A 115,343-nucleotide genomic window follows, 5' to 3' on the forward strand; every position below is an offset into this window, starting at 1 on the left:
GCGGTACTACTCGTTCGACTGGGGCCACGTGCACTTCGTGGCGCTCGACTCCAACTGCGCCATCGGCCTGGCGTCGGCGGACCGCTGCGCGCTGGCCGCGCAGAAGACGTGGCTGGAGAAGGACCTGGCCGCCACCACGCAGCCGTGGAAGGTCGTCTTCTTCCACCACCCGCCCTGGTCCAGCGGCGAGCACGGCTCGCAGCTCGCCATGCGCCGCAACTTCGCGCCCATCTTCGAGAAGTACGGCGTGGACCTCGTCCTCACCGGGCATGACCACAACTACGAGCGCAGCAAGCCGATGCAGGGCGACGTCGTGGCGGCCGCGGGCAAGGGCATCCCCTACCTCGTGGTGGGCGGCGGCGGCGCGTCCCTGCGTCCCTTCGCCACGTCCCGGCCGGACTGGAGCCTCATCCGCGACGACCAGGCCCACGGCTTCCTCGACGTGAATGTCGTCGACGGCACCCTCACCGCGAACCTCATCAAGACGGACGGCAAGGTGCTGGACAGCTTCACGCTGAAGAAGGACCTGCCCCCGCTGGAGCAGCCGCCCGCCGGCACGCTGACCGTCACGGTGGAGGGCGAGCGCGGCGTGGCCCCGCACCAGGCGCTCTTCCGCGCCACCCCACCTGTGGCGGGCGCGAAGGTGACGTGGGACTTCGGCGACGGCGGCACGGCCGAGGGCGAGTCGGTGACGCACACCTACGAGAAGGCCGGCCAGTACACGGTGACGGCCACGGCCACACAGGGCACGCAGCCGCTGACGGCCACCGCCGTGGTGCAGGTGACGGCCGCCCCGGGGGACCCGGGTGAGACGCCCGCGGACCCGGAGCCGACGGACCCCGGCACGGACACGCCGGAGGAGGGCCGCCCGGGCCTGCCTGCGAACCCGCCGGACACCACGGACGCGACGAATGCCGGCACGGGTTCCGGGGGTGGCGGTTGCGCCGCGAGCCCCACGGCGACCCTGCTTCCCGCCCTGGGCCTGTTGGTGGCCGGGCTGGCCCGCCGTCGTCGCCGCAAGTAGCAACGTGAACCCCAGTCCCTCGCCCGGAGCACCGGGCGGGGGCTCCACTCCCCTCTGAAACGAGGGGTTCCGCGCCCCTCCGGGGAGACGGCGGCCCGTCCGGGTGGACCGGTGGACTCGAGTCCATCGGACACCCGGTTTTGCTTTCCGGGCTTGTCAACCCGGCCTGGGGAATGCAAAGGCCCATTCCGCCATGGCAATCAAACGCAAGTCCCGCCCGGTCTCCCGGCCGGCCCCGAAGAAGTTCTCCGCCGAAGGGTCCGGGAAGAAGCCCGTGTCCACCGAGCGCCCCAGGCGCTCCGAAGACGCGCGCCGCACCGAGCGCCCGGAGCGTTCCGAGCGCCCCCCACGCAGCGAGCGGTCCGAGCGTCCGCGCAACGCCGAGCGCCCGCGCAACGCCGAGCGATCCGAGCGATCCGAGCGCCCGGAGCGCTCCGAGCGACCGCGCCGCACCGAGGGTTCCGAGCGACCGCGCCGCACCGAGGGTTCCGAGCGTCCGCGTGACACCGAGCGCCCGCGCCGCGCCGAGCAGTCGCGTGGCACCGAGCCGCACGAGCGCTCCGAGCGCCCGGGCCGCTCCGACCGTGGCGAGGGCCCGGGCCGCTCCGAGCGCGCCTGGCGTTCGGACGGCACCGGCCGCTTCGGCCACTCCAAGCGCGCCGACCGTGGCGAGCGCCCGGAGCGCGTCTCCCCCGCCGAGCGCGCCCGGAACCCCGAGCGCTACGAGCGCCCCGTGCGCGAGGACCTCGTCCTCCAGGCGTGCCTCGAGGCCTACGGCGCCGTCCGTCACGAGGGCCGCCTGTCCGACCGCGCCCTCGACTTCGTCCTGCGCCACAAGAAGAACCTCTACTCCAACGAGCGCCGCGCCGTGGCCGAACGCGTCTACGGACTGCTGCGTCGCCAGCGCACGGTGGACTTCCTCCTGTCCCGCGCGCACACGCGCTTCGACGCGCTCGACAAGACGCGCCAGGACGTACTGCGTCTGGCGACTTCGCGCGTGCTCTACGGCGAGCCGCTCGACACCGTGGTGCGCACCAGCTCCCTGGGCCCCGTGGACGCCGCGGCGCTCGGCTCGCTGCCAGAAGCCGCCGCCGTGCTGGAGGCCCTGCCGGAGCGCGAGCGCTTCCCCATCGCCGCCTCGCTGCCGGACTTCCTCGCGGACCTCTTCCGCAAGCAGTTCGGCCGTGACGCCGCCCGCGCCGCCGAGGCGATGAACGAGCGCGCCCCCCTCACCGGCCGCGCCAACCTCCTCAAGGACGACCGCGACGCGCTCGCCAGGCGCCTCAAGGCCGAGGGCGTGGACACCAGCCCCACCCCGCTGTCGCCCATGGGCCTGCACCTGGAGTCGCGCCTCAACGTCTTCGCCCTGGAGAGCTTCCGCGAGGGCTTCCTGGAGCTGCAGGACGAGGGCAGCCAGCTGCTCGGCATGCTGGTGGACGCACCGCCCACGCGCGTGGTGGACGCGTGCGCGGGCGCCGGCGGCAAGACGCTTCAGCTCGCCGCGCAGATGAAGAACCGCGGAGATTTGCACGCGCTGGACGTGGACGAGCGCCGCATGGAGGACCTCAAGAAGCGCGCGCGCCGCGCCGGGGTGCACAACGTGCGCGCCCAGCTCATCCCCCACGAGGGCCCGGAGGCGGACGCCGCCCTGGAGCCACTCAAGGGCAAGGCGGACCGCGTGCTCGTGGACGCGCCGTGCAGCGGCACCGGCACCTTCCGCCGCAAGCCGGACGCGCGCTACCGCCTCACGCCCGAGGACCTGGAGATGCACGTGGGCCGGCAGAAGGCGCTGCTCGCGCGCTTCGCCCTGCTGGTGAAGCCGGGCGGCCGCCTCATCTACGGCACGTGCAGCGTGCTCCACGCGGAGAACGAGGGCGTCATCGAGGACTTCCTGTCCAAGCACCCCGACTTCACCGTGCGCCCGGTGGCGGAGCTGCTGGGCCCGGAGCTGGGACCGAAGGTGGGCCCCGGTCCCTACCTGCGGCTGGCGCCACACACGCACGGCACGGACGGCTTCTTCGGCGCCGTGCTCGTCCGCGCGAAGTAGTCTCGGAGAAGGAGAGAGACACCGGCCATGCCCCCCCACGCCGTCCGCTACCGCGTTTCCATGTCCCGGCCGCACTCGCACCTCCTGGAGGTGGAAGCCACCTTCCCGGAAGGCCCCGACGTGCTCGACGCGATGCTGCCGGTGTGGACGCCCGGCAGCTACCTGGTGCGCGAGTTCGCCCGGCACGTGCAGGACATGTCCGCGTCGGGTCCGGACGGCGCGCCGCTGCCGGTGCGGCGGGTGGACAAGCGCACCTGGCGCGTGCAGGCGGGCGGCCGCGCCATCACCCTGCGCTACCGCGTCTACGCCAACGAGCTCACGGTGCGCACCAGCCACGTGGACGGCACGCACGCCTTCTTCAACGGCGCCTGTGTCTTCCTCTACACGGAGGCCACGCGCGGCCTGGAGCACCACGTCACCGTGGCCGCGCCTCCGGGCTGGCGGACGTTCTGCGCGCTGGGGCAGCGCGAGGACGCCTTCATCGCCACGGACTACGACACGCTGGTGGACAGCCCCTTCGAGGTGGGGCCGCACACGCCGCTCACCTTCACCGCCGCGGGCGTGCCGCACGAAGTCGTCGTGTGGGGCGACACCGTGACGGACGCCGAGCGGCTGTGCTCGGACCTGCAGCGCATCTGCGAGGCCCAGGCGCGCCTGTACGGCGGGCTGCCCGTCCCCCGCTACCTCTTCCTGGTGTACCTGACGGACAAGGGCCGCGGAGGGCTGGAGCACCAGGCCAGCACCGCCCTGCTCTTCCCGCGCGCGGGGCTGTCCAGCTCGCGCGGCTGGGAAGATTTGCTCACGCTGGCCGCGCACGAGTACTTCCACCTGTGGAACATCAAGCGGGTGAAGCCCCGGGCGCTGGTGCCCTTCGACTACTCGCAGGAGAACTACACCTCGCTCTTGTGGGCCTTCGAGGGCTCCACCGCGTACTACGACAACCTCTTCGTGCGCCGCGCGGGGCTGATGTCCGCGCAGCGCTACGTCACCCGCCTGGGCGAGACGCTCACCGCGCTCCACTCCACCCCGGGACGCCGCGTGCAGACGCTGGCCGAGGCGTCGCTGGTGAGCTGGGTGAAGCACTACCGCCCGGACGAGCACTCGCCCAACAGCGCCATCTCCTACTACCTGAAGGGCGAGGTCGTGTCGGCGCTGCTGGACCTCGAAATCCGCCGCGCCACCGGCGACGCGAAGAGCCTGGACGACGTGATGCGCCTGTTGTGGCAGCGCCACGGCGACGGCTCCGGCGTGCCCGAGGACGGAGTGGAGGCGGCGGCGAGCGAGGTGGCCGGCACGGACCTGGCGTCCTTCTTCGACCGGGCGCTGCGCACCACCGAGGAGCTGGACTACTCCGTCTTCTCGCACGTGGGACTGGAGCCCTCCTTCCGGCAGCGCGAGTCCCCCAATGACAAGGGCGGCACCCCGCCCCCCAAGGGCAAGGCCGGCGAGGGCCGGCCGAAGGGCTGGCTGGGCCTCACCACGAAGGGGAACTCCACGGTGGCCCTGGTGCTGGAGGGCTCGCCCGCGCAGGAGGCCGGCCTCTACGTGGAGGACGACGTGGTGGCGCTGGACGGGTGGAAGGTGGACGGCGCGGGCCTGCTCGGCCGGTGCGAGGACCGGCGGCCCGGGGAGACGGTGCGCGTGACGGTGTTCCGCCGGGACAGGCTGCTGGAGGTGCCGGTGGTGCTGGGCCAGAAGCCCACCGAGGCCGTGTGGCTGTCCCGGGTGGAGCGCCCCACGGACGCGCAGAAGGCGGCTTTCCAGGCGTGGCTCGGCGCCCCCTGGGACGAGGCCCCCGGCCCGACATAGGCTGCGGGGCGATGAACGCCCTGCCCCCGGATGCCGTGGACGCGGACTCGCCGCGGCCCTTCTGCCAGCAACACCCGCGCGCCCCCGCCGGCTGGCGCTGTCAGACGTGCCAGGCGGCGCTGTGTCCCGACTGCGCGGTGGGACGGCGCGCGCAGACGGTGGAGCTGGTGGCGTGCGGCCTCTGCGGAGGCGGAGCCCAGCCCATCCTCACCCACCGCCGCCGCGAGCCACTGGCCCGACGGCTGACGCGCGCCTGGCGCTACGTCTTCACCGCGTCCGGGCTCCAGGTGGTGACGGCGGTGAGCCTCGTGCTGGCCGCCCTCGGGTTCTTGCTGGATACGACCGCCCCCTTCCTGAAGGTGCTGCCCCTGGCGCTGTACGGCAGCATGTTCTGGGCCACCTTCTTCATGCTGGTGCGGCGCTCCTCCCTGGGTGACACGGAGCTGGAGACGCCGGAGTTCACCGACTTCTTCAACGACGCAATCATCCCCGGCATCCGCGGGCTGACGGCCTTCGCCGCGGTGTGGATGCCGGCCATCGTCTACACCGCCTTCCTGCGCCCGGGGCACACCGGCTGGTACGGCCTCGGCTTCATCCTGACGGGGGACAACGTCCCCCCTGAGCTGCTGAGAGACCCGGTGCTCTGGGGCCTGCTGCTGCTGGGCGTCGTGTGGCAGCCCCAGGCGCTGCTCGTCACGGCGGCGGGCATGCCGCCCACGGCCATCTACAACGTGCCGGCCGTGCTGCGGATGGTGCGCGCCCTGGGCCGCGACTACCTGCTCACCGCGGGCGCGCTCGTGCTCCTGGGCGTGCTGCATCTGGCGGCGCACGGCATCGCACACGGGCTGCGGATGCTGGACCTGGTCTTCATCTCGCGCGTGCTGGCGGAGGCCGTCACGCTCGTCGTCCCCTTCACCGCGGCGCACGTGCTGGGGCTGCTGCTGTTCGTCCGCGGGGACTCGCTGGGGTACGGCGTGGCGCGGGACTACTGGGTCCCCATCCTCGGAGACACCGGGCCGCGCCTGGTGGCGCCGCCCATGCGCGAGGACGCGCCGCTCCCGGCCCTGCCAGCGGGCGTGGAAGCGTTCACCGAGGTGAAGGACGCGGCCCGGCAGGCCATGAGCGACGGGCTCTCCGCGCTGGCGTCCGCCGTGGAGGCGCGCGACGTGCCCCAGGCAATGGCTCTGTACACGACACTGCGGGGGCAGCCGGCGGTGCGAGTCCCTCCGGCGCACCACCTGTTCGTCGGACAGGCCGCGGCCGTGGAAGGAAACTTCCCACTGGCGGTAGCGGCGTTGGAGTCCGCGGCAGATGCGGCGCCAGATGAGGCCACCGCGCCCCGTGCGTTGGTACTTCTGGCGCGTGTGTTGGGCGAGCGGATGCGCGAAACGGAGCGCGCGGAAGAGGTCTACCGCTACGTGCAGCACCGCTATCCGGACTCGAGCGCGGCGCGCTTCGCGAGAGAGCGCGCTCCTCCGTCTTCCGACTGACAACGGCGTTGCCGCGCGCCCCGTCCGGCACCACCTTGAAGCGCATCATGGTTCGGGTGCGTGGGTGGTGGTGGCTCATCGGTCTGTCTCTCCTCGCCGGATGCGACGAGGCTCCGCGTGTCGAGCGCGACGAGGATGATTGCCAGGCGGAATTGGTGGCGTTGAGGGTGGAAGTGGTGACGGCGGAGGGGGCTCGCGTCCGGGGCGCCACCGTGACGGCCACCAATGTGACGTCGAACGCGAGCATCACCGGGGTGACGGATGAGCAGGGCGTCACCACCGCCATCAACGAGTCGCTCGCGCCCAGCCCGGTGCGCGTGGTGGCCAACGCCGGCGCCAGGGTGTCTTCCGCCCACCGCGTCGAGTGGACGTGTAACTCCTGTAACTGCGTACCGGAGCCGGCCACCCTGCAGCTCGAGCTGAATCCGTAGGGCCGGGAACCCATCCCTCCTTGCGCGCGGGACTTCCGGGCTTCGCACCGGAGAGGTTGTGCTGCCCCCTTCGCCTGGGGTACGGCTAACGCCATGCGCAACGCCCGCCTGCCTTCCCTGCGTCCCACCGTTTCCGCCTCCAGGGCGACCCGCCAGCCGGGCGTCGCCCCGTGCGCGGGAGGGGGAACGTGTCCGGGCGCAGGACGGGTTTCCCCTCCACGAGGTCATGCCGGCGCGCTACCTCTCGGGTAGGCATCACCGGGTCATCATCATGTCCGCAGACAGCGTGGAACAGCTTCTCCTGTGTGCGCTCTCCGAGCTGACGGAGCGCTACGTCACCCACTCCCAACCCGTGCCCGCGGGCCTGCTGGAGGCCCTGGACGGGGACTCGCGGCGGGGCGCGCGGGAGCTTGCCCGCCGCATCCGGGCGCGGCAGGAGCGCAACCGCTCCGAGGGCCAGCGCCTGCGCCACCTGCTGAAGTTCGAGGTGGAGTTGTGGGAGCAGGGCCTGACGCACGTGGCGGGCGTGGACGAGGCGGGCATGGCGCCGCTGGCTGGCCCGGTGGTGGCCGCCGCGGCGGTGCTGCCGAAGGGCTACCGGCTCAAGGGGCTGGACGACTCGAAGAAGATTCTCGACGCGGAGAAGCGCGAGGAGCTCGCGGTGGCCATCAAACGCGACGCGGTGGCGTGGGCCGTGGGGCGGGCGGAGGTGGAGGAAATCGACCGCATCAACATCTATCACGCGGGCCTGCTGGCCATGCGCCGCGCGGTGGAGGGGCTGGGGTTGAGGCCGGACTTCGTGCTGGTGGACGCGCGGAAGATTCCGGAGTGCCCCTCGCCCCAGCGCGGCATCATCAAGGGGGACACGCTCTCCATGAGCATCGCCGCGGCCTCCATCATCGCGAAGACGACGCGCGACAGGCTGATGGCGGAGCTGGACATGCAGTACCCGGGTTATGGGCTGGCCGCCCACAAGGGCTACCCGACGCCGCAGCACGTGCAGGCGCTGAAGGAGAAGGGCGTGCTGCCCATCCACCGCCGGAGCTTCGCGCCGGTGCGCGAGGCGCTCGGGCTGGGGCCCGCCTCCACGCCCTCCGCGGTGCAGACGGAGTTGTTCCCCGCTATCTCTTCCCGGACGACGACCGAATCGTGAGCTCGGACCAGGACATCGACGTATGGATGGCGGCGCGGGGCATCACCCTGCCTGACGCCAGGGCCCGGGCCCGCGCCGTGCTGACGGAGGCGGGGCTCACGCGCGACGGCAAGCAGCGCATGAGCGAGCCGAAGCTGCTCAAGGCCGCCGAGGTGCTGGACGGCCGCTTCTTCTCCGTGTGCGCGGACGCGGCGTGCCTCAAGGTGGCGCAGGCGAGCGGCAAGGAGCCGCTGCGCGTGGAGCCGCGGAGCCACTGCGCGCGGTGCGGGGGCTCGGCGAACCGGCGCGCGGAGGTGGCCTTCGTGGAGAGCTGCCGGCGCCACGGCGTGCGCAAGGTGGTCATCGTGGGCGGCTCGCCCGCGGTGCGCGAGGAGCTGGAGGAGAAGCTCGGGGACCAGATTGACCTGCGCATGGTGGACGGCACCGAGCGGCGCACGTCGGACCGGGCGCGGAGTGACTTGGACTGGGCGGACCTGGTGCTGGTGTGGGGCGCCACGGAGCTGCACCACAAGGTGAGCGGGCACTACACGCACGGGGGCCCGGCCTACAGCCACAAGGTGGTGCACGTGGTGCGCCGGGGCGTGGCCGCCCTGCTGGAAGAGGCCATGACACATCTGGAGCGGGCCCGTTGAAGACCGAGCTCATTCTCATCCGACACGGCGAGACGGAGTGGAACTCAGTGAACCGGCTGCAGGGGCACCGGGACAGCGCACTGAGCCGCGAGGGGCTGCGGCAGGCGGATGCGCTCGCCGCGCGGCTCGCGTCGGTGCGCTTCCACGCGCTCTACAGCAGTGACCTCGGCCGGGCGCTGGAGACGGCCCGGCGCATCGCCACGCGCACGGGGCACGCCGTCGTCCCGGACACGCGCCTGCGCGAGCGGGGCCTGGGCATCCTCGAGGGGCTGACGCGGGAAGAGGCGGGAGCGCGCCACCCGGAGGTGTTCGAGCGCTACTCGAATGGCGGGCCGGACTACGTCGTCCCCGAGGGAGAGAGCACGGGGCAGCGGCTGGCGCACGCGGTGGAGTGCCTGCGGGAGCTGGGCAGGCGCCACCGGGGAGAGCGGGTGGTGGCGGTGACTCACGGCGGCGTGCTGAGCCTGCTGTTCCGCCACAGCCTGGGGATTCCGCACAGCACGCCCCGCGCCTTCTCCGTGCTCAACGCGGGGTGGAACCAGTTCGACGACCACGACGGCACGCTGCGGCTGGTGACGTGGGGCGACGTCACCCACCTGAACGACGTCAGCCGCGACGACACCTGAGCCGCGCCCCGCTCCGTGAATCGAGCGGGGCTGCCGCGGGCACCCCCTACAGCTCGACCTGCGAGCGCTCCTCGCGCAGCGCCGCGCGGGAGTGCCGGGACTGCGACTTCACCAGCCGGCGGGCCTCGTCAATCGCACCGGACACCACCTCGGCGGCGTGGCGCGCCTGCTCCGGCGTGTGCGTCGCCATCACCTGCATGCGGAAGCGCGTCTCGCGCAGGCGCACCGCGGGGTACTCCACCAGGTTGGAGAAGATGCCGCGCTCGAAGACGAGCTTGGCGGCCAGACGGGCCACCTTCGGGTCCCCCACCGGCACCGGCACCACGTTGGAGGGCTCGCCGAGGCACTCGATGCCGCGCTCGGAGAAGGCGGTGCGCAGGGCCACGCTGTTCTCCCGGGCCTTCACGCGCAGCGCCTCGCCCTCCTCCGAGCGGACGATGCGCAGGGCCTCCAGCACCACCGCCGCCTGGATGGGCAGCAGCGCGTTGGAGAAGATGTGCGGCCCGCCCATGACGCGGACGTACTGGCGCACCGCCGGGTTGCGCGTCGCCATGAAGCCGCCGTTGGAGGCGAACGTCTTGGAGAAGGCGCCCACCACCAGGTCCACCTTCCCGAGCAGCCCCTGCACGCCCAGGCTGCCCGTGCCGCGAGGCCCCAGCGCGCCCAGGTCGTGGGCCACGTCCACCAGCAGCGTGGCGCTGAACTCGCGGCAGATGGCCTGCAGCTCCTCCAGCCGCGGCACGTCCGAGTCCATGGAGAACAGGCCCTCGGTGACGACGAGCACGCCGTTGCGCGTGTCGCGGGCGCGAATCTCCTGAAGCTTGCGGCGCATGGCGCGGTTGCTCAGGTGCGGCACGCGGCTCACGTTCTGCGTGGCGGCGGCGGCGCCCTGCTGCAGGCACTGGTGCGACAGCGCGTCCATCACCACGTGGTCATCCGGGCGCACCAGCCCGACAATGGTGCCGAAGCCCGCGCCCCAGCCCGTGGAGAACAGCGCCACGTGCGGCATCTGCAGGTGCTCCGCCAGCGCCTTCTCCAGCATCAGCGACGGCGCGGTGTTGCCCCCAAGCATCGCCGAGCCCGCGCTGTGCAGTCCGTATTGCTCGATGGCCCTGTGCGCCGTGGCCACCACCTCCGGATGCGTGGAAAGCCCCAGGTAGTCCTGCGAGCCGAAGTTCAATCCCAGCTGCGAAGCACCCGTCTCCGCCCGCACTCCGCACTCCGCCGTGGGAGCCCCCTCCAGGCTCCGCGAGTACGGCCAGAGCCCCGTCTGGCGCCTCGCCTCCTGCCACTGGAAGAACTCCTCCGTCCGCCCCAGCAGGTCAGGTCCCGTCGGCTGCGCGTAGTTGGAGATGAAGTGGGTGAAGAGGGGGGATTCCAGCTGGTCACGCAGATCCATGAAGCACTTCCAGGGGAGGAGGGGGGCATCGCGGGGACGGGAGCCAACGCGCTTGGGGGGCGAGCCGGGTCGCATTTAATGCCCTTGCATCTTTTCACTGTCAACCGGCCTACTCAGACGACCGGGCTGTATTCATTTGTCCCGACTCAACGGAATGTACGGCACAGAGCGAAAGTCTGCCCTTGCATGCGACCCAGGCAAGTCCAGCAAACGCTTGCTGTGGACTCACCGCTCGCCGTCTGTCTCGACGTGCTTGTAAGGGTAACCCGCTAGGTGGGAGTGGCCGCCGCGCAGCGGGGGCCGCACACGCGAAGGCCCCGGTGCCGCCCGTTCGTTCCAGGCGACTCCGGGGCCTCCTGGCCCCACCCCACGGTGCGAACCCGCGTGCGCTACTCGTCGTTCTGCCGCAGGGCCGCGAGGACGTTGAGGTCCTCCAGCGTGGTGGTGTCCTGCGTGGACTGCTTGCCCGAGGCCACGTCGCGCAGCAGCCGGCGCATGATCTTCCCGGAGCGCGTCTTCGGCAGCGCCTCCGCGAAGCGGATTTCATCCGGCCGGGCAATGGCGCCAATCTCCTTGCTCACGTGCGTGGCGAGCTCCTTCTTCAGCTCGGCCGACGGCGCATTGCCCTGCTTCAGCGTGACGAAGGCCACCAGCGCGGTGCCCTTCAAGTCATCCGGGCGGCCCACCACGGCGGCCTCGGCGATGCGCGGGTGCGCCACCAGCGCGCTCTCCACCTCCGCGGTGCCCAGGCGGTGGCCGGCGACGTTCACCACGTCGTCCACGCGGCCCATCAGCCAGAAGTACCCGTCCGTATCCGTGCGCGCGCCGTCGCCGGTGAAGTACTTCCCCGGCAGCTCGCTGAAGTACGTGCGCACGTAGCGCTCCGGGTCGCCGTACACGGTGCGCAGCATGGAGGGCCACGGCCGGGTGATGAACAGCAGGCCGCCCTGCCCCTTCGGCACCGGGTTGCCCTGCCGGTCCAGGATCTCCGCGTGGATGCCGGGCAGCGGCAGCGTCCGAGCCGGGCTTCGTCGGCGTGGCGCCCGGCAGCGGCGAAATCATGATGCCGCCCGTCTCCGTCTGCCACCACGTGTCCACCACGGGGCACCGGCCGCCGCCGATGACGTCGCGGTACCACATCCACGCCTCGGGGTTGATGGGCTCGCCCACGCTGCCCAGCAGGCGCAGCGAGGACAAATCGTGCTTGCGCGGGTGGTCCTCGCCCAGGCGCATGAAGGCGCGGATGGCGGTGGGCGCGGTGTAGAGGATGGTGGCCTTGTAGCGCGCGATGATTTCCCAGAAGCGGTCCGGCCCCGGATGCGTCGGCGCGCCCTCGTAGAGGACGGTGGAGGCGCCGTTCATCAGCGGGCCGTAGACGACGTAGCTGTGCCCCGTCACCCAGCCCACGTCCGCGGTACACCAGTAGACGTCGTCCTCGCGCAAATCGAACACCCAGCGCGTGGTGAGCGACGTGTTCACCGCATAGCCGCCGGTGGTGTGCAGCACGCCCTTGGGCTTCCCGGTGGAGCCGGACGTGTAGAGGATGAACAGCGGGTGCTCGCTCTCCACCCACTCCGGCTCGCACACGTCGGACTGGGCCTTCACCAGCGCGTCCCACGCCACCAGCTTCGGGCCGGACAGCGCCACCGAGTCACCCGTGCGCCGCAGCACCACCACCTTCTCCACGGTGGGCATGTTGGGGACCGCGGCCTCCACGTTCTTCAGCAGCGGCACCACCGCGCCCTTGCGCCAGCCGCCGTCGGCGGTGAGCAACAACCGCGCGCCCATGTCGTTCATGCGCTCCTGGAGCGCCTCGGCGGAGAAGCCGCCGAACACCACCGAGTGCACCGCGCCGATGCGGGCACAGGCCAGCATGGCCACCGCCGCCTCGGGAATCATGGGCAGGTAGATGCCCACGCGGTCTCCCTTGCGGATGCCCAGGGACTTGAGCCCGTTGGCCAGGCGGTTCACCTCCGCGGCCAGCTCACCGTACGTGATTCGCCGCCGGTCACCCGGCTCGCCCTCGAAGAGGATGGCGGGCTTGTCGCGGCGCTTGTCCAGGTGCCGGTCCAGGCAGTTGTAGGCCAGGTTGGTGCGGCCCTCGACGAACCAGCGCGCGTGCGGCGGCTTCCAGTCGAGCACCGTGCGGAAGGGTTCCTTCCAGAACAACTCCTCGCGGGCCCGGTCTCCCCAGTACTTGTCCGGGTCCTTCGCGGCCTCGTCCCAGAGCCGCTGGTAGTCCGCCATGCTGCGCAGGTGGGCCTGCCGCGCGAAGGCCTCGGGCGGGGGGAAGACGCGCGTCTCCGTCAGGACCGACTGGATCTCGTGCTGCGTTTCAGCCATGGGCTCCTCCGCGGAAAGGGCTACCGCCCCTCTGTTCTAGGAACCCACGGAGAAAGGCTCAAGCGAACTAGTCGCAGCGCTTCGAATCCTTGACGGCTTCGTAGCGCATCCACAGCTCGCACACGCACGTGTCCGGGCGCTGGGCCTCGTAGCGCACGCGCAGCACGCCGTCGAACTGCGTCTCACATTGCGTCGTGCCCTCCAGGTGGAAGTTGACCTGGTCGAGCAGACACTCCTCGCCATTCACCTCGGCGACGGCGTTCACCACGCTGCCGTCGATGGCGAAGTCGTCCCCCGTCTCGAGGAAGTAGCCGGTGAGACGGCTGTCCAGCAGGTCCAGGTCCAGGGTGACGACACGGCCGGTCACCTGGAGGGTTCCCGTGAACTTGTCCCGGTTGGACTCGACGAGCCCGCACTCGTCGCGGAAGACCTCGACAGGAGTGAAGACATAGTCGCCCTGCTCCTGGGCGTAGGGCAGGCAGCTGGCCATGCCAACCACGAGGAGGGCGGGAACGAGGAGTCGGAAGCGTCTCGGGGTGGACACGGCGCGCACCATACCCCACGGGGCGCATTGGGTGCAGTGCGCCGTGACGGGGGCGGTTAGACTCGGGCGCATGGCTGAATACCGCAACCCCAAGCCCACCGTGGACTGCATCATCGAGCTTCCCGGTGAACGCATCGTCCTCATCCGCCGGAAGAATCCGCCGGTGGGCTGGGCGCTGCCGGGCGGCTTCGTGGACGAGGGCGAGGCGCTCGACACGGCCGCCGCGCGCGAGGCGCTCGAGGAGACGGGGTTGAAGGTGAAGCTGGTGGAGCAGTTCTTCACGTACTCGGACCCGAAGAGAGACCCGCGCCAGCACACGATGTCCACTGTCTACCTCGCCACGGCCGAGGGCGAGCCGAAGGGCTTGGACGACGCGGCGGAGGCGAAGACGTACTCACTGGACGCGCTGCCGAAGGACCTCTGCTTCGACCACGCCACCATCCTCTCCGACTACCGGACCTACAAGCGGACCGGGCAGCGTCGGAAGCTGTAGGGACACGGCGCTCGGCGGATGCACTACGCGCTCGTCCTCCTGGCCCTCGGGGCCCTGCTGGCCCTGCATGAGTTGGGGCACCTCGTCGCCGCGCGGCTGCTCGGCGTGAAGGTGCCGCGCTTCGTGTTCGGCTTCGGCCCGCCCCTGGTGTCGTTCCGGTTGTGGGGGACGCAGTACGTGCTCGCCACGGTACCGCTGGGCGCCACCGCGCACGTGCAGGGGATGAACCCGCACCGCGCGGACGCGGCGGAGCCGGCCAGCTTCCGCGCGGTGGGCCCGCTGCGGCGGGCGTTCATCATCCTGGCGGGACCGCTGGCCAACGCGGCGCTGGCCCTGGGCATCCTCTTCGCGCTGTACACGTCGGGCACGCACGTGGTGGTGCCGCTGACGGTGGGCACGGTGCAGCCCGGCTCGGAGGCGGCGCGGGCGCAGTTGCTGCCGGGAGACCGCATCGTCAGCGTGGGCGGGCAGCCGCTGCGCAGCTGGACGGACTTCGTGGAGAAGGTGGCCGAGGCGCCGGGCCGCACGCTGGAATTGGGCGTGGACCGACATGGCGAGCAGCGCATGGTGCAGGTGCGCCCGCGTCCGGACGAGCGGGGAACGGGCCGCATCGGCGTGAGCCAGCAGTACGTGTACCGGACGCACGGCGCCGGTGAGGCGCTGGGGCACTCGTTCGCGCACATCGGCAACGTGGCCACCGAGGGGCTGGCGATGCTCGTGCGGCTGGTGAAGGGGCCGCGGCACGACGACGCGGTGGGGCCCGGGGCGCTGATGCGCCAGGAGTCGTCGGACGCGGCGGCCTCCGGGGCGGACGCGATGCTGCGGGCACTGGTGGCGGCCTCGGTGGCGCTGGCGCTCCTGACGATGCTTCCCGTGCCGGGGCTGGATGGCGGCCGGGTGGTGCTGCTCCTGGTGGAGGCGGCGAGCGGACGCAAGCTGCCCGCGCGCGTGGAGACGGTGGCGCAGACGGTGGGCTTCCTCGGCATCGCCGTGGCGATTGTCGCGATGGCGGGCGCGGAGATTCGCCGGGCGCTTCCGGAGCCGGCACAGCCTCCCGCACCGGTGGTCGCGGGCGCGGCGACTCCTCCGAGCGTGCCCGTGCCGACGGCGTCGGCACCGGCGACGGCTGCGCCAGTCAGTGGAGCTCCGGTGGCACGGCCGGCGGCGGTCGTTCCCTCGGATGCGGGCACTGTCGCCACGGGTGGTGCGGCCGCGTTGGATGCGTCGACACCCGCGCAGGGCGCGACGGTGGCCATCGGGAGTGCTCCGGCTCCGACGGCAGCGGCCGACGCGGGCACGGCGGCCACGGTGGCCACGACCGAGAGCACGTCCTCCGCGATGGCATCGGATGCGGGGCCGCTCCCCGCCCCTGCCGCGCCGACGGTCGCGGCCAGCCCCGGAGCAGGTGGAGCGACACCTCCGCCCGCGGGCGCTGCGTCGGGGACGCCCGTCATTGCGGTCCCGGTTTCGCCAGGCACTGCCGGAACCAAGGAGGCAGCACCAGCCCCGGTGCCGGCCGCGACGCCCCCCGCATCCCCGACTGGAACCGCTCGCGTGGAGGCCGGACAGCCCCCGGCGTCGCCCCAGGGCAGTCAGCCCACGCCGCCCGCGACCGCCAGCGACACGCCTCCGTGAGAGGCGACGGACGCGCCTCGCCCCAGCGCGCTCGGCCCAGGCCTCGGCGGGCAGCGTCCATGACGGCCCACCACGCACCGAGCAGCCTCCGCCCCGGCAAGCCCGCTCCGTGGAAACTCCACCCCCTCCCGGCTGTCCAGGGACCTGCCAGGCGGCGGACGTCGCCTGCGGGACGTCTCGGGACACTTCGAAGGGCCGAGGAGTGGTGAAGGACCTATGCTTCAGCGCGCGATGAGCACCAAGCCGAGCGGAGGGCTGTACTGCGAGCTTTACTGGGGCACCAACCTGTCCGAGGCGTGGAGTTATGGCCCCGAGCAGTCCCAGGTCCACGCCGCTCCGGACGAGAAGGCCGCCCTGCCCCTCTACGGCTTCACGCTCCCGGAAGAGCCCTTCCTCCTCGCCGAGCGCACCGAGCGCGGCTGGCGCATCCACCTGCCGCCCGCCGTGCACACCCAGCGCAGGGTGCGCGGAGACGCCTTCGGCACCGTCCCGGAGACCGACCTGCGTCGCCAGGAAGGCCGCACGTCCGTGGAGCTGTCCGAGGGCACGACGCTCCGCCTCACCGAGGGACAGCTCCACCTGGTGGTGCAGAGCTCCGTGGTGAAGGAGCGCGTCGGCCGTCTCCAACTGAAGGACTTCGGCTGGCTGATGGTGGTCAGCGCCCTCTTCCTCAGCCTGCCGGTGGGCTTCCTCATCGCGGGCCCCACTCCCGAGCGCGCGGCCGAGTCCAACGCGCGCGCCCTGAAGGCCGCCGCCGAACAGGAAGCCGCGCGCCGCAAGGCCATGGGCCTGAACACGCCGCTGCGCCCGCTCACCGACACCGAGCGCGCCCAGCAGACCGACGGCGGCACCGGTGTGAATGTCCCCGGCTTCTTCCGCGTCCGCTGAGCGTCAGGGCCCCAGGCCCACCCAGACGTCGCCGTCCTCGAAGAATTCCTTCTTCCAGATGGGCACGTCCTGCTTGAGCCGCTCAATCGCGTGCTCACAGCCGCGGAAGGCCTCCTTGCGGTGGGGCGCCGCCGCGGCGATGACCACCGCCAGCTCTCCCGGCACCAGCGTGCCCACGCGGTGGACGATGGCCAGCCGCGTCCCGGGCCACTGCGCCGCGGCTTCCGCGCCAATCTCCGCCAGCTTCTTCTCCGCCATGGGCGCGTAGGCCTCGTACTCCAGCCGCAGCACGCGCCGGCCCTTCGTCTGGTTGCGCACGGAGCCGCTGAACGTCACCAGCCCGCCGAACGCCTCGCCGCCCACCGCCTCCACCACCTCTTCCAATCGCAGCGGCCGGTCCACCACCGAGAACAACCCCGGCGAGCCGCCCGCCACCGGCGGAATCAGCGCCACCTCCGCGCCCCCGCGCACCGGTGCCTCCAGGCCCACGAATTCCTGGTCCACCGCCACGCGCAGGTGCGGCAGCAGCGGCGCCAGCGCCGGGTGCCGCTCGCTGATGAGCCGCAGCACGTCGCGCACGAGCGCGCCCTCCGGCACCTCCAGCGCCTCGCGCGCCCCGCCCGCGCGCTCCCGGGCCGCGGCGAAGTAGAGGACCGTGACTCGCCCGCTCAACGCGAGACCTCCCGCGTACCGCGCAGGGAGACGCGCCCCTTGAGCCGGGCCCCGCCCTCCGCGAGCGAGAAGTCCAGGAAGGCCGAGTCCAGCGGCGTGAGCTGTTCCAACAGCGCCCCGGTGAAGGCCTGCGCCGCGTCGAGCTGCCCCTCCGGCACGCCCGGCACCACCTCCGGCGCCTGCAGGTCCGCGCGCAGCCGCCCCAAATCGAGCATCACCGACACGTGCCCCGCGCCGAACGCCGCGCCACCGAAGCGCTCGCGCAGCGCGGCGCCCACGTCCCCGCGCGCTCGCCCTTCCAGCAGCTCGCCCGCCAGCAGCGTGGCGCGCTGCGGGGTGATGCGCAGCTCCACGGGCTGCTCGCGCACCTGCGTGCGGTACAGCACGCCGTCCGGCAGCGGCTGCGTGGTGTAGCGCAGCGACGTGTCCTCGAGCTGCTGGTCGATGAGCTTGCGCACGGCTTGCGCGGAGTTCAGGCCCGCCTCCACCACCACGGTGCCCTTCGGCTCCGGCCGCTTGTTGCGGATGAAGTTGCGGAAGAAGGCGGGCGCGTCGAAGTACACCAGCATCGCCACGTCGCCGCGCAGCGCCTTCAACAGCGCCTCCGCGTCCAGCCCCTGCTGGCGCCACCGCTCCAGCGTGTGCTCGCGGCGGGGAGAGCCGGGCGCGCCGAAAGCCAGCTTCGCCAGCTCCTCGGGCGGCACCGACAACTGCGCCGCCGCCATGGGCCCCAGCGCCGCCTGCTCCAGCAGCGCCGACGCCGGCGCGCCCACACCCTGGAACAGCGGCCGCGACGAGGCGAGGAAGCCATCCAGCTCCATCGCCTCCGCGCCCGCGCTCACGCCCAGCGACGCGAAGAAGCCGCGCACCGGGCCCGGCTCCTCCCGCGGCTCCGGCCGCGCGCCCGAGTACAGGTACACGCTGCCCTCGGCCACCTTCCCGCGCAGCTCGCCCAGCAGCGGCTCCTCCGACAGGCCGGCCCCGGTGAGGCCCTTCACCCGGCGACGCACCACCTCCGGGTCCGGAGACACGACGAGCTGTGCCTGCACGGGCTCGCCCTCCTCCGGCGCGTCGGGGCTCTCCGGCACGACGAGGTAGACGTAGCCCCGGTCCTCGAACAGCAGCATCGACGGGCCGTCGTCCTCGGGCACCACCCGCGCCGAGCCGTCCTCCTGCCGCATCACCGTATGGCCCGCCTCCTCCAATTCGCGCCCCACGGCGTCCAGGGCCTCGGCGGGCTCGTACACGCCCAGCAGCGCCACCACGCCGTCGAAGTCGGGCGTGAGGAAGAAGCCGAAGCCCTCGTCCGGGTCCACCACACCGCCGGGGCCGCCGTACAGGCCGCGCAACAGCAGCGACACCAGCGGGGCCTCCTCCAGCGAGCGCCGCGCATTCTCGGGGCCGATGAGCCGCTCGTAGAAGTCCACCAGCGGCTCCACGCTGCCGCGCAGCCGGGGCACCCACAGCACCGTCTGCGCGCCCGCGGGCACCGCGCGCAGTACCGGCCGGGGCACCACGGTGAGCTGCACGCGGCCCACCTCCTGGCCCTCGTGCAGCGCGCGCACGGTGTACGCACCCGGCCGCGCGAAGGCATGGGACAGGCGCGCGGCCTGCCGGGTGGCGGTGCCGTCACCCAATTCCCAGGTGACGGCGGGAGCGCCCTCCTCGCGCGAGCCGAGCTCCACCGGCACGCCCGCCTCCACCGTGCGGTCCTGCCCCAGGTCCGGCCGCACCGCGCGGCGGCAGCCGGCCACCGTGGAGCCCACGGCGGCCGTCAGCAGCAGGAGTGCGACAAGCGAAGCAGCGCGGCGCGGGGAAAGCGGCATGAGCCGCTTAGTAGTCCAGCGCCAGTCCGAACATCCAGCGCCGGCTGGACAGGTTGAGCCCGCCCCCGCCGAAATCGTTCACATCCGAGTAGATGTACTCGGCGAACAGGTAGGAGTGGTTCACCCCCAGGTCCGAGTCGAAGTCGCGCGCGAAACGCGGCTCCAGCACGTCGAGCATGAAGGCCACGCCGCCGGTGGCGCTCCAGCCCCACTTGCCGCCGGAGCCCGACTTGCCGTTCACGACCTCCCGGCCGCTGCCCTTGGTAATCCACCACGGGATGTAGTTGAGGCCCAGCTTGCCGTACGGCACCAGGGGCACGCCCCACTCGAAGGCCGCGTAGTCGAACTTGTAGAAGACGTTGGCGCTCAGCGGAATCACCCGCAGCGCCGTCTGCTCGCCGGCCTTGCCGCCGTCGGCCAGCCTCGCCGCCGCGTACTTCTCCCCGTAGCCGGCGGACAGGCTCAAGCCCGCCGTGCCGATGCCCTGGTAGAAGAAGCGCTGCAGCTCCGCCTCGAACAGCAGCAGCGAGGCGTCACCGAAGGTGTCCTTGTACGGCGTGGCGCCGTTGAGCGCCTCCTCCTCGTCGATGAGGGGCCTGTACCCGCCCAGGCGCAGGACGATGGCGCCCGTGCGCGGCGAGGTCAGCGACACCTTCGCCTCAGTCACCGTTGTCGAATCCTGTCCCCATGCCGGAAGCGCGGCCAGCAGCGCCGCGAATCCGAGGGCCGTTGCCCGCCTCATGACTGCTTCCTCCTCGACAGCCAGAATCCCAGGGCGGCCAGCACCGCGCCACCCGCCAGACCACCGCCGGCCGCGCCGCAGCCGCCCGTCTCCTGGCCACCCGCACCCACGTAGGCCTGGAAGAAACCGTTGCTCTTGACGGGCGTACCCGTGGACGGGTCCGAGTCCGTGGAGTTGCCCGCGACGTCCGTCGCCCTGGCGGTCACCTGGTAGGTCACCCCGTTCTCCAGGCCCTCCAGGTTCGCGAGGCCCTCGACGGCCGTCGTCTCGTCCGTGGACACCACCGTCCCCGTGCCTCCATCCGCGTTCGGAAGGGTGGCGGTGACGACCACGGTGGAGTCCTCCTCGGCCGACACCGTGACACCCAACGCGGAGTCGCGGGGCGTCACCGCGTCGATGGTGGGCTTGGGAGGAGGCTTGGTGTCGAAGCGCACCAGCACGGGCGACGTCACCTTGATGAGGGTGTCACACTGGGAAAAGCTGTTGATCACCGTGACGGAAGCGCACACGCGCATCGTCTGCTCCACCTGGGCCGTGGAGCACGTGTCCGTGCCTCCGTCCGTCGCCGTGAAGAGGGGCAGGCCGTTCACCGGAACCTCGCGGAACAGGTTGCCCGGGCTGTTGACGCTGCTGACGGCCACCGCCTGCAGCTCCTGGTCCCCTGTCGCCGGCTCGTCCTTGCAGGAGCCGCTCGTGGTGACCCACAGCTGCATGTCCTCACAGGCAACGCCCCCGGAGAGGGTCCAGCGGACCTGCAGCTTGTCGCCGCAATCCTCGCTGTTGAGCCCGATGACCTTGGCGGTATCGGTGATGTTGTCGACCGTCAGGGAGAGGGTCTGCCCCAGGGCGGTCGATGCGAAGAGCAGGAGACCAACGAATAGGAAACGCATGGGTACGCGCACGCTAGCAAGCGGGAGGCCACCCACAACCCCCATTGTACCGGCGCATTTCCCCCGGGGCGGACGGCCGCCCCGCGCCAAACAGGCAGGGGGCGGCCGGGGGCGGTCTGCCAATTTGTCAGGCGGGGCGTTCAGCCAGCTTGAAGCCGGCCTCCACCAGGTTGAGGGCGGCGCCCCGGCTGGCGTTGTCCACGGCGGCGAAGAGCGTCACCCACTCCGGGGCCTGGGGGAAGGCGCGCACCCGGCCCACGTGCACGGCGGGGTCCGACATGACGAGCATGGGCATGGGGTAGATGCGCTCGCCGGGGGTGTCCAGCACCTTGAGCACCGGCGACGTCTTGAGGGCGGCGCGCACCTGCTCCACGGGGCCCGCCTTCTTGAGCTGCACGTTGAGGGTGATTCCGTGGCCGTAGAAGGTGGGCACCTGCACCGCGGTACCGGCGATGACGGGCACGTCGCCGCGCGCGGAGAACAGCCGGGCGCCTTCCAGCGTCCAGCCGCCCTCTTCTTCCGTCCACGGCGAGTTCACCATGAAGCCGCCCACCTGCGGCACCAGGTTGAAGCCCACCCGGTGGGGGAAGACCTGGGGCTCCGGCTCGCGGCCGGACAGCAGGTCCGCCGTCTGCTTCTCCAGTTCCGACACCCCGCGCACGCCCGCGCTGGACACGCCCATCATCGCCGTCACCTGCGCGCGCGCCACGCCGAAGGCCCGGCGCAGCGGCTCCACCACGTGCACCACGGCGGTGGTGACGGCGCCCGGCAGGCACACCACGCGGCCCTTGAAGGTGAAGCCGGCGCCCAGCGCCTCGGTGTTGAAGCCGGGCAGCACCAGGGGCACGTTGCCGTCGCTCCGGAAGGCGGAGCTCGCGTCCACCACCCACGCGCCCGCCGCCTGAGCGGCCGGGGCCAGCGTGCGGGACGCCTCGGCCGGCGTGGCCAGCAGCACCACGCCGATTCCCCGGAAGGCCTCCGCCGTGGCGCGCTCCACCTCGAGCGAGTCCTCGCCGTACTCCACCTCCAGCCCCTTCGAGCGCTCCGAGCCGAAGGCGCGCACGCGCTCGGCGGGCACGTCCTGGGCGTACAGCGCGGCCAGCACCTCACGGCCCACCGCGCCGGTGGCACCCACCACGGCGATACTGAAGTCGTTTTTCATGGCGCGTCCTTTACGTCACCGCGCACGACGCGGCGAGCACCGCGCGTGCGCTTCAGTCTTCCTTCAACCGCGCCGTGGGCACCGGCCCCGGCAGCGGGGGGAACTTCGGATTGCGCTCCGGCTCGGAGGCGCGCACGTAGTGCGGCTCCAGCGCGAAGAGCGCCTGCAGCGAGCGCTCCTCCGGGAAGCGCACCAGCCGCGCCAATTCCACCGCCGAGGGGAAGGCCGGCCCGGCCAGCAGCCGCTCCGGCGACACCCCATGCGACTGCAGCGCGGCACGGTAGTCCGTCAGCGCGGGGCCCAGCGCCACCGCGCGGGGCTCCGCCGCCAGCCGGGCCGCCACTTCCTGGGGCGACATGGCCGTCTCCGGCTCCAGCGCCTCCACGGTGGTGCCCGTGCGCTGGTACGCGCCCAGGTACAGGTCGTCCTTGCGCGCCACCGCGAGGCAGTAGAGCGGCACGCCCTCCGGCCCCTCCAGCGCCACCGCCGCCAGCGACGACGCCCCGGCCACCTTGAGGCCCGTCGCGTACGCCAGCGACTTCACCGTGGCCAGGCCGATGCGCAGCCCCGTGAAGGAGCCCGGCCCCAGCCCCACCGCCAGCCCCTCCAGGTCCGCCAGCTTCACGCCCTGCCGCGAGAGCAATTCGCCCACCACGCCGGGCAGCAGCTCGCTCTGCTTCTGCGGCGGGGGCACCACCACGTGCTCCAGGGCGCGCAGGGCCCCGGAGGGCTCGCGCTCCACCAGGGCGAGCGACAGCGTCAACGTGGAGGTGTCCAGCGAGAGGAACATGGAGCCGCTCCCTACACCGGCGCGGCCCACGACGCCCGGGGAATCTCCGAGACGGGCGTCTCGCAGCGGTACAGCCGCACTCGCGCCACGCCCTTGTCCAGCATGTCCAGCTTCTGCGCCGCCGCCTTGGACAGGTCGATGATGCGGCCCTCCACGAAGGGCCCGCGGTCATTCACCCGCACGTCCACCTGCTTGCCGTTCTCCATGTTCACCACGCGCACGCAGGAGCCGAAGCGCTCCTTGCGGTGAGCGGCGGTGAGGGCGTTCTGGTTGAAGCGCTCGCCGCTGGCGGTGGGCCGGCCGTGCAGGCCCGGGCCGTAGAAGGACGCCAGCCCCTCGCCCAGGTACGTGCGCGGCATCTGCTCGCGCTTCGTCACGCGCGACGAGCCGGAGGACTTCGGATCCTGCCGCGTGGCCGTCTCGGGTGGCTGGGGCTTCGCGGCGCGCGGGGCGCACGCCGCGAGGAGGCTCAACCCGAGAACGAAGGCAACGGCGGGAGCTCGCATGGCACCTCTAGCGCATGATGTCGTTCTTGACGGCCAGCAGCATCAGCATGATGAGCAGCGCCAGGCCGACCACGTTGGCAACCTCGCGCACGCGCACCGGAATGGGACGGCGGCGCACGCCCTCCCACGCGGCGGACAGCAGGTGGAAGCCGTCCAGCACGGGGATGGGCAGCAGGTTCATCACCCCCAGGTTGATGGAGATGAGGGCCATCAGGTTGAGGAAGCTGTCCAGGCCCTGCTCGGCCGTCTTGGACGCCATCTGGTACATCATGATGGGCCCACCCACCGTGTTCAGGGGCACCGTGCCCACGAACAGGCCGCCGATGACCTTCACCATCTGCCCGACGATTTTCGGGACGATGAGCGCCGCCTCGCGGAGCGCCTCGCCCGGGCCGATGTAGACAGTCACCTCATCCGCCGGGGGCACGTCCGAGGCGGTCAGCAGCCAGCCGCGCACGCCGAGCGCCAGCGGCGCGGAGCCCATCCCGTCCTCGGTGGGCAGCGGCGCCTGTGCCAGCTTCTCCGTGCGCTCGCCATCCGCGCCGCGCCACACGAGCGTGAAGGGCTGGTCCTTCAACTTGTTGAGCCTCAGCGCGAGCTTCTGGAAGGATTCGATCTTCTCGCCGTCGAGCGAGACGACGCGGTCTCCCGGGCGGATGCCGGCCTTGTCCGCCGCGCTGCCCGGGGCGACGATGGCCAGGTACAGGTCCGCCGTCTCGGCGCCGCCCAGCGCCGCCATCCCCGCGCCCGCCTGCTTCGGCACGGTGATGTCCACCACGCGGGGAATGCGCCCCGTCACCGCCCCCGCCTCCACCGCGTCCAGCCGGCGCACGGCGAGCTGCATCGGCGTCCCCTCCGGGAACTTCTCCAGGGTCTGCCCGAGCTGCCCCTCGTCCTCCACCTTGACGCCGTTGACGGACAGGACGCGGTCGAAGGTCCTCAGGCCGGCCTGCTCGGCGACGGTGCCCCGGGGCACGCCCAGCAGGGCCGGCCGGGACGCGGCGCCGATGCCAATCGAGCCCTTCTCCACCGTCTCGATGGGGTTCGACTCCACGAGCTTCTGCGGCGTCACCTCCACCGTGACGCGCTGCCCGCCGCGGTCGACCACCACCGGCATGGGGCGCTCGAAGCGGCCGATGAAGGCCTCCGAGATGTCGTTGAAGGTGCGCACCGGCACACCATCCACGGACACCAGCCTGTCGCCCGGGCGGATGCCGGCGGCGGCGGCGGGCAGGCCCGGGCTGACGGTGCGCACCAGGGTGGACGTGGCCTGGTGCGGGCCGACGTAGACGAAGAAGTAGATGAGGATGGGGAAGATGAGGTTGAACGCCGGCCCCGCCAGGACGATGAGGCCGCGCTTCCAGGGCGGCTGCGCCAGGAAGCCCCGGCTGGCCTCTTCCGGGGTGAGCTCCTCGTGGGGCAGGTCGCCCGCCATCTTCACGTAGCCGCCCAGGGGCAGCAGGGCAATCTGGTACTCCGTCTCACCCTTGGTGAAGCCAATCAGCTTCGGTCCGAAGCCGATGGAGAACTTCAGGACCTTCACCCCACAGGCCTTGGCCACGAGGAAGTGGCCGAGCTCGTGCACCGTCACGAGCACGCCCAACAACAGGATGAACAACCCGGCGTTCTGGAGCATGGGCGCAACAGTAATCTTGGGCGCCCGGGCGGACAACGCACATCGGGGCCCGCCAGGCAGGCGGGCAGGCGAAATCGCGCGCGGCTACGGGAGGAGGCCGCGGACGAATTGCACGTAGACGAACACCAGCGGGGCGTTGAACAACAGCGCGTCGATGCGGTCCAGGACGCCGCCGTGCCCGGGGATGAGGAAGCCCGAGTCCTTCACGCCGTAGGCCCGCTTGAGCATGGACTCGCACAGGTCGCCGATGGGCCCGAGGATTCCGCCCACCACGCCCAGGAGCACGCAATCCCACACGGTGAAGACGGGGAAGAAGAAGCCCCGGGCGATGAACATGCCGCCCACCGAGCCCACCATTCCGCCGAAGAAGCCCTCCCACGTCTTGTTCGGGCTCACCTCGGGGTAGAGCTTGTGCTTCCCCAGGAAGCGGCCGAAGAAGTAGGCGGCGGTGTCGTTGGCCCAGGTGATGACCAGCGCACAGATGACCCACGCCAGGCCGTCCCCGGGCAAAAGCCGCAGGGCGGACAGGGCGGTGAGGCCCACCGCGCCGTACAGGAAGCCGTTGACGAGGTGCGCGGTGCGCGTGGGGGCCTCGGCGAGGGGGCCCTTGAAGAGGTGGTAGATCCACGCGAAGAACGCGAAGACGATGGTCAGCCAGAAGGCCGTCTCACCGGTGCGGGCGGCGTCCTTCAGCGGCAGGAAGGGCAGCACGCCGGCGAAGAGCATCCCCACCCAGGCGGCCACCGTCAGCCGCTTCTGGACGATGAGGTAGTACTCGCCCACGCAGGCGGCGGCGGCCAGGCCGAGCAGCCCGGCGCTCCAGATGCCTCCGAGGAACAGGAGCAGCAGCACCAGCGGCAGGAGCGTCACTGCCGAGACGGCGCGGATGACGAGGTTTCGGTTCTTGTCGTTCACGCCTTGGCCCGCTGGGGAGGATCCTCCCGCTTCACCTGGGCGGAAGTGAGTCCGAAGCGCCGCTCGCGCTGCTGGTACTGAGACACGCAGCGGAGGAACTCATCGGTGCGGAAGTCCGGCCACAGGGCGTCCGTGAAGCACAGCTCCGCGTACGCCACCTGCCAGAGCAGGAAGTTGGACACGCGCAGCTCGCCGCTGGTGCGCACCACCAGGTCCAGCGGGGGCAGCCCGTTCGTCCAGAGGAACTGCTCGAAGTCCTTCTCCTCGACGCGGCCGGCCGCCAGCTCACCCCTGGCGATGGCCTCCGCCATGCGCGTGGCCGCGTGGAGGATTTCCTCCCGCCCGCCATAGGACAGCGCCAGGGACAGCACCATGCCGGTGTTGTGCGCGGAGTCGGCGATCAGCCGGTCCAGCGGATCACGCACGTAGCGGGGCAGCCGGTCCATGTCGCCAATGGCGTTGAGGCGGATGCCGTTGTCGAGGATTTCGGGGCGCTCGCGCTCGAGGTAGTCGCGCAGCAGCTCCATGAGGCCGGCGACCTCCTCGGCGGGCCGGGCCCAGTTCTGCGAGGAGAAGGCGTACAGCGTGAGGGCCTGGATGCCCAGGCGGCGCGCGGTGCGGGTGACTTCGCGCACACTGGAGCTGCCCTCGCGATGGCCCTCCAGCCGGGGCAGGCCCCGGGACTCCGCCCAGCGGCCGTTGCCATCCATGATGATGCCCACGTGGCGAGGCACGGGACGGGCCTTCACCTGAAGCTCGAGGGCGGAAACCAAGGGGCGTTCCATTGAGCCGCGCACCCTATCGACGCCGCCGCGCTGCGTCCACGGGCGCGTAGCCCAACCGTCACCCGGGGGCCCCGACCGGTCGCTCGGCCGGGTTGGACGGCCGAGACGGATTTTGGATGTGGGGCGGAGTAGGCACGTCCTATGATGCTCGCCTGCCTGCTCGCGCGCTCAGTAGACGGGCCAGTTGGGTCTGACGGTCTCGATGGAGCCGTCGAGCCAGGACGCGTAGGCGGCCTCGTCCGCGATTTTGTACGGGGTGCGGTAGGTGCGCTCGAAGTGCTCGGCCCAGTGCGGCTGGGTGCCGTCGACATCGGTGAAGCCGTACTCGCGCGCGAGGTCCCAGGAGGCGAAGACGCGACCGGCCTTGGAGCGCACCCTGGGGTCGGCGGCGAGCGCGGCGACAGCGCGGCCCACGAAGAAGGGAGACTCCGAGCAGATGAAGTCCGGCTCCACCTTCGCGCCGTCGCGCCAGTTGGCCTCGGTGACGCCGAAGGTCTCGAGCATCTCCTCCGAGCGCAGGAAGCCCGGCGTCAGGGCGAGCGCCGTGACTTTCGTGCGGCGGAGGTCTCGCGACATGCCGAAGGCCAGGCGGATGACGGACATCTTCACCAGGTCGTACCAGAGGCTGCCGCGGTAGCTGAAGCTGTTGCCGTCCGTGACTTCGACGATGAGGCCGCGGTCCTGCTCCACCATGAGCGGGACGGCGTAGCGGCTCGTGAGGAGGTGCGTGAAGACGGCGCGCTCGAACATGAGCTGCCCCTTCGCGGGGGACTGCTTCCAGAACGGCGGGCCGAACTCGACGAGCTGCTCCCCGCCCCAGATGTCGTTGACGAGGACGTCGAGCCGGCCGTGCTCGCGGCGGATGCGCTCGCAGAGGGCGATGACTTCTTCTTCCACGGAGTGGTCCACGCGGACGGCGATGCCCCTGCCTCCGCGTGCGTCGACCAGCTCGGCGGTTTCCTCGATGGTCTCCGGGCGCTTGGGGCCGGAGGCAGGCTGGCCCCGGACGCTGCGGCCGGTGCAGTACACGGTGGCCCCGGCCTCTCCGAGCATGGCGGCGATGCCGCGCCCTGCCCCACGCGTGGCACCTGCGACGAGGGCGATGCGTCCTTCGAGTGGCTTCATGGCTGGGCTCTCCTTGAGGACCGGGATGGTGGAGGCATTCGCGGGGTTCGCCGGTCGTTCTGACGGGCACCCTAATGAGGGAATCCTGACAGCTGCTGTCATGATTCCCCGCGTACAGTCCGTGGAGAATGAGAGCCGACCGACTCGTCAGGTTGACGTTGTTGCTGCAGACGCGCCCGAAGATGACGGCGGGCGAGCTGGCGCGTGAGCTCGAGGTGTCCGAGCGGACGATTCACCGCGATGTGGAGGCTCTCTCCAGCGCGGGCGTGCCGGTGTATGCGCTGCGCGGGGCGGAGGGTGGGGTTGCACTGCTCGAAGGATGGCGCACGCAGCTCACCGGGCTGACTCGGGCGGAATTGCATGCACTGGCGACGGTGGGGGCTCCGGGAGCGCTGGAGGATTTGGGGTTGTCGGCGCCGTTGCGCACGGGGCTGGTGAAGCTCGCGGCGGCGCTGCCGGCAATTCAACAGCCCGCGCTGGAGTACGCACGGCAGCGGCTCCATGTGGACGCGTCCTCGTGGTTCGCCGAGCGCGAGCCTGTTCCGTATCTGGCCGTGCTGCGGGATGCGGTGTGGCAGGACTGCCGTGTGTCGCTGGTGTACCGGGACTTCGATGGGAAGCAGAGCCAGCGGGAGGTGGACCCGTACGCGCTCGTCATCAAGGCGGACCGCTGGTACCTCGTTGCGGGGAAGGAGGGTGAGCCGCGCGTGTACCGGGGCTCACGGGTGGAGGGGGCGAGGATGCTGGCGGAGACCTTCGTCCGGCCCGCGCGCTTTGACTTGCCCTCGTTCTGGAGGGAGTGGTGCAAGCGCTTCGGCGAGAAGCGGGCGAGTTTTGAAGTCACGCTGCGGCTCACGGTGGAGGCGGCGGAGAGGCTGCGGCAGATACGGCCTCGGACGGAGCATGCGCGCTTCGATGCGGCGCCGAGGTCTCGGGATGGGATGAAGAACGTCACCGTGGACTTCGAGCGGGAGAGCATCGCTGTCGGCCAACTCTGTGAGGTGGGCGGCGGCTTCGAGGTGCTTGCGCCAGAGGAGCTGCGGAGCCGGCTGCTTGGACTGGCAAACGGGATTCTGGCGGCCCATGGCCGTGCGGCTCCGCGACGAGGTACCTCGCGGAAGATGAAGCGTTGACTGTCATTCAGTCGGAAACCGGAGGCCTTGGGACGGGCGTGGTACGGTTGGCTTCCATGGAAAGCCTTTCATTCTGGGGGACGTCTGTCCGTGGTCTGTTCTTGAGCTTGGTCCTGGTGGTGCCAGGGCTGGCGCTCGCACAGCAACCGGCACCTGTCGCGACGAAGCAGGCGGATGGGCTCCAAGCGCGATTGCTATTGAAGGAGGCGGCGCGCCTCTACGAGGAACTGGAGTACGAACAGGCTCTCGACGCGCTGACTCAAGCCAAGGCCCTGGCGAAGACCGACGACGAGCGGACCCGGGTGGCGCTGTATGAGGGCATCGTGCTGGCGGACCTCGGCCAGCGGCCCCGGTCGCTCGCAGCGTTCCGTGAAGCGCTGTCCCTGAAGCTGGAGGCCCAGCTTCCGGTGAAGGTGTCTCCCAAGGTGGCGCGGGATTTCGAGGCCGTGCGTGCAGAAGTACGGACCGAACGCGCGGTGCTGGCGCGTGCGAAGCCAATCACTTCGCAGCCGCCTCCGGCGACGACGGACCGTCCGACGCGGCCTGCCGATGATGTCTCCGGCCTCATGGCGACGCCGAGGCCCGAAGCTCCCGAGCCTGGGCCGGCCGGAGACCTGGGCGCGACGTCGCTAGAGGAGAAAACCTCTCGCCGCATCCGCCCACTCCCGGTGGCACTGCTCGGTGCGGGCGTACTGGCTGGCGGAGTGGGGAGCTACTTCGGCCTTCAGTCCAAGGGCAACATCCAGGACGCGCGCGACGCCAGCGCCGCTGACGGCCAGGTCGCGGCCGCGCATCTGGATGAAGCCAGAGGGCAGGCACTTGCGGCCAACATCCTCTTCGGCGTCGCCGTCACCGCTGCGGCGGGCGCCGTCATCACCTGGTTCACCGGCAATGAGACGGCGCACACCGATGAGGTGTCTCCGTGATTCGTGCGGCACTCGTCGTGCTGTTGCTCTGTGCTTCCTGCACGGTTCCGAGCCTCGAAGAACTGACTTGCGACGGCGCGGGAGGAACTGCTGACGGAGTCGTCGGCTCCAATGCAGCATGCACTGGCGTGCGGGCCACGGTGTCCTACGACGGCTTCAAACCTGGCTGCGTGCGGGTGACGGCGCGCGACGTGGAAGGTGGCAGCAAGCTTCTCTCGACGGAATTCGAAGGCGCGGACGTCAAGGGCGACGCCACAGGAGGCAGCCTCATCGTGACTGTGCTCCCTCCCGACAGCTGGGGCAGCAAGGTGGAGGTGGAGGCCCAGGCCTTCGAGCGCGCCTGCACTGGCGAGCCGGTGGTGACGCACTCACAGCAGGTCACAATGACGCGGGGCAAGACGACGGCCACGACGATGCAACTGCTCGCGACGGACGATGACCAGGACGGCTACGTGTCCAGGCTCACGGGCGGCACGGACTGCAATGACCACAGGCCCGATATCAACCCGGGCGTGACGGAAGAACTGTGCAACGGCGTGGATGACAACTGCAATGACCAGGCGGACACGACGGAGCTTCAGCTGGGACAGGCGTGCACCGAGGGCGCCAGCTGCCAGGGCACGCGCGCATGTGGCGATAACGGAAAGGTCATCTGCAACGTGCCGAACGCCACCATGGCGTACCCGGACGCCGACGGGGATGGACATGGGGACAGGAACGCCACCGCCACGACCTTCTGTAATGGCGTTCCGTCGGGCTTCGTCACCAGCCCGAATGACGACTGCGACGACAGAGTCGGCACTGGCGCCAACGTGTTCCCCGGCGCCCAGGAGCGCTGCGACGGCAAGGACAATGATTGCGACGCTCAGACTGACGAGGACTTCCCGCGCCTCAACCAGGCGTGCACCGACCCGGGCACGCAGTGCGGTGGTACCCAGCAGTGCAGTGCGCAAGGCACGGCTGAGGTTTGTGTGATTCCCCAGCCCGTGCCCACGTGGTACCCGGATGACGACGGCGACGGGTATGGCCGGAACGCCGGGAGCCAGCAGACCTGCGTGCAGCCCGCGGGCGCGTACGTCAGCCAGGGCAACGACTGCGACGATGGCAATACCTTCACTCATCCCCTGGCGACCGAGATTTGCGACGGCCTCGACAACGACTGTGACACCCTGCCCGAAGCCACCGCAGTGTGCCCGAACGGTGGACCGACATGGAACACGCGCACCGAAGGTTCAGCGACGCAGCTCTGGACTTCGGTCTCCTCTTGGACTCCTGGTGGAGTGTGGGTAGTAGGGGATAACAACCGCCGCGCAGTAATGAAGCCAGGGGACACCACCTTCAGTGTGACCGCATCAACGGCTGGTGGCTGCGGATCTGGCACTGTCGGGTGGAACGCGGTGTGGGCGGACCCGAACAACAACGGCCGTGCCTATTTCCTCTCCAGCGGGGGCCGGTTCGCCGGTCAGGACGCTTCGAGCGCGGACTGCACCCAGCTCGCCAACAGCGGATTGGTGAATTACGGCATCACGGGATTCCAGACCAACTCCGTCCTCGATCTCTACGGGGTGAGCTCCAGCAGCAGCGCAGGCGAAGGTGCCGCCTTCCAATGGGATGGTGTCAGCAGCACGGCGGCCTTCAATCCCCCAGGCAACGTCATTGCCAACGTGTATGACGTCCACGGCATCTCGCGGGACACGCTCTTCGCGGTCGGCGGCTATGACTCTGGCGCAGGCACCGGGCCTCGCCTCTATCGATTCACAACCACGGATTCGACGTGGCAGACGCAGAACGTACAGGCAATCGCTGGGCTCGCACGCCTCAACGGCGTCTGGGTGGTGAACGACAAGGTGGCCTTCGCCGTCGGCCAGTCGGGCTCCGCCCTTCGCTGGAACGGCATGGCCTGGAGCAAGCTGACCTTCCCCAACAGCGACAACCTGACCTCCGTCGTGGCCTTCGGCGCCAACTCCGCCTACGCCACCACCACCAACGGCCGCATCTACCGGTACAACGGCACGGACTGGACGATGATCCACGAGCTCGCGGGCACGACGTTCAGGGACATCTCCGGCACCAGCCCCGCGGACCTCTGGGTCGTGGGCACCAACGGGAAGATCCTCCACTGGCCGCAATGACGCCGGACACGGAGACCTCCCAGCCCGCGCTTCAGAAGCGGGCTGGGGCTCCATACCGCCCTACTCCGCTTCCAAATTGAGCTTGAACACGTTGGGCTGGTCCGCCTTCACCTCGACGGACTTCGTCACGTCCTTGCCCAGTTCCTTGTTCACGAGCCGCAGCGTGTGCTTGCCCACGGGCACCTCGACGGCCGCGAGCGGTGTCTGACCGAGCACCTTCCCGTCGAGTGACACGACCGCATACGGACGGATGCGGAACTCCAGCGTGCCCTTGGCAACCACGACAAACGAGCGCGCAGCCGGTCGCGGGCGGGGAGGAGCCTGAGTCGCCGCATTCTTCTCCACGACGGGCTCAGCCACCGGCGTCGAAGGCGCGGCCATCGAAGGCGGAGTCACCACGGGCTTGCTCTCCGAAGCACCCGATGGAGCACCCGTCTGCGGAGGAGCCTCCACCACCGGCTGCCGCGCAGCGCGCTCCGCCACACTGTTCCCCGAGGGCGAAGCAACAGGAGCCGCCACAGCCTCCGGAGCCGGCGCCGCGGGAACCCGAGCCGCCTCCGCCTCAACAGGAGCCACCTGCTCCGGCAGCGGCTTGATGGTCACCGGCACCGCGCGCTCCGAGCCCGAGCCGAACATCACGACGGCTCCGCCCACCGCGAGCAACACCCCGCCCACCGCCACCGCGACAAGGTTCCGGGAGCCCTTCGGCGCCTGCTGCGGCGCGGCGAACTCCGCGCTCCGCGTATGCACCGCATCGTCCGCGTCCACCTTCGCGGCAACCTCCGCATGCACCGGCGCCGACGGAGCTACAGCCCCCGCCGCATCCATCACCACGGCTTCCGGCGGCTTCCACGATTCGCCGACGCGACCTCTAGCCACCCCAATTCCGAGCGCGGGACGCGCTTCCGTCCGGGGCCGCGAAGACGACGGCGCCCGGCCGGACGCGGGAATCGCCCGCTCCTGGACCGTGGCGCGGGGCGCGGGGCCGAGCGCCGGGAGGTCGTCGACAGTCGACCGCACGTGGGCACCCGCCTCGGAGTGCAACGCCGGAAGCTCCTCAATCGTAATCGTCTGCCGGGGCGCCTTGCCCACCCCGGAGCGCAGCGAAATCGGCATCGGCGTCGTGGGCGATGTCGAATCCACGGGCGGCTCCGGCGGGGCCACCATGGACCTCGGCGCCGTCGCCGGCTTCGGCCCCGTCTGCACTCGCGGCGCCACCGACTGCGGCGTCACGCCCACGGGCCCGCCCGCCCCATCCGCCATCACCTGCGCCATGAACTGCGCAATCTGGTACGCGCCCACCGACTCACCGGTGGACATCACGAACCGCTCCAAATCGGCCTGCAGCACCCGGCAGTCCGGGTACCGCTTGTCACGGTCCTTCGCGAGCGCCCGCTCCAGCACCTGCACCAGCGCCGCCGGCAAATCCCCCCGCCGCTGCACTGCGGGAATGAACGGCTCGAACAAAATCGCCTGCATCACGCTCACGTCCGTCGTCGCGTCGAACGGTCGCTTCCCCGTGAGCAGCTCGTACAGCACCACCCCGAGCGCATAGACGTCCACCCGCTTGTCCAGCGGCTTCGTCTGGAGCTGCTCGGGTGGCATGTACGCCACCTTCCCCTTCACCACGCCCGTCTGCGTGCGGTGCCCCTGCCCCGCCACCTTGGCGATGCCGAAGTCCACCACCTTCACCGCGCCCTGCCGCGACACCAGGATGTTGTCCGGGCTCACGTCACGGTGAATCAGACCCAGCGGCTCGCCTGTCGCCGGGTCTCGGAACTCGTGCGCGTACGCCAGCCCCTCCGCCGCGAACGCCACCAACTTCGCGCACAGTGCCGGCGGCAGTGGCACCTCCTGTGCGCGCTTCACCAGCTTGCGCAGGTTGGGCCCGTCGATGAGCTCCATTGCCAGGAAGAAGCTGCCGTCGGCTTCACCGAAGTCGAAGATCTGCACCACGTTCGGGTGCTCGAGCTGGGCCGCCAGCTTGGCCTCGCCGAGGAACATCTCGACAAAGGCCGGGTCCTCCGACAGGTGCGGAAGGATGCGCTTGAGGACGAGCGTCTTCTCGAAGCCCATGGGCCCGGCGGCCTTGGCGAGATAGACCTCCGCCATGCCCCCCGTGGCGAGCTTACGAACGAGCTGGTACTTCCCTAATTGCATTTGGAACCGGGTTCTCCCAGGTTTGGCGGAAAAGTAAAACCCCGCCCCGGCTCGCTCTGCCCAACTCCAGGCAAACGGGCACGAATCGCGTTTGACCCTGACCCGACGCGGTCCGTAGGATCCCCGCACCCCCATGCCACCGAAGGTCATCGGTCCCTACCGCGTCCTGGAGACGCTCGGCAGTGGCGGGGCCGGGACCGTCTACCGGGCCCTGGACCGCCGAACCAACGACGAGGTCGCGCTGAAGCTGCTCTCAGCCGGCCCCGCGCTGGACGCTCGTGCCGCGCGCAGACTCGCCCGCGAGTTCGACACGCTCGCGGACCTGTCCCACCCCAACGTCGTGAAGGTCTTCGAGTCCGGCGTCCACCAGGGCTGGCCGTACCTCGCCATGGAGCTCATCGAGGGGCTCACCCTCCGCCACTACCTCGACATGAGCGGCGAGGACCTCCTCTCCAACGCCACCGGCGTGACGCCGCGCAGCCCCCTCTCCGTGCGGCGCACCGCGGACGACGACTTCGGCACCGGCAGCGACAGCCTCTCCGAGTCCCAGGAGAGCGGCGAGGCGGTCTTCGGCCTGGCCGCCTTCGCCGACGAGGCTCCCAGCGAGGACCTCGCCAGCTTCGCGGGCGGCGGCCTGGCCGGCGGCGGCATGTCCGCCGCGTACGACTCGGACGACTCGATGGAGGGCCTCGCCCCCCCGCCCCCCGCGCCCCGCAAGCCCGAGGTGGAAGACCGCGTCCGGGTGGTTCGCGTGGAGGAGCTCAACCGCCCGGAGCGCATGGGGCGCCTCAAGGACGCAATGCTCCAGGTCTGCGAGGCGCTGGCCTACATCCACGGCCACGGGCTCGTGCACAGAGACCTCAAGCCGTCCAACATCATGGTGGACGAGGACCGGCAGGTGCGGCTGATGGACTTCGGCCTCGCCAAGTTCCTCGCGGACGACGTCGCCATCACCGAGGCCGGCAAGCTGGTGGGCACCTACCGCTACATGGCGCCGGAGCAGATTCTGGGCGAACCGCTGGACGGACGCTCCGACCTGTACAGCCTCGGGGTCATCCTCTATGAGCTCTTGAGCGGGCGGCCCCCCTTCGACGCGAAGACGCCGCACGAGCTCTGGCGTCAGGTGCTGGAGACGGAGCCGCCACCGGTGCTGGCGCTGAACCTTCACGGGGACCCGCAGCTCGCGCGCGTGGCCCACCGCCTCATCCGCAAGGAGCCGGACGACCGGTTCCAGACGGCCGAGGAAGTCTACGAGGCCCTTTCCGAGTGACTCCCCCCAAGCTGCACACCCTCACCGTGGACGCCGACAAGGCGGGCCAGCGGGTGGACCTCTTCATCGGCGAAGCGCTCGGCCTGTCTCGCGCGCGCCTCAAGCGCCTCTTCGAGTCCGGCGCGGTGAAGGTGAATGGCCGCACCGCGAAGAAGGGCCTCACACTGGAGGCCGGGCAGCGCATCGCCGTGGAGGTGGAGGAGGAGTCGCGCGAGGCCGTCCCCGACACCGACTTCCCGCTGGTGGTGCTGCACGAGGACGCGGCGCTGGTGTTCGTGGACAAGCCCGCGGGCCGGCCCTCACACCCCTTGCAGCCCGGTGAGACGGGCACCGTGGCCAACGCGCTGGTGGCGCGCTACCCCGAGTGCGCACAGGCCTCCGTGGACCCGCGCGAGGGCGGGCTGTGCCACCGGCTGGACGTGGAGACGTCCGGTGTGCTCGTGGCGGCACGCACGCGCGAGGCGTGGACCACGGTGCGCGAGGCCTTCGGCGGGCGCACGGTGGACAAGCGCTACGTGGCACTGGTGACGGGGCCGCTGACGGACGAGGGCGACATCGACGTGCCCCTGCGCCACCACCCGCGCCACCCGGACCGCGTGGAGCCCGCGCCCTTCGGGGCCGAGGATGCGCGCGAGGCGCAGTCCCGCTTCAAGGTGCTGGCCCGCACGGGGGACTACAGCCTCGTGGAGGTGCAGATTCTCACCGGCGTGCTGCACCAGGTGCGCGCGCACATGGCGGGCGTGGGTGCCCCCATCGTCGGGGACACGCTGTACGGCGGGCGCGAGGCTCCGGGCCTGGGCCGCTTCTTCCTGCACGCGCGCTCGTTGTCCCTGCCCCATCCCCAGACGCAGCAGCAGCTCCGCGTGAGCAGTCCCCTGCCCCCGGAATTGCGCGCGGAATTGGAGCGCCTGGGCCTGCCGCTGCCGGGCGAGCGCCAGGACTGATTCGCGGTAGCCGCCTCGTGCGGAGCTGGAGCGCCCGGCCCGCCCAGGCCCCCATCTCAGCCGCCGTGTGCCGGGGCGTCCGCCTCGCGGCGCGGAAGGCGGCCCCGCATCCTTGCCCCACCTGGGACGTCCGCTCCGTCCCACCCTCCACGTCCTCCTCGCGGAGACGCCCTCTCAGGGTGTAGCCCTACGCGCCCATCACCTTCACGATGACGCGCTTTCGGCGCTGTCCGTCGAACTCGGCGTAGAACACCTGCTGCCATGGCCCCAGGTCCAGCTTCCCCGCCGTAATCGGGATGATGACCTGGTGGTGCACGAGCATGGACTTGAGGTGGGCGTCGCCGTTGTCCTCGCCGGTGCGGTGGTGGCGGTAGTCGGGACCGAAGGGCGCCAACGTCTGGAGCCACTCCCAGATGTCTTCATGGAGGCCGGACTCGTCGTCGTTGACGAAGACCCCGGCGGTGATGTGCATGGCGGAGACGAGGACCATCCCTTCCTGGATGCCGCTCTTGCGGACCAGCCCCGCCACCGTGTCGGTGAGCCGGACGAGCTCGCGCCGCTCCTTGGTTTCGAACCACAGGTACTCGGTCAGGGTCTTCATGTCGGCGGCCATGGAGCGTCAGAGGGGCCCACTACAGTGACTCACGCCATGCGAGCCATCATCCACGTGGACATGGACGCCTTCTATGCGTCCGTGGAGCAGCGCGACAACCCCGCCCTGCGAGGCAAGCCGATCATTGTCGGCGGGCACGCACAGCGAGGGGTGGTCGTCGCCGCGTCCTATGAGGTCCGTCCCTTCGGGGTGCGCAGCGCCATGCCCATGGCTCGCGCCATGAAGGCCGCGCCCCACGCCATTGTCGTGAAGCCGCGCTTCTCCGCGTACGCCGAGGCCAGCGAGCACGTCTTCGCCATCTTCGAGCGCTACACGCCCCTCATCGAGCCTCTGTCCCTCGACGAGGCCTTCCTCGACGTGACGGCCTCGGTGGGCCTGTTCGGCTCGCCCGCGGACATCGCGCGGCGCATCCGCAAGGAGATTGCCGACGAGCTGTCGCTGCCGGCCTCGGCGGGCATCGCCACGGTGAAGTTCGTGGCGAAGATTGCCTCGGACCTCGCGAAGCCCAACGGCCAGCGCGAGGTACGGCCGGAGGAGACGGTGGGCTTCCTCGCGGCGCTGCCGGTGTCACGGCTGTGGGGCGTGGGGCCCAAGACGGAAGAGGCGCTCAAGCTCGCCGGCCTGCGGACCATCGGCGACGTGGCGGCGAGGGAGCCGGAGTGGCTGGAGGAGCGGCTTGGCTCCAGCGGCCGGCACCTGTGGGAATTGTCCCAGGGCATCGACGTGCGCGAGGTGGTGCCGGACCGCGCCGCCAAGAGCGTGGGCGCGGAGGACACCTTCGAGGAGGACCTCACCGGAGTGGACGCGCTGAAGACGCACGTGCACTCGCAGGCGCTGCGGGTGGGGCGGCGGCTGCGGCGCGCGGGCGTGAAGGGCCGCGTGGTGCAGCTCAAGCTGAAGTTCGCGGACTTCACACTCATCACCCGCCGCACCACGCTGCGCGAGGCCACGGATGACGGGCAGGCCATCTACCGCACGGTGTTGGAGTTGATGGAGCGCTCGCACGAGGGGAAGCCGATTCGCCTCACCGGTGTCAGCGTGCAGCTCGACGAGGTGCCTCCGCAGCTCGGCCTCTTCCCCGCGGCGCCTCCGCGTACCGCGAAGCTGAACGCGGCGCTGGACAAGATTGCGGAGCGCTTCGGCAGCAAGGCGATAACGACGGCGGACATCGCCGGGAGCGAGGCCCCCGCCGACGACGGGCCCCGCTCCGAACGCCCGGTGGACAAACCGAAGCGCTGAATCACCGCCGCTTCGGAGCCCGCGGCCCGCCGGGTGCCGCCAGACGGAGGCCCGGTCGCGTCACGCGGCTCGAGGGCGGTAGATTGAGGCCCTGGTGTGTCCAGGAGCGTGTGAGCGATGAGTGGGGCCGTCGGGGACGAAGCAGCGGGTGCTGCCACCCTGGAGGGCCCACCCGCGCCTCGCCCTCCTTCGCTGGAGGCCCCCGTCTTTCCCGTGCCCGGCTGGGAGCGTTACCAGGGCGTGCGCTTCCTCGGCCAGGGCGGCATGGGTCAGGTCTTCCTCGCCTATGACCCGCGGCTGCGCCGCCATGCCGCCCTCAAGTTCGTGCGGGAAGCAGACAGCGGGCTCACCCGGCGCGTCCTCTCCGAGGCCCGCGCCCAGGCCCGTGTCGAGCACGAGCGGGTCTGCCAGGTGTACGAAGTGGGAGAGGTCCAGGGGCGCGCCTTCATCGCCATGCAGTACGTAGACGGCGTCCCGCTGAACCAGCTCGCGGGCCAGCTCACCTTGGAGCAGGCGGCCCTCCTGCTCCGGGACGCCGCCGAGGGCGTCCACGCCGCCCACCGGGCCGGCCTCATCCACCGGGACCTCAAGCCCGGCAACATCCTCGTCGAGCGCACCGAGGATGGCCGCCTCAAGCCCTATGTCATGGACTTCGGACTGGCGCGCGACTGGAAGGCGCCGGGCCTCACCGCCACCGGCGAGGTGCTCGGCACCCCTCACTACATGGCGCCCGAGCAGGCGCGCGGCGAGGTGTCCCGGTTGGATCGGCGCGCGGATGTCTACAGCCTTGGCGCCACGCTCTACACCCTCCTGACGGGCCAACCTCCCATCCCGGGCGACAACGGACTGGAGGTGCTCAGCAACATCGCGACGGTCGAGCCCCGCCCGCCACGCGCGCTCAACCCCGCCCTGCCGGTGGACCTGGAGGCCATCGTCCTCAAGTGCCTGGAGAAGGAGCGCGCGGCCCGCTACGACTCGGCGCGCGCCCTGGCGGAGGACCTGGACCGCTTCATCAGCGGCGAGCCCGTGCGGGCGCGCCCTTCCGGCCCGGGTCAACGGCTGCGCAAGGCGCTGCGCAAGCACCGCATCGTGGTGGGCGTGGCGGCCGCGGCCCTGCTCGCCGTGGCGCTCGCCGCCGTCCAGGTCGTCCTCACGCGGCAGGAGGCCAGCCGCCGCGAGCGCCTCTCGCGCCAGTTCACCGAGCGCGTCGAGCGCATCGAAGCCCTGGCTCGCTACTCGGGCCTGTCCCAGCTCCACGACACCCGCGCCGACCGCGAGGCCCTGCGCGGCCACATGCGCGCGCTGGAGGCCGAGATTCACGAGGCCGGCGCGCTGGCCGTGGGCCCCGGCCACTACGCGCTGGGACGTGGCGCGCTGGCGCTCGGCGACGAGGCCCTGGCGCGCGAGCACCTGGAGGCCGCGTGGAGCCAGGGCTTCCGCGAGCCCCGCGTCGCCTGGTCCCTGGCCCTGGTAATGGGTCACCTGTACCAGGAGCAACTCCTGGAGGCGGAGCGGCTGCGCGCCCCGGCGCAGCGCGAGGCGCGCAAGCAGGACGTCCAGCGCCTGTACCGCGCGCCCGCGCTGGAGTGGCTGCGCCAGAGCCAGGGCGCCGACGTGCCCTCCCCCGAGTACGTGGCGGCGCTGCTGGCCTTCTACGAGGACCGGCTGGACGAGGCCCTCGCCCGGCTCGACGCGATGAGGGACCGCCTCCCCTGGTTCCACGAGGCGCCCCTGCTCCGGGGCGACATCCTCCAGGCCCGCGCCACCCGGCGCTGGAACCAGGGCGACCGCGTGGGTGCGCTGGCCGACTTCGAGGCCGGCCGCCGCGCCTGCACCGCCGCCGCCGCCACCGGCGAAAGCGTGCCCGAGGTCCACCGCTCGCTGGCGAGGCTCGAGTACACCGCGATGGTGATGGAGCTCTACAGCCAGGGCGACGTCCTGCCCCCCTTCACCCGCGGACTGGAGGCCGTCGCCCGCGCGCTCCAGGCGGACCCGGACTTCGGGCTCGCGCGAGTGCTGGAGGCGCGCTTCCACAACCGGCTGGCGGAGTACCGCATGGGCCGGGGCGGTGACGTGGAGGAGCCCCTCGAGAAGGCCCTCTCGGCCGCGCGCGCCGCCATGCGCCTCGTGCCCGAACCGCCCCGGGCCCGCATGGAGCAGGTCCAGAGTCTCTGGCGCCGCGCCCGCGCCCTCCAGGCCCGGGCCCTGGACCCCAGCGCTCCGCTCCGCCAGGCCGTGGTGCTGCTGGAGTCCATCCCCCCGAAGGACCAGGACTACGAGTTCCACGCCACCCGGGGCCTCGTCTTCAAGATCCAGGCGGACTACGAGGACGAGCAGGGCGAGGACTCGCGCGCCCATCGCGGCGAGGCCATCGCGGCCTACCGCGAGGCCATCCGGCTCGACGCACGGCTGCCGGACGCGTGGATAAACCTGGGCATCGCGTACCTCACCCGGGCCACCCGGCCGCGCGCCGGGGCGCCCCTGGAGGACCTGGAGCAGGCGAGGGCCGCGCTCGACACCTCGCGCGAGCTCAACCCGCGCAACTACGTGCCCTGCTTCCTGGGAGGCACGTTGCACCTGGAGCTCGCCCAGCGGCGCCGAGACCAGGGCGGGGACGCCGGGCCGGACCTGGCCACCGCCCTGCGGTTCTTCGACGACGGCCTGCGCATCAACGACCGGATTGCCCAGCTCCACAACGGCCGGAGCGCGGTGCTCCTCGAGCAGGCGCGGGAGGCGTGGGATTCCGGCCACGCGCCCTACCCTTCACTCGAGCAGGCCGTGCTGGCCGCGCGTCAGGCCATCGAAGTGGCGCCCCAGCAGGGCTTCGGCCACCACAACCTCGGTGAAGCCCTCGCCGAGCGCGCCACCTTCCTCGCGCGCTCCGGAGGAGACCCACGCCCCGACCTCCAGGCGGCCGAGACGGCCTACCAGCAGGCCAGCGCGCTGCTCCCGGGCGGCGCGCACTACCCGGCCAGCCTGGCCCGCGTCCATGTCCGGCGCGCTGCCTTCGAGCTGGAGCACGCGCGGGAGCCGCGCAAGAGCCTCGACCGGGCCGATGCGGCCCTGCGCCAGGCCTTCGAGCGTGGCCCCCGGGAGCCCCTGGCCTGGCTCGCCCAGGGCGAGGCGCGGGGGCTGCGGGCCCGCTGGCTCGCGCGCCAGCATCCGGCGCATGCCGGGGACTTCGAGCAAGCCGCCCACGCCTTCGAGAAGGCGCTCGAGCTGGAGCCCCAGCGCCTGGACTACCGCGTCGCCTTCGGCCACTTCTGCCGCGAGTGGGCCGTGTGGCTGAAACAGGCCGCGCTGGAGCCGCGCCCCGCCCTGGAGCGCGGCCTCGCGCTGGCGGACGAGGTGCTGGCCGCGCGCCCCCGCTGGGCGGACGCGCTGCTGCTGCGCGCGAGCCTGCGTGAAGAAGCCGGGCTCACACGCGAGGCCCGCGAGGACCGCGAGCGGGCCCTCGCGCTGAACCCCCGACTCACGGCGACGCACCCGCTTCAGGGCCAGGGCCCGTTGCCACCTCCAGCGTCCCCGTCCTCGAGTCGTGGGGCATCTCGGGACACCCCTCCGCAGCCTTGATGGTGAAGACGCCCTCCGTCTTGAAGACCCGGTCGGTCTTCCCTTCGCGAGGCAACAACAGGCCGAAGTACGGCTCGGGTCCATGGACGGTGACGAGGGTCTCCTCTTCGCACAGGTTGATGAACCGGACCGTGCCCCCCACCTCGAGGCACCGGGACGGAATGAAGACGATGCCCTTTCCGCTGAAGTCGATGACCACCTCGTGGTGATAGCTCTTGCACCGGGTGGGCGCCGGGTCGGGCGGTAGCGGCTCCTCCGCGGCCTCTGACGTCGCGCCCACCACGAACCCGGCGAACGACAGCCCCAGCAGCAGTCCCGTCACCAGCAAGCGCGCCAGGGCCTGCCTCACACCGCGTTGCGACACCTCGGACGCATGACTCCGCAGCTCGGCTCTCTGATTCATCGCGTTGGCTCCCACGTCGGACTCGGGCATGAACACCGGATATCCCAGAAGTCCAACGCTCCGCGCCAGCAGAGGCCTCCCGGCCCCGGTTGCCCCTAGACGAGGCCGAGCTCCTTCACGCGACGCCCCAGCGCGCGCTTCGACACCTGGAGGCGCCGGGTCATCGCATCCAGGTCCCCCTGGGACTCGTGGAAGCAGCGGGTGATTTCCTCGGCGCTCAGCTCCCCGGCGGTCCGCAGGTTCGGGCTCCTGTCTATCAAGGTGTAGATGGAGGACCGGTGGATGCGGAGCTGGTCGGCGGCGGCCTGGAAGTCCCAGTCGTTCTCATGAAGTGCGGCCAGCAGCTCCGCCTCGGAAATCCCGGAGGGCTTGCGGCGGGGCGCGGCGGGGGCCTCGGCCGGCGGGGCGGCGGCGACGGGGCGGCCCGGGGGCGCCGGCTTCGCCAGGGACAGCTCCTGCTCGAGCTGGGTGTCGAGCCGCAGGCACGGCTGGCCACGGTTGCCGATGACGAGCTGCCGCACGACGTTGCGCAGCTCGCGGATGTTGCCTGACCACGGGTGGCCCACCAGGCGCGCGGCCAGCGCCGGCGGGAGCCAGGGCTCGGCATAGGGCTCCGCGGGCTTCAGCCGTCCGGCCTCTCCCAGCGCCTCCAGCTCCGCGCGAGCGAAGTGGTGGAACAGCAGCCCGATGTCCTCCCGCCGCTCCCGCAGCGGCGGCACGCGGATGGAGTAGCCGGCCAGCCGGTGCAGCAGCGGCGCCTTGAAGCGCCCCGCTTGGATCTGCTCCTCCAGGTGCGCATCCGTCGCGGCGACGAGCCGCACGTCGACGGCGACGGGAGTGCGCTCGCCCACGGGGTAGAGCTGCCCCGTCTCCAGCACCCGCAGCAGCATCACCTGCACCTCGGGGGGCGCCTCGCCCACCTCGTCCAGGAACAGCGTTCCCCCATGGGCGGCCTGGAAGAAGCCGGGCTCGTCCCGCACCGCGCCGGTGAAGGCCCCCTTGCGCGCGCCAAACAGCTCCGCGGCGGCCAGCTCACGGGGGATGGCGCCCAGGTTCACACTGACGAACGGCCTGTCCTTGCGCGGGCCGTGCCGGTGGATGGCCTGGGCGATGAGCTCCTTGCCCGAGCCCGTCTCTCCTCGGATGAGCACCGGCACGTCCAGGTCCGCCACCCGGCGGATGTGCTGGCGCACGCGCTGGAGCCCCACGCTGCTGCCCACCATGCCCAGTGCGTCCTCGGCCTGCTTCGCCGCGGCGTCCGCCAGGTGCAGCACCAGCAGCACGCGCCCGGCCAGCTCCAGTGGCACGCCCTCGGCCACCTCCTGGGCCGTCAGCTCCCACGGCTCGCGCAACACCTCGCCGCCGACGGCCACGCGGCCTCCTTCGCTCGGCTCCAGCCGGACGCCGCCCTCCGCCGCGCCCGGCGCGAAGACGAGCGGCTTGCGGCTCAGGAAGGGGTCGGCCAGGTGCAGGCCCAATGCCCCCCCGGGCCGCAGGAAGTCCGGTTCGTTGCGGGACAGGTGCACCGGGCGGCCCGCGGTCAGCGACTCCAGCAACAGCCGCTCACCGACGCGATGGGCCTGCGGGTGCGCGGCGATGGTCAGTGCCGGGACGAGCCGGGAGCCCTCCGTGGTGAGCGGGCTTCGCGAGGCATCGGCCGTGGAGTGGTCCCACGCCGGGGGACGGGGCTGGGAGGACACGGCCCGAAGCAAAGCAGACTTCCAGCGTCACTTCCACGCGTCGGAACTCCGTTTTCACGCGTGAAAACAGCCCGCCGCCCCGGCCCGGGAGGACGGCCTCCTGTGAACGGGCCGTGGCACGCCGGCTGCTCTGGGCCCCGTCACGCGGTCGCGGCTCGCCGGCATCTCGCCGGCCACCAGCGCTCGTGCGTCCCCCCACGACATGGCCCTTTCACGAACGTTCATACGCCCCTGGCTCTCATGCCTCGCGGGCGCCGCGCTCCTCGGCGCGTGCTCGACGGAAGCCCCCACCGACACCCCGCCACCCGACGACACCCCCGTCGCCAGCGTGCGGGAAGCAGTGAGCACCCTCCCCAACCTCGCGCTCGGCAAACCGACGACGCAGTCGAGCATCTACCCGGGCGGCGGCGGCGAGGCGGCGCTCGCGGTGGACGGCATCACCAACGGTGACTGGAGCGCAGGCTCCGTCACCCACTCCGACTACGAGGCCCATCCCTGGTGGCAGGTCGACCTCCAGGGCACGTACGCCCTCTCCACCGTGGTCCTCTACAACCGCACCGACTGCTGCTCGGACCGGCTCCAGTACGTCTGGGTGCGCGTCTCCGAGGACGGGACGAACTGGCAGGACATCCCCCCCGCGCCGGGCACCGCGCCGACGCAGACCACCGTCACCATCAACCGCCCGGCGAGGTACGTCCGCGTACAGCTCCACAGCACCACTGCCACGGCCCTGAGCCTCGCCGAGGTCCAGGTCTTCCAGTCCTTCAACCTCGCGCTCGGCAAGCCGACGACGCAGTCGAGCGTCTACCCGGGCGTCGGCGGCGCGGCAGCGCTCGCGGTGGACGGCTCCACCAACGGTGACTGGAGCGCAGGCTCCGTCACCCACACCAACCACCAGGCCCAGCCCTGGTGGCAGGTCGACCTCCAGGGCGCGCAACCCATCTCCACCGTGGTCCTCCACAACCGCACCGACTGCTGCTCGGACCGGCTCCAGAACTTCCGGGTGCGTGTCTCCGAGGACGGGACGAGCTGGCAGGACTTCCCCTACACGGGCACCGCGCCAACGCAGACCCCCTTCACCATCAACCGCCCGGCGAGGTACGTCCGCGTACAGCTCGACGGCACCAACGCCCTGAGCCTCGCCGAGGTCCAGGTCTTCGCTCCCCAATCGCCCGGGACGGCGGCCCGCGTGGGCAACGTCGTGTATGGCCACTGGAGCAGCTCCGGCGGACGGTCCCCGTCCAGCCCGGCCAACCGGAAGCTCCTCGTGGACGTCTCCGGACCGAGCGAAGAGGTGACGTTCCAGCTCACCTCGTCCGCCAATGCCTATCTCTACCTGCTGGACGCGAACGACAACGTGCTCGCGGAGGATGACAACGGTGGAGGAGGCACCCACGCGCGGCTCACCCGTATGCTTCCGGAGGGAACCTACAAGCTGGTCGCGGCGACCCGCGACCCCGGCCAGAGCGCCGAGTTCACGGTCAGCGCGGACAGGGCCCTGCTGCGCTTCCCACAGCGCCTCCTCGTCCAGGCGACGAACCAGTTCGAGTGGATCTACAGCGACATCAATTCGGGAGCCAAAGACGCCGTGACCGTCTACCGCGCGAAGCTCGACCCGCATCCGGGCTACTACTCGCTCGGAGACGTGGCCATGCCCGGCCATGGCAACGCGCCCTGGATGACCTTCGTGGTGTCCGGCGAGGGGAATCTGCTCGCGCCTCCGACCGACTACCAGTGGATCTGGAACAACGAGGGCTCACCGGGAACCTACAGGGTTTCCTTCTGGGACCCCGTGCCTCCGGCGGGCTACACCTGCCTGGGCACCGTCACGACGCCGGGCTACGAAAAGCCCTCCACCCAGCTCATCCGGTGCGTGAAGAGCGAGTACGTGCTCCCGGGCACCTCCACCTATGTCTGGGACGACGCGGGCTCTCACGCGAAATACAACGTGAACCTGTCGCAGGTGGACCCCAAGGAGCACCGGGGCCTGAGCCTGTCCACCTTCAAGGGCCAGCAACACTACGGCCCTTCCGACCTCAGCCGCTTCTGGGTCCTCAACAAGAGCGCCACCGCCAACCCGGAGCTGCGGGGGCTGCCCGTGGACGGGCAGACGGCAATCCAGTTCGCGCCCCGCATCTGGCTGGACGGGGCGGAGTCCTACTTCCCCTCCTCGGTCGAGTACTTCCTGGCCAACGTGCGCGACAGGGACGGCTACCTGGTCACCAAGGAGCACCTGGATTGTGACTCCTGCACGAACCCGCCGTTCCTCAAGGGCCAGAATCCGGAACAGAAGCACGTGCCGCTCTATGTGGAGGTCGTCCACCGCACGCAAGGAGACAAGCCCACGAACATCACCGACCTCATCTACTGGACCGTCTACCCGTACAACAATGGCAAGCGGGTGTGTCTCGGCTTGTACGATTACTGGATTGGATGCATGGGCGAGTACTCCACCTTCGGCAACCACGTGGGAGACCTGGAGCACATGACGCTGCGGCTCATCGATGGCCGGCCGCACCAGGTGTTCCTGAGCCAGCACTCGGGAGGGCAGACGCTGCTCTACGGCTCCAAGTGGCTGACCCTCCTGGGCTGGAACCCGGAGCTCTACGCGGCGCTGGGCTCGCATGGCCTCTACCCGGAGCCGGGCCGGCACACCTACAGGGAGCTCGTCAACGGGGACTCCCTCTTCGACGATACCAGCCGCGGAATCCGCTGGGACGGGTGGGTGCAGCCGGTCGTCTTCCCCTGGCAGGAGCCGGGCACGTACACCGGCAGCCTGGCCTGGCTCAACATCACGAGCCGATGGGGCAACCCCAAGTCGGGCTGTGTAATCTCCGAGCGCTGGACCGGCGAGTGCGTGCTCAACTCCGGGCCGGAAGCGCCCATGATGAGGGACTTCGCGCATCCACCGGCCCTGATGCTGGAGTGAAGGAGCTGACGCCCGCACTCCCAGGGAACGAGGCGTGCGGGCGGCGGGGCCTGGACGTCAGTCCGCCGCCGGCACCATGTCCGGCGGCGGGGGCTTCTGAAGGGCCTCTTCGCGGGCCATCAGCACCACGCCAACCAGGGCCATGCCTCCACCGAGGAGCTGCACCTGGTCGGGTGTCTCGCTCAGCAGCAGCACGGCCCACAGCGTGGCCAGCACCGGCTCGCCGAGGGCCGCCACCGAGACGAAGGGCGCGGACAGGTGGCGCACGGAGGCGTTGAGCATCGAGTGGCCGATGAGCTGCGGCACCACGGCCAGCCCCACGAGCACCCACCAGGTGCGCGGCGTGAAGCCCGTGAGCGGCGAGTCCACGAAGGCGTGCGTCACCATCAGCGCCACCGCGGCCACCGAGTACACGACGCCCACGTACGTCCCCAGGGACATCGCCTCGCGCACGCGCCGGCCGATGACGAAGTACGCCGCGGCCAGAATCGCGCCCAGCACCGCGAGCATGTCGCCCCAGAGTGACTGTCCTCCCAGCGCGAAGTCCCGCGCGCCGATGAGCACGCTGCCCGCGAGGCACAGGCCGATGGCGCCGAGCCCACGCGGGCCCACGCGCTCGGACAGGGACATCCAGGCGAACAACATCACCCAGACGGGCGTCGTGGTGACGAGCGCCACCGAGCTGGCCACGGTGGTGTACTGCAGGGACGCAATCCACGTCGCGAAGTGCAGCGCCAGGGCCAGCCCGGACAGCACCAGCCAGCCCCACGTGCGTGCGTTGAGCGCGGCCAGCTCGGCGCGGCCTCGCAGCAGCGCCAGGAGCAGCAGCGGAACGGAAGCGAAGGTGAGACGCCACGCGGAGATGGCCAGGGACGGCGCCTCCGCGAAGCGGATGAGCGGAGCGGCCCAGGACACGGCCACCACGCCCAGCACCAGCCCTCCGTAGACCCGGGCCCGTGAAGGGCTCGGAGTCCTCGGAGTCGGAAGGCTCAAGCGTCGCCCGCGTCGGAGCCCGACGCGGACGAACCGGAGGAAGCCCCCTCACCGGAGGCCCCGCCCCCGGAGGGACGACGGCGGCGACGGCGGCGACGGCGCTTGCGCTGGCCTCCGGCGTCGGAGCCCTCGCTGTCGGCGGCATCCGCGCGGGGCGGCGGCACCTCGCCGGACTTCCACGCGTCCAGCTGCTCACGCCCCTCGCTGGTGGCCTCCACCGTCATCTCGAACACGGTGAGCGACTCCTGGAAGAGCGGGTGACGCTTGAAGGCGGCGCTGCGGCGGCGGCGCTCTCCGGACAGCGTGCGCTGGGCCAGCAGCAGCATGCGGCAGCGCTCGGCGATGCGGCGGGGCAGGCGCGCGGACTGCACGAAGCCCGCGAGCAGGTCCTCCACCACGTGCGACACCGACGGGCGGCCACCCTCCTGCGACGAAGCCTGGGCCTGCGACTCGTCCTGGCCCGGCGAGCGGCTGATGGGCATCAGCAGCGTGGCCAGGAGGATGGCGTCGTCCAGCGGCTCGCCCGCGGCGACGCGCCGGTCCAGCGCCTCGGCGAAGGCGTAGAAGGTCTTCTCGCCCTCCTTGCCGTGCTGCTTGAGGTACGCATTCACCGGCGGCAGCAGGATTTTGAGCGCATCCAGCGCGTCCAGCAGCTTGAGGGCCGGAGCGGACACGCCACCGCGGATGAGCCGGAAGGTCTCCTCCAGCAGGCGCGCGGGCGCGCAGCGCGGCAGGTCCTCCACCGCGCCTTCCATGGCCGCGTAGGTGCGCGACTCGATGTCCAGGCCCAGCTTCGCGGCGAAGCGCACGGCGCGGAGGATGCGCACCGGGTCCTCGCGCATGCGAATCTCCGGGTCGCCAATCGTCCGGATGAAGCGCTCGTCCAAATCCCGGCGGCCGCGGACGTAGTCGATGACCCGTCCCTCGGCCACGTCGTAGAAGAGGCCGTTGATGGTGAAGTCGCGGCGGCGCGCGTCCTGCTGCGCGGTGCCGAAGACGTTGTCGTGGGTGATGAGCAGGTCCTCACCGGACGGCTCGCCCTCGTCCTCGCCAGTGTTGACGGGCTCCAGCTCCGTCGGGTTGGCGCGGAAGGTGGAGACCTCGATGATCTTCCCGCCCTTGAAGTAGACGTGCGCCAGCCGGAAGCGCCGGCCGATGAGGCGGCAGTTGCGGAAGATGCCGCGCACCTCGTTGGGCGTCGCGCTGGTGGCGATGTCGAAGTCCTTCGGCTTGCGGCCGAGGAGCAAATCGCGCACGCAGCCGCCGACCATGTACGCCTGATGGCCGTGCTGGTGCAGGCGCAGCACCACCTTGAGGGCGTCCGGGTCCAGCTCGTCGGGGTCGATTTCCGCCGGCTCACCGGTGGGGCGGACGTGGGGCGCGTGCAGCTCGCGCTCGTAGGGGGTGGGCTCGGGCTCGGGCTCGAGGACGGCGGGGACCTGCTCCACCTCCTCGTCGCCACGCTCCGCGGCGTCCGCGGCCTCGGCGGCGGCGAGCACGGCCTCGGCGGACAGGCCGGCCTCGTCGAAGACGCCCTCGGCCTCGTCGTCATCGGCCTCGTCGTCGTCGGCCTCTTCATCCGCGCGGGCGGCCTGGGCAGGCGGCTCGGAGGACTCGGGGGTGGGGGTGGAGGGAATTTCGGTTTCGGAAGGGGCCGCATCGGCGGCCACGGGCTCGGAAGCGCTGGCCCGCTCGGGGGGCGCCGACAGCTCCGGGTTTGAACTCATGGGAACCTCTTGTGCGCCGCGCTCGGAAGTCGCTACCGCCTCGAAGGAGGCAACCTCGCGCGCGTCAATTTCGGGCGCAGGTGGCAGCGTCATGCCGGCAGGCGGCGTTTCAGTCGAATCTCGCGTCATCGCCAATAGACGCCCCCCAGGGGGCGCTTCAAGGGCAGCCGTCTATACCGCATCCACCCGGCCTGGGAGTAGCGAGTGACGACAATGTTGACCGGTGTCACCGGGCCGGAGGGGGCCACCCGGCCCTCGCCGTTCCGTCCTCCCCGGGGGGTAGGCTCTTCCCCGCACCCCCACGGGCGGACGGGCGAAGAATCCCTTCGCGGTGGAACATTCGGGGAGACGTGGAAGGTCATCCTGCTCCGGGCTCGCTCCGGGTACGTCGAAGGGTGGCACACACGTGGCTGACTGGCCTGAAACGCGTGGAAACACCCGTTCTTCCGGGGCACTTTGTCCCGTATCAACACGCCACGCACGTGAAACGTTCTGGAGGCCGCCCGGGCAGCGGGCCGAGGGCCGCTCGGGCAGGGGCCGGGCGGAACCTGCCGCATGGCCGGAGGGCGGGCAGGCAGGCGTGGAGGGCCGTGGCGGCCCCCGGGCGCGGACACGAGGCCCGAGGCCCCGCGCGCTGGTGCTGGCCCTGGCTTGTCCTGGCCTCGCGCTCGGAAAAGGGCCTACCTTCGCGCCATGAAGGTGATCGACTCCCGGTACCTCGCGGATGGAAAGCTCTTCAACCATGGGCAGGAGGCCCGGCTCATCCATGCCGAGGCGCCGGAGGACTTCGAGGCGCTGCTGAGCAACATCCTCGACACCGGCTATTACGACCAGTCGTACTACCGCACCCACAGCGGGCTGCGGGACGCGACCAAGGTCAACCACTTCTGGTTCCTCTCGGAGCTGGTGCGCGAGCTCGCACCGCGCTCCGTGCTCGACCTCGGCTGCGGGCGCGGGGACGTCATCTCGCTGCTGCACCACAAGGGCGTGGACGTGGCCGGCGTGGACTTCAGCGAGGACATCCGCGCCTCCGTCTGGCCCAACATCCGCGACGCCTTCTTCTCCGGAGACATGCGCGAGCGCTGCCGCACCCTGGCCGCCGAGGGCCGCCGCTTCGACACGCTCTGCGGCTTCGACATCTGGGAGCACCTGGCCCCGAGCGCCCTCCACGAATACATCGCCGCCGTCCTGGAGGTCGCCTCGCCAGAGGCCCTCTGCGTCTTCGTCATCCCCGCCTTCGGAGAGGACCGCGTCTTCGGAGAGCAGTTCCCCCTCGAGTTCGAGGAGAACCGCCCCCGCTTCGACGCCCGCGAGCCCTTCGAGTATCTGCTCGCCGAGCACACCTCGCCGGCCATCCCCGCCTCGGGCCACCTCATCTGGGCCCACACGGACTGGTGGGAGCGGCAGTTCGCGCAGCACGGCCTGCACCGGCTGACCGACGTGGAGCGCCGGCTCCACGAGGTGTTCGACCCGTTCTTCCCGCACTCGGTCAAGGCCTTCTACGTACTGGCCCGGGACGCGCGAGCCGGACAGGCGCGGGCGCGGGAAGTCCTGGCCCGGCCGTCCCGGGTGACTCGCGCGCGACTGCTGCCGCGACTCCTCCAGGACGTGAGGGACGGGCAGATGTCGCTCCAGGGCAACGTGTTGCCGATGGTCCGTCAAGGCGCGGTGGAGAACCTGCCTCCGCCCGTCAGGCAGACGTACCGGCAATTGCGCCAGTGGGTCCGGCGACTGGCCACCCTGGCCCGGCCGGGCGGCGCCTGAGGCGGCACGTCGCGCCCTACTCCTCCGTCGGCTTGCCCCGGCCCTTGTGGGTGCGCGGCAGCGCGTGGTGGATGAGCTTCACGTAGTCCACCGCCTGCACCGGCGGCGGAGGCGGCGGCGTGCCCAGCGCGGCCAGGCGCTTGCTGAATGCGGCCAGGATGTCCGGCATCGGCCGCATCGCCGCCAGCAGCTTGTTGGGCCCCTCCAGCGCCTGCGACAGCGCAATCGCCGCCTGCTGCAAGGGCAGCCCGCGCCGCAGCAAATCCTGGAAGGAGTTCGACAGGGTGATGATGTTGTGCCCCGCCGTCTGCACCATCTCCACGGCGATTTTCAGCACCTGCGGCGCCGTCAGGTGCCCGTCCGCCAGCAGCACCAGCGCCGCCTGGAAGTAGTTGAAGATGGGCACCACGCGCGGGCCATAGGCGGAGAACTGCGCGGGCGGCGTCAACCGGTCCAGGTGGATGAAGATGCGCCGCACCGGGTCCGACACCGGAATCTTCTTCCACGCCTCGCGCACCCGCACCTGGTCGTCCGGGTACACCCCGCCCGCCTCCAGCACCTGCGACAGCACCCGCTCGTCCACGCGGCCGGCAATCAGGTCCGCGAACAGCGAGTAGATGAACGCGTCCGCCTCCGCGTCGTCGCCGAAGAGCACCTCCTCGGCCTCCACCGGCGCGTGCACCCGGCTCTCCAGAATCGCCGGCAGCTTGTAGCCCACCTGCCCGCGCAGGGCCCGGAAGCGGCCGCGCAAGAGGTTGCCCACGTTGTCCTTGAGGACGAACTCGTCCCACTTCACGCCGTCCAGCTTGAGCTTCTCCTCCAGCACCGCCCGCATCTGCTTGGGGCTGCCGGAGACGATGCACAGCCGTGAGTCACCCTGCTCCGACAGCTCGCGGATGAGCGCGCTCGCCCCAGGCACCGCCACCTTCTCGTGCGCCTTCTGGAACGCCGTACGCACCAGGTCCCGGAGCGAGTCGAACTCCGTCTGGAGGTACGTCTTGTCCAGGTCCCACCGGTAGATTCGCCGCGGGGGACGCGGGTCGATGCGGTCCGGCAGACTCACTTCTTCAGGCCTTCCCGGATGGCGGTGGTCAGGTTGTTCGCCACCACCTTCGCCGCCACCTTTCCCGCGTTGGCGATGGCCCGCGACTTCGAGCGCCCGTGCGCCTTGATGAAGATCTTGTCGAACCCCAGGATCGGCGCGCCGCCGTACTGGTTCCAGTCGGTGATGTCCTTGATGCGCTGAATCCCGCTGGACAGCATGGCCAGGCCCGCGCGCCAGCGCAGGCTCTCCTTGTAGGCATACTGGGCCAGCTCCACCACCGTCTCGTGGACGCCTTCCAGCATCTTCAGGCACACGTTGCCCACGAAGCCGTCCGTGACGATGACGTCCGCGGTGCCCTTCGGGATGTCGATGCCCTCCACGTTGCCGATGAAGTTGATGTCGTGCATCTCCGACAGCCGCGCGTGCGCCTCCACCACCCGCGGCGGGCCCTTCTGCGGCTCCACGCCGTTGGACAGCAGCGCCACCTTCGGCCGGTCATTCTTGGAGATGATGCGCGCATAGGCCGAGCCCATGACGGCGAACGTCACCAGGTCCTCCGCGTTGGCCTCCACCGTGGCGCCCACGTCGAGGATGAGGGAGAACGGGTCCTCCTTCGCGCCACGCACCGAGCGCGTCGGGTACACCGTGGCCAGCGCGGCGCGGCGCACGCCGGGGATGAGCTGGAAGTGACGGGCGCACGCCAGCACGCCCGCGCCGGTGTTGCCGGCGGACACCAGCGCCTGCGCCTCACCCTCCGCCACCAGCCGCGCGGCCACCGCCACGGAGGCGTTCGGCTTGCGCGCCAGCGCCTCGCCCGGCTTCTCGTCCATGCCGACGAAGTCCGCCGCGTGCTGCACGGAGATGCGCTCGCCGTTGTGCTTCACCTCGGCCAGCGCCTCGTCGATGAGGGTGCGGTCCCCCACCAGGAGCGTGTGGATGTGGGGGGACTCCAGCGACAACATCGCCGCGCCCCGGACCACTTCCGCGGGACCGTGGTCCGTCCCCATGACATCGAAGGCAATCGTCACCGGCTGCGGCTGCGTCCCCACCATGGCCTCCATCTTAGGACCTTTGCTCGGCCCCCGCGCCTGCCATTCTCGCCTGGGCCACCAGCGACAGCGCCAGCAGTCCCGCTCCCGCCACCATCACCGCCGCCGTCCCGTACGGCGCCGCCGGCCCCAGCCGGGTGAAGAGCCACCCGCCCAGCGCCGGCCCCACAATCCGCCCCAGCGAGCCGAAGGCCTGGTACGCCCCCAGCACCGCGCCCAGCCGCTCCGGCGGGGCATGAACAGATACCAGGGCGGACAGACACGGGTTCACCAGCGCCGAGCCCACCGCCAACAACCCCATGACGGGGAAGAGCCACGCATAACTGGGAGCCACCGGCAGCAGCGCCAGCCCCGCGGCCGTGAGCCCGAAGCCCACCGCGGCCACCGGGGCCTCGCGCCCGGGCCTGCCCTCTCCCCCGCCCACCAGCCGCCGCACCAGCCCCCCCTGCACCAGCGCCGACAGCACGCCCACCACGGCGAAGAGCCAGCCCGCCCGCAGGCTCGCCTCGCGCAGCACCGCCGCGTCCGGCAGCGCCGCCTGCAGGAACAGCCCGCCCTGGAGCGGCACCGGCCCCGACGAGAGGAAGCGCGTCAGCAGGTACACCGAGAATGTCCCCTCCATCTGCGCGAAGGCGGTGGTGAACACCAGCACCAGCACCAGGCACCGCCCCACCACCGGCAGGTGCATGGCCAGCGACGCGCCCTTCAGTGTGCGCGCGTGCCCTTCCGAGCTGCCCGGTGCCCGCGACTCGGGCAGGAAGAAGAAGGTGCACACGAGGTTGAGCGCCACCAGCCCCGCCGCGAAGAGGCCGATGGCGAGGTTGCCTCCCCATGCGCCCAGGAAGCCGCCCAGCGCCGGCCCCAGCACGAAGCCCAGCCCGAAGGCCGCGCCGATGACGCCCATGCCCCGGGCCCTGTCCTTCGGTGGGGTGATGTCCGCCACCACCGCCTGCGCGGTGGAGATGTTGCCCCCGGATATCCCGTCGATGATGCGCGCCAGGAACAGCAGCGGCAGCGAGTGGGCGAAGGCGAACAACACGTAGCCCGCCAGCGAGCCCACCTGGCTGAGCAGCAGCACCGGCCGCCGGCCGTACCTGTCGCTCAAGCGGCCCAGCACCGGGGCGGCCACCAGCTGCATCAGCGAAAAGATGGAGATCAGCAGCCCCACCGTGAACGGTGAGGCGCCGAACTTCACCCCGTACACGCCCAGCTGCGGAATCAGGATGCCGAACCCGATGAGGTCCAGCGTGACGATTCCGAAGACGACGCGCAGTGACGCCGCCCGCCTCACCACCAGGAACACCTTCCTTCCAAAAACGAAACCGCCGAGAGCGCGGAACATAGCGCCCCCGGCGGTGGGTAGGGTGGAGAAGTACCCGTTGTGAAGCGGCCTACATCGCCTCGGCGGACTGGACGTTCCGGTTCGCCGTGTCGCGCTCGATGCAGCCCTTCGTCAGCGTGTACTGGTACGTGCCCAGCTCGTCGCGCCAGTACTCGCCCTCGTACGGCCAGTAGAGCTGGTCGTCGGAGACGGCCACCGAGTACTTGTACTTCTTGACGATGGCCGTGCGGCCGCCCGCCTTGAGCTGCTCCTCGAGGAACTCCTTCTCCTTCGTCGTCGTCTCGAACTTGATGCGCAGGCCGTTGGCCAGCAGCTGCTTGAGCGCGACGAGCTCCGTCTCCAGTTTGCCCTTGGCCATGATGCCGGCCTTGGAGATGAGCGCGGTGCGCTGGACCTTGAGGCCCTCCAGCAGCGTCTTGCTCAAGTCGGAGTACTTGAAGGTGTCCGCCCGGTTCGCGAAGGCGTCCATCTCTCCCTCCAGCTCGAGGATGGAGTCGTTCGTCTTGCGCAGGTCCTGGTCGGTGAGGGCGAGACGGAGGATGCGCTCCAGGATGACGTCCGTCTCGTTCTTCTCCAGGCCTTCCTTGTTCTTCTTCTGCACCTCGGCGAGCACCGAGTAGTACTCCCCGGCGTCCATGTTCTTCTTCACCAGCGCCTCGAGCTGGTCATGCACCGGCAGGTATGTGCGCTCGAAGTCCTGGAGGATGAGGTTGGACTCCCGGTAGCGGCAGTTCTCGTAATAGATGACCGCCTTCAGGATGAGCGCCTCGGGGAAGTACTCCTCGCGGAAGAAGGGCGACGAGAGGGTAATCAGGTTGCCCAGCGCCTGCTCGTACTGGCCCACGCGGTAGTTGGCCCAGGAGGCCTCGAAGAGGGACTCCAGCCACTGCGTGTTACCCCGCTCCACCTTGCCCAAATAGAAGAGGGCGTAGCGGTTCTGCTGCATGCCGTAGTGCGTGCGGGCCAATTGCATGAAGGCCAGCTCGCGCAGGGACTTGTCCAGCTTCGCCTGCTCGGCGGACTTGCCGGGCATGGGACGGGTGAGGCGGATGACCTCCTTCATCGCTTCCACGGAGGCCAGCATCTCCCCGTTGCCGCGCTTGGAGGCCGCGTCCTTCTGGCGGCTGCCGTTGCGGAAGGCGGACAGGCCCTCCAGGTACTTCGCGCGCGGGAAGAACGGGTCATTGCGCGGGATGCTCAGGGCCAGGCGCTTCACTTCCTCGAAGCTCTTGTCCGCGTCCGCCGGCTGGCCCACCTGGTCCAGCGCGCGGCCGCGCACGAAGTGGTAGCGCGCCAGGAGGTAGCGGAACTCGTTCCGGTACTTCTCCGGGAACTCCTGGTTCGCGTGGCGGGCAATCTCGTCGAGGATGACCGTCTCGTTCTTCGTCTTGCGGCTGATGAAGAAGAGCCACTCCAGGCTCGTCTTGAAGAACTTGGTGGACGGGCCCAGGGCGAGCAGCTTGGAGAACTCACCCAGGGACGAGTGGTACATGCCCATGCGGTAGAGCGACTTGGCGAGGACGTAGCGCGCCTCGGTGTGCAGGCCCGCCAGCTTCGCGTCCGCGAGCAGCTCGTGCGCGGACATGGCGGCCTTCTCGTACTCGTCGTTCTTGAAGAGGTTGACCGCGATGTCCAGGCGCTGGCGGTCCGCCGTCTTGCCGGACACGTCCACCGCGTCGAAGGACATGGTGGGCGCCGTCTGCTTGGGCGCCTCCTGCGTCAGGTCCAGCCCCAGCCCACCGGTGGAGGCACCGGACGCGGGGGTGGACGCGGAGGCCGGCGGCGCGGCCGGGGTCGGCGCGGGAGCGGGCGTGGACGCCGCGGGCGCGGCCACGGCGGGAGCGGACTCGGCGGCCGGCGTCTCGGTGGAGGCGGCGGCGTCCTCCTCCGGCGGAGGCGTCGTCTTGGTCGACTTGCCCCCACGCGTCTTGCGCGTGGTGGTGGTCTTCTTCTTCTTGCTGGGGGCGGAGCCGCGCTTCTTCTTCTTGGACGCGGCGCCGAGGTCCAGGCCCTCGAAGTTCTGGGCGAAGCTGGGGGCCGTCCAGGCGAGCGCGAGCCCGAGGACGGCGAGACGGATGAGCCGGAAGGAGCGAATCATGACTCGGAGCCGTTGAGGAAGAAGAAGGACACACCCAGCTCGAACATCAGCTGGTTGCGCAGGTAGTTGTCGGTGGTGCGGCTCTTCTCCACGTAGATGAGGTCACGCACCTCGGTGCGCAGCGTCACCCAGCGGTTGAAGAAGAAGCGCGCGCCGACACCCAGGTTGCCGCCGCCGGTCATGTAGTTCTTCGCGCCGGTGGGCGTGGACAGCTCCGGGCCGCGGTACTGCACCGCGGAGGCGCCCACGACACCGTACAGGTCGAAGCTGACGAACTTCTCCGCCAGCAGCGACAGCTTCCCGTAGATGGGCGCCCACTGGACGTCCGCGCCGGCCAGCAGCTTGAGCTGGCCGGGGGCCTGCCCGTCGAGCTGGTTCATGGTGGGCGAGCCGCACCCACGCGTGGCGCCGCCGTCGGTGCCGTCGGTGAAGGTGCAGATCTGCGCCGCGCCGGCCACGGTGTTGAGCGCGTAGCCCAGGCGCAGGCCGACGCCCAGCGTCTCCAGCGGGTGGTAGGTGAGCGTGCCGCCGAAGATGTACTTGCTGAAGAAGGCGTCGCGCAGCGACACCGAGGCGGACGGGCTGAACTCGAAGCGCCCCTTCTTGAGGAACAGGTGCCCGGAGACGGGGCGCACGCGCTCGCGCAGCGGCCCGAGCCGGTCCTTGTCCACCTCGGAGACGTCGCCGGCCTCCTCCTCCTCCTTGGAGGAGGACTGGGCGTGGCCCAGCGCGGGCACCACGAGGCACAGCGCCAGGAGCAGACGGAGGGTCCACTTCATTCCGCGTCCCTCCCCGTCGAGCTGAACGGCAGGAACAGCGAGATGCCGGCGTTGAGGGTCATCATGTTCTGGATGGCGCCCTTGCTGCTGCCCAGGGGCTGATCCACGTAGGAGGTGTTGATGAGGGCCACGTTCACGGCCAGGTAGTCCTTGGCCACGAAGCGCATGCCCAGGCCCAGGTCGGCGGCCGGGTTGAGGCCGCGGTCGGGCAGCGCGGACGTCTCCGTCCGCACCACGCCGGCGCCCGCCAGCAGGTAACCGTCGAAGTGGAGGATGGAGTTGAGGAACGCCACCTTGCCGTACAGCGGGCTCCACTCCAGGTCACCCATCGCGGACCACTCGGGCACCGAGTTGTAGATCTTGCTGTTGAAGGTGCGCTTGGCCGTCCGCACGTCGTCGGAGGGCACCACCTGCATCACCGACGCGCGGCCGGCGATGGCGAGCGTGTCCGCCAGGTACCAGGCGCCGCGCAAGGACGCGCCCACCTTGGAGTAGAACGGATCATTCACCGAGATGCTGACGAGCGGCGTCAGCTCGAAGCGACCCTTCTTTCGGTAGACCTTGCGCTGGACGCTCTTCACCCGGTCCTCCTGGGTGATGTCGGTCAGCGGTGCGATGGCCTCGGGCTCTGGAGTCTCCTCCGCGGTGGCGGCCACGGCGGGCGTGGCTTCCTCCGCGGGCGGTGCAGCGGGTGGGTCCTCGGAAGAAGGGGACGGCGCGGCAGGAGACTCTTCCTTCGTCAGGTCGAGTCCCATGCCTTCCTGGCTCTGCGCGGGCGCCAGGGAGGGCACCAGACACAGGGCGAGCAGCAACGTGGGGCGGTTCAAATCCGGAGGCTCCGTGAAGGGAGGGGGGCGTAACTGCCACCGGGGGTACAGCGCGACTCTCGGTTTCCGCATCCTATCGGTCGCATTCCCAACCATCAACCATGCCGCGCACGCCTGGTTACCCTGTATCCCTCCGGTATTCCTTCACATTTCCACTGGCTCAGACCGTGGTACGGGGGCGTTGGCGCAAGAGGGTGCTGTGCTACCCTTCCCTGCGCTGTCGCGGGTCCAGAGGTCCCGCGCCCCTCCCCCCTGCTTAGAGGTGTCATGAAGATGTCCGTGCGAACCGCCCTCCTGATGTCCGCCGCGCTGCTTCTGGGTGGCTGCGAGGTCAGCAGCGAAATCGGCAAGGAGTGCACCCTGGTGCGCAAGGCGAGCCCCGAGGAGGAGCAGGAGTTCGGCCGCAAGTTCATGCCCATCCTCGAGAAGGAAGTGGCCCCGAAGCAGGACTTCATCTCCTTCGGCTCCATCGAGTGCGAGGACCTCATCTGCGTGCGCGACGCGGCCTTCCCCCGCGCCACCAACGAGGACGGCTCGGTGAACCCGAACGCCGAGGCCAAGGGCTACTGCAGCAAGGAGTGCGTGGAAGGCTCCAACGCGTGCGAGGTGAAGGACACCAGCGGCGTGCTGGAGGGGCTGCCGGAGCGCATGGGTTGCCGGGCCCTCCTGTTGGATCAGGACACGCTGGATGCCCTGCGCTCCTCGGACGAGGGCTTCTACCGGCGGACGTTCGGCGAGAACAACTCGCCCTTCTTCTGCGCGGGCGCCCCGGTGGCACAGTCGGGCAACTGAACTTTTTCCGGCGCGGGGGGTAGACCTTTTCCCCCGCTTCGTTCGTAAAGGCAGGGCCCGCGTCGTTTGCGCCAGGAGCCCTGCCCATGAACCGAACGGTCCTCTTCCTCAGCCTCGCCGGTGGCCTCGCCCTCACCGCCCTGGTGCTGGGGCTGCCGCAGCTGGGAGTGGTGAAGCCCCCGCAGCCTCCGGTCCCCGTGGTGGTGGTGACGCCCCCGGTGCCCCCCACCCCGCCCCAGCCCGTGACGGCGACGCCCGGCTCGCTCACCATGACGAGCCGCCTGTCGCACCCCTACATCCCCGCGGGCACCTCCGAGGTCTTCGCCACGGTGGACCTGACGGGCGCCGAGGTGCCGGGGGCGAAGCGCAGCGCGGTGAACCTGGCGCTGGTCATCGACCGCTCGGGCTCCATGAGCGGCTACAAGCTGGCCCAGGCGAAGCAGGCCGCGCGGCACCTCGTGAGCCTGCTGCGTGACGAGGACCGGCTGGCCATCATCCACTACGGCTCGGACGTGAAGAGCCTGCCGTCCTTGCAGGCCACGCCCGGCAACCGGGAGCGGATGCTCCAGTACGTGGACGGCATCTGGGACGAGGGCGGCACCAACATCGGCGCGGGCCTGTCCGCGGGCCGCTTCCAGCTCGCCTCGGCGCAGGGGCACTTCAACGTCAACCGCCTCATCCTGATGAGCGACGGCCAGCCCACCGAGGGCATCACCGACGACGAGGGCCTGACGCAGCAGGCGCGGGAGCTGCGCGCCGCCGGCATCACCCTGAGCGCCATCGGCGTGGGCACCGACTTCAACGAGGACCTGATGCAGGCGTTCGCCGAGTACGGCGCGGGCGCGTACGGCTTCCTCGAGGACGCGGGGCAACTGGCCACCCTCTTCCAGAAGGATTTGCAGCAGGCGACGACTTCCGTGGCGCGCGACGTGACGCTGACCTTCACCCTGCCCCCGGGCACGTCCCTGGGCGAGGTGCTGGGCTACCGCGCCAGCCAGTCCGGCAACATCGTCAGCGTGGCGCTGCCGGACTTCTCCGCGGGCCAGTTGGAGCGCGTGGTGGTGCGGCTGAACGTCACGGATGACACGGTGGGCCACACGGCGCGCGTGACGGATTTGAAGCTGGCCTACACGGACCTCATCCGCAACGTGGGCGTGGAGAACGCGGCCACGCTGTCCTCGGTGGTGACGGACCGCCGCGAGGAGGTGCTGGCCCGGCAGGACAAGGAGGCCACGGTGTACGCGGCCCGGGCGCGCAGCGCGGTCAACATGCAGAAGGCCGCCGAGGCGCTGCGCGGGGGCCGCAAGGACGAGGCGAAGGTCTACCTCCAGCAGAACCAGGCCCTCTTCCACGAGGCCAGCGCCGTGTCCGGCGCCGCCGCGGTGGCCGCCGACGTGGCCGAGCAGCAGGCCACCATGGATGAGTACGACGGCGCGGACAACGACGAGGAGACGCGCTCGGCCGTCAAGCGCAGCAAGGTCAAGGCCTTGAAGAGCTTCGGCAAGGTGGGCTCGACGTACTGAAGCCCCGCGCCAGCGGGGTGGGGCTCTGGAGCCCGCGCGCCGGGCGGGCAGGGAAACGGGCGGGGCGGACGTCCACTGGCGGACCGCCTCACCTTCCGTGTTGACCGACGGAATCCCCCCGCCCTATCTCCGCGTTTCCTCCGCCTTCGGCCGGAGAGAGCGCACGGAGGCGCGCACACCACATGGCGAGTACGATTCCCCCCTGGGTCGGGGTCATCATGGGCGGCAGGAGCGATTTGGAGTACCTGCAGCCCGCCGTGGACATCCTCAAGGAGCTGGGAATCCCCCATGAGGTGCGCGTGGTGTCCGCCCACCGGACGCCCGACTGGATGATGGAGTACGCGTCCACCGCGGAGTCGCGCGGCCTGTCCGTCATCATCGCCGCGGCGGGAGGGGCCGCCCACCTGCCCGGCATGGTGTCCAGCAAGACGCTGCTGCCCGTCATCGGCGTGCCCATGCCCACCACGCTGCTCAGCGGGCTGGATGCGCTGCTCTCCATCGTCCAGATGCCCAAGGGCGTGCCCGTCGGCACGCAGGCCATCGGCAAGCCGGGCGCCGCCAACGCGGCCCTGCACGCCGCCGCCATCCTGTGCCTGAAGTACCCGGAACTGCGCGAGCGGCTCGCGGCCTGGCGCAAGGCGCGCACCGACGAGGTGCTGGCGCACCGGGAGATTTCATGAAGTCGCGCGTGGTGCTGCCCGGAGGGACGATTGGCATCCTCGGCGGCGGCCAGCTCGGGCGGATGATGGCGCTGGCGGCGCGCACGCTGGGCTTCCAGGTGCAGGCGCTGGATCCGGACGCCACCTGCCCCGCCCTCTCGGTGGTGGACCGCTGCATCACCGCGTCCTTCTCCGACACCGCCGCCGCCGAGGAACTGGCACGCGGCTGTGACACGGTGACGCTCGAAATCGAGAAGGTCTCCCTGGCCACGCTCGAAGCGGTGGCCCGCCACGCTCCCATGCGCCCGGGCGCGGACGTGCTGCGCATCGTCCAGCACCGAGGCCGTCAGAAGGGGTGGCTCGCGAAGGGCGGCTTCCCGCTGGGCCCGTGGCGAGAGGCGCACTCCGAGCAGGAGCTGTCCGAGGCGATTCAAGCGCTGGGCGGCCGCTGCTTCGTGAAGTCCAGCGAGGGCGGCTACGACGGCCGGGGCCAGTGGGAGGTGAAGTCCGCCTCCGAGGCCGCGACGGCGTGGAAGGAGCTGGGCGAGCGCTCCGTGGTGGTGGAGGCCGCGCTCGACCTGAAGTCCGAGCTGTCCGTGCTGGTGGCGCGCAGCCCGAAGGGCGAGACGGCGGTGTACCCGCCCGCGTACAACCACCACGAAGAGCGCATCCTCGCGTGGTCGCTCCTGCCGGGCCCGCTGCCGCCGCAGGTGTCGGCGCAGGCCACGGAGCTGGCGCGCGCCATCACCGAGTCGCTCCAGGTGGAGGGGCTGCTGGTGGTGGAGATGTTCCTGCTGGGCGACGGCAGCCTGCTCGTCAACGAGGTGGCACCGCGTCCGCACAACAGCTTCCACTCGACGGAAGTGGCGTGCCTCACCTCGCAGTTCGAGCAGGCGGTGCGCGCGGCGTGCAACCTCCCGCTGGGCTCGGTGGAGGTGGTGCGCCCCGCGGCCATCGTCAACCTGCTGGGGGACTTGTGGCTGAAGGAGGGTGGCCCGCGCTTCGAGCAGGCGCTGGCCATGCCCGGCGTCCGGCTGCACCTGTATGGCAAGCGGGACGCGCGCAAGGGCCGGAAGATGGGGCACCTGTCCGCGGTGGGCACCACGCCCGAGGACGCGCTCGCACGCGTGAAGGCCGCGGCCACCGCCCTGGGGATGTGACGCCGTGAAGACGAACGCCGCCCGCATCCTGGACTCGCTCGGCGTGAAGTACGAGCTGCGCGACTACGAGGTGGACCCGGACGACTTGTCCGCGGAGTCGGTGGCCGCGAAGGTGGGCATGCCCGCCGAGCAGGTCTTCAAGACGCTGGTGGCGCGCGGCGACCGCACCGGCGTGCTGATGGCGGTGGTGCCCGGCAACGCGGAGCTGGACTTGAAGGCGCTGGCGCGGCTCACCGGCGACCGCAAGGTGGACACCGTGCCGCTCAAGGAGTTGCAGCCGCTGACGGGCTACGTGCGCGGTGGCTGCACGGCCATTGGCGGCAAGAAGGACTACCCCGTCTTCGTCGACGAGACGATGGAGCTGTTCGACGTGGTGGCGGTGTCTGCCGGCGTGCGCGGCACGCAGCTCGTCCTCACGCCCGCGGACTACCTGCGGGTGACGAAGGCGAAGACGGGCCCCATCTCCCGCGACAAGGCCTGAATCGGAAGCTCCAGCGACGCCTCTGACCGGGTGAGCCCCTGCTTGCCACTCGAGCGGCGAGTAGGATGACGCTCCATGGAAACCCTCCTGCTGTGGATTGCGCTTGCGCTTCCCCCGGTGGTTTCGAGCCAGGCGAGCTCCGGAGTGAGCGCGGTATCGGGTGCCGTCGAGATCAGGTCGATTTCACCGCTGGGCGTCGATGTGAATCGCGGCCTCGTTGGCCTCAAGATCGTTTCGACCGCGAAGGCATACACGGAGCAGGACAGCTCGAGCGAACGAGAGGAACGCATCGAGCCCACGCGTTGCCGCTACGCGGGCATGAACAAGACGCCGTTCGACGGCGTGACGCTCGCACTCCTGCACGCCGCGGCGGACGACGAAGAGTCGTGGGAGGTCTATGCGCCCGCGTACGATGGCTCGAAATGTACGGCGCCTGGCGTGTCCAAGGCGCGCCTCGCCCAGGCCAAGGCTGCGTTTGCCAAAGCGAACATGACCCTGGGCAAGGAGGTCGGGTTCGCGGCAACGCCGGACGCCAGTGGGCAATTGTCCCTGAAGATCGGCGACCGCACGGTCGTGGTTCGGACGAGCCAGGCAGTCTACGACTGCGACGCCGAGGCGCATCCAGCGAAGGTCAAGGCGTCGCGCTGCGAAGAAGCGAACGACCAGATCCTCTCCGTGACTTTCACGGTCGACGGAAAGGCGTTCTACGAGTTCTGGGACAGCTACAGGGCCATCCATGCAGGCAGTGCCGAGTTCGAAGTGCTGGGCGCTTTCGTGAGTGGCACGAAGGTCCTCTTTCTCCAGCGCTTCAAGACCGAAAGCGGCATGGAGGGCCCCTCTTCGGCGGATACCATCATCAGCATCTCGCCGGTCCTCGACCTGGCCTTCGTCCTCGCCCGCTGAAGAAGCCCTTCCAATGACAGCCCTGCGCGGACAGGTGCCCCTCGCCACGAGGCCGTGCTTGTCACGCTGAAGGCCCGCCTACGCCGAGGCGCCCTGCCCCGGCACGAAGAGCACCTTGCCCGCCGTCATGTCCGAGCAGGCGATGCGCACCGCATCGCCCGCAGACTCCAGCGGCAGGCGTGCGCGCACGGGGGTCTCCAGCACGCGGCCCACCAGCGCGGGCACGGCCATGCCCGCCTTGAGCTTCTCGCGCCCGAAGCCCTGACGGCCCCAGCGCTCCATCCAGAAGCCCTCCACCTTCTTGCCGCCGAAGATGAACTCGCCCGGGTGGATGCGGCACTCCTGCTCGGACAGCAGGCCGTGGACGATGAGGGTGCCGCCATCGGGCATCGCGTGCAGCAACTGCCCGGTGAGCTTCCCGCCCACCGCGTCGAAGGCGAGCGACACCTTCAGCTCGTGGCAGATGAGGCGCAGCCGCTCCTCGAACTCGGGCTCGTGGCTGCTCAGCACGTGCTCGGCGCCGAGCTTCTTCAACAGCTCCACCTGCTCCGGCCGCCCCACCACGTGCACCATGGGCACCTTCGCACGCAGGGCCAGCGCGAGCAGCATCCGCCCCATGGAGCTCGCGGCCGCCGTCTGCGCCAGCGCCACGTGCCCGCCCTCCCTCGCGCGCTCCATCAGCGCCCACGCGGTGAAGGGGTTGACGAAGAGACTCGCGCCCTGCTCGTCGGTGATGTGCGAGCGCAGGGGCATGACCTGCGGCAGCCCCACCACCGCGTACTCCGCCCACAGCCCGTCACCCTCGGCGGGAGCCACGCAGGCCACGCGCCGGCCCACCAGCAGCTTGCCGGTGACGCCGCCGGCCGCCACCACCGTGCCGCTGCCCTCGAAGCCCGGCACCGCGGGCAGCGGCTTCTTCACCCCGTACAGGCCCCGGACGAACAGCATGTCCGACGGGTTGATGGGAGACGCCGCCACGCGCACCAGCACCTGGCTGGACGTGGGCTTCGGCACGGGGCGCGTCTGCACCTGGAGCGACGTCGGCCGCCCGTCGTAGGCGGTGAGGACCAACGCTCGCATCGTCTCGGGAACGGGAGGGGTGCTCATCCGGAAGACCTTTTTATTCTTCCGCGCGTGAAAGGGGGAATTCCCAGCCCGACCCAACTCCGTGGGGTGTCGATGAGCGCCACCATTCTACAATTCCACCACCGCGAAGCCTTCGAGCGGACCGTCACGCGAGCCCTCGCCGCGGGCGCCGGGGCGGGACTGGTGCACCTGGCCACCCTGCGCGTGGGGCTGCCGCTGCCGCTGGCGTGGCTGGTGCCCGCCGCCGTGGTGCTGGCGTGCGCGCAGGGAGACCGGTGGGACCGCATCCTCCTGGGGGGCCTGGGGCTGCTGCTCACCGCGATTCCATACGCGCTGGGCATGGCACCCGGGTGGACGGTGGCGTGCAGCGCGGCGGCGGCGGGGGCGCTGCTGGTGCGCGCGCGGCTCAGCGAGCGCGGTGAGAAGGGACAGGTGGCGGAGGTGCGCCCCACCCTCGTGCACTTCGGCCTGGGCGCGAGCCTGAGCGTGGGGCTCACCCTGGCCGGCCTCGAGGTGGCGCGCGTCTTCTCCGCGCGCCTGGCGGACCTGGCCACGCCGGCGCTGCTGGGGGCGGGCGTGACGGGCGGCATCCTCGGGCTCTTCGTGGGGCTGAGCGCGGTGGCTGCCCACCTGGGGTTGTCCGCGGACCCCGTGGAGGCGCGCGCGGAGGAGCTGCTTCCGAAGCTGTCGGGTGACTTCCGCACCCTGTCCGAGCGGGCCCTGTCGCTGTACCGGCAATGTGGCCAGTCGCTGGCCCTGCTGCCGCGTGAGCCCGCTCGCGAGGAGCTGGCCCGCACGCTGGCACGCATCACCCGCGACGCGGTGGAGCTGGCGTCCGAGTGGGCTGGAGTGGAGGCGCAATTGGAGGAGCGCGCCCAGGCGGAGCTGCAGGCCGAGCGTGAGGATCTGGAGCGCAGCGCCCGCGCCAGCACGGACGCGGTGGCGCGGCGGCAACTGGAGCTGGCCGCGGCCTCGCTGGCGGAGGAGGTGGCGCACCTGGGTGAGCTGAAGGGGCGCCGCGAGCGCATCGTCGCCCGGCTGCGCGCCGAGGTCGCCCTGCTGGAGCGGGCCCGCGTGGCGCTGCTGTCGTTGCGCAGCGGACAGGCCCAGCTCAAGGCCGCGGAGCTGTCCGCCCTGGCCCGCCGCTTCCGCTCCCTTTCTTCCGTTCAGTGGGAGGAAGGCCAGGCCCTGGACGCCGTCGCCACCCAGGCCGCGCTGTCGGTGACGGCTCCAGTGTCCACTACTGGGGGAGAGCCGCTACCGGCCGTTTCCCCCCTGCCCTCTGAGGAAGAACCCTTGAATTCCGGAGGGTTGGAGCGGGTCCGGGAGTCCTGAGGGGCCGACTGGCTGGCCGGGGAGGCGGGGACGAGAGGGCCCCGCGTTACCCGGCCGCTACGGCATTCTCACGGGGGTGGCCTGAACCCGTGGCGCCTTTGGGCTACACTTTCCCCACATGAGCCCCTCCTCGGCTTCCACCCAGGCCCCCGCCTGGCTGTGGAACGGTGATGAACCCAACCTGACGTCGGTGTTCCAGCCCATCGTCGACCTGCTGCACGGCAAGGTCATCGGGCACGAGGTCCTGTCGCGGGGACCCGGACAGTGGAGGGAGCCGCAGGTGCTCTTCACCCAGGCACGGGCGGAGGGCTTCACGTGGGAGCTGGAGCGCGCGTGCTGGACGTCCGCGCTGCAGTGCATCTCCACGCTGCGCGACGAGCAGCGCCGCGCGCCCTTCTTCTTCAACGTGAGCCCGGACGTGCTGAGCGACCCGCGCTTCGGGGACGGCTCCACCGTGGCGCTGTTGGCCCGGTACGGCCTCACGCCCCGCCACCTCGTGCTCGAAATCACCGAGAAGGCGGCGTTCGAGGACAACGCGCTCATCCAGCGGCTGACGCGCCAGTGCGCGGCGGAGGGCTTCGGCATCGCCCTGGATGACTTCGGCGCGGGGCACTCGGGGTTGGTGACGCTGGTGCACAGCGCGCCGCAGTTCATCAAGCTGGACCAGGCACTGGTGCGCGACATCCACCGGTACAGCTACCAGCAGCACCTGGTGAAGTCGCTGGTGGCCTTCGCCGCGAGCGTGGACGCCGTGCTCATCGCCGAGGGCGTGGAGACCTGGGACGAGCTGGCCGTGCTGCTGCGGCTGGGCATCCGCCACGTGCAGGGCTACCTCATCGCCCGCCCGGCCCCGGAGCCCGTGCTCCCCACCGGAGAGTTCGAGGCGCAGCGCCATCTGGCCATGCGCGCGCTCGACTTCCGCGAGCGCGAGGACGACGAGACGGTGGGCAGCATGATCATCCGCCGCCTGTGCGTGGACGAGACGCTACCCCTCGACGAGCTGCACGAGCTCTTCCGCGAGGCGCCCCAACTGGACCACGTCGTCCTGCTGGAGGGTGACCAGCCGAAGGCGCTGGTGACGCGGCAGCGCCTGTCGTCCCGCGACGAGCGCCCGTTGGTGGTGGAAGACCGGATGGCGATTACGACGTTGGCCCGCGTGGCGATGAAGCGCGGGGCGGAGACGCTCTATGACCCGGTGGTGGTGGTGGATGCACAGGGCCGCTTCCTGGGCACCGTGACGATGCGTCAGCTCATCCACCGCTCCACGGAGTTGCTGGAGCGCCGCACGTCACGGTGAAAACCGGGCCGGCCCCATGCATGGACCCGGCCCGGCGAATGGCCTTGCGGCTGCGTCAGAGGCCGTAGCGCTCGGCGTATTCGGCACGCAGGACGCCGCGATACCAATCGTCCAGCGAGTCGAAGAGCCTCGACGGCGCGCCCACGCCGTCCTCGAACCACGCGTAGCGTCCGTCCCCGCAATGGAAAGCGGACGTTCCGAATCCGACGTGGAAGACGACCCATTCTCCGGGGAGCCCCTGCGCCCGACGCGCCTCGGTGGCACCAACGACATCGTCGCCCATGCTCGAATCGCCCAGAGGCGAGAGGAGTGTCTCTGATTCGAACACGTCACCTCCCCCCGTCGAGGACCAGAACCACCTCAAGTCCTCGGGCACACGCCCATGTCGCCCGGACCACTCCTCCAGTTCCTCCCCGGGAAGGGGCCCGTTCCATTGGAAGAGCTCGGGTCGCTTTCGCGCATCTGCTTCGATGGCACTCTCTCGTCGCAAGGCTTTCCTCCAGGAAGCCAATGAATCTACCCGGAGGGCTGAGACGGCTCACTCCCACGTGAGGTGCAGCCGGCCGTCCTCGAAGATGAGGCCAGCGTCCTCCAGCCCGGTGGAGCCGTTCTCCACCCGCGCCAGCACGTTCTTCGGCGGCGCGAGCAGCGTGTCCCGCCCCTTCGTGAAGCCCTGCTCGCGCACCAGCGCCAGGTACGCCCGGTCCAGCGCCAGTGCCCGCTCGCGCGACGGCGTCACCAGCCACGCGAGGTCCCTGTCTCCACCCTGCGCGGCGCGACGCACCGACGTCTCGTCCAGAGTGCCGTGCGGGAAGAAGCGCGAGAGCAACTCGTCATTCGCGCGGAACTCGTCCCCGCCCTTCACGCGCTCGAAGTACGTCAGCACCTCCGGCTTCGCGTGGCCCGCCTGCGGCACGTCGGGAAGGCCGCGCAGATCCTGATGCCGCCACCCTTCCCTGCCCGGCACCTTGCGCGGGAAGCCGAAGGTCTGGTCCACCGTCACGCCCAGGTTGGTGTGACAGCCCATGCAGAAGGCGTGCTCTTCCATCGTCTGCACGCGCAGCCGCCCGCGCGCGTCCTCGATGAACCCTTGCAGGCGCCAGCCAAACTCGTTCACCAGCCCCAGTTCAGGGTTGCCGGGGAACACGGGCAGGCGCCCCTGCAGCTTCTTCTCCGCCTCCTCGGCGTAGAAGCCCCTCACGCGCAGCCCTTCGTGCTCCTCGTCCTTGCGCGAGTAGCGCACCTCCTTCATGCGCGCGGACAGCAGCGTGGGTGCATCCGGGTCCACGTAGCGCACGGTGTGGAGGAACTCCGTGCCGCGCGGGTAGAAGTGCTGGCGCACGGCCACCTGCGCCGCGCCGCCCACGTAGCGCGCCGGCAGCCCGCGTACCTCTTCCACCGAGGGCTCCAGCACTGCGTCCCCATCCAGGTCCACGCCGCCCACGCGCTCATCCACCGGCTCCACGCGGCGCACGGCCTGCGTCACGTCCCGCAGCGCCGGGTCCACCGTCATCGCCGCCTCGAGGATGGCGAGGTTGAGCCGGTACATCTCCCGCGACGGCCGCCCCTCCGCGTCCTGCTGGAAGGCCGCCGGCAGGCGGATGAAGACGTCGTCGGTGCTGCCATTGGTGGGCCAGAAGGTGCCCAGGAACGGCTTGTAGCGCACCGCCCTCCAGCCGCTGCCGTCGCGGGCGAAGCCGTCGTCATCGAAGCCACGGGACAGGTCCAGGTCCGGCACCCAGCCCTTGAAGCCGCCCGGACGTCCCAGCAGCGCGGCCCGCAGCGGCGTGTAGTTGTCCTGGCGGATGTACTCCAGGACCTCGTCGTCGGAGATGCGCGACAGGGCGGCGGACCGGTCCGTGAAGAGGTTGGTCCACTGGTTCGTCTGCCCCACGTCGCTGAAGGCGTACTCGGTCTGCAGGGCCTCGTCGCCCATGACGTTGTCGCCGACGCCGCCCGTGTGGCACGTCCAGCACGGGTTCGAGGCCCCCTCCGTCTTCGTGTAGCACATGGACGGAATGGGGGCCTCGCGGTTGAGCACGCGACTGCCGCTCGCCAGCGCCTGCGCGAGCGGGTCGAAGGGAGGCTCCAAAACCTCAGGAGCCGGACGCTGGCGAGCCCTCCACACGCCCACGGCGGAGAGCACGCATCCCAGCGCGAGGAGCCCGATGAAGGCCCCTCGCACGAATCCCTTCGACACCGCGGGCATCCGATTCGACCTCCGAGACAGCGCGGGACGCGCGACTACGGCCAGACGCTGAAGTTGTCCTCGCCCGGGTGCTGGACGCTGACGAAGAGGGTCTTCATGTCCGAGCTGAAGGCGGGGCCGGTGGCCTCGGCGTCGCTCGGCAGGGAGAGCACGCGGAACGCGCGGCGGAAGTACTCGCTGCCGACATGGGCCGGGTTCTGGTTCAGGTAGTAGACGCTGTCGGCCACCTTGTTGACGCCGAAGTTGCCGTCGGTGCCGAACCACACGCCGCCGTCGCGGTCGATGAGGATGTTGTCCGGCTTGGCCGCCGAGTACTCCGGCGCCGCGCTGAGCGAGGCCGTCTCGCCCTTCCACACGCGGAAGTACGTGAACGTCTTCGAGCCCCCCGGCGCCGAGGTGCTGGACTCGCGGATGCCGAAGATGGAGCCCACGCGGTCCCCGCTGCGGTTGTCCGTGGCGCCACGGGCCTTCACCACCCAGTTGGTGCCATTGAACTGGGCCGTGGCGACGCGCCCCTGCTGGTCCAGGTACGTGGGCTGCCCGTGCTCGGTGAAGGCCACGTACAGCAGCGGCTGGCCGCTCGGGTCCTTCGGGTTCCACTCCAGGTCTTCCGGACGGTTGAGCTCCATCACGCCCAGCTTGTTGGCGACGGTGAAGAGAACCTTGCGCACCTGGTCGTCGGTGGTGAAGCCACCCACGGCGTTGTAGTTGGCGTCGCGCAGGGCGGCGCCCACCGTCAGCGTGGGCTGGCCATAGGCCTCGCCGTTGGGCGCCAGGTCCTGGCTGTCCACGCTCAACTCCACCCAGCGGCCCTGGCCGGGCGCCTGCTCGGTGGGAATCGCACCGCCCACCAGCGTGTCACCCGTGCTGTTGTCCAGACCCGCGAAGTGCGCGGCGTACAGCTTGCCGTCGTTGAGCAGGTCGCGAATCTGCTTCTTCGTCATGCCCTCGGTGTAGTTGCCGCTGGAGACGAACTTGAAGATGCGTCCGCCCCGGCGGTCGTCGCCGCCGTAGATGACGATGGGCTGGTTGTTGAGCAGCTTCCAGTTGGAGTCCACCACGAAGGCGGCGTTCTCCCAGTGCGCACGGCCCATGATGCCCAGCTTGCGGTGGCCCGCGCCCGGCTTCGCCGCGTCCTTGTCGTACCAGAGGTCGCCCGGCTGGCCCGGGTCGATCTCCGTCAGGTAGGCGTAGCCATCCTTGCGGTGGGTGGAGTTGGCGTCGGAGCTGACGAGGTCACCGGACGTGGGGGCGGCGAAGTCCGGTGCCACCGGAGCGCCGGGCGCGAAGCCCTGGGCGTTGGCGGTCCACTCGTTCTTGCCGTCGACCCACACGGCGAGCTCCGGGTCGCCGTAGACGCCCTGGACGTTCTCCTCGCCCGTGAAGATGGTGCCCCACGGCGTCTGTCCGCCGGAGCAGTTGGAGTGGGTGCCGGGCACCACGCCATCGGGGAGCAAGGCGCCGCTGTCATCGCGCTCGGTGCCGGACAGCGTCACGCCCACCACCTTCGCCAGCGTGGCGCTGGAGGCGTCGTAGCGCAGGTTGGCCGCGCTGCGGTCCACGGCCCACTCGCCGGTGGCCGGGTCCTGCACCACGCGAATCCACGAGCCGCCCAACTGCTTCTTCCACTCCTTGTTGTACGTGACGAGCTCGTTGGCCTGCCACGTGGTGCCGTCCGTCACGGTGTTGGACAGCGAGCCCGTGTTGCGGAGGAACTTCGCGAAGTCCAGGTGCTGGCCGAGGGGCGCCTTGCCCGTACCCGGCTTCGTGCCGGAGATGTACTCGTGGTTGATCCACAGCCACGCCGCCGAGCCGCTGCCGTTGTACTGGGGCGCGTTGCCGTTGGCGGACCACTTGTCACCGAAGAAGGCGATGTAGTCCACGTTGGCGCCGAAGCGCGGGCTCGTCTTGCTGTAGCCGATGGGGTCCATCCACTTGATGACCGTGGAGGAGAACAGGCCCGGCACCGTGCGCACGGTGTCCGTGGACGCGGGCGGCAGCGGGAAGACCATGGGCGTCGGCATCTGGCCGGCCACCACCTGATTCACACGCGCCTTCACGTACTCGGGCAGGTTGCCGGCACCGGTGCCCAGGTCGCCGCGGAAGGTAATCGCAATCACCGAGGACAGCGGCGTGCCCGCCTCGACACCCGGCGCGCGGGTGATGGCGCCGGGACCGGGCTGGCCATACGAGCCCGGGCCCGCGGGCCCCTGCGAGCCGGGCTGCCCGTCCTCACCATCCTGGCCCGGGGCGCCATCGTCGCCGTCCTGGCCATTCTGTCCCGGGGCACCGTCGTCGCCGTCCTGACCGGGGGTACCGTTGGTGCCGTCACGGCCGGGCGCGCCGCCCTGCCCATTCTGTCCGGCCGGGCCCTGCGCTCCGGCGAGCCCCTGCTCACCCTCACAGCCGACAACAACCACGGTGCTGCCGAGGAGCATCGCGCTGGTGGCGAGCCCCATGAGACGAGAAGACATTGAGTAACTCCTCCAAGGTGATTCACGGGCCCGAGGACGCGCGAACGCGGGCGCATCCTGCGCAGGCCGTGTGGCAACCACTTGGAAGGTGCGTCACTTCTTCATGACGCCCGGCAGACCTCAGGGGACGATGCGCACTCCGGACACGCCCTCGAACTCCACGGCGGTGCCCTTCCTCACGCCCACCTTCTCCGTCCAGCCACCGGGCACCTCCAGCACGTACTGGCTGGGCAGCCCCACCGAGCGGGAGTTGAGCGTCCTCGGCTCCGCGCGCGAGACGATGCCCGCGATGCGCAGGTCCGAGGAGATGAAGAGCATGTCCAGCGGAATGAGCGTGTTGCGCATCCAGAAGCCCTGGACGTCCTCGGAGGGGAACAGGAAGAGCATGCCCTTCCCGTCCGCCAACTCCTTGCGCCACATCAGGCCCCGGGTGCGCGCGTCGGGCGTGGCGGCAATCTCCACCTCCACACGGTGCACGCCGCCGAAGGCGTCCTTGAGCCGCACGAAGCCCCGGGGCAGCGGCTGCATGGCGTAGTCCTCCGCGGTGATGTCCGTGGACGGCGGCTTCGCGGGCGCCGCCTTCTCGGCCCGGGGCGTGCTGCCCTGGGCCTCCTGCTGGCAGCCGGCCACGAGCAGCGCCGCGGCCAGCACCGCGCCTCGGAGGAAGGCCCTCATGGGTGCGGGTGCAGCGGCTTGTTGAGGAGCTTCTCCGTCAGCTCCGAGCCGAGGCTGTCGGACATCAGCCGCTCCACCACGGTCTCGAACTCCACCCGCTGGCCCTCGCTGCTGTAGATGAACCGGATGCCCATGCCGGGCTCCTCCGCGTCCGCCTTGGACCAGACCACCTCGCCCAGCAATTCGAAGGGCGCGTCGCGGTGGGGCACCGTCAGCTTGAAGAGGAAGCGCGTGCCGATGGGCAGCGGCTTCTTCGTCTTGATGAAGGTGCCGCCCTTGCTGATGTTCTTCGTGTAGTCCGCGAAGAACGAGTTGAGCTTCTTGTAGTCGACCTTCAGCTCGATGGGCGCGCGCCCGTGCTGGCGGGCCTCGGGACCTGTCTTCTGTTCGGACATGCTGGGCGGGAGTATAGGGGAGGCCATGCGGCAAGTCCTCACCCGTGCCCTGGGCCTCTTGCGCCGCCCGGCTGTACTGGCCACCGTCCTCGTCCTGGCGGGAGGTGGCTCGGCGCTCGTCCTCGTCCCCCTTTTCGGCGTCCCCGGCTTCGAACTGGGGCTCGCCCTGTCCATCGCCGTGGGCCTGCTCGGCGGGGGGACGGGCATCGCCGCCGCCGCCCAGGAGCGCCGCCTGCTCCTGGGGGTGGACCCCCGCCCCTCCGGCGCCACCCGGGAGGAGGACCCCGGCACCGCCGTGGGCCGTGCCCTGGGGGCCGCCCTCGTCCTCAACGTGGGCGTGCTGGTGCCCCCCTTCCTCGCGGCCACCCTCTTCGCCGTCCTGCGCACCGCGTGCGACCCCTTCGCCCTGGTGGGCTTCTATCCCCTGCTCACCCTCCCCTCGGCCGTGCTGGCATCCGCCGCGGGCGTCTTCTGCGGCTTCAAGGCGAAGCGGCCGGGCCGGGCGGTGGGCCTGTATGCGCTGCTGGTGCTGGTGTCGGCCGTGCCTACGGTATGGCCCATCGTCCTCGGGCCCCAGGTGTTCGCCTTCAACCACCTCCTGGGCCACGTGCCCGGCCCCCTCTACGACGAGGCCCTGGCGGTGACGCCCGCCCTGGCCTGGTTCCGGCTGGAGACGCTCCTGTGGGCGTGGGTGCTGGTGGGACTGACGGCCGGGCTGCTCGACACCGGCTCCGGCCGCCTGGGCCGCTCCGGCCTGCGCCCCGGCCCGCTGGCCCTGCTGGCCCTGCCGCTCACGGCCATCGTCCTCATGGAGACGCGCGGCCCGGAGCTCGGCCTGCGGATGAACGACGCGTACCTCGCGGAGACGCTGGGCGGCTTCCGGGAGACGGAGCACTTCCGCCTGCACTACCCCCGGGGCAAGCCGCGCGAGGACGTGGACCGGATGGTGCGGGACATGGAGTTCCGGTGGATGCAGACCCAGCGCTTCCTCGGCGTGGCCCCCGCCGAGCGCATCGACGTGTGGCTCTACAAGGACGAGAAGCAGAAGCAGCAACTGGTGGGCGCCGGCCGCACCCAGTTCGCCAAGCCGTGGCTGCACTCGCTGCACATCCAGGACAAGGCCTTCCCCCACTCCACGCTGCACCACGAACTGGCGCACGTCATGGCGGCCCCCGCGGGCGGCGGCCCCTTCCGCGTCACCACCCGGCTGGGCGTCTGGCCGCTGATGGGGCTGATTGAGGGCCTGGCCGTCGCCGCGGACGGCCCCGTGCAGGGCGACCTCACGCTGCACCAGTGGGCCGCGGGCATGCGCCGGCAGAAGCTGGCCCCGGACATGCGCAAGCTGATGGGGCCGGAGGGCTTCTACCAGTCCGCGCCCTCGCGCGCGTACACCGTGGCCGGCTCGTTCCTGCTGTACCTCGCGGAGACGTATGGCGCGCCGAAGCTGCGCACCGTGTACGCGCACGGGGACTTCAGCGAGGCCTACGGCCGGCCGCTGGAGGAGCTCGTCTCGGAGTGGGAGCACCACGTGGACGCGCTGCCCCTGGACGACGCCGCCGTGGCGCGCGCCTTCGCCCGCTTCCGCACCGGCAGCCTCTTCACCCGCGCCTGTGCGCGCGAGGTGGCGAAGCTGTCCGAGTCCGCCCGCGACGCGCTCGTCAGCGACCCCGAGGATGCGCTGGAGCGCTACCGCCGCGCCGCGGACCTGCAGCCGGACGAGCCCGCCTTCCGCATCGGCCAGGCCTCCGCGCTGTCCGCCCTCGAACGGTACGACGACGCGGCCAGCGTGCTGGCCACGCTGGCGGACTCCGAGCGCGTGAAGGGCCAGTCCGTGCTGGAGGCCGAAGTCGCCATGGCGCGCGCGGACGTCGAGCTGCGTCGCGAGCAGCCCGGGCCCGCCCGCCAGTTCCTCGACGTCGTGCTGGCGAAGGACGCGGGGCCGGACCTGACGCGGACCGCGCAGGTGAAGCTCGCCGCGCTGGACTCGCCCGGGCGCAAGGGCCCCATCGAGGCCTACTTCCGCGCCACGCAGGAGGAACTCCGGCTGCTGCTCCTCTACCGCGCCCTCACCACGCTGCCGGGGGACCCGTACCTCAGCTACCTGCTGGGCCGGCGGCTGAGCCAGGTGGGCGCCCCGGTGCTCGCGGGCGAGCAGCTCCAGCGGGCGCTCTCCGACGAGGGGCTGCCGGAGGCCCTCCGTCGCGAGGCGCTGCGCCTGCGGGTGGAGTCCGCCTACCTGGCCGGTGACTGCGGCGCGGTGCGCCACGAGGTGGGGGCCCTGCCGGACTTCGGCGCCGCCTTCCGGGCCACCGCCGACGAGTGGCGCGAGCGGTGTGATTTCGAGGAGACGACCTTCCGGGGTCCCCTGGTGCCACGACAGGCTTTTCGCTAGCCGGGGATTCCGCTAGGCAGGGAGCCCTGACAGCGGAGACGGAAGCAGCTCCCAGCCAAGGAGGACGCGGATGCGGTTCGAGACGAGGCAGCGAATCCAGGGGACGGTGGACGAGGTGGAGCGCGCGCTCCTCGACGAGCGATACTTCGAGTTCCTCCTGAAGCACCACGGCGTGCTCCTGGAGCTGCAGCCCCTGGAGGTGAAGAGCGAAGGCGACCTGGTGAAGCGTCGCGTGCGCTACCGCCCCAAGCCCGTCATCCAGAGCATCGGCCCCAAGCAGGTGCCGCCCGAGTACTTCGCCTTCATCGAGACGTCCACGTACGACAAGCGCCGCAAGGAGCTGACCTTCACCAACGTGCCCACCTCGCACACCATCTCCAAGATGCTGGTGAACACGGGCAAGTTGACCCTGCGCGATTTGGGCGGCGGCCAGACGGAGCGCTCGCTGGACGGTGAAATCACCCTCAAGCTGCCGTTCCTGATGAAGCCGCTGGCCATGATTGGCGAGAAGATCATCCAGAGCGAGGGCCTCAAGATTCTCGACAACGAGGTGCCGGTGCTCAACCGGTTCATCGCCGAGGTCGTCCGCAAGGCGTAGCCGTGAGAGCGGGCTCTGTGCCCGCCCGCCAGGCGGGGCCTGGGAATGGGTTGACTTCCTCTCGGTTGTCCTCGTAAGGCCCCGCCATGCTCAAACGCTTCCTCGCCCTCAGCGTCCTGTCCCTCCTGGCCGCCTGCGCCCCGAAGCGCATCCCCGGCACTGAAATCCAGGACACCAACGACACGCGCGCCATCCTCAAGGTCATGGAGCAGTACCGCTCCGCCCTGGAGGCCCGGGATGCCGCGGCCATCCAGGCGCTGCTCACCAAGGACTTCCGCGAGGACGCGGGCACCCCGTCCGAGCCCGACGACGACCTCACCGCCGCCAACGTCGGCCCCTACCTGGAGAACCTCTTCAAGGCCCTCCAGTCGCCCAAGGTGGAGCTGGACGTGCGCCGGGTGGAGGTGGGTGAGAATGTCGCCGCCGCCATCTACTACTGGAAGGCGAGCTGGCGCATGCCGGGCCTCAGCTCGAAGCCCCAGCGCGAGTCCGAACTGGAGCAGATGGTGCTCCGCCGCGAGGACGGCACCTGGAAGATCCTCTCCGGCATCTGAAGCCCCGGCGACGCCGGAGCACGAGGCCCCGCCCTCATCGGGTGGGCCTCACAGCCCCAGCAGCTCGAACAGCCCCTGGGGCCCCATGGCGGCCAGCGCCCGGGCCCGGTTGAGATACGTGCGGTAGTCCTTCTTGGTGAGCTTGTCGGCCGGCAGCGGCGACAGGTGGTAGTCGCGGATGCGGCTGGACGTGAAGCGCACCGCCCCGAAGAGCGCGTGGCCGAAGAGGTTGCCGCGCTCCACGGCGGACAGGGGCCGCACGTCCTGGTAGCCGCGCACGAAGGCGCGGCACAGCTCGGGCAGATACTGGCCGCCGTCGAAGCACCAGGCGTTGAGCGTAATCACCACGTCCAGGCCGTACGCCTCCCGGCACGCCATCTCGAAGTCGAAGAAGGCGCCCACGCGGTCTGCCAGCCACTTCACGTTGTCCATGAAGAGGTCCGCGTGGATGACGCCGCGAGGCTCCAGCCCCTGGCGCACCGCCTCCGCCTTGTCCAGGTAGCGCTCCAGCTCCTGGGCCACGGACGCCAGCTCCGCGTCTGGGTGGCGCGCCAGGCCCACCAGCCACTGGCGCACCGTCTCCGGGCCGTAGGGATTCTCACGCGAGCCGGAGAAGGACTGCGTGTCCCGGTGCATCTTCCCCAGCTCCGTGCCCAGCGACTCCATGTGGTCGGCGGTGAGGTGCGGGTGGCGCAACTCCTCGCCCGGCAGCCAGCGGAAGACGCTGACGCGCCCGCCCTCCAGCTCCAGGAAGGGCGCGCCGGTGCGCGGGGTGAGCAGCACCGGCCCGGGAAAGTGGTACTCGGTCAGGTGCGCGAGCAGCGCGGACTCGAAGCGCAAATCATCCGCGGAGCGCACGGTGGTGTGGCGCATGAAGAAGCGCCCCGCGTCCGTCTCCAGCCGGTGGTTGGTGTTGATGGAGCCCTGGGGAATGGGCGTCACCTCTCGCACTGCGCCCAACCCATACGCCTCCGCCACCCGGGTGAAGGCTTCCGGTGACAGGGCCGTGTGTACCGCCATTGCGCACCTCCGAAGGGCCAGTATGCACCAGCCACGCCCGGAGGCTGACGCCCTGTGTCGTCTGGCCTCCACGCCTTCGGGCGCCCACCGTTGACACCCGGAGGGGGCGTTCCTATCTGTGCCCGGCCCCTATACTTGGCAAGAGGGCGAAACCGTCCGGAAACACTCATTCCCAGCGGGGGAGGCAGGTCCATGGGTACGGAAGGGCGCAGGGACTGGAAGCCTCGCGAGAGCTTCGCGAGCGCGCTGATGCAGGTGGGGGCCGTTGCCCTGCTGCTGGTGGGCGCGGTGGCGTATTTCGTCCACCGGGGCGGCATCCGGAAGGAGACCGAGGAGCACATGCGCGCGGCCCGCGCGGCCGCCCAGCGCGGCAACCCGGCCGACCTCGCCCAGGCCATGAAGGAGCTGGAGGCCCTCTTCCAGCTCAACGACAAGGCCCGTGACGCCCAGGCCCTGGCCGCCGACATCCAGACGGTGCTGTGGCTGGAGCACCACCAGCCCGGCGCGGACGCGAAGGCCCGCGAGTACCTCTCGCGCGCGGAGGAGCAGGACTCCCGCTCCGGCGAGCGCTTCGGCGCCCGCGCCCTGCACCTCCTCGCCGAGGGCAAGGCCCCGGAAGCGGAGAAGTACCTCGAGGACCTCAAGACGCAGGGCGCGAGCAGCCCGAAGCTGACGCTGGCACTGGGCATGGCCCTCCAGGCGCGCGGCGACCTGCCCGGCGCGAGGCAGGCCTTCGCCCGCGCCGCCGAAGCCGCGTATCGAGACCCGCGCTTCACCACCGCCCAGGGCGAGGCCCTGCTGGACGAGGGCCAGTACGGCCCGGCGATGGAGGCCTTCGCCAAGGCCACCACCGTCAACCCGGACCACCTGCTGGCGCGCGTGTCCCTGGCGCTGGCCCAGGCGTACCAGGGCCGCAAGCTGGAGGAGGCGCAGAAGACGCTGGCCGACCTCCAGGCCCACGACGCCGGGTTGACGCCGATGGTGAAGTCCCGCGCCGGAGCGCTGAAGGCGGAGCTGGCCCTGGCACGCGGCGCGGCGGACGAGGCCGTGTTGGCCGCGGACGAGGCGCTGAAAATCACCCCGGATGACCACTACGCCCTCTTCGCCCGAGCCCGCGCGCTGGCCGTGAAGAAGGCCCCGGAAGCCCGCGCCGCCTTCGAGGCCGCCGTGGCGAAGCGCCGCAACGCCCCCCTGCTCTACCTGGACGGCGCGCGCGCCCTGCAAGGGGCCGGCGACGGCACCGGCGCGCTGGCGCTGCTGGACGCCTACGAGGCCACCTTCAAGCCCGTGCAGGTGAACACGGCGGACGGGAAGCGCGTCAGCCTGCTGGAGCAGGACGGCCGCTACTGGCTCGCCCGCGGCGGCGTGCTGGAGGCGGCGAGCCGCCAGGACGAGGCGCTGACGGCGTACGACAAGGCCATCACCGCGCGCGGCGTGGGCCTGGCCCGAGCGCAGTACGCCAAGGGCGCGCTGCTGCTGGCGCGCAAGGACTACGCGGGCGCGAAGGTGCTGCTGACCACGGTGGCACCCGACACCGGCGCGGGCACGCTGGCGGAGGCCTACGTCGCCATGGGCGACCTGCTCTTCGCCCAGAGCGAGTACGCCGCCGGCTGCCAGCACTACTACTTCGGCCTCGTGCGAGCCCGCGCGCAGGGCACCCCGCGCGAGGAGCTCTCCGCGCGCATCGACGGCATCAAGAAGAACCTGGAGTCCGCGGGCCAGGGCGCCATGGCCAAGGCCTGGGTCACCGAGACGGGCGCCCTGCTCCAGTAGCTACAGCAGCTCCGTCGGGTCCAACGAGCGGTACTTCGCGCGCACCACCCGCCACTCGCCGTCGTCTTCCTTCTCGAACGTGCCCTCGATGAGGTACGCGTTCAGGATGCTGGTCGCGGCGAGGTCCGTCACCTTCTCCGCCTCCGAGCGGCCGAAGATGAAGCGCGCCTGGAAGTCGCCCTTCGAGGGGGACACCTCGTGGACCTCCAGGTTGGTCATGAAGACGCGCACCCACTGACCGCGCAGCACCTGCGCCGTCAGCACGCCGCGCACCTCCTTCTTCGACCAGCCGCTCCCGTCGCTCTTGAAGCGCTCGGACACGGACTCCATCACCTCGCTCACGTCCTTCTCTTCCGCGGCGCGAGTCATCGCCACCACCTGACGGGTGATGGCCTCCTGCACGCCGGGCTCCGGGCGCGGCCAGAAATACAGCACCGCCCCGGCGACCAGCAGCGCCAGCCCCACGCCCAGCACCCGCGAGCGCGACAACGTCACCATGAACGCCTCACGCCGCCTCGGGCTCGAGCACCAGCTCGTCCGCGTCGATGATTTCCAAGGGGCGCAGCGCTTCGCCAATCTGCTTCAGGCGCCGGTCCGACAGCTGCTCCAGGTACGTGCGGATGTGCGGGAAGGTCTTCACCAGCGCATGGAACGCGGCGCGCTCCAGGAAGGCCGCCGCCGTCTTGCGCGTGGCCTCCACCGTGGCCGAGGCGCGCAGGCCCGTCAGCAGGGAAATCTCCCCCGCCACGTCGCCCTCGCGCAGCACGCCCAGCGTCACCACGCCGCCCGCCGGGTCCTCCTTCTGCACCACCAGCTCGCCGGCCAGCACCAGGAACAGGCCCGGAGAGTGCTCGCCCTCCACCAGCGCCTTCTCCCGCGGCTGGAGCGCCCGGAAGGCGAAGCGCTGCAGCATGGCGCCGCGCTCCGACTCCGGCAGCGTCTGGAACATGGGCGAGGTGGCCATGAGGTTGCGCGCCATGCGCTGCTGCGCGAAGTCCGCCAGCACCTGCGGCACCGCCGGGTGATTCTTCGCCACCGCGTTGAGGTGCTCGCGGCGAATCTCGAACACCTCCGTGTCCGACACCGCCGTCACCGTCGCCGTGGGCGTCGCGCCCGTCAGCAGCGCAATCTCCCCGAAGATGGAGCCGCCGCCCAGGAAGCCCAGCGTGCGCGCCTCGCCGTCCATCTGCCGCGTCACCTCCGCCTTGCCCGCGACGAGCACGTAGAGGTGGTCCGTGGGCTCGCCCTCGCGGCTCACCACGTCGTCCGGCTTCACCCGGCGCCACGCCATGCGGCCCACCAGGTCCAGGAAGGCCTCCCGGTCCAACTCCGCGAACAGCGGTAGCGGAGGCCGGCTGTTCGGGTCCGCCGAGCCGCCCGGGTCCGGCGCGGCCAGCACTTCAATGGCGCGGTTGGACAGCTCCTCGCCCTGCAGGCCCATCAGGTCCGTGTCCACCTTGCCGTCGTAGAGGACTTCCGGCGGAAGGGGCGGCGGCACCGCGGCGCGGCCCGGCGCGTTGCGCACCGCGCGCGCGTGCACGCGGATGAGCGTGTCCTTCAGCCGCCGCTCGTTCGGGGACAAATCCAGCGCCAGCTTGCACGCGGCCATCGCGGACAGCAGGTAGTCGCGCCGCAGCAGGCCCTCCGCGCACGCGTGGTAGGCGGTGACGGCGCGCTCGCGCTCCCCCATTTCCGCCAGGCTCCGGGCCGCCAGCATCCGGGAGCGGTGGTCCGCGGGCACGCGGCGCACCGCCTCGGCGAAGACGGCGAGGGCGCGCTCGAACTGGCGCTCCTCGATGAGGTCCATCCCGAGCTCACGCAGCGACGACTCGTTCATCCCATCTCTCCCAACACCCTCGGCGTTTGCTCGCCGCGGCTCACTGCTGCACTTCGCCCAGGTACATCTCCGCCTTGCGCTTCACTTCCGAGCCCTCGGAGGCCGTCTCGATGATGACCTTGAACTTCTCCGCGGCCGCCTGCGGGTCCCTGTCGCGCTGGATATAGGCCTGGAGGTAGAGCTCCTCCACCTTCTTCTGCAGGGTCTCCAGTCCATCTCTCGCGCGGCCGTCGCCGGGGTTGAGCCGCATCGCCTCGCGGAAGCTGGAGCCCGCCGACACCAGGTCCCCCTTCTTGAGGGCCGCCTGCCCCGCCGCCACGGACGAGGACGCGAGCTGCTCGTCGAGGGTGTTGCCCAGCGAGCCCCGGAAGCCAATCTGCCGGTACAGCTCCGCCGCCCGGCGCAGCGGCTTCGCCGCGGCCTCCAGCGCGTTGGCGTCCATCTTCTTCTGCCCTTCCTCCAGGACGCGCGCGAACTGGGGGATGAGGCGCTTGAGGGACATGGCCCGGTCCTTGACCTCCTTGTCCCCCTTGTACCGGTCCACCACCCGGTCGCACTCCAGCACCGCGCGCGGGTAGTCGCCGCCGTTGAAGCGGCGCTCCACGTCGACGAAGGCCTCCTCCATGAACTGGCGGCGCTTCTCCTTCGCGTTCGCCGTGGCGCGGTCCCGGGCGTTCCGGTTGCGGCGCGCCTCGTCGGCGGACTCCTTCGCCAGCTCCGCCTCGATGTCCGCCAGCTTCTCCTCATACGCCGGCCGGTTCTGCGCGGGCAGCGTGTCCAGCAGCGGGCGAATCACCTCGGGGTCTCGCGTCGCGAGCGCCTCGTCCACCTGCTGGATGCGCCAGGCAAGCTGCTTCTCCCCCAGCTCCGCCTCCAGCTTGCGGTGCTCCTCGTCCGTCTTCGCCGTGCCCTCCGGCGCGTTGGCCAGCTTCTCGCGCGCCTCGTCGAACTTCTTCTCGTCGATGAGGTCTCTCACCTTCTGCAGCGCGTCCAGCACGTCCTGCTGCTTGCGCGCCGCGCGGGCCAGGCCCTCCTCGTCCACGCCGGGATGCAGCTTCTCCGCCTCCTCCACCAGCCGCACCGCATTGGCGAAGTCATCCGCGCGCACGGACTCGCGCGCCTTCTGCATCAAGAGCTTCGCGCGCTCCACGTTCGGGTCCACCGGCGGCGGAGGCGGCGGCCCCTTCCTTGCGAAGACGAGCCCCATCACCAGCACCACCAGCACGAAGCCGGCCAGGCCGATGAGGCCCTTCTGCTTCCCCGTCATCCCACCGAAGCCCGACTTCGAGCCGCCTCCGCGCGTGGGCGGGCGGACGGGGCGGGACACCACGGCGGTGCCCTTGTTCTTCCCCTCGTCGCGCATGACGTCCGCCAGCTTGTAGTTGGCGTTGGTGGCCTCGTTGAAGCGCGGGTCGCCCGGGTCCACGTCGCCGCCGCGCGCGGCGCCTCCCGACTTGCGGCCCTCCTTCGCCTCCTTGGCGGCCTCCTCGCGCTCACGCTTCTCCTCGGCCTCACGCTGCTCGGCCTGGGCGCGCATCTCCTTGATCTGCTCCGCTTCATCCACGAAGCGCAGGCGCGTCTTGCCCACCGACAGCTCGTCGCCGTGCTTCAGCACGCACTCGTCCACGCGCTGGTCGTTGACCTGGGTGCCGGAGACGCTGCCCAGGTCCCTCATCACCACGCCGCCCTCGCCGTACACCAACTCCAGGTGACGGCGGGAGACGGACTGGTCCTCCAGCGGGAAGTCGCAGTCCTTGCCGCGGCCGATGACCATCCGCACGCTCTGGAAGCGCTTCTTGCGGCCCCGGTCCGGGCCGGCCAGCACCAGCATCTGCACCGGCGGGCCGGCGCGCGTGGCGTCCGGGTTGTCGTCCTCCTGCTCGCGCGTGGAGCCCTCGTCGTCGATGTCCTGGACGGAGGCCACGCGCGTCATGTCCCGGCGTCCGCCGCCCGAACCGCTGGAGTCGCCGTAAAGCTCCGGGTTGGGGGGCCCGTCCTCGGGGTAGCTCTCCTCGCCAGTCAATGGCGCGGAGAAGTCCTCGTCCTCGGACGAGGGCGTACCGCGGGCAGGCCGGCCACGGCCCGAGTTGGGGGAGTCCGCCCCCGAGCCACCGCCGGAACGGCCGGCGCCAGCGCGGGAGGAGGGAGGAGGACGAGGAGGCATGGGGTGGGTTCCAGTCTCGAAACGGCGGGCATCTTAGAGCGCCGTCCCCACGGTGGGAATGCGACAGGCCGCTCAGCCGGGAAAGAAGGGCGGTCATTGAGCGTTGCTCCGGGCGGCGCCGCCTCCTATGTAGGTGCCCACATTCCGTCAACGGCTTCTTCACTCAGGGAGTCCCCCACCATGCCCCGAGCCTCTGCGTCCACGCGACGCGCCTCTGCTTCCCAGCTTGCCCCCCCGGTGGCCCGGGGGCCCTCGTCCGCCCCACTGCTGCCCCAGCCGCTCGTCGAGCGCCTGCTCGCCGTGGCCATGGAGCGCGGCGGTGACTTCGCGGAAGTCTACGTGGAGCGCACGCTCACCACGGCGGTGATGCTGGAGGAGTCGCGCATCAAGAGCGCGCAGACGGGCCTCATCCAGGGCGTCGGCGTGCGCGTCATCTCCGGCGGCAAGGTGGGCTACGCCTACTCCGACGACTGGGACGAGCCGGCGCTCGTGCGCGCGGCCTCCACCGCGGCGATGATTGCCCAGGGCGGCGGCGCCGAGCGCAGCTTCCCCGTGCGCCGCGCCGCGGTGCCCAGCCACTACCATGTGGCCACCCCGCTGATGGACGTGGACGTGGCGCTGAAGACAGGCCTGCTGTCTCGCGCGGACAAGGCGGCTCGCGCGTTCGACGCGCGGGTGAAGCAGGTGAATGCCTCGTACGTGGACCAGACGCGCCGCATCGCCGTGGCCAACACCGAGGGGCGCTACACCGAGGACACCCAGGATTTGTGCCGCATGGCCGTCCAGGTGGTGGCCCAGGGGAAGAATGGCGAGCAGCGCACCGGCATGTTCGGCGGTGGCGGCCGCGTGTCCTTCACGCACTGGGACACCTTCCCGCCGGAGCACGTGGCGCGCGAGGCGGCGCGGCAGGCGGTGGCCACGCTGGGCGCGGTGGACTGCGCGGCCGGCCCGCAGACGGTGGTGCTGGCGCCGGGCTGGAGCGGCATCCTCCTGCACGAGGCGGTGGGCCACGGTCTGGAGGCGGACTTCATCCGCAAGGGCACGTCGCTGTTCGCCGGTAAACTCGGGCAGAAGGTGGCGTCGGACCTGGTCACCGTCATCGACGACGGCACGGTGTCCAGCGGACGCGGCTCCATCAACATCGACGACGAGGGCAACCCCGGTGAGCGCAAGGTGCTCATCGAGAACGGCGTCCTCAAGAACTACCTCTATGACGGCCTCAACGCGAAGCTGATGGGCCAGCGCACCACCGGCAGCGGGCGGCGCGAGTCCTTCAAGCACCTGCCCCTGCCGCGCATGACGAACACCTTCCTCGCCCCGGGCGACCACGCCCCGGAGGACATCCTCAAGGAGGTGAAGCGCGGCCTGTACTGCGCGACGTTCGGCGGCGGCCAGGTGGACATCACCAACGGCAACTTCGTCTTCGAGGTGAGCGAGGCGTACCAGATTGAAGACGGGAAGCTGGGCCGCCCGGTGAAGAACGCCATGCTCATCGGCGTGGGGCCGGAGGCGCTGAAGAACGTGACGCGCGTGGGGACCGACCCGCTGCCGGACCCGGGCATGGGCGTGTGCATGAAGGATGGGCAGATGCTGCCGGTGGGCGTGGGCCTGCCCACACTGCGCATCGACAACGTCACCGTCGGCGGAACCAAGGTCGCCTGAGAAAGGGAGCGCCAACCGTGGACTACCAGCAGCTCGCGAAGAAGATCGTCCAGCGCGCGAAGAAGAAGGGCGCCCAGCAGGCGGAGGCCTTCCTGGAGGTGGGCCGCCAGGGCAGCGTGCGCGTGCACGAGGGACAAATCGAGGACCTCACCCAGTCCACCAGCAAGGGCGTGGGCGTGCGCGTCCTCGTGAAGGGCCGGCTCGGCTTCGCCTATACGTCGGACTTCGAGCCCGCCGCCCTGGACCACATCATCGACCAGGCGCTGAAGCTCGCCGGGGCCGCCGCGCCCAACAAGCTCAACGGCCTGCCCTCGGGAAAGGACCTGGGCCGCTTCGGGGACACCGGCATCCTCTTCGACACGAAGGTGTCGGAGCTGCCCGGCGACTGGAAGATAAAGGCCGCGCTCGAGGTGGAGAAGGCCGCGCGCGCCGAGGACTCGCGCGTCGTCGCCTTCAACGCGGTGGGCGCCGGGGACTTCGTCTCCGAGGTGTACATGGCCTCCACCGAGGGAATGACGGGCGCGTACTCCGGCACGTACGTGTTCCTCTACGCCATGCCGGTGGCCTCGGATGGGAAGGGCCTGCAGACGGGCTACTGGGTGGACTACAAGCGCTTCCTCGACGATCTGGACTCGCCGGAGTCCATCGGCCGCGAGGCCACGCGCCGCGCGGTGCGCATGCTGGGCGCGAAGCGGGTGAAGACGCAGCAGGTGCCGGTGGTGCTGGACCCGCTCGTCGCCTCCAGGTTCGTCCAGGACATCGCGTCCGCGGCCAACGGCAACGCCGTGTACCAGCAGGCCAGCGTGCTGGCGCCCCTCAAGGGCAAGAAGCTGGCGGGCCCGCACGTCACGCTGGTGGATGACGGCCTGTTGCCGCGCGGCCTCGCCACCGCGCCCTTCGACGGCGAGGGCGTGCCCACGCGGCGCACCCCCATCCTCGACCAGGGCGTGCTGTCGGGCTTCCTCTACGACGCCTTCACCGCGCGCAAGGCGAAGGCGCGCACCACGGGCAACGCGTCGCGCGGCTACAACGCCCTGCCCTCCATCGGCGCCACCAACCTCTACCTGGAGGCCGGCACGAAGTCGCCGCAGGAGCTGCTGCGCGAGGTGGACAGCGGCCTGTATGTGACGGCGCTGCTCGGCCAGGGCACGGACCCGGTGACGGGCGAGCTGTCCGCCGGCGCCAACGGCCTCTGGATCGAGAAGGGCGAGCTGACGCACCCGGTGCAGGAGGTGACGGTGGCGGGCAACCTCCTCCAGATGCTGAAGGATCTGGACGGCATCGGCACGGACTTGCAATTCCGTGGCGGCTCGGTGGGCGCGCCCACTGTCCGCTTCCGGCAGCTCACCGTCTCGGGAGAGTAGCCCTACCCTCCGCGTCACCCTAGCGTGGACCTACGCGGGGCCCCCGTGCATGTCAGGGGCCCCACGTACAACCCGAGGCAGCGCATAGGAGGGCTCGGCCCATGGCAGCAGCGAAGTCCGCACGGAAGTCCGCCACCGCGAAGAAGCCGACGACGGCCCGCAAGCCACGCCGCAAGAAGGCGGAACCGAAGTCCAAGGGCCTGACCCCCGCGGAGGTTGCCAGCGACTCGGTGGAGTACCCCACGGAGTTGCTCGAAGCCGTCCGCACCGACGGCGGCGAGGTGCTCGGCGTCTACCGCGAGCCGCTGGGCGGCCACCCCGTCATCTTCGCCGTGCTCCCCATCGACAAGGTGGAGCCCACCCCGTACCAGCGGGACCTGTCCGAGCCGCACGTGAAGCGGCTGGCCAACGCCATGGAGCGGTTGGACCGGTACCTGGACCCCGTCATCGCCGTGCGCAAGGACGGCAGGTACTGGACGCCCAACGGCAACCACCGCCTCAACGCCAGCAAGCTGCTGGGGGCGAAGTCGATTGTCGCCCTGGTGCTGCCGGACGAGGACGTGGCCTATCAAATCCTCGCCCTCAATACGGAGAAGGCGCACAACCTGAAGGAGCGCTCGCTGGAGGTCATCCGCATGTACCGCGGCCTCGTGGGCGCGGACCGGAAGGGCCACGAGACGGCCTTCGCGCACCTCTTCGAGGAGCCCTCCTTCGTCACCCTCGGCGCCGCGTACGAGAAGCGCCCCCGCTACTCCGCGGGCGCCTACCACCCCTTCGTCAAGGTGCTGGAGGACTTCCAGGAGCTGCCCCTCGAGAAGGCCCTGGCCCTGCGCGAGGCCCGCGCGGACCGGCTGCTGGAGCTGGATGACGCCGTGGTGGCCGTCGTCAACACCCTCAAGGAGCGCGGTCTCCAGAGCCCCTACCTCAAGAACTTCGTCGTCGCCCGCATCAACTTCCTCCGCTTCCGCAAGGACGGCGGCAAGCCGGACTTCAACGACACCATCGACCGGATGCTGGCCAGCGCCCGCAAGTTCAACGTGGACAAGGTGAAGCGCGAGGACATCGGCCGGATGGGCGGCGGCCCCCTGGAGCCGGACGAGGAGCACGCATAAGGGAACGCGACTTGCAGGAGCGCGGCCCCCCAGGAGAGCCTCCACACGCCATGACATCCCCCACGGTCCTGGTCGTCGACGACGACCGCGCCAACCTCGACTCCGTCACCCGCATCTTCCAGCGTGAAGGCATGGCCACCCTGGCCGCCGCCAACGGCACGGAGGCGCTGGAGCTGCTGCGCCGCCCGGAAGTCGCCGCCATGGTGACGGACCTGATGATGCCCAACATGGACGGGCAGGAGCTGCTGCGCGCCGCGCGCGCCATCCGCCCGGACGTGGAGGTGGTGCTGATGACGGCCTACGGCACCGTGGAGACGGCCGTGGCCGCGATGAAGGACGGCGCCTACGACTTCATCACCAAGCCCCTCAAGCGCCATTCCCTGGTGAAGGCCGTCCAGAAGGCGCTGGAGAAGCGCTCGCTGCTCGCGGAGAACCAGTCCCTCAAGGCGAAGCTCGCGGAGATGAGCGCGGCCGGCGGACGCTCCATGGTGGGCCAGTCCCCCGCCTTCCGCGCCATGCTGGACACCATCCGCCAGGCGGCCCCCTCCACCGCCACGGTGCTGCTCCTGGGTGAGTCCGGCACCGGCAAGGAGCTGGCCGCGCGCTCGGTGCACGAGTACTCCAACCGCGCGAAGGGGCCCTTCATCGCCGTCAACTGCGGCGCCCTGCCGGAGAACATCCTGGAGGCGGAGCTGTTCGGCGTGGAGCGCGGCGCCTTTACCGGCGCGGTGGCCCGCCGCGAGGGCCGCTTCGAGCGCGCCAGCGGCGGCACCCTCTTCCTGGACGAAGTCGGCGAGATGCCGCTGGCCGCGCAGGTGAAGCTGCTGCGCGCGCTGGCCGAGGGCGAAATCGAGCGCCTGGGCGGCACGCAGACGGTGAAGGTGGACGTGCGGCTGGTCGCCGCCACCAACAAGGACCTCCAGAAGGAGGTGGCGGAAGGCCGCTTCCGCGAGGACCTCTACTACCGCCTCAACGTGGTGGAGATTCGCGTGCCGGCGCTGGCCTCGCGCCGCGAGGACATCCCCCTGCTCGCGGACGCCTTCCTGCGCCGCTTCGCCGCCAAGAACGCCAAGGTGCTGCGCGGCTTCTCCCAGGACGCGCTCAACGTGCTGGAGAACTACGCCTGGCCGGGCAACGTGCGCGAGCTGGAGCACGCCGTGGAGCGCGCGGTGGTGCTCGCCCGCGGGGACGTCCTCGAGGCCAGCGATCTGCCCGAGTCGGTGCGCAAGGGCCCGCTGGGCTCGGCCGGCCAGCTCGTCATCCCCATTGGCACGCCCATGGAGGAAGTGGAGCGGCGGGTGATCCACGAGACGCTGCGCCACACGCGCGGCGACAAGACGCTCGCGGCCCGTCTGCTGGGCATCGCCGCGCGCACCATCTACCGCAAGCTGGAGCGCGAACAGACCTCCGGAGAGCCCGCCTCCAGCCCCGCCGCCGCCCCCGGCTCCGACACGGACGACTGACAGGGCGTCACACGAGGCCCTGCCCCCTTTTGACAATTTGTCCGGCGGGGTTCCGGGGGCCGCCCCCCGCCCCGGAGCCGCCTGTCATTCCGGAATAATTCCGCGCCCTTGGCCCGTTGGGCCTGGATTGTCCGACCGGCGCGCGGTGGCACCTGACTTGCTCACCGTGAGGCCGGCTTACTACCGGAAGCGTGATGGAACTCTTCTTTCGAAAATACTTCTGGACGGTGAACCTGCTGTTCATCCTGCTCGTGGCCCTGCTGGCTGCGCGCACGGTGAACCTGTTCGTCGAGTCCGCCATCGCGCCGGTTCCCTCCGGAACGGCGACGCGCGCGCCGACGCAGGCCCGGAGGCCGGAGACGGCCCTGGCCTCGCTCGACATGAACCGGCTGTCGCGGCTCACCGGCATCAAGATTCCGGAGCCCGAGGTCGCCGTGCGGGAGCCGGAGACGCCCCAGCTGGACCCCAACGCGCCGCCGGTGAAGAGCGGCCTGCGGGTGAAGCTGCTGGGCACCCTCGTCGCGGCCAACGCCGACTGGTCCTTCGCGTCCATCCAGGACATGGTGACCCAGCGCTCGCAGACGTACATGGTGGGCAACGCCCTCCAGGGCGCCACCGTGCAGGAAATCGAGCGCGAGCGCGTCATCATCCTCAACAACGGCCGCCGCGAGTTCATCGACGGGCAGCCCGGTGACGGCGCCTTCGTGCCGCCCTCGCCGCCCGTGGCCGTGGCCAACACCACGCCCCCGCCTGGCAACGGCAGCGGCATCCGCGCCACCAGCGACAACGAATACGAAGTCCCGCGCGCGGAGATCGACAAGACGCTCAACAACCTCAACGACGTGGCCATGCAGGCCCGCATCGTTCCCGCGTTCAAGGACGGTCAGGCGGTGGGCTTCAAGCTCTTCTCCATCCGCCCGGACTCCATCTACTCGAAGATTGGCGTACAGAACGGCGACGTCATCCGCCGCATCAACGGGTTCGACCTCAACAGCCCCGAGAAGGCGCTGGAGGTCTACTCGAAGATGAAGGACGCATCCCGCATCGAAATTGAGATCGAGCGCAACGGAGCGCCGATCAAAAAGTCGTACAACGTCCGTTAATCACCCTGCAGCGCTCGCTCTCCATGAAGACGCTCCCGTCCTGGATGCTCTGCCTGTGCCTCGCGCTCGCCGTTCCCGCGCAGGCCCAGCGCCGTCCCCCTCCGCCTGGTACCAACGCGCCCGCCACGCCGGGTGATCGGACGATCACCCCGCAGACCCCCGCCGAAGGCGAGGAGGCCAACCAGGGTCCCCGCCGCACGCCCACGTGCGAGGAGGCCCGGCGCAATGCCCGCTACGGCATCTACTTCGACAAGGTGGAGATCGAGAAGCTCGTCCAGACGGTGGCGGATGCCACCTGCCGCACGTTCATCCTCCCGGAGAACGTGCGCGGGAAGATCTCCATCATCGGCCCGGAGAACGGCCGCGTGGAGGTCAACGCGGATGCCTTCTACTCCGCCTTCCTCGCCGCGCTCGACGCCAACGGCCTGTCCGTCTACCAGCACGGCGGCTTCCTCAAGATTGTCGACAAGCGCTCGGCGAAGCAGAACCCCATCCCCACCATCATCGACGAGGACCAGCCGTACACCACCAACGAGCAGATGGTGACGAAGCTGTTCCGCATCAAGAACGTGGAAGTGGAGCCGCTGCGCGGCGTGCTCCAGCAGCTCGTGTCCAAGGACGGCGACACCATCCCGTACCCGCCGGACACCATCATCGTCAACGACGTGGGCTCCAACATCCACCGCCTGGAGCGCATCATCAACCAGCTGGACAGCCGCGCCGCCAGCGACGAGCTGCGCATCATCCAGATCCAGTACGCCACCGCCCAGGACGTGGCCACCACGGTGCAGCGCCTCTTCGAGGCGAAGGGCGCCCGCGCCGGCACGCGCCCCGGCGGCTTCCAGTCCAACGTGTCCCCCGGCGCCCAGCCGGGCGAGGTCGCCGTGCAGGCCGCCCAGGGCCCGGAGGGCTCCGGGGGCCCGGTGACGCTGTCGCAGATCATCCCGGACGAGCGCACCAACAAGCTCATCATCGTCGCCAGCCCCGCCGCCTTCGACCGCATCCAGGAGCTGGTGTCCCAGCTGGACATCCCCACCACCAGCGGTGGCCGTATCAACGTCTACCCGCTGGAGAACGCCAACGCGGAGGAGCTGGCCAGCACGCTCCAGTCGCTGGCCCAGGGCACCGCCAACCGCCCGCGCAACCCCACTCCGCAGCCGCCTCCGGGCATCCCCCGGGGCCCCACCGGCTCCACGCAGGCCGCGGAGCTGTTCAGCGGTGAGGTGAAGATTTCGGCCGACAAGGGCACCAACTCGCTGGTCATCGTCGCCAGCGCGGCGGACTACAAGAACATCGTCCAGATCATCCAGCAGCTGGACACGCCGCGCCGCCAGGTCTTCGTCGAGGCCGTCATCATGGAGGTCAACCTGAACCGGGACGCCGCGTTCGGCGTCAACCTCCACAGCGGCTTCAGCCTGAAGACGGACGAAGGCGCGGTGCCGGGCCTCATCGGCACCAACAACACCGGCAACGGCCTGCCCCCGTCGCTGTCGCTGGGCAGCCTCGCGCAGTTCGGCGGCTTCCTCGCCGGCCTCCAGGGCCCCGTCATCCCCGCGCTGGAGAAGCTCGGCCTGGACATCCCCGCCTTCGGCGTGGTGCTGCACGCCATGCAGCAGAGCTCGGACGTCAACGTGCTCTCCACCCCGCACATCCTCACCAGCGACAACGAGGAGGCGGAAATCACGGTGGGCCAGAACGTGCCCTTCCAGTCCGGCTTCAACCCCTCGTCGCTGGGCTCCTCCGTGACGGGCGGCACCGGCGGCGGCACCACCGGCGGCCTCGGCGGCATCCTCGGGGGCCTGGGCGGCCTGAGCTCGCTGTACGCGCCGATTACGCGCCAGAACGTGGAGCTGAAGCTCACCGTCAAGCCGCAGATCAACGAGAGCGACTACATCCGCCTCGTCATCAGCGAGCAGACGGAGGAGATTGCCTCGTCGGACCCGGTGCTCGGCCCCACCACCTCGCGCCGCAGCGCGAAGACGACGGTGATTGCCAAGGACCAGGAGACGGTGGTGCTGGGCGGCATCATGCAGGACCGCACCCTGGAGTCCGTCAGCAAGGTGCCGGTGCTGGGTGACATCCCCATCATCGGCCACCTCTTCCGCGAGACGACGCGCAAGAAGACGAAGACGAACCTGCTCCTGTTCCTGACGCCCTACATCATCCGGGGCCCCGAGGACTTCCGCATCATCTTCGAGCGGAAGATGAAGGAGCGGCAGCAGTTCGTGGAGCAGTTCTACGGCCAGGTGCCCGGCTACGACGTGGCGGTGGACTTCAGCCGCAAGCCCGGCCCGATGTCTCGCATGAACCAGGCCGTCCTGAAGGAGCAGCAGCGCGCGGAGAACGGCGGCCCCGGCGCCAATGGCGAGCGCATCATCTCCCCCGCCGGCCAGGCCCCCGTCCGGCCGAACGGGCGCACGACCCCCGCTCCCTCGCCGGCCCCCGCCCAGGGAACGCCTCCGGGTGAACCGCCGGTACGGGAAGTCGAGCCGCCTCCGGCGGGTTCCGATCAACCAGTGCCTGGAGCACCGGCCACCCCCGAGAGCCCGGAGAGCCTGCGTGTCCAGCCTGACCAGGGGGAACAGATTCCATGAACGTGACCGCCGACCCCAGCTTGAACGCCACGGACGCCGTGGCGCCCGCCCGCAACGACGCCACCCAGGTCGTCGCGCACGGCCAGGCCTTCCTCTGCGGTCGGCCGCTGGGGGAGATCCTCCGCGCGCTCGTCCCCTCGCTCACCGAGGAGAAGATCCAGGAGGCCCTCACCGTCCAGACGGAGAAGGGTCAGCGCATCGGCGAGGCGCTGGTGGGGATGCGGGCGGTCACCAACGAGGACGTGGCCAAGGCACTCGGCCACCAGCTCGACCTGCCCTACCTGGCCCGCATCTTCACCGAAGAGGTGGACGCCGAGCTGGTCAAGCGCATCCCCATCAACTTCGCCAAGCAGTCGCACATCCTCCCGCTGTCCATGGAGGGTGATGTCGCCGTCGTCGCCGTGGCGGACCCGTTGGACACGTCCGCGCTGGACCATGTGCGCCTGCTGCTGGGGCAGAGCATCACCCCGCGCATTGCCATGGCCGACACCATCACCGACGCCATCAACAGCGTCTATGACCGCTCCGTCAACGAGGCCGAGCAGCTCGTGGACGAGATGGAGACGCAGGACCTGGACGCCATCGCCCACGAGCTGGACGAGCCCGCGGACCTGCTCGACGTCAACGACGAGGCGCCCGTCATCCGGCTGGTGAACTCGGTGCTGTTCCGCGCCGCCAAGGAGCGCGCGAGCGACATCCACATCGAGCCCATGGAGCGCGAGCTGCTGGTGCGCTTCCGCGTGGACGGCGTGCTGCAGGAGGTCATCAAGCCGCCCAAGCGCTACCAGAACGCGATTGTGTCCCGCGTGAAGGTGATGGGGCAGCTCAACATCGCGGAGAAGCGCCTGCCGCAGGACGGCCGCATCCGCATCAAGCTGGCCGGCCGCGACATCGACATCCGTCTGTCCACCATCCCCACGTCCTTCGGCGAGCGCATCGTCATGCGTCTGCTCGACAAGACGGCGACGCTGCTGGACCTGGCGGAAATCGGCATGAGCCAGGCGACGCTCCACTCGATGGAAGCCGTCATCAAGCGCTCGCACGGCATCATCCTCGTCACCGGCCCCACGGGCTCCGGCAAGACGACGACGCTCTACGGCGCCCTGTCCAAAATCAATACCCCGGACCTCAACATCCTCACCGTCGAGGACCCGGTCGAGTACCAGCTCAAGGGCATTGGCCAGATGGCCATCAACCCGAAGATTGGCCTCACCTTCGCGCAGGGGCTGCGCTCCTTCCTCCGCCAGGACCCCGACGTCATCATGGTCGGCGAAATCCGCGACAAGGAGACGGCGGAAATCGCCATCCAGGCGTCCCTCACGGGCCACCTGGTGCTCTCCACGGTGCACACCAACGACGCCGCCGGCGCGGTGACGCGACTCGTGGACATGGGCGTGGAGCCCTTCCTCGTGGCCTCGTCGCTCACCGGCATCCTCGCCCAGCGCCTCGTGCGCCGCGTGTGCCCGGACTGCCGCGTGGCCTACAAGCCCACGGACGTGGAGATCAAGGAACTGGGCCTCAGCCTCGAGACGTTCAAGGAGCGCTACGGGACGGACCGCATCTACAAGGCCACCGGCTGCCCGTCGTGCAACCGCAACGGCTACCGCGGCCGCACCGGCATCTACGAGTTCCTCCCCGTGGATGACGACATCCGCCAGCTCGTCCTGAAGAACGTGGACGCCTCCAGCATCAAGCGCTCCGCCACCGGCAAGGGCATGACGACCCTGCTGGACGACGGCGCTCGCAAGATTGCCCTCGGCGAGACGACCATCGCGGAAGTGCTGAGCATCACCCAGGAGGACATGTAACCGACAGCTCCTCCCTGGGAGGGGCCGGGGTAACGAGCCATGCCGGTCTTCGAGTACAGAGGTCTCAATTCTTCGGGCAAGCAGGTCAAGGGCCTGCTGGAAGCGGATTCGCCCAAGACGCTGCGCTCCAAGCTGCGCACGGACGGCATCTTCCTCACGGACGTGCTGGCCCAGGCAGAGGGCAGCCGCGCCGCCGTGTCCAAGGGCGCCAACGCGTCGCTCGTGGCGCGCGACATCGACCTGCGCAAGCTGGGCCGGGGCCGCGTCAACACGGACGACGTGGCCATCTTCACCCGGCAGCTCTCCACGCTGCTGCACGCGGGCGTCACCCTGGTGGAGTCCTTGAGCGCGCTGGTGGACCAGGTGGAGAAGGAGCGCTTCAAGCGCGCCCTCTCCGACATCAAGCAGCGCGTGAATGAGGGCTCGTCCCTGGCGGACGCCATGGGCGCCCACCCCAAAATCTTCCCCAGCATCTACGTGAACATGGTGCGCGCGGGCGAGGCCTCGGGCGCGCTCGACGCGGTGCTCACGCGCCTGGCGGACTTCACGGAGAACCAGGCCCGCCTGCAGCAGAAGATTCTGAGCACCATGCTCTACCCGGCCATCATGATGGTGGTGGGCGGCGGCATCCTCGTGGCCCTGATGGTCTTCGTGGTGCCGAAGGTCACGAAGATCTTCGAGACGATGAAGGCCACGCTGCCGTGGAACACGCGCATCCTCATCGCCAGCAGCAACTTCTTCCAGAGCTGGTGGTTCATCATCCTCCCGCTGATGGTGCTGGGAGGCGTCCTCTTCCAGCGCTGGACCAAGAGCCCCAAGGGCAAGCCGAAGTGGGACCGCATCACGCTCAAGGCGCCCGTGGTGGGCAGCCTGGTGCGCCTGCTGGCCATCTCCCGCTTCGCCCGCACGCTGTCCACGCTGCTCAAGAGCGGCGTCCCGCTCCTGGCGGCCATGGACATCGTCAAGGCCGTGATGACCAACGACGTCCTCGCGGAGGTGGTGGAGAAGGCCCGCGACTCCATCCGCGAGGGAGAGAGCATCGCCAACCCGCTCAAGCGCTCAGGTGAGTTCCCTCCCCTCGTGTACCACATGGTCGCCATCGGCGAGCGCTCCGGCCAGCTGGAGGAGATGCTCACCAACGTGGCGGACAACTACGAGACGCAGGTGAATGTGCGCATCGGCGCCCTCACCTCGCTCCTCGAGCCGATGCTCATCGTGGTGATGGGCGCGGTGATTGCATTCGTCGCACTCAGCATCCTGATGCCGATTCTGCAGGTGAACTCGGCGATTCACTGAGGAGTGACGAAGCCATGAACGACACGATGGACCGCTGGATCCAACGCGTCACCCTGGCGGCGATGATTGCCGTGGCGGCGGCGCTGTTGACGGTGGGGGCCCGACTGTACGGCCCCCAGCCAGCGCGTCCGGAGGCGGGAATGGCGGACGGGGCCCGGACGCCCTGACAGGACGACACGCAAACCCTACGGTGGCTTGCCAGAAAGTCACCCGAGACTGAGAGCTGACATGAGCCAGAACACCCAGAAGCAGCAGCGCCGCCGTCGCAACCGCGGCATGACCCTCATCGAGATCATGGTGGTCATCACCATCCTCGGCCTCATCGCCGCCGCGGTGGGCGTCGCCGTGATTCCGCAGCTCGAGGCGGCCCGCCGCGACCGCGCCTCGCTGGACATCAAGAACATCCAGGGCGCGATGAAGCTGTACTACACGAAGAAGGGGAAGTACCCGGACACGGCCTCCGGCCTGGGCGCGCTGGTGGAGACGCAGACGCTCGAGCAGATGCCCAAGGACCCCTGGAACAACGACTACGTGTACATCAACGAGGGCGGCAAGCCCGTCATCATCTCCTACGGCGCGGACGGCACCGCCGGCGGCGAGGGCAACGACGCGGACATCTCGTCCGCGGACGGGAACGCCGCCGCCAACAACAAGTGAAGAAGTAGCGCACCGCGCGTGTTGAACAGGGCCTTGGGTATGAACGAGCACGCCTCCACCACATCCCCCACGCCCTCCCCGGAGGGACAGGACCGCCCGCAGCGGCTGGGGCGGCTCATCCTGGTCCTCGTCGTCTCGGTCGCCACGGGTCTGGCCTTCCTGCTGGTCTGGCTGACCAACGACCCCTCGCTGACGCCCGAGCAGCGCCGCGCCCGCGCGGAGATCCGCAAGCTGGAGGGGCTCTTCAAGTCCCACCACCGGCTGATGGGCCGCTTCCCCTCGAAGGAAGAGGGCTTCACCCCGCTCATCCAGGCCCAGCTGATTGAGGGCCCGCCGGTGGACCCCTGGGGCCACCCGTACGTGTACTGGATGGATGGGCAGAGCGGCGCCGTCGTCTCCTACGGGGCGGACGGCAAGCCGGGCGGCAAGGGCCCGGACGCGGACCTGAGCAGCGGCGGCACGCTGGCCGCGAACTGGGAGCAACCATGACGCAACCCACCCCGTTGCGTCGCCGCGCGAACCTCCGGACGCGGCGCGGGCCGACGCCTGCGCGCCACCGGGCCCAGCGCGGGCTGACGCTCATCGAAATCTCCATCGCCATCATCATCGTCGCGATGCTCTTCTCCGCGGCGGTGATGGGCATCGGCTCCCTCACCGGCGCCAAGGCGAAGGGCTCCGCGGGAGAGATGGCGGGCCTCATCCGCTCGCTCTACGACTCGGCCGCGCTGCGCGGCAAGACGTGCCGCCTGGTCTTCGAGATTCCGGAGCCGAAGTCCGAGGAGCCCACCCGCTACCACGCCGAGTGCGCCGAGGGCGGCGTGACGACGTCGCGGGACAGGGACAGCGCGCTGCGCGACGAGAACAGCGAGCGCGAGCGGAACGAGCGCGCGGGAGGCAAGGCCCCGCCCGGCGAGACGCGCCGCAACTACCTGGTGTCCAGCAGCGGGGACGCGCCGAGCGCGACGGAGCTGATGGAGGGCGAGAAGCAGCGCGTGGAGAGCGCGGCGCGCTTCTCGTCGTACACGTCGGAAGAGGTGCCCGCGCGTGAGCTGCCGCCGGACGTGAAGGTGTCGGTGTGGACGCGCCAGCAGCGCGAGCCGGTGGAGAGCGGCGTGGCCTATCTCTACTTCTTCCCGCAGGGCTACACGGAGAAGGCGTACGTGTACCTGAGGCAGGGAGACAACGTCTGGACGCTGGACGTGTCACCCCTCACCGGCAAGGTGCAGGTGGTGGCCGAAGCGCTGGAGGTGCCGCGATGAGACGCAACAAGGGCTTCACCCTGCTGGAAGTCGTCGTGGCGCTCGCCATCCTCGCGATGGCGCTCATGGCCATCTTCGACCTGAACTCCGGCGCCATCGCCAACCACGTCTACACCAAGCGGCTCACCGTGGCGTCGCTCCTGGCCCGCTCGAAGATGACGGACCTGGAGCAGAAGCTCTACGACGACGGCTTCTCCAACGACGACGACGAGGAGTCCGGTGACTTCTCCGACGACGGCTGGCCCCAGTTCAAGTGGCGCGCGCGCATCATCGCCCCCAAGACGGAGGGCGTGACGCCGGACCAGCTCATCGGCGCCATCTTCAACCTGCCCATCGGCGGCGACAGCGGCGGCGGCGACGACCCCATGGCGGGCATCGCCGGCCTCTTCGGCGGCGGTGGTGGGGCGAGCGGCGGCAAGGACGGCTCCGGCGGTCCGCAGCCCGCGGGCATGGGCGGAATGGGCGGCGCGGCCATGGGCATGGCGCAGCCCATGTTCACGCAGATGGTGCAGCAGATCACCCAGACGGTGCGCGAGGTGCACCTCACCGTCTTCTGGCAGGAAGGCACGCAGCTGGAGAGCATCGACCTGGTGACGCACGTGGTGTCCCTGGGGCCGGGCTCGGACCGCAACGGCGGCGCGGCCTTCAACCAGCAGCAGGGGCAGCAGCCGGGTGACCAGCAGAACAACTGGGTGGACCCGAACACGGGCATCATCGTCCCCAACCCCACCCCCGGTCCCAACGGCACCATGCTGCACCCGCAGACGCGCGCGCCGCTCGTGCGCCAGGACGTCTTCAACAACCAGCGCAACGGCGGCGCCAGCCCGCCGCGGCCCGGCAACGGCGGCATCGTCCCGGGTGGGCAGGGCAACAACCCGCTGGGCAACATCAAGATCCCCGGCTTCCCGAGGAGGAACACCCAGTGATGAGGCGCCACGCGAGAGGCTTCACGCTGATGGAGGTCATGGTGGCCGTCGCCATCACCGCCCTGATGGGCACGGTGGTGGCCATGGCCTTCCAGACGGGAATCACCGCCAAGGACACGGTGGAGACGGACGCGGACCGCTACCGCCAGGTGCGCGTGGCCATGAACCGCATGGCGCGCGAGGTCGGCTCCGCGTACGTGAGCGACCGCTTCGACCTCAAGCGCTTCCGGGACCAGAACGACCGGCCCACCAACTTCGTGGGCGAGCGGGACAAGCTGATGTTCACGACGTTCTCGCACCAGCGCCTGTACACGGACGTGAAGGAGTCCGACCAGGCGGTGGTGGAGTACTTCGTGGAGGCGTCCAGCGACCGCGAGGCGCGCGGGCGGCAGGACCTCAAGCGCCGCGTCAACCCCAACGTGGATGACCGGATGGACCGCGGCGGCACCACGGACACCCTCTTCGAGGGCGTCAAGGGGCTGGAGTTCGCGTACTGGAATTCAGAGAAGAAGGAGTGGGACGACGAGTGGGACACGCGGCGCACGGAGCTGAAGGCCATCCTGCCCACCCGCGTGCGCATCACCGTCACGGCCGTGGACGAGTCCGGGAAGGAAGCGAAGTACACCACCCAGGCCCGAATCATGCTCAACACGGAGCTCCCGAGGTACTGATGCCCCGCTCCTTCTTCAGACAGACGTCCCGCCGCCGCCGCCCGTCTTCCGGTGCGCCCGGCGCTCCCGCGGCCCCTGGAGGCAAGCGCGAGCGGGGCGTGGCGCTCATCATCGCCATCGTCTCCATCGCCCTCCTCACGGTGATTGCGACCGAGTTCGCGTACAACAGCCGGGTGGACCTGCAGCTGGCGGCCAACCAGCGGGACGAGGTGCGCGCGTACTACATGGCGCGCTCGGGCATCGCCCTGTCCCGGCTGCTCTTGCGCTTCCAGAAGCAGGTGGACCAGACGCCCATCCCCAACCCGGCGTCCATCCTCGCGCAGCTGGGCATCGGCGGCACCCCGCAGCAGGGCGGCCAGCAGACGCCCCAGCCGACGTCGCTCAACATCCAGCTCTACAAGATGGCGCGTGTGGACTGCCACATGCTCAAGGGGCTGGTGAAGAGCGACGCGGGCGGCGGGGAGACGGAAGCCCTGAAGCCGGCGGAGGACGACTCGAAGTTCAAGATGGACGACGCGGAAGCGGACCCGGCCTCGCAAGAGGTGGCGGCGCAGATGACGAAGCGCTCCTTCGGCGGCTTCGAGGGCTGCTTCCTCGCCACGATTACGGACGAGGAGGAGAAGCTCAACGTCCACCGCCTGATGGCCGGCGCCGGCGACGCGTACCCCACCATGTTGCGCATGCTGGACATGTTCAACGACAAGCGCTTCGAGTTCCTCTGGGAGCGCGACGACGCGAACAAAGTCCGCAGCACGTCGCAGGACGTTGTGATTGCCATCAAGGACTGGGCGGACGACGACGAGGTGGGCTCGGCCATCAATCTGGTGGATGCAACCAACCCCATGCCCGCCGGCTTCTCCGACGAGGGCGCGAACTACAGTCGCTACGAGCCTTCCTACGAGCCGAAGAACGCGCGCTTCGACAGCCTGGACGAGCTGTACCGGGTGCACGGGGTGAACGACCAGTTCATGTCCGCGTTCCGCGACAGGCTCACGGTGTACCCGGACATCAACCGCCGGCCCAACATCAACACGGACGACCCGGTGATGATGGGGCTGGCCATCATGTCCGTCGCGGACCCGGCGCACCCGGACCCGCGCCTGACGGACCCGGTGTTCCTCAACGAGCTCATCAACCGCGTCCGTTCCGCGCGCATGTTCAGCTTCTTCGGCATGTCGGTGCAGGACTTCGTCGCCGTCGTCGAGTCGGCGGGAATTCCCATCAACCCGGCCGTGAAGTCCAACGTGGCGGGCAACCGCCTCGTGGGCGACAAGAGTCAGACGTTCACCATCAAATCCGTGGGAGAGGCGGGCAGCGTGCAGAAGACGCTCACCGCCGTGGTCCGGCTGGACGACACGCTGGGACGCCTCCTGTACTGGAGAGAGGAATAGCATGGCCCGCATTCTTGGCCTGGACCTCGGCAGCCACTCCGTCAAGGGAGTGGTGCTGGAGTCCAAGACGAAGGGACACGGAGTCCGGGGGTTCGCCGAGGTCCGGCGCGCCGCCGAGGGAGAGCGCGCGGACACCCTGCGCGCCGCGGTGCAGGAGCTGCTCGGCCAGCTCCCGCCGGGGCACGCGGACCAGGTCGTCATCGCCCTGCCCGGCCCGTCGCTGATTACGCACGCGCTGAGCCTGCCCTACTCCGACGGCAAGAAGATCGAAGCGACGCTGCCCTTCGAGATTGGCAGCCAGCTGCCCTTCGACATCTCCGAGGTGGTCTACGACTACCAGGTGGTGGCGCTGAAGGACACGGATGGCAAGGAGAAGGCCAGCGAGCTGCTGGTGGGCGTGGTGCGCAAGGAGGAGCTGGAGTCGCTCCTCGCGCTGCTCGAAGAGCTGAAGGTGGACCCGCGCATCGTCACGCACCCGGGCCTCGCCTACCAGAACCTGCTCCAGCAGCACCCGGGCCTCTTCGAGGGCACGGGCGAGGGCGGCGCGGTGGCGGTGGTGGACATCGGCCACGAACGCACCTCGGTGTCCTTCGGCAAGCCGGGCACGGGCGTGTTGTTCGCGCGCACCTTCGCGGGCGGCGGGCGGGACTTGTCCAAGGCGCTGGCCACCGAGTTCCAGACGTCGCTGGCGGAGGCACACCACTGGAAGGAGCAGCACGGGGCCATGGCCAGCGCGGCGCAGGGCCCGGACGCGGAGCGCGCGGCGGGGGCCTTCGTGCGCGGCCTGCAGCCGGTGCTGCGCGAGCTGCGCCCCACGCTCAAGGCCTTCACTGCCCGCACCCGCCAGCAGGTGGGCGCGGTGGTGCTGTGCGGCGGCACCGCGCGCATGCCCGGCCTGGCCGAGCAGCTCTCGCGGGACTTGAACCTGCCGGTGCGGGTGCTGGCGCTGCCCGCGGACGCGGCGGACGCCATCCCCGCGGCGACGCAGCCGGCGGCGGCCCAGGCGTACGCGCTGGCGCTGCGGGGCAACGCGACGGGCGCGAAGGCGCCGCGCTTCAACTTCCGCCGGGGTGAGCTCTCCTTCAAGGGCGACTTCGACTACATGAAGGACAAGCTGGGGTTGCTGGCCTCGTTCGCGGCCACGCTCCTGTTGCTCCTCATCGCCTTCGGCGTGGTGCGCAACTCGGTGCTGTCGCGCCGCGAGGCGCAGGTGGATGCCGTGCTGTGTGACACCACCCAGCGCATCCTCGGCCGCTGCGAGAAGGACTACAACCGCGCGCTGAGCATGCTCAAGGGCGTGGAGAGCCCGGCGGCGGCGCTGCCCAAGGTCACCGCGGTCAACCTGCTCGCGGAGGTGACGCAGCGGGTGCCGGAGAGCGTCCCGGTGAAGTTCGACCGGATTCAAATCGACCTGGACCGGGTCATCCTCCAGGGGGAGACGGACTCCTCGAAGATGGTGGACACGCTGTCCAATGCGCTCAAGGACCACGCCTGCTTCAAGGACGTGAAGCAGGGCAAGGTGGAGCGCACGCGCGATGGGACGAAGGTGACGTTCCGGCTGGACGTCCAGGTCCAGTGCCCGGGTGACATGGGCGGGGAGAGCTAGTCATGGCCAGGGTTTCTGAAGTCTTCGCGCCGGTGACGACGTGGTTCGAGCGGCTGAGCGACCGCGAGCGGCGCATGGTGTCCATCGCCGGCGCCGCGCTGCTGACGTTCATCGTCTTCGCGGTGCTGGTGGGGTTCGCCAACAGCGCGTCCGGCTACCGGAAGCGGACGCAGGACAAGCTGGCCAAGCTGCAGGAGGTGCAGGCACTCGCGGCCAGCTACCGCGAGGCGCAGGCGGCCCGGCAGTCGGTGGAGCAGCAGCTCACGTCCAGCAACGTGCAGCTCATCAGCTACATCGAGGACAAGGCCACGGCGGCCGGCCTCCAGGCTCCCAACATGACGCCCAAGGGAGACGTGGGCGTGGGTGACGGGAAGATCATCGAGAGCAGCGTGGAGCTGAACTTCACGGACGTGGACCTGCGCAAGCTGACGGACTTCCTCCGCACGGTGGAGAGCGGGCCGGGCGTGGTGAAGGTGAAGTACCTGCGCATCGAGCCGAGGCCCGCCTCGGACACGCTGGCGGCGTGGACCACCGTCGCCACCTACCGGATGAAGCAATAGCCCATGCCTCCTGAAACCAAGACCGCTCGCTGGAAGGTGTTCCTCGGCTACGCCGCGTTCGCGGTGGTGGCCTTCGTCTTCGGCCTGTTCGTCACCTTCCCGTACGACGCCATCCGCGGCCGGCTCGTCACGGAGGCGGCGCAGGCGGGGCTCGCCGTGCGCATCGGCTCGCTGCGTCCGGGACTGGCGGGCGTCACCGCCACCCAGGTGCGCGTGAGCAAGCCGCCGCAGCCGCTGAGCGCGGAAGTCGTCGCGGCCCTGGCCTCCGGCGAGGGCAACGTGCCGGGCGCGCTGGAGCTGGGCGAGCCGCTGATGTTCGACTCGGTGGCGGTGCGCCCCACCCTCTTCCCGCCCGGCGTGGCGGTGCGTGCGAGTGCCATGGGCGGCACGCTGACCGCGTCCGTCGGTGGCCTGGGTGACGTGAAGGTGCACGCGGAGGCGGACGGGCTGAAGGCGTCCGGCGGCAACCTGCCGGCCTTCACCGGCATGGACATGGAGGGCGAAATCAACGGCGTCCTCGCGCTGACGCTGCCCAAGGGCAAGAACACCGCGGACGCGGACCTGTCCCAGGCGGACGGCGAGCTGACGCTGGATACCAAGGGGCTGGTCATCAAGGGCGGCAAGGTGTCGCTGCCCATGGGCGGCGGACAGGCGGTGCCCATGGACCTGCCGCGCGTCACGCTGGGCGCGCTCACCGGCCGCATCCAGTTCGAGAAGGGGCTGGGCACCGTGCAGACGCTGCGCCTCAAGAGCGAGGACCTGGAGGCGCTGGCCACCGGAACGCTGAAGCTGGGCAAGAAGCTGGAGTACAGCGAGCCGGCCATGGACGTGAACGTCAAGCTGGACCCCGACTTCCAGAAGCGCCTGGGCATCCTCGGCGCGGGCGTCACCATCCTCCCGCCGGACAAGAAGGACCCCAGCTTCCGCGCCGCGCGACTTGCCGGCTTCCTCAACCGGCCCACCTTCCTGCCTCGCCGGTAGCCTCCCGCCTTCCCCCGCGCCCTACCCGGGGCGTGGGGTTGAAAGGTGAACACCCGCCGTGTAAAGCCCCTGGCATACCGACCTGCCGGGAGAGGCTGGATGCCGGAGCTGGTGTTCTTTCGTCGTGGCGAGGAGGTGTTGAGGGTGGCGGTGGACCGGGCCCGGTTGGTGCTCGGTCGCGGCGAGCAGAGCGACGTCGCCATCCCCGACCCGGAGGTGAGCCGCCAGCAGGTGGCCCTCCTGTGGGACGGCGAGCGCTGCCGGGTGGAAGACCTGTCCGGCAAGGGCACCACCGTGGCCGGGCAGCCCGTCACCCAGGGTGAGCTGCCCGACGGCGCGGACCTGGCGCTGGGCCAGTGGCGCGCGGTGTTCCGCCTGCGCGCCGGCGGCGACGGTGCGGACGTCACCACCGAGGTGGGGCACACCACGTCCGTGCAGGCCCCGGACGCGAAGGCCGCGCGCTGGCAGCCGGCGCAGGTGCGTGTGAAGCAGGGACTCAACGAGTCCGTGCACCGCTTCACGGGCGAGGGCTTCACCGCGGGCAAGGATGCCGCCTGCGACCTCGTGCTCACCGACCGCTTCGCGTCCAGCCGGCACCTCAAGGTGAGCCGGCGCGACAACACCTTCCACGTGGTGGACCTGCGCTCCACCAACGGCACCTGGCTGGGCCCGGTGCGCATCTTCGAGGCGGAGGTGCCGCTGCCCACCGTGCTGCGCGTGGGCGAGACGGAGCTGGTGCTCGAGGCCGCGGCCTCCGCGGCGCGCAAGGAGGTGGCGGACTTCCACGGCATCATCGGCTCGGACCCGTCGGTGCGGCAGTTGGCGGAGCTGATTGAGCGCGTGGCGCCGTCGTCCGCGGCGGTGACGGTGCTGGGCGAGTCCGGCACGGGCAAGGAGCTGGTGGCGCGCGCCATCCACGGCTGCTCGCAGCGGGCGAACCGGCCCCTCATCCCCGTCAACTGCGCGGCCATCTCCAAGGAGCTCATCGAGAGCGAGCTGTTCGGCCACGAGAAGGGCTCCTTCACCGGCGCGGCCAACGCGCGCAAGGGGGCCTTCGAAGAGGCCGACGGGGGCACGCTCTTCCTGGACGAGATTGGCGAGCTGCCATTGGACTTGCAGGCCAAGCTGCTGCGCGCGCTGGAGGGTGGGGAAATCAAGCGCGTGGGCGCCAGCCGCCCGCTGCAGGTGGACGTGCGGGTGGTGGCGGCCACCAACCGGGATTTGCTGGCGGCAGCGCGTGAGGGCCGCTTCCGCGAAGACTTGTACTACCGGCTCTGCGTCATCCCCCTGCACCTGCCGCCGCTGCGCAGCCGCAAGGGCGACCTGCCCGGACTGGCCGAGCACTTCCTGCGCACCTATGCGCCGCGCGGGCAGGCCATCCGCTTCACCCCGGCCGCCCTGGAGCGCCTGCAACACCACGCGTGGCCGGGCAACATCCGCGAGCTGCGCAACGTGGTGCACCGTGCGCTGCTGCTGCGCAAGGGGCCCGTCATCGACGCGTCTGACGTGTCCTTCGACCAGGAGCTGAACCGCGACACGGGCATCTCCGTGCCCGAGATTCCGCCCGGCATGACGCTGGAGCAGATGCTGGAGAAGCTGGAGCGGCAGATCGTCGAGGCGGCGCTGAAGCGCTGCAACAACAACCGCGAGCGCGTGGCGCGCGAGCTGGGCGTGGCGCGCTCCACCCTCTTCAAGCGGCTGAAGGACTGGGGCCTGACGAAGCAGGACGAGCAGGAGTAGCCCCGCGTCCGTTTCCAGGAGAGGTGCGTGTCTGCTCCCCAGGGGAGGTGCGTATCCGCACCCCAGGGAGGTGGGCGTGTCGGCCTTCCGACACGCAGGGTGAAGAAGCCCTTGCTCCACGCGGCGATAGATCCTTCTGGCGGCTGGTGCGTTCCCACTCCTGGCAGTCCCCACCCGGGGTGTTCCAGGAGACCACCCGTCATGCACGCCGCCTTCATCTCGCTTCCGCCCCTCTCGCAGCTGTACCTGGAGCACCGTCCCCGTGCGCTGGCCATTGCCCGGCGCATCGTCGGCGACACCGACGACGCGGAGGATGTGGTGCAGGACGTCTTCGCCCGGCTGGCTCGCAGGGCCCCGGGCTTCGGAGGCCGGGCGGCGTGGACGACCTGGCTCCACAGGGTCATGGTGAACAGCAGCATCAACTGGCTGCGCGCGCGCAAACGCCGCGAGCGGCTGAACCATGAGCCCCAGGAGCCACTGTCGCCCGAACTGCTCGCGGTGGGCGCGGAGATGGAGCGCCACTTCGGCGAGGCCCTGGACGACATCAACGAGCAGCAGCGCCAGGTGCTCTACCTGCGCGAGGTGCGCGGCCTGAGCTACCCGGAGATTGCGCGCCTCTTGCGCATCCCCGAGGGCACGGTGAAGAGCACCCTGCACCGCGCCCGGCAGCGCGCGCTGACGCTCATGGAGGCACGGGGCCAGCAGCCCTGACGCCACCGGGTGCCGTGAGGCACCGCCGGGCCGCGGGAGAACGAGCCCGCGGCCCGTGCTCGCGGCTACTCGTCGCCCTTGGCGCCGACGAACTGGTCCGATTTGTCCTTGAAGAGGACGTTGAAGCTGGTGAGCGAGCCGTAGACGCGGGTGATGTAGCTCTGCATCTCCACCTTCTCCGCGTCCGTCAGCTTGGGGTGCGCGTTGAGCTTCTGCTCCAGCACCCGCAGCCTGTCGCGCACCATGACGACCTTGTGGAACAGGTTGTCGATGGGCAAATCCCTGGCCTGAAGCTCCGGGTTGCCGGGGACGAGCCGCAGCGTGCCTCCCTCCCACTTGTTGGCCAGCGGCGGCGACTCGCCCATGCCGGACGCCTCCCGGAAGATTTCCATCAGCTCTTCACGCGTCATGCTCAGCCCTTCCAGGTCCACTTCTTCTTGAGGGTCCACGCGGCGCCGCACCACCACCGGCGCCACGCTGCGCGCGGAACGCTCGCGCGAGGAGACAGTCGGCGGCAGGGGCGCGGCGCTCCCCTTGGGCACGAACTTGTCGCAGATGGGTGCGGAAGGCGGGAACATGCCGCGCCACGAATGCAGGCGGCACGTCCCCACCCAGCCCCGCCGCTCCTCGACGGAGTGCGGGCTGAACAGCTTGCAGTTGGCGCACACCCGCTCGTCCGGCTTGAAGACGGGCAGGGGCAGCGAGCCGTTCTCCGCGTCCGACATCAGCGCGTCTCCCTCACCACGGGCGGGCCCTTGCGCACGCCCAGTTCGCGCAGCAGCGCGTCCGCATCCTCCACCTGGTCCAGCGTCCAGAGGATGTAGCGCACGTCCACGCTGACATTGCGGGCCACGTCCGGGTTGTAGCCGAAGTCGTTGGCCACGTTCTCCCAGACGCGGTCGAAATTCACGCCGACGAGCTGGCCCTTGCCATTCACCGTGGGGCTGCCCGAGTTGCCGCCCGTTGTGTCCGCGTCCGACAGGAAGTCCACCGGCACGTCCTTCAGCCGCGGGTCCATCCAGGTGCCATAGCGCTTCGCCTCGGCCGTCTTGGAGAACTTCTCCGGCACGTCGAAGGGCTCCTCGCCGGTGTGCTTGGCCAGCATGCCCGACAGCGTCGTCTGCGGCGTGTACACGGCACCGTCGCGCGGCGAGTAGCCCTGCACCTTCGCGAAGGACACGCGCAGGGTGCCGTTGGCGTCCGGCGCCACCGGCTTGCCCGCGTGGGCCAGCACGGCCTTGCGCCACTCCGGCCGCAGGCGCAGCGTGGCGCCGTCGCGACGGTCCTCGACCTCGTCCAGGGCGGTCAGCTCCTTCGCCAGGTCCAGGCCGAAGGCGAGCAGCGGGTCCTTGCGGGCCTGGAGCTGCGCGACCGTCTCGCCCGCCATCTTCATGCGCTCGTCGAGCGTCAGCACCTTCGTGCCGGCGTACATGGCGTCAATCTTCGCGACGGCGTCCTTCTCGGAGAACGTCTTGCCGAAGTGCGTGTCCACGGCGGCGATGCGCTCGTCCGGGCCCAGCGCCTGCGCGCGCTTGACGAAGGCGAGCAGCAGGCGCTTGTCCGCGGCGAGGAAGAGGTTCTTCTGCTCGCGCTCCAGGCGGTCCTTGAGGCGCGGCAGCTCGCGGTCCATGTACTCCGGGCGGCGCTCCAGGTCCGGCTTCGCATGCTCCGCGGCGAGGCGGGACAGCGTCGCCGCCAGCGCGGGGCCGCGCGCCAGGCGCATCACGTTGTTCAGGAGGAACTCGCGCTCGAACACCTTCGCGTTGGCGGCCTCCTCGGCCAGCAGCGCGTCACGGGCCGCGAGGGCCGGGGCCCACTTCGCGCCGCCCTTCTTCGCCCAGGCGGCCACCGCGGCCTCCGCGGTGTGCTGCTTCTCCACGAGGTGGCCGCGCTTGAGGCCCTCGAGCTGGCCGCCCGCGTTCTTGTAGACGTTGTGCAGGCCCTTGAGCTGCGAGGCGACGGCAATCTTCCCGGTGGCGTCCTTGCCGCCCTCCTCCTCGAGGATGCGGATGGCCTCGCCGTACACGTCGCGCATGCGCGGGTAGACGCGCGACTGGCGCGACGCCATCTCCTCCGCGAGCAGCGCGCGGTAGGTGCGGCCCGGGTAGCCCAGCACCATGACGAAGTCGTTGGGCTTCACGCCCTCGGTGGCCAGGGGGAAGAAGAACTCCGCCTTGTAGGGGACGTTCTTCTCGCTGTACGGGGCGGAGCTGCCGTCCGGCGCGGTGTACGCGCGGATGATGGCGAAGTCACCGGTGTGGCGCGGCCACATCCAGTTGTCCTCCTCGCCGCCGTACTCGCCCACCGCGCGGGGCGGCGCGTAGACGAGCCGCGCGTCCGCCAGCTCCACCGCGTCCACCAGCGTGTAGTTGAGGCCGCCGTCGAAGGTCGCCACCTGGCAGCGGGTGGCGGGGCGCTTCTCGCACTCGGCGACCAGCTCCTTCTGCTTGCGCTCGATGGCCTGGTAGCGCGCGAGGTCGTCCGCGCCGGCCGGCACCGCGGCGAGCACGTCCTTCGTCACGTCCTTGAAGCTGCGGGGCACCTGCACGCGCGCCCCCTTGCCGGGCAGCTCGTCCCCGGGCTTGGACGCGAGGAAGCCGTCGGTGATGAGGTCGCGCTTCGGGCTGCTGTGCTCCTGGATGATGCCGAAGGCACAGTGGTGGTTGGTGATGACGAGGCCGGAGGCGGAGATGAAGGCGCCGGTGCACCCCCCGACGTTGACCGCGCCCGCGAGCAGGCCGGTACCGCGCTGGGGGTCCCACAGCTTCTTGGGAGGCACCTGGAGACCCTGGGCGCGAAGCCACGCCGGATCCAGCTCCAGGACCTGCTGGGGAGTCCACTTGCCTTCACCGGCCAGGGCCGGGGCAGCCACGAGCGACAGGAGGAGAAGCGTCTTCTTCATGGTGCCTCTTCCCTACCCCGTCCGGCGCCCGCACGCGACCCCCCTTTCTTCAACGCCTTGCGGCAGGGATTTTCCAGGAACAGGGACCGGGCTTATGTGTTGGGGTGTCCCACGGGAGGGGTGCGCGCGATGAAGACCGCCAGCGGAGCACAGCTTGATGTCGGCCGGTTGGCCCTCCTCGTCCTGATGCTGGGGGTGGGATGGTACTTCTGGTACTCGCCCCTCTTCTGGCCGCTGAAGGTGCTCGTGGTGATGATGCACGAGAGCGGGCATGCGCTGGCCACGCTGCTGGTGGGTGGCTCGGTGGACCGCATCCACCTGGCGGCCAACGAGTCAGGCTCCTGCCTGTCCCAGCTGCCGCCGGGCTTCCTGGCGAAGGTGGCCGTCTACTCGGGCGGCTACCTGGGCAGCGCGGTGGCGGGCGCGGGGCTGCTGCTGGCGACGTTCCGGTTCCAATTGCGCCGCTGGGTGCTGGGCGCGGCGTGTGTGTGGCTCACCGTGATGGGCGTGTTCTACGCGGGGGACACCTTCACGCTGGCGTTCTGCCTGGGCACGGCGCTGGCGCTGGGGCTTTGCGCGAAGTTCCTGCCCGACGGCGCGGTGGACGTGTTGAACCTGTTCATCGCTGCGTTCACCGCGCTCTACGCGGTGTTCGACTTGCGGGATGACCTGTGGAACAGCGCGGTGCGCTCGCAGAGCGATGCGGCGCTGCTGGCGAACCTGACCTGGGTGCCCGCGGTGGTGTGGGCCGCGCTGTGGACGCTGCTGGCCGTGGCCCTGCTGGCCGTGGCCGCGTACGTGTCCATGCACGCGAAGCCCAAGGGCCTGCAGATGCCGTCCGTGGGCGCGCGGGCGCGGCGGGTGTAGCCGGCGCGGCCCGGGGCCACCCGCACACGGGTCAAGCCCAACCTGCCATGACAGGAGTGTGGGTGGACCGGGGCCCGACAGGGGCCCCGGTCCGGTTCAGAACGCGCGCTCGGGGAGGGACATCAATCCGCGCAGATGCGCCGCACGCAGCAGTTCCAACACACGGTGTGGTTGCCGCCGCCGGACTCACATGCATAGACACACGCGGCCATCTCCTCGGTGATGCCAGCAGGTCCGCCGGTTCCCGAAGTGCTGCTGGACGCAGCGGCCGCCGCGCCTCCGATTCCCAAGCCGAACAGGAACACACTCGCGGCGATCAGCTTCTTCTTCATCTCGGACTCCTCCGGGCAGTGCACCCCACCCTGGGGTACTGGAGAAGATTAGAACACAGAGCAACGCCGGAGGCCGTGAAGCCGGGACACCTCAATGCGCCAGGGAGGCCACGCTGGAACTCTCGGGGTGTACGTCCAGCCGCTCCAACAGGCGTGCGAAGTCGGTGAGGTGTCGCGAACCGGTGAAGTGCGTGAGCACGTCCTGATGGGCCCGGGTCCCCAGGCGCGCGGCCAGCTCGCCGTCACACAGCACCCTGCGCACCGCGCCGGCGAACTCCGCCGGGTCGCTCGGGTCGTGCACGAGCAGGCCATTCACCCCGTCGACAATCTGGTCCTGGATGCCACCCACCGCGCTGGCCACCACGGGGCGCTCCTTCCACATCGCCTCGGTGACGGTGAGCCCGAAGCCCTCCTGGAGGCTCTTCTGCACCACCACCGTCGCGTGGCGCTGGAGCGCGTTGACGATGGCGGCGTTCTCTTCCAAATCCCGCATGGGCAGACACGCCAGGTGGACGCGCTGACGAAGCGAGTGCGGCTGCTGCCGCCACAGCGCGATGACGTCGTTGAGCGTGGACGCCGCCTCGGGGTCATCCGCGACGGACGTCACCGCGGGACCGGCGAGGACCAGTTCCGCGCGCAGGCCCGGGGCAGCGCGAGCGAGCAGCGCGAAGCCCCGCAGCACTCCCGCGGGGTCCTTCAGCGGATCCCACCGCCCCACCTGCACCACCAGCGGCGTGTCCACCGCGGGCGTGGAGCCGAGCCGCACGATGTCCGCCCCTCGCGACACCCGGGCGGGCAACCCGTCGCCCCGGGTGAAGACGGGCTCGGGAGCACCGGGCTCCACCCGCAGCAACCCCGCGTGCGCGAGGATGGCGCGCGCGACATCCGGAGCGAGGGGCTGGTTCTTCACCGCGAAGATGTCGATGGAGGGCTGGACGATGATTGCACGGTCCGCGCACAGGGGCGGCACGTAGGAGGCGCGGGAGAAGATGGCGAGCCGCGCGGCGGAGAGCCCCGGGGCGAGGAACTCCCACGCCCGCACCACCTCGGCGTTGGGCGTGTCACACCCCACATGGCAGCGCCACATCACGTGGGCCCCCACTGCCGCGCACGCGGGCGCGAGGCCCGCGGTCTGCGGGTCATGCAGCAGCACCACGTCCCCGGGCCGCACCAGGGCGAGCAACTCCTCCGCGTTGTCGCGCAGCACCTCGTCGTAGAGCGCGTGCTCGGCGGCCCCCAGCGGCGAGCCGTCCCCGGATGAACCGTGCAGCGCATGGTGCAGCCGCTTCGTCACCCGGAAGAAGTCCGGCGTGCCCTCCAGCACCAACCACCGCGCGTCCACGCCCGCGCCGCGCGCATAGGCGAGCAGCCGCGGAATCATCTCCGCCACCCCGCCGCCCCGCGAGGTCGAATTCACGTTCCAGAAGGTGCGGCCCGCCATGCGGGCACGTGCCTGCTCGACGCGCTCCTGGAGCACATGCCAGCCCGCCTCGCCGAGCAGCGGCGCGAAGCACGTCAGGGGCTCGGCGCGGATGTGCACCTCGGTGGGCGCCAGCATGCCGGTCGGAGTCAACATGACGGCAACTCCCTCTCTGGCGGTCACGGTGCAGGTGGAACGGAGCTTCCGTTCCGCCTCACCCGCGCGCCTGAGCACCGGGGCCTCGAAAGGGGCCCCGTGAGGGGAAGGTGGACGCGAGCAGCGGGGCACGGCACTGCGCTCGGAATCAGGCACGGAGGGGCCAGCGTGGCGGGCCCCTTCCCGGCGGAACGGATTGACGGCCGCCAGCCCGGACGCACATAGTTCCAGGTGAATGTCGCTCCCGCTCCCCACGACTGGCGCTCAGTGCTGCTGCTGCCGCGTGGCGTGTGCCTGCTGCTGTCTGGCGGGCCCCGAGCACTGGGAGAGCGCGTAGAGCGTTCCTGAAATCTCTCCCGTCGCTCGCGCGGCCCGCCCTCCAAAGAGGTGTCGGGCCGCTTCCATTTTCACGTCCCCGTTGTCCCTTCCCACCTGGAGGCAGACCCCATGAAGGCAGCCAACATCCTGCAGACCATCGGCAACACCCCGCACGTCCGGCTCAACCGCCTCTTCTCCCCGCGCGTGGAGGTGTGGGTGAAGTTGGAGCGCGCCAACCCGGGCGGCAGCATCAAGGACCGCATCGCCCTGTCGATGATTGAGGACGCCGAGGCCCGCGGCGTGCTCACGAAGGAGAGCGTCATCATCGAGCCGACCTCCGGCAACACGGGCATCGGCCTGGCGGTCGTCGCGGCGGTGAAGGGCTATCCCCTCACCCTGGTCATGCCCGAGTCGATGAGCATCGAGCGGCGCCGGCTGATGGCGGCCTATGGCGCGAAGCTGGAGCTCACCCCGCGCGCCCAGGGCATGAAGGGCGCGATTGCGCGAGCGCAGGAACTGGTGGCGCAGACGCCCCACGCGTGGATTCCGCAGCAGTTCGAGAACGCCGCCAACGTGGAGGTGCACAAGCGCACCACCGCGCGCGAAATCCTCCAGGACTTCCCCGAGGGCATCGACTACCTGATTACGGGCGTGGGCACCGGCGGCCACATCACCGGCGTGGCCGAGGTGCTCAAGGACCGCTTCCCCAAGCTGAAGGTCTTCGCGGTGGAGCCGGTGAAGTCCCCGGTGCTCAGCGGCGGCCAGCCGGGCCCGCATCCCATCCAGGGCATCGGCGCGGGCTTCATCCCGAAAATCCTCCGCACCGAGGTGCTCGACGGCGTCATCCAGATTCCCGAGGAGGAGGCCTTCGACTACACGCGGCGGGCCGCGAAGGAGGAGGGCATCTTCCTCGGCATCTCCTCGGGCGCGTCGCTGGCGGCCGTGCAGCGCAAGCTGGCGGAGGTGCCGGACGGCAGCCGCGTGCTGACGTTCAACTACGACACGGGCGAGCGGTACCTCTCCATCGAGAACCTGTTCACCTGACGTCGCCGTGCCCGCGCGCCCGGGAAGTCCGCCCGGGCGCTACTTCCTCGGCCGCATCCGGAAGGCCACGAACGAGGCCACGTCGTGGAAGGCGAAGTACGGGTTCTTCTTGCGCACCTCGGCCATGGACGTCACCGGCACGTCCGCGTAGTCGTGCCCCGGCCACAGCTTCGCGGTGTCCGGCACCTTCAGGAGCACCTGGGACAGCGAGCGGTACATCTCCTCCGGGTTGCCGCCGTTCATGTCGCACCGGCCGCAGCCGTTGATGAACACCGTGTCCCCGGACACCAGCGCATCCCCCGCCAGCAGGCAGTGCGAACCCGGCGTGTGCCCCGGCGTGTGCAACGCCTGGAAGTCCTCCGTCCCCACCTTCACCACGTCCCCAGGCCCCACCGGACGCAGCGCGTCACCCAGTTCACGCAGCTCGGCGGAGAACTGGACCTCCTCGCGCTGCGCGTACACCGGCACGTCATGCCGCGTCAGCAAATCGGGCAGCCCGTTGATGTGGTCGAAGTGACAGTGCGAGACGAAAGCGCCGACGAGCCGCTTCCTCTCCTCCTTCACCACCCGTTCAATCGCCTCCACGTCCCACGCCGGGTCCACCACCAGCACCTCGTCCGAGTGGGCCGGCCCCACCAGGTACACGAAGTTGTCCATGGGCCCGAGCTTGAGCTGCCGCACGTACGGATTGCGCATCGCGTTCCTCCTCCACCCGCCCACTCTAGCGTCGGGACTTGAAGCCGCGGGCCGCTTCCCACTTGAATACGTCCCCCAGCTCCCGTGGAGGTCCGCCCCGTGAAGCGCCCGCTGCCGCTGCTCGTCTGTACCCTGCTCGCCAGCACCAGCTTCGCCGCGAAGGAGAAGCCGACCTTCCGCTACACCGCACCACCGGAGGGCGAGCGGCCCGTCATCGTCGACGCCACCGTCGGCCCCCAGGGCAGCGACTTCGCCATGCGCCTGCGCTTCGACCGCGAGCCCTGGGGCGAGGGCTGCAAGAGCCGCTGCGCCAACGCCACCCTCCTCCTGGACACGGACTCCAGCAAGCAGACGGGCTTGCACCTGACGCAGGACGGCCCCGCCAACGGCGCCGACGTGGCCATCGTCGTCCAGGGCGTCCGCGAGGCCGCCAATGACGACGGCTCCCCGCCAGAGACCTGGCTGCGCGTGAAGGTCCGCCTGCTCGCCAATGACGCGCGCTCCGCGGACGACGGCGAGCTGCTCGCCGAGCTCAACCACCGCCAGGACACCGAGCGGCTCCACGTGGATGAGAAGACCGTCTACGTCCTCGTGGACGCCACCAGCCCCGCGATTCCCTCCGCCCGCAAGGTGCGCGTCGTGTACCAGCCACCGGGGGCCAAGCCTGTCCAGGCCACCATCCCCGGGATGATCGGCGGCGGGGGCGGCAAGGGCGTCCGCATCTTCAAGGACGGAAGCTGGGGCCGGGCCCGCAACGTGGACCCCCGCAAGGCCAAGCCGCCCGCCTCCCCTACCGGGGACAACGGATAGGTCGCCTTCAGGCGACCACGGCCAGGTCGCCTCCCGGTGACCACGGCCAGTCCGGTACTCCCCACACCTACCGTCCCGTCCCCACAGCAACCAGTCGGGCCCACAACCTCGGGATTTCGCGGGGTTGGCGGTGGGTTCTACTGGAGCACAGGACTATACGGACGTATAGGTGGGCGCACCCGGAGCATGCGCAACCCCCCGAATTCGTTCCAAATGTCAGGGGGCCATGGTAGTCCCGCCGCCCTGTTACATACCTCCGGACCCGGAAGTGAGGAGTGCGCGGGTCGCGCGCCACGTTCGGGTACGAGGCGTTCTCACCTGGATTGATGACCATGCTCGCAGAAGCCGATTCGAAGAC

At 70.4% G+C, this 115,343-nt stretch carries 96 protein-coding genes and 1 pseudogene (2 of these 97 running past the window's edge); 56 read left to right on the forward strand and 41 right to left on the reverse strand.

The genetic code is table 11. The features are described 5' to 3' along the window. The 8 genes from OV427_RS05870 to OV427_RS05905 form a co-directional block, all read left to right on the forward strand. Positions 1-1,024 carry the 3' portion of a metallophosphoesterase gene (locus OV427_RS05870; RefSeq protein WP_267855121.1) on the forward strand. The gene continues 632 nt to the left of window position 1, outside the view, so only the last 1,024 of its 1,656 coding nucleotides appear in the window; the start codon falls outside the window, past its left edge; the stop codon is at positions 1,022-1,024. A 193-nt stretch (positions 1,025-1,217) separates the two neighbouring features. Then, positions 1,218-3,071 (forward strand): methyltransferase domain-containing protein, encoded by a 1,854-nt coding sequence (locus OV427_RS05875; protein WP_420718246.1) that lies wholly within the window; start codon positions 1,218-1,220, stop codon positions 3,069-3,071. A gap of 27 nt (positions 3,072-3,098) precedes the next feature. Then, positions 3,099-4,880: a M61 family metallopeptidase gene (locus OV427_RS05880; RefSeq protein ID WP_267855122.1), complete on the forward strand. Its 1,782-nt coding sequence runs from the start codon at positions 3,099-3,101 to the stop codon at positions 4,878-4,880. Positions 4,881-4,891: 11 nt separating this feature from the next. Continuing rightward, the gene (locus tag OV427_RS05885; RefSeq protein ID WP_267855123.1) at positions 4,892-6,370 is read left to right on the forward strand and encodes a B-box zinc finger protein; all 1,479 of its coding nucleotides are present in this window, start codon (positions 4,892-4,894) and stop codon (positions 6,368-6,370) included. A 47-nt stretch (positions 6,371-6,417) separates the two neighbouring features. Then, positions 6,418-6,801 (forward strand): carboxypeptidase-like regulatory domain-containing protein, encoded by a 384-nt coding sequence (locus OV427_RS05890; RefSeq protein ID WP_267855124.1) that lies wholly within the window; start codon positions 6,418-6,420, stop codon positions 6,799-6,801. 271 nt (positions 6,802-7,072) lie between these two features. Then, positions 7,073-7,954 carry a ribonuclease HII gene (locus OV427_RS05895; protein WP_267863374.1) on the forward strand — a complete coding sequence of 294 codons (882 nt, stop codon included), beginning with the start codon at positions 7,073-7,075 and terminating at the stop codon, positions 7,952-7,954. Beyond that, positions 7,951-8,586: a hypothetical protein gene (locus tag OV427_RS05900; protein ID WP_267855125.1), complete on the forward strand. Its 636-nt coding sequence runs from the start codon at positions 7,951-7,953 to the stop codon at positions 8,584-8,586. Before OV427_RS05895 ends, OV427_RS05900 begins: the two co-directional genes overlap by 4 nt. Then, complete coding sequence (locus OV427_RS05905; RefSeq protein WP_267855126.1) at positions 8,583-9,212, forward strand: histidine phosphatase family protein; 630 nt, start codon at positions 8,583-8,585, stop codon at positions 9,210-9,212. Before OV427_RS05900 ends, OV427_RS05905 begins: the two co-directional genes overlap by 4 nt. A gap of 46 nt (positions 9,213-9,258) precedes the next feature. Here the strand turns inward: OV427_RS05905 and OV427_RS05910 are convergent, their stop codons facing one another. From OV427_RS05910 to OV427_RS05920, 3 genes and pseudogenes are all read right to left on the reverse strand, one after another. Continuing rightward, on the reverse strand, positions 9,259-10,611 hold the full coding sequence (locus OV427_RS05910; RefSeq protein ID WP_267855127.1) for an aminotransferase class I/II-fold pyridoxal phosphate-dependent enzyme: 1,353 nt from the start codon (positions 10,609-10,611) through the stop codon (positions 9,259-9,261). Positions 10,612-11,000: 389 nt separating this feature from the next. Continuing rightward, positions 11,001-12,954 (reverse strand): annotated as a pseudogene (gene acs / locus OV427_RS05915) (acetate--CoA ligase). Between the two features lie 67 nt (positions 12,955-13,021). Beyond that, positions 13,022-13,444 carry a hypothetical protein gene (locus tag OV427_RS05920; protein ID WP_267855128.1) on the reverse strand — a complete coding sequence of 141 codons (423 nt, stop codon included), beginning with the start codon at positions 13,442-13,444 and terminating at the stop codon, positions 13,022-13,024. Positions 13,445-13,568: 124 nt separating this feature from the next. Here OV427_RS05920 and OV427_RS05925 point away from each other — a divergent pair, with 124 nt between their 5' ends. The 3 genes from OV427_RS05925 to OV427_RS05935 all read left to right on the forward strand — a co-directional run bounded on the left by OV427_RS05925 (position 13,569) and on the right by OV427_RS05935 (position 16,514). Then, positions 13,569-13,991 (forward strand): NUDIX hydrolase, encoded by a 423-nt coding sequence (locus OV427_RS05925; RefSeq protein WP_267855129.1) that lies wholly within the window; start codon positions 13,569-13,571, stop codon positions 13,989-13,991. Between the two features lie 18 nt (positions 13,992-14,009). Continuing rightward, positions 14,010-15,626: a site-2 protease family protein gene (locus OV427_RS05930; protein WP_267855130.1), complete on the forward strand. Its 1,617-nt coding sequence runs from the start codon at positions 14,010-14,012 to the stop codon at positions 15,624-15,626. A 216-nt stretch (positions 15,627-15,842) separates the two neighbouring features. Further along, positions 15,843-16,514: a hypothetical protein gene (locus OV427_RS05935; RefSeq protein ID WP_267855131.1), complete on the forward strand. Its 672-nt coding sequence runs from the start codon at positions 15,843-15,845 to the stop codon at positions 16,512-16,514. Positions 16,515-16,517: 3 nt separating this feature from the next. On the opposite strand, the gene moaD is transcribed toward OV427_RS05935, so the two are convergent. The 11 genes from moaD to OV427_RS05995 all read right to left on the reverse strand — a co-directional run bounded on the left by moaD (position 16,518) and on the right by OV427_RS05995 (position 27,563). Next, a complete protein-coding gene (moaD, locus tag OV427_RS50555) occupies positions 16,518-17,186 on the reverse strand; it encodes a molybdopterin converting factor subunit 1 (RefSeq protein WP_324289933.1) in 669 nt (222 codons plus the stop codon). Continuing rightward, the gene (locus OV427_RS05950; protein WP_267855132.1) at positions 17,183-19,012 is read right to left on the reverse strand and encodes a PKD domain-containing protein; all 1,830 of its coding nucleotides are present in this window, start codon (positions 19,010-19,012) and stop codon (positions 17,183-17,185) included. The genes moaD and OV427_RS05950 overlap by 4 nt, the downstream gene beginning before the upstream one ends. Positions 19,013-19,019: 7 nt before the next feature. Continuing rightward, entirely contained in the window at positions 19,020-19,754 is a 735-nt protein-coding gene (locus OV427_RS05955) for an MXAN_2562 family outer membrane beta-barrel protein (protein ID WP_267855133.1), read from the reverse strand. Next, complete coding sequence (locus OV427_RS05960; RefSeq protein WP_267855134.1) at positions 19,751-20,644, reverse strand: MXAN_2561 family MXYO-CTERM-anchored protein; 894 nt, start codon at positions 20,642-20,644, stop codon at positions 19,751-19,753. The genes OV427_RS05955 and OV427_RS05960 overlap by 4 nt, the downstream gene beginning before the upstream one ends. A 127-nt stretch (positions 20,645-20,771) precedes the next feature. Continuing rightward, entirely contained in the window at positions 20,772-21,806 is a 1,035-nt protein-coding gene (locus OV427_RS05965) for an aspartate-semialdehyde dehydrogenase (protein WP_267855135.1), read from the reverse strand. Positions 21,807-21,858: 52 nt separating this feature from the next. Further along, complete coding sequence (gene tsaB / locus OV427_RS05970; protein WP_267855136.1) at positions 21,859-22,596, reverse strand: tRNA (adenosine(37)-N6)-threonylcarbamoyltransferase complex dimerization subunit type 1 TsaB; 738 nt, start codon at positions 22,594-22,596, stop codon at positions 21,859-21,861. Positions 22,597-22,607: 11 nt separating this feature from the next. Beyond that, positions 22,608-23,102 (reverse strand): septal ring lytic transglycosylase RlpA family protein, encoded by a 495-nt coding sequence (locus tag OV427_RS05975; RefSeq protein ID WP_267855137.1) that lies wholly within the window; start codon positions 23,100-23,102, stop codon positions 22,608-22,610. Positions 23,103-23,109: 7 nt separating this feature from the next. Beyond that, positions 23,110-24,738, reverse strand: coding sequence for an RIP metalloprotease RseP (gene rseP, locus OV427_RS05980; RefSeq protein ID WP_267855138.1), 1,629 nt, complete (start codon positions 24,736-24,738; stop codon positions 23,110-23,112). Positions 24,739-24,822: 84 nt separating this feature from the next. Beyond that, complete coding sequence (locus tag OV427_RS05985; RefSeq protein WP_267855139.1) at positions 24,823-25,653, reverse strand: phosphatidate cytidylyltransferase; 831 nt, start codon at positions 25,651-25,653, stop codon at positions 24,823-24,825. Continuing rightward, positions 25,650-26,438 (reverse strand): isoprenyl transferase, encoded by a 789-nt coding sequence (locus OV427_RS05990; RefSeq protein WP_267855140.1) that lies wholly within the window; start codon positions 26,436-26,438, stop codon positions 25,650-25,652. The genes OV427_RS05985 and OV427_RS05990 overlap by 4 nt, the downstream gene beginning before the upstream one ends. A 168-nt stretch (positions 26,439-26,606) precedes the next feature. Further along, entirely contained in the window at positions 26,607-27,563 is a 957-nt protein-coding gene (locus OV427_RS05995; RefSeq protein ID WP_267855141.1) for an SDR family oxidoreductase, read from the reverse strand. Between the two features lie 128 nt (positions 27,564-27,691). Between OV427_RS05995 and OV427_RS06000 the strand changes: the two genes are divergently transcribed. The 3 genes from OV427_RS06000 to OV427_RS06010 all read left to right on the forward strand — a co-directional run bounded on the left by OV427_RS06000 (position 27,692) and on the right by OV427_RS06010 (position 31,754). Further along, the gene (locus tag OV427_RS06000) at positions 27,692-28,696 is read left to right on the forward strand and encodes a helix-turn-helix transcriptional regulator (RefSeq protein WP_267855142.1); all 1,005 of its coding nucleotides are present in this window, start codon (positions 27,692-27,694) and stop codon (positions 28,694-28,696) included. Continuing rightward, a complete protein-coding gene (locus OV427_RS06005) occupies positions 28,693-29,622 on the forward strand; it encodes a tetratricopeptide repeat protein (RefSeq protein ID WP_267855143.1) in 930 nt (309 codons plus the stop codon). The genes OV427_RS06000 and OV427_RS06005 overlap by 4 nt, the downstream gene beginning before the upstream one ends. 128 nt (positions 29,623-29,750) lie before the next feature. Further along, entirely contained in the window at positions 29,751-31,754 is a 2,004-nt protein-coding gene (locus OV427_RS06010) for a putative metal-binding motif-containing protein (protein ID WP_267855144.1), read from the forward strand. Positions 31,755-31,814: 60 nt separating this feature from the next. Here OV427_RS06010 and OV427_RS06015 read toward each other — a convergent pair whose 3' ends face one another. Further along, positions 31,815-33,914, reverse strand: coding sequence for a protein kinase domain-containing protein (locus OV427_RS06015; protein ID WP_267855145.1), 2,100 nt, complete (start codon positions 33,912-33,914; stop codon positions 31,815-31,817). A gap of 133 nt (positions 33,915-34,047) precedes the next feature. Here OV427_RS06015 and OV427_RS06020 point away from each other — a divergent pair, with 133 nt between their 5' ends. Together OV427_RS06020 and OV427_RS06025 are read left to right on the forward strand one after the other, a co-directional pair. Continuing rightward, positions 34,048-35,184, forward strand: coding sequence for a serine/threonine-protein kinase (locus tag OV427_RS06020; RefSeq protein WP_267855146.1), 1,137 nt, complete (start codon positions 34,048-34,050; stop codon positions 35,182-35,184). Further along, the gene (locus tag OV427_RS06025; RefSeq protein ID WP_267855147.1) at positions 35,181-36,128 is read left to right on the forward strand and encodes an RluA family pseudouridine synthase; all 948 of its coding nucleotides are present in this window, start codon (positions 35,181-35,183) and stop codon (positions 36,126-36,128) included. The genes OV427_RS06020 and OV427_RS06025 overlap by 4 nt, the downstream gene beginning before the upstream one ends. A gap of 187 nt (positions 36,129-36,315) precedes the next feature. Here the strand turns inward: OV427_RS06025 and OV427_RS06030 are convergent, their stop codons facing one another. Further along, complete coding sequence (locus OV427_RS06030; protein ID WP_163996821.1) at positions 36,316-36,729, reverse strand: secondary thiamine-phosphate synthase enzyme YjbQ; 414 nt, start codon at positions 36,727-36,729, stop codon at positions 36,316-36,318. Positions 36,730-36,777: 48 nt separating this feature from the next. On the opposite strand from OV427_RS06030, the gene dinB reads away from it, so the two are divergent. Continuing rightward, positions 36,778-37,980: a DNA polymerase IV gene (gene dinB, locus OV427_RS06035; protein ID WP_267855148.1), complete on the forward strand. Its 1,203-nt coding sequence runs from the start codon at positions 36,778-36,780 to the stop codon at positions 37,978-37,980. Positions 37,981-38,097: 117 nt separating this feature from the next. After that, positions 38,098-41,553, forward strand: coding sequence for a serine/threonine-protein kinase (locus tag OV427_RS06040; RefSeq protein WP_267855149.1), 3,456 nt, complete (start codon positions 38,098-38,100; stop codon positions 41,551-41,553). Here OV427_RS06040 and OV427_RS06045 read toward each other — a convergent pair. Together OV427_RS06045 and OV427_RS06050 are read right to left on the reverse strand one after the other, a co-directional pair. Beyond that, on the reverse strand, positions 41,453-41,956 hold the full coding sequence (locus OV427_RS06045) for a cupredoxin domain-containing protein (protein ID WP_267855150.1): 504 nt from the start codon (positions 41,954-41,956) through the stop codon (positions 41,453-41,455). The genes OV427_RS06040 and OV427_RS06045 overlap by 101 nt on opposite strands. A 95-nt stretch (positions 41,957-42,051) precedes the next feature. Further along, complete coding sequence (locus OV427_RS06050; RefSeq protein ID WP_324289934.1) at positions 42,052-43,656, reverse strand: sigma-54 dependent transcriptional regulator; 1,605 nt, start codon at positions 43,654-43,656, stop codon at positions 42,052-42,054. Positions 43,657-43,996: 340 nt separating this feature from the next. On the opposite strand from OV427_RS06050, the gene OV427_RS06055 reads away from it, so the two are divergent. Then, positions 43,997-46,585: a discoidin domain-containing protein gene (locus OV427_RS06055; protein ID WP_267855151.1), complete on the forward strand. Its 2,589-nt coding sequence runs from the start codon at positions 43,997-43,999 to the stop codon at positions 46,583-46,585. Between the two features lie 57 nt (positions 46,586-46,642). Here OV427_RS06055 and OV427_RS06060 read toward each other — a convergent pair whose 3' ends face one another. Together OV427_RS06060 and pcnB are read right to left on the reverse strand one after the other, a co-directional pair. Beyond that, positions 46,643-47,578 (reverse strand): DMT family transporter, encoded by a 936-nt coding sequence (locus OV427_RS06060; protein ID WP_267855152.1) that lies wholly within the window; start codon positions 47,576-47,578, stop codon positions 46,643-46,645. Beyond that, the gene (gene pcnB / locus OV427_RS06065) at positions 47,575-49,305 is read right to left on the reverse strand and encodes a polynucleotide adenylyltransferase PcnB (protein ID WP_267855153.1); all 1,731 of its coding nucleotides are present in this window, start codon (positions 49,303-49,305) and stop codon (positions 47,575-47,577) included. Before pcnB ends, OV427_RS06060 begins: the two co-directional genes overlap by 4 nt. A 693-nt stretch (positions 49,306-49,998) precedes the next feature. Between pcnB and OV427_RS06070 the strand changes: the two genes are divergently transcribed. Beyond that, positions 49,999-51,069, forward strand: a complete 1,071-nt coding sequence (locus OV427_RS06070) for a class I SAM-dependent methyltransferase (protein ID WP_267855154.1) — start codon at positions 49,999-50,001, stop codon at positions 51,067-51,069. A 16-nt stretch (positions 51,070-51,085) separates the two neighbouring features. On the opposite strand, the gene OV427_RS06075 is transcribed toward OV427_RS06070, so the two are convergent. The 6 genes from OV427_RS06075 to OV427_RS06100 form a co-directional block, all read right to left on the reverse strand. After that, positions 51,086-52,132: a phosphatase domain-containing protein gene (locus OV427_RS06075; RefSeq protein ID WP_267855155.1), complete on the reverse strand. Its 1,047-nt coding sequence runs from the start codon at positions 52,130-52,132 to the stop codon at positions 51,086-51,088. Further along, positions 52,129-53,166 (reverse strand): phosphate acyltransferase PlsX, encoded by a 1,038-nt coding sequence (gene plsX, locus OV427_RS06080; protein ID WP_163996810.1) that lies wholly within the window; start codon positions 53,164-53,166, stop codon positions 52,129-52,131. The genes OV427_RS06075 and plsX overlap by 4 nt, the downstream gene beginning before the upstream one ends. 10 nt (positions 53,167-53,176) lie before the next feature. Further along, on the reverse strand, positions 53,177-54,457 hold the full coding sequence (locus OV427_RS06085; RefSeq protein WP_267863377.1) for an MFS transporter: 1,281 nt from the start codon (positions 54,455-54,457) through the stop codon (positions 53,177-53,179). 97 nt (positions 54,458-54,554) lie between these two features. Then, positions 54,555-56,603 (reverse strand): adventurous gliding motility protein GltC, encoded by a 2,049-nt coding sequence (gene gltC / locus OV427_RS06090; RefSeq protein ID WP_267855156.1) that lies wholly within the window; start codon positions 56,601-56,603, stop codon positions 54,555-54,557. Next, positions 56,600-57,382: an outer membrane beta-barrel domain-containing protein gene (locus OV427_RS06095; protein ID WP_267855157.1), complete on the reverse strand. Its 783-nt coding sequence runs from the start codon at positions 57,380-57,382 to the stop codon at positions 56,600-56,602. The genes gltC and OV427_RS06095 overlap by 4 nt, the downstream gene beginning before the upstream one ends. Next, entirely contained in the window at positions 57,379-58,209 is an 831-nt protein-coding gene (locus tag OV427_RS06100; protein WP_267855158.1) for an outer membrane beta-barrel domain-containing protein, read from the reverse strand. The genes OV427_RS06095 and OV427_RS06100 overlap by 4 nt, the downstream gene beginning before the upstream one ends. 273 nt (positions 58,210-58,482) lie before the next feature. On the opposite strand from OV427_RS06100, the gene cglC reads away from it, so the two are divergent. From cglC to OV427_RS06130, 6 genes are all read left to right on the forward strand, one after another. Continuing rightward, positions 58,483-59,001, forward strand: coding sequence for an adventurous gliding motility lipoprotein CglC (gene cglC / locus OV427_RS06105; protein ID WP_267855159.1), 519 nt, complete (start codon positions 58,483-58,485; stop codon positions 58,999-59,001). 86 nt (positions 59,002-59,087) lie between these two features. After that, positions 59,088-60,524, forward strand: coding sequence for a vWA domain-containing protein (locus OV427_RS06110; protein ID WP_267855160.1), 1,437 nt, complete (start codon positions 59,088-59,090; stop codon positions 60,522-60,524). A gap of 182 nt (positions 60,525-60,706) precedes the next feature. After that, the gene (gene purE, locus OV427_RS06115) at positions 60,707-61,204 is read left to right on the forward strand and encodes a 5-(carboxyamino)imidazole ribonucleotide mutase (RefSeq protein ID WP_267855161.1); all 498 of its coding nucleotides are present in this window, start codon (positions 60,707-60,709) and stop codon (positions 61,202-61,204) included. Continuing rightward, complete coding sequence (gene purK / locus OV427_RS06120) at positions 61,201-62,343, forward strand: 5-(carboxyamino)imidazole ribonucleotide synthase (RefSeq protein ID WP_267855162.1); 1,143 nt, start codon at positions 61,201-61,203, stop codon at positions 62,341-62,343. The genes purE and purK overlap by 4 nt, the downstream gene beginning before the upstream one ends. Before the next feature lie 4 nt (positions 62,344-62,347). Then, positions 62,348-62,824, forward strand: coding sequence for a Cys-tRNA(Pro) deacylase (gene ybaK, locus OV427_RS06125; protein ID WP_267855163.1), 477 nt, complete (start codon positions 62,348-62,350; stop codon positions 62,822-62,824). 75 nt (positions 62,825-62,899) lie between these two features. Next, entirely contained in the window at positions 62,900-63,727 is an 828-nt protein-coding gene (locus OV427_RS06130; protein ID WP_267855164.1) for a hypothetical protein, read from the forward strand. Between the two features lie 78 nt (positions 63,728-63,805). Here OV427_RS06130 and OV427_RS06135 read toward each other — a convergent pair whose 3' ends face one another. Then, positions 63,806-64,834: a zinc-binding dehydrogenase gene (locus tag OV427_RS06135; protein ID WP_267855165.1), complete on the reverse strand. Its 1,029-nt coding sequence runs from the start codon at positions 64,832-64,834 to the stop codon at positions 63,806-63,808. A 72-nt stretch (positions 64,835-64,906) separates the two neighbouring features. On the opposite strand from OV427_RS06135, the gene OV427_RS06140 reads away from it, so the two are divergent. Together OV427_RS06140 and OV427_RS06145 are read left to right on the forward strand one after the other, a co-directional pair. Continuing rightward, the gene (locus OV427_RS06140) at positions 64,907-66,148 is read left to right on the forward strand and encodes a hypothetical protein (RefSeq protein ID WP_267855166.1); all 1,242 of its coding nucleotides are present in this window, start codon (positions 64,907-64,909) and stop codon (positions 66,146-66,148) included. Between the two features lie 118 nt (positions 66,149-66,266). Continuing rightward, complete coding sequence (locus OV427_RS06145; protein ID WP_267855167.1) at positions 66,267-67,445, forward strand: EAL domain-containing protein; 1,179 nt, start codon at positions 66,267-66,269, stop codon at positions 67,443-67,445. 55 nt (positions 67,446-67,500) lie between these two features. On the opposite strand, the gene OV427_RS50560 is transcribed toward OV427_RS06145, so the two are convergent. The 5 genes from OV427_RS50560 to OV427_RS06170 all read right to left on the reverse strand — a co-directional run bounded on the left by OV427_RS50560 (position 67,501) and on the right by OV427_RS06170 (position 73,198). Next, positions 67,501-67,956 (reverse strand): SMI1/KNR4 family protein, encoded by a 456-nt coding sequence (locus OV427_RS50560; RefSeq protein ID WP_324289936.1) that lies wholly within the window; start codon positions 67,954-67,956, stop codon positions 67,501-67,503. 27 nt (positions 67,957-67,983) lie between these two features. Beyond that, positions 67,984-69,654 carry a hypothetical protein gene (locus OV427_RS06155; RefSeq protein WP_267855169.1) on the reverse strand — a complete coding sequence of 557 codons (1,671 nt, stop codon included), beginning with the start codon at positions 69,652-69,654 and terminating at the stop codon, positions 67,984-67,986. A 35-nt stretch (positions 69,655-69,689) separates the two neighbouring features. Then, positions 69,690-72,128 carry a PhoX family protein gene (locus tag OV427_RS06160; RefSeq protein WP_267855170.1) on the reverse strand — a complete coding sequence of 813 codons (2,439 nt, stop codon included), beginning with the start codon at positions 72,126-72,128 and terminating at the stop codon, positions 69,690-69,692. Between the two features lie 120 nt (positions 72,129-72,248). Next, positions 72,249-72,803, reverse strand: a complete 555-nt coding sequence (locus tag OV427_RS06165) for a DUF192 domain-containing protein (RefSeq protein ID WP_267855171.1) — start codon at positions 72,801-72,803, stop codon at positions 72,249-72,251. Then, positions 72,800-73,198, reverse strand: a complete 399-nt coding sequence (locus OV427_RS06170; RefSeq protein WP_267855172.1) for a TIGR02266 family protein — start codon at positions 73,196-73,198, stop codon at positions 72,800-72,802. Before OV427_RS06170 ends, OV427_RS06165 begins: the two co-directional genes overlap by 4 nt. Positions 73,199-73,223: 25 nt before the next feature. On the opposite strand from OV427_RS06170, the gene OV427_RS06175 reads away from it, so the two are divergent. The 3 genes from OV427_RS06175 (at position 73,224) to OV427_RS06185 (ending at position 76,742) form a co-directional block, all read left to right on the forward strand. After that, positions 73,224-75,590, forward strand: coding sequence for a tetratricopeptide repeat protein (locus OV427_RS06175; RefSeq protein WP_267855173.1), 2,367 nt, complete (start codon positions 73,224-73,226; stop codon positions 75,588-75,590). 70 nt (positions 75,591-75,660) lie between these two features. Continuing rightward, positions 75,661-76,188: a hypothetical protein gene (locus OV427_RS06180; protein ID WP_267855174.1), complete on the forward strand. Its 528-nt coding sequence runs from the start codon at positions 75,661-75,663 to the stop codon at positions 76,186-76,188. A gap of 86 nt (positions 76,189-76,274) precedes the next feature. Continuing rightward, positions 76,275-76,742 carry a nuclear transport factor 2 family protein gene (locus OV427_RS06185; protein ID WP_267855175.1) on the forward strand — a complete coding sequence of 156 codons (468 nt, stop codon included), beginning with the start codon at positions 76,275-76,277 and terminating at the stop codon, positions 76,740-76,742. Positions 76,743-76,790: 48 nt separating this feature from the next. Here OV427_RS06185 and OV427_RS06190 read toward each other — a convergent pair whose 3' ends face one another. After that, positions 76,791-77,762 (reverse strand): homoserine kinase, encoded by a 972-nt coding sequence (locus tag OV427_RS06190; RefSeq protein WP_267855176.1) that lies wholly within the window; start codon positions 77,760-77,762, stop codon positions 76,791-76,793. Positions 77,763-77,954: 192 nt separating this feature from the next. Between OV427_RS06190 and OV427_RS06195 the strand changes: the two genes are divergently transcribed. Beyond that, the gene (locus OV427_RS06195; RefSeq protein WP_267855177.1) at positions 77,955-79,535 is read left to right on the forward strand and encodes a cellulose synthase; all 1,581 of its coding nucleotides are present in this window, start codon (positions 77,955-77,957) and stop codon (positions 79,533-79,535) included. On the opposite strand, the gene OV427_RS06200 is transcribed toward OV427_RS06195, so the two are convergent. Genes OV427_RS06200 through OV427_RS06210 form a run of 3 tightly spaced genes read right to left on the reverse strand, consistent with a single transcriptional unit; the run spans position 79,536 to position 83,536 of the window. After that, a complete protein-coding gene (locus OV427_RS06200; RefSeq protein ID WP_267855178.1) occupies positions 79,536-80,033 on the reverse strand; it encodes a hypothetical protein in 498 nt (165 codons plus the stop codon). It lies immediately after the preceding gene. A 7-nt stretch (positions 80,034-80,040) separates the two neighbouring features. Then, positions 80,041-81,372 carry a cyclic nucleotide-binding domain-containing protein gene (locus OV427_RS06205; protein ID WP_267855179.1) on the reverse strand — a complete coding sequence of 444 codons (1,332 nt, stop codon included), beginning with the start codon at positions 81,370-81,372 and terminating at the stop codon, positions 80,041-80,043. Between the two features lie 40 nt (positions 81,373-81,412). Next, positions 81,413-83,536, reverse strand: a complete 2,124-nt coding sequence (locus OV427_RS06210; protein WP_267855180.1) for an FHA domain-containing protein — start codon at positions 83,534-83,536, stop codon at positions 81,413-81,415. A gap of 180 nt (positions 83,537-83,716) precedes the next feature. Here OV427_RS06210 and OV427_RS06215 point away from each other — a divergent pair, with 180 nt between their 5' ends. The 20 genes from OV427_RS06215 (at position 83,717) to OV427_RS06310 (ending at position 106,440) form a co-directional block, all read left to right on the forward strand. Then, a complete protein-coding gene (locus tag OV427_RS06215) occupies positions 83,717-85,198 on the forward strand; it encodes a TldD/PmbA family protein (protein WP_267855181.1) in 1,482 nt (493 codons plus the stop codon). A gap of 17 nt (positions 85,199-85,215) precedes the next feature. After that, complete coding sequence (locus tag OV427_RS06220) at positions 85,216-86,562, forward strand: TldD/PmbA family protein (RefSeq protein WP_267855182.1); 1,347 nt, start codon at positions 85,216-85,218, stop codon at positions 86,560-86,562. Between the two features lie 101 nt (positions 86,563-86,663). After that, positions 86,664-87,674: a ParB/RepB/Spo0J family partition protein gene (locus OV427_RS06225; protein WP_267855183.1), complete on the forward strand. Its 1,011-nt coding sequence runs from the start codon at positions 86,664-86,666 to the stop codon at positions 87,672-87,674. 50 nt (positions 87,675-87,724) lie between these two features. Then, entirely contained in the window at positions 87,725-89,137 is a 1,413-nt protein-coding gene (locus OV427_RS06230) for a sigma-54-dependent transcriptional regulator (protein ID WP_267855184.1), read from the forward strand. A gap of 194 nt (positions 89,138-89,331) precedes the next feature. Further along, entirely contained in the window at positions 89,332-90,240 is a 909-nt protein-coding gene (gspC, locus tag OV427_RS06235; RefSeq protein ID WP_267855185.1) for a type II secretion system protein GspC, read from the forward strand. A gap of 23 nt (positions 90,241-90,263) precedes the next feature. Further along, a complete protein-coding gene (gene gspD, locus OV427_RS06240; RefSeq protein ID WP_267855186.1) occupies positions 90,264-92,834 on the forward strand; it encodes a type II secretion system secretin GspD in 2,571 nt (856 codons plus the stop codon). After that, positions 92,831-94,642, forward strand: coding sequence for a type II secretion system ATPase GspE (gene gspE / locus OV427_RS06245; protein ID WP_267855187.1), 1,812 nt, complete (start codon positions 92,831-92,833; stop codon positions 94,640-94,642). Before gspD ends, gspE begins: the two co-directional genes overlap by 4 nt. 39 nt (positions 94,643-94,681) lie before the next feature. Beyond that, positions 94,682-95,938, forward strand: coding sequence for a type II secretion system inner membrane protein GspF (gene gspF, locus OV427_RS06250; protein ID WP_267855188.1), 1,257 nt, complete (start codon positions 94,682-94,684; stop codon positions 95,936-95,938). A gap of 14 nt (positions 95,939-95,952) precedes the next feature. After that, positions 95,953-96,105 carry a hypothetical protein gene (locus OV427_RS06255; RefSeq protein WP_267855189.1) on the forward strand — a complete coding sequence of 51 codons (153 nt, stop codon included), beginning with the start codon at positions 95,953-95,955 and terminating at the stop codon, positions 96,103-96,105. Positions 96,106-96,166: 61 nt separating this feature from the next. Beyond that, on the forward strand, positions 96,167-96,595 hold the full coding sequence (gene gspG / locus OV427_RS06260; protein ID WP_267855190.1) for a type II secretion system major pseudopilin GspG: 429 nt from the start codon (positions 96,167-96,169) through the stop codon (positions 96,593-96,595). 39 nt (positions 96,596-96,634) lie between these two features. Continuing rightward, the gene (locus OV427_RS06265; RefSeq protein WP_267855191.1) at positions 96,635-97,084 is read left to right on the forward strand and encodes a type II secretion system protein GspG; all 450 of its coding nucleotides are present in this window, start codon (positions 96,635-96,637) and stop codon (positions 97,082-97,084) included. Then, complete coding sequence (locus OV427_RS06270; protein WP_267855192.1) at positions 97,081-97,854, forward strand: prepilin-type N-terminal cleavage/methylation domain-containing protein; 774 nt, start codon at positions 97,081-97,083, stop codon at positions 97,852-97,854. The genes OV427_RS06265 and OV427_RS06270 overlap by 4 nt, the downstream gene beginning before the upstream one ends. Next, on the forward strand, positions 97,851-98,780 hold the full coding sequence (locus tag OV427_RS06275; RefSeq protein WP_267855193.1) for a type IV pilus modification PilV family protein: 930 nt from the start codon (positions 97,851-97,853) through the stop codon (positions 98,778-98,780). Before OV427_RS06270 ends, OV427_RS06275 begins: the two co-directional genes overlap by 4 nt. Beyond that, the gene (locus OV427_RS06280) at positions 98,780-99,451 is read left to right on the forward strand and encodes a type II secretion system protein GspJ (protein WP_267855194.1); all 672 of its coding nucleotides are present in this window, start codon (positions 98,780-98,782) and stop codon (positions 99,449-99,451) included. Before OV427_RS06275 ends, OV427_RS06280 begins: the two co-directional genes overlap by 1 nt. After that, positions 99,451-100,842 (forward strand): general secretion pathway protein GspK, encoded by a 1,392-nt coding sequence (locus tag OV427_RS06285; RefSeq protein ID WP_267855195.1) that lies wholly within the window; start codon positions 99,451-99,453, stop codon positions 100,840-100,842. The genes OV427_RS06280 and OV427_RS06285 overlap by 1 nt, the downstream gene beginning before the upstream one ends. A gap of 1 nt (position 100,843) precedes the next feature. Further along, complete coding sequence (pilM, locus tag OV427_RS06290) at positions 100,844-102,448, forward strand: pilus assembly protein PilM (protein WP_267855196.1); 1,605 nt, start codon at positions 100,844-100,846, stop codon at positions 102,446-102,448. A gap of 2 nt (positions 102,449-102,450) precedes the next feature. Further along, positions 102,451-103,008: a type II secretion system protein GspM gene (gspM, locus tag OV427_RS06295; RefSeq protein ID WP_267855197.1), complete on the forward strand. Its 558-nt coding sequence runs from the start codon at positions 102,451-102,453 to the stop codon at positions 103,006-103,008. A 3-nt stretch (positions 103,009-103,011) separates the two neighbouring features. Further along, complete coding sequence (gene gspN, locus OV427_RS06300; RefSeq protein ID WP_267855198.1) at positions 103,012-103,989, forward strand: type II secretion system protein GspN; 978 nt, start codon at positions 103,012-103,014, stop codon at positions 103,987-103,989. A 99-nt stretch (positions 103,990-104,088) separates the two neighbouring features. Further along, a complete protein-coding gene (locus OV427_RS06305) occupies positions 104,089-105,729 on the forward strand; it encodes a sigma 54-interacting transcriptional regulator (protein ID WP_267855199.1) in 1,641 nt (546 codons plus the stop codon). A 201-nt stretch (positions 105,730-105,930) separates the two neighbouring features. Then, entirely contained in the window at positions 105,931-106,440 is a 510-nt protein-coding gene (locus OV427_RS06310) for an RNA polymerase sigma factor (RefSeq protein ID WP_267855200.1), read from the forward strand. A gap of 65 nt (positions 106,441-106,505) precedes the next feature. On the opposite strand, the gene OV427_RS06315 is transcribed toward OV427_RS06310, so the two are convergent. Beyond that, positions 106,506-107,165: a hypothetical protein gene (locus OV427_RS06315; protein ID WP_267855201.1), complete on the reverse strand. Its 660-nt coding sequence runs from the start codon at positions 107,163-107,165 to the stop codon at positions 106,506-106,508. Further along, positions 107,165-109,342 carry a S46 family peptidase gene (locus OV427_RS06320; protein ID WP_267855202.1) on the reverse strand — a complete coding sequence of 726 codons (2,178 nt, stop codon included), beginning with the start codon at positions 109,340-109,342 and terminating at the stop codon, positions 107,165-107,167. Before OV427_RS06320 ends, OV427_RS06315 begins: the two co-directional genes overlap by 1 nt. A 129-nt stretch (positions 109,343-109,471) precedes the next feature. On the opposite strand from OV427_RS06320, the gene OV427_RS06325 reads away from it, so the two are divergent. Continuing rightward, positions 109,472-110,209, forward strand: coding sequence for a M50 family metallopeptidase (locus OV427_RS06325; protein WP_267855203.1), 738 nt, complete (start codon positions 109,472-109,474; stop codon positions 110,207-110,209). A 122-nt stretch (positions 110,210-110,331) separates the two neighbouring features. Here the strand turns inward: OV427_RS06325 and OV427_RS06330 are convergent, their stop codons facing one another. Both OV427_RS06330 and OV427_RS06335 read right to left on the reverse strand, forming a co-directional pair. After that, positions 110,332-110,541: a hypothetical protein gene (locus OV427_RS06330; RefSeq protein WP_267855204.1), complete on the reverse strand. Its 210-nt coding sequence runs from the start codon at positions 110,539-110,541 to the stop codon at positions 110,332-110,334. A 91-nt stretch (positions 110,542-110,632) separates the two neighbouring features. Next, positions 110,633-112,117, reverse strand: coding sequence for a glycosyltransferase (locus OV427_RS06335; protein WP_267855205.1), 1,485 nt, complete (start codon positions 112,115-112,117; stop codon positions 110,633-110,635). A gap of 447 nt (positions 112,118-112,564) precedes the next feature. Between OV427_RS06335 and cysK the strand changes: the two genes are divergently transcribed. Next, entirely contained in the window at positions 112,565-113,479 is a 915-nt protein-coding gene (gene cysK / locus OV427_RS06340) for a cysteine synthase A (RefSeq protein ID WP_267855206.1), read from the forward strand. A gap of 39 nt (positions 113,480-113,518) precedes the next feature. On the opposite strand, the gene OV427_RS06345 is transcribed toward cysK, so the two are convergent. Next, positions 113,519-114,175: an MBL fold metallo-hydrolase gene (locus tag OV427_RS06345; protein WP_267855207.1), complete on the reverse strand. Its 657-nt coding sequence runs from the start codon at positions 114,173-114,175 to the stop codon at positions 113,519-113,521. A gap of 99 nt (positions 114,176-114,274) precedes the next feature. Between OV427_RS06345 and OV427_RS06350 the strand changes: the two genes are divergently transcribed. Both OV427_RS06350 and OV427_RS06355 read left to right on the forward strand, forming a co-directional pair. Next, positions 114,275-114,985: a hypothetical protein gene (locus OV427_RS06350; protein WP_267855208.1), complete on the forward strand. Its 711-nt coding sequence runs from the start codon at positions 114,275-114,277 to the stop codon at positions 114,983-114,985. A 332-nt stretch (positions 114,986-115,317) separates the two neighbouring features. Beyond that, positions 115,318-115,343 carry the 5' end (the start) of a DNA gyrase/topoisomerase IV subunit A gene (locus tag OV427_RS06355; protein WP_267855209.1) on the forward strand. 2,356 nt of this gene lie beyond the right edge of the window, so only the first 26 of its 2,382 coding nucleotides appear in the window; its start codon is at positions 115,318-115,320; its stop codon lies off the right edge, out of view.

The organism is Pyxidicoccus sp. MSG2 (assembly GCF_026626705.1).
Taxonomy (GTDB): Bacteria; Myxococcota; Myxococcia; order Myxococcales; family Myxococcaceae; genus Myxococcus.

Coding starts and splice junctions, on each gene's coding strand:
- OV427_RS05875 (WP_420718246.1), top strand. CDS start 1,218: ATGGCAATCAAACGCAAGTCCCGCCCGGTCTCCCGGCCGGCCCCGAAG.
- OV427_RS05880 (WP_267855122.1), top strand. CDS start 3,099: ATGCCCCCCCACGCCGTCCGCTACCGCGTTTCCATGTCCCGGCCGCAC.
- OV427_RS05885 (WP_267855123.1), top strand. CDS start 4,892: ATGAACGCCCTGCCCCCGGATGCCGTGGACGCGGACTCGCCGCGGCCC.
- OV427_RS05890 (WP_267855124.1), top strand. CDS start 6,418: ATGGTTCGGGTGCGTGGGTGGTGGTGGCTCATCGGTCTGTCTCTCCTC.
- OV427_RS05895 (WP_267863374.1), top strand. CDS start 7,073: ATGTCCGCAGACAGCGTGGAACAGCTTCTCCTGTGTGCGCTCTCCGAG.
- OV427_RS05910 (WP_267855127.1), bottom strand. CDS start 10,611: ATGGATCTGCGTGACCAGCTGGAATCCCCCCTCTTCACCCACTTCATC.
- OV427_RS05920 (WP_267855128.1), bottom strand. CDS start 13,444: ATGGCCAGCTGCCTGCCCTACGCCCAGGAGCAGGGCGACTATGTCTTC.
- OV427_RS05925 (WP_267855129.1), top strand. CDS start 13,569: ATGGCTGAATACCGCAACCCCAAGCCCACCGTGGACTGCATCATCGAG.
- OV427_RS05930 (WP_267855130.1), top strand. CDS start 14,010: ATGCACTACGCGCTCGTCCTCCTGGCCCTCGGGGCCCTGCTGGCCCTG.
- OV427_RS05935 (WP_267855131.1), top strand. CDS start 15,843: ATGCTTCAGCGCGCGATGAGCACCAAGCCGAGCGGAGGGCTGTACTGC.
- OV427_RS05950 (WP_267855132.1), bottom strand. CDS start 19,012: ATGCCGCTTTCCCCGCGCCGCGCTGCTTCGCTTGTCGCACTCCTGCTG.
- OV427_RS05955 (WP_267855133.1), bottom strand. CDS start 19,754: ATGAGGCGGGCAACGGCCCTCGGATTCGCGGCGCTGCTGGCCGCGCTT.
- OV427_RS05960 (WP_267855134.1), bottom strand. CDS start 20,644: ATGCGTTTCCTATTCGTTGGTCTCCTGCTCTTCGCATCGACCGCCCTG.
- OV427_RS05965 (WP_267855135.1), bottom strand. CDS start 21,806: ATGAAAAACGACTTCAGTATCGCCGTGGTGGGTGCCACCGGCGCGGTG.
- tsaB (WP_267855136.1), bottom strand. CDS start 22,596: ATGTTCCTCTCGCTGGACACCTCCACGTTGACGCTGTCGCTCGCCCTG.
- OV427_RS05975 (WP_267855137.1), bottom strand. CDS start 23,102: ATGCGAGCTCCCGCCGTTGCCTTCGTTCTCGGGTTGAGCCTCCTCGCG.
- rseP (WP_267855138.1), bottom strand. CDS start 24,738: ATGCTCCAGAACGCCGGGTTGTTCATCCTGTTGTTGGGCGTGCTCGTG.
- OV427_RS05990 (WP_267855140.1), bottom strand. CDS start 26,438: ATGGAACGCCCCTTGGTTTCCGCCCTCGAGCTTCAGGTGAAGGCCCGT.
- OV427_RS05995 (WP_267855141.1), bottom strand. CDS start 27,563: ATGAAGCCACTCGAAGGACGCATCGCCCTCGTCGCAGGTGCCACGCGT.
- OV427_RS06000 (WP_267855142.1), top strand. CDS start 27,692: ATGAGAGCCGACCGACTCGTCAGGTTGACGTTGTTGCTGCAGACGCGC.
- OV427_RS06015 (WP_267855145.1), bottom strand. CDS start 33,914: ATGCAATTAGGGAAGTACCAGCTCGTTCGTAAGCTCGCCACGGGGGGC.
- OV427_RS06020 (WP_267855146.1), top strand. CDS start 34,048: ATGCCACCGAAGGTCATCGGTCCCTACCGCGTCCTGGAGACGCTCGGC.
- OV427_RS06030 (WP_163996821.1), bottom strand. CDS start 36,729: ATGAAGACCCTGACCGAGTACCTGTGGTTCGAAACCAAGGAGCGGCGC.
- dinB (WP_267855148.1), top strand. CDS start 36,778: ATGCGAGCCATCATCCACGTGGACATGGACGCCTTCTATGCGTCCGTG.
- OV427_RS06040 (WP_267855149.1), top strand. CDS start 38,098: ATGAGTGGGGCCGTCGGGGACGAAGCAGCGGGTGCTGCCACCCTGGAG.
- OV427_RS06045 (WP_267855150.1), bottom strand. CDS start 41,956: ATGAATCAGAGAGCCGAGCTGCGGAGTCATGCGTCCGAGGTGTCGCAA.
- pcnB (WP_267855153.1), bottom strand. CDS start 49,305: ATGAGTTCAAACCCGGAGCTGTCGGCGCCCCCCGAGCGGGCCAGCGCT.
- OV427_RS06070 (WP_267855154.1), top strand. CDS start 49,999: ATGAAGGTGATCGACTCCCGGTACCTCGCGGATGGAAAGCTCTTCAAC.
- plsX (WP_163996810.1), bottom strand. CDS start 53,166: ATGGTGGGGACGCAGCCGCAGCCGGTGACGATTGCCTTCGATGTCATG.
- gltC (WP_267855156.1), bottom strand. CDS start 56,603: ATGATTCGCTCCTTCCGGCTCATCCGTCTCGCCGTCCTCGGGCTCGCG.
- OV427_RS06095 (WP_267855157.1), bottom strand. CDS start 57,382: ATGAAGTGGACCCTCCGTCTGCTCCTGGCGCTGTGCCTCGTGGTGCCC.
- cglC (WP_267855159.1), top strand. CDS start 58,483: ATGTCCGTGCGAACCGCCCTCCTGATGTCCGCCGCGCTGCTTCTGGGT.
- OV427_RS06110 (WP_267855160.1), top strand. CDS start 59,088: ATGAACCGAACGGTCCTCTTCCTCAGCCTCGCCGGTGGCCTCGCCCTC.
- purE (WP_267855161.1), top strand. CDS start 60,707: ATGGCGAGTACGATTCCCCCCTGGGTCGGGGTCATCATGGGCGGCAGG.
- purK (WP_267855162.1), top strand. CDS start 61,201: ATGAAGTCGCGCGTGGTGCTGCCCGGAGGGACGATTGGCATCCTCGGC.
- OV427_RS06130 (WP_267855164.1), top strand. CDS start 62,900: ATGGAAACCCTCCTGCTGTGGATTGCGCTTGCGCTTCCCCCGGTGGTT.
- OV427_RS06135 (WP_267855165.1), bottom strand. CDS start 64,834: ATGAGCACCCCTCCCGTTCCCGAGACGATGCGAGCGTTGGTCCTCACC.
- OV427_RS06140 (WP_267855166.1), top strand. CDS start 64,907: ATGAGCGCCACCATTCTACAATTCCACCACCGCGAAGCCTTCGAGCGG.
- OV427_RS06145 (WP_267855167.1), top strand. CDS start 66,267: ATGAGCCCCTCCTCGGCTTCCACCCAGGCCCCCGCCTGGCTGTGGAAC.
- OV427_RS06155 (WP_267855169.1), bottom strand. CDS start 69,654: ATGCCCGCGGTGTCGAAGGGATTCGTGCGAGGGGCCTTCATCGGGCTC.
- OV427_RS06160 (WP_267855170.1), bottom strand. CDS start 72,128: ATGTCTTCTCGTCTCATGGGGCTCGCCACCAGCGCGATGCTCCTCGGC.
- OV427_RS06165 (WP_267855171.1), bottom strand. CDS start 72,803: ATGAGGGCCTTCCTCCGAGGCGCGGTGCTGGCCGCGGCGCTGCTCGTG.
- OV427_RS06170 (WP_267855172.1), bottom strand. CDS start 73,198: ATGTCCGAACAGAAGACAGGTCCCGAGGCCCGCCAGCACGGGCGCGCG.
- OV427_RS06175 (WP_267855173.1), top strand. CDS start 73,224: ATGCGGCAAGTCCTCACCCGTGCCCTGGGCCTCTTGCGCCGCCCGGCT.
- OV427_RS06180 (WP_267855174.1), top strand. CDS start 75,661: ATGCGGTTCGAGACGAGGCAGCGAATCCAGGGGACGGTGGACGAGGTG.
- OV427_RS06185 (WP_267855175.1), top strand. CDS start 76,275: ATGCTCAAACGCTTCCTCGCCCTCAGCGTCCTGTCCCTCCTGGCCGCC.
- OV427_RS06190 (WP_267855176.1), bottom strand. CDS start 77,762: ATGGCGGTACACACGGCCCTGTCACCGGAAGCCTTCACCCGGGTGGCG.
- OV427_RS06195 (WP_267855177.1), top strand. CDS start 77,955: ATGGGTACGGAAGGGCGCAGGGACTGGAAGCCTCGCGAGAGCTTCGCG.
- OV427_RS06200 (WP_267855178.1), bottom strand. CDS start 80,033: ATGGTGACGTTGTCGCGCTCGCGGGTGCTGGGCGTGGGGCTGGCGCTG.
- OV427_RS06205 (WP_267855179.1), bottom strand. CDS start 81,372: ATGAACGAGTCGTCGCTGCGTGAGCTCGGGATGGACCTCATCGAGGAG.
- OV427_RS06210 (WP_267855180.1), bottom strand. CDS start 83,536: ATGCCTCCTCGTCCTCCTCCCTCCTCCCGCGCTGGCGCCGGCCGTTCC.
- OV427_RS06215 (WP_267855181.1), top strand. CDS start 83,717: ATGCCCCGAGCCTCTGCGTCCACGCGACGCGCCTCTGCTTCCCAGCTT.
- OV427_RS06225 (WP_267855183.1), top strand. CDS start 86,664: ATGGCAGCAGCGAAGTCCGCACGGAAGTCCGCCACCGCGAAGAAGCCG.
- OV427_RS06230 (WP_267855184.1), top strand. CDS start 87,725: ATGACATCCCCCACGGTCCTGGTCGTCGACGACGACCGCGCCAACCTC.
- gspC (WP_267855185.1), top strand. CDS start 89,332: ATGGAACTCTTCTTTCGAAAATACTTCTGGACGGTGAACCTGCTGTTC.
- gspD (WP_267855186.1), top strand. CDS start 90,264: ATGAAGACGCTCCCGTCCTGGATGCTCTGCCTGTGCCTCGCGCTCGCC.
- gspE (WP_267855187.1), top strand. CDS start 92,831: ATGAACGTGACCGCCGACCCCAGCTTGAACGCCACGGACGCCGTGGCG.
- gspF (WP_267855188.1), top strand. CDS start 94,682: ATGCCGGTCTTCGAGTACAGAGGTCTCAATTCTTCGGGCAAGCAGGTC.
- OV427_RS06255 (WP_267855189.1), top strand. CDS start 95,953: ATGAACGACACGATGGACCGCTGGATCCAACGCGTCACCCTGGCGGCG.
- gspG (WP_267855190.1), top strand. CDS start 96,167: ATGAGCCAGAACACCCAGAAGCAGCAGCGCCGCCGTCGCAACCGCGGC.
- OV427_RS06265 (WP_267855191.1), top strand. CDS start 96,635: ATGAACGAGCACGCCTCCACCACATCCCCCACGCCCTCCCCGGAGGGA.
- OV427_RS06270 (WP_267855192.1), top strand. CDS start 97,081: ATGACGCAACCCACCCCGTTGCGTCGCCGCGCGAACCTCCGGACGCGG.
- OV427_RS06275 (WP_267855193.1), top strand. CDS start 97,851: ATGAGACGCAACAAGGGCTTCACCCTGCTGGAAGTCGTCGTGGCGCTC.
- OV427_RS06280 (WP_267855194.1), top strand. CDS start 98,780: ATGAGGCGCCACGCGAGAGGCTTCACGCTGATGGAGGTCATGGTGGCC.
- OV427_RS06285 (WP_267855195.1), top strand. CDS start 99,451: ATGCCCCGCTCCTTCTTCAGACAGACGTCCCGCCGCCGCCGCCCGTCT.
- pilM (WP_267855196.1), top strand. CDS start 100,844: ATGGCCCGCATTCTTGGCCTGGACCTCGGCAGCCACTCCGTCAAGGGA.
- gspM (WP_267855197.1), top strand. CDS start 102,451: ATGGCCAGGGTTTCTGAAGTCTTCGCGCCGGTGACGACGTGGTTCGAG.
- gspN (WP_267855198.1), top strand. CDS start 103,012: ATGCCTCCTGAAACCAAGACCGCTCGCTGGAAGGTGTTCCTCGGCTAC.
- OV427_RS06305 (WP_267855199.1), top strand. CDS start 104,089: ATGCCGGAGCTGGTGTTCTTTCGTCGTGGCGAGGAGGTGTTGAGGGTG.
- OV427_RS06310 (WP_267855200.1), top strand. CDS start 105,931: ATGCACGCCGCCTTCATCTCGCTTCCGCCCCTCTCGCAGCTGTACCTG.
- OV427_RS06315 (WP_267855201.1), bottom strand. CDS start 107,165: ATGTCGGACGCGGAGAACGGCTCGCTGCCCCTGCCCGTCTTCAAGCCG.
- OV427_RS06320 (WP_267855202.1), bottom strand. CDS start 109,342: ATGAAGAAGACGCTTCTCCTCCTGTCGCTCGTGGCTGCCCCGGCCCTG.
- OV427_RS06325 (WP_267855203.1), top strand. CDS start 109,472: ATGAAGACCGCCAGCGGAGCACAGCTTGATGTCGGCCGGTTGGCCCTC.
- OV427_RS06330 (WP_267855204.1), bottom strand. CDS start 110,541: ATGAAGAAGAAGCTGATCGCCGCGAGTGTGTTCCTGTTCGGCTTGGGA.
- OV427_RS06335 (WP_267855205.1), bottom strand. CDS start 112,117: ATGTTGACTCCGACCGGCATGCTGGCGCCCACCGAGGTGCACATCCGC.
- cysK (WP_267855206.1), top strand. CDS start 112,565: ATGAAGGCAGCCAACATCCTGCAGACCATCGGCAACACCCCGCACGTC.
- OV427_RS06345 (WP_267855207.1), bottom strand. CDS start 114,175: ATGCGCAATCCGTACGTGCGGCAGCTCAAGCTCGGGCCCATGGACAAC.